We start from the raw sequence: 108,753 nt of genomic DNA on the forward strand, positions 1-108,753 counted from the left end.
ACGAGTTGGAGCAGGCCGTCGCCGATCTTCCCGGCCGCTTCGGCATGTCGATCCTGCTCGCCGAGCAGAACCTTCGGTTCGTGCAGCGCACGGCGCGACGTGTGATCGTGCTGGAGACAGGGCGCCTGGTCTACAGCGGCACCGTCGAGGAGTTCGCCGCGAATGACGACGTCCGTGAACGCTATCTGGCGATCGGAGCAGCATGAGCGCCGCACGAGAACTCGCCCGCGCAGCAGCCGGAGTGCGATGGAGCGGGCTGGATGAGCCGACGCGCGACAACGCACGGGCCGTCTTCCTGGACACGCTCGCCGTCATGGCGGGCGGCGTCGCCCGCGACCTGCAGAGCGGGCTCCGCCGTCTTCTCCTCGCCGGATCGGGCGACGGGCCCGCGACGGTACTGGGCGCGGCCCGGGGGCTCTCGGTGTCCGAAGCCGTCGCGCTCAACGCCACGCTGCCCACGGTGCTCCAGCTCGACGAAGGCTACCGGCTGTCGCGAGGTCATCCGGGCATCCATGTCGTCCCCGTCGCGCTCGCCGTCGGTGAGCAGCGCGGCGCCTCGGTGGACGAGGTGCTGTCGGCGCTGGTCGCAGGTTACGAGGTCGCGGCGCGGATCGGGGTGGCGATGGGAGGCACGAAGCCCGACATCCACCCGCACGGGAACTGGGGGGCGGTGGGTGCGGCCGTGGCCGCCGCCTGGCTGCACTCCGACGCTGACCCTGCAGCGATCGAGGCCGCGATCGACATCGCCTCCGGGCTCGCCGGACGGCACGATCGCCGGGCCGCGGCGCGCGGGGCCGGCATGCATCATCTCTGGGCGTCGACCGGCGCCCACACCGGCCTGATCGCCGGGACGGCCGCCGCCGCGGGGGCGAGCGCCGTCGAAGGCGCGCTCGTCGACTTCCTGCTTCCGGGCAGCGGTGCCGCGCCGCAGCCCGCGCTCCTCACGGACGGGCTGCGCGACGGCTCGTTCACACGCTTTCTCATCGCGGAGAACTACTTCAAGCTGTGGGCCTCCTGCGGACACACGCACACTGCGATCGGGGCGGCCCTGGAGATCGCCGCGCACGGGCCCGTCCCGGTTGAAGACATCGAGACCGTCGAGGTGCGAACGTTCCGGGCCGCATCGACCTTGGATGCGCGGACCGCGGAGAACGCCCTGGCCGCACGCTTCAGCATCCCCTACGTCGTCGCCGCGGCGCTGCGCGACGGACGCTTCGACGACGACTCGGTGGAAGACCCCGCCCTCGACGCGCTCACGCCGATCGCGGCGAGAGTGCGCGTCGTTCACGACGAGAGCATGGACGAGGGCTATCCGGAGCGCGGACGACCGACGACTGTCACGGTGCATCTGAAGGACGGCGGGAGCCGTTCGGCCGAGGCGCTGCTCTCCGCGGGCGACCCGGAGACTCCGGCGACCTCGACCGAGCTCGAGGACAAGGCGCTCCGTCTGTTCGGATCGGCTTTCGGGCAGACGGCGGCGCGGGAGATCGTCGACCGCTGGAACGGCCTCGGGGCGTCGGCGAGCATCACGCAGCTCTCGGGCGCGTTGCGCAGGGCGGTCGCATCGGAAGGAGGACTGTCATGACGGACGTGACGACAGAGGACACCTGGACGATCGAACCGGTGTGCTTGGGGGAGTTCCCGATTCTCGAGCGTTCGGCGTTCACGTACATGCGCGGGTACGGGGAGAAGTTCTCCGCCCCGGCGATCGGGTTCGTTCTGAGGTCGCGATGGGGCACCGTGCTGCTGGATACCGGGCCCGGAGACCCTGCCGGCAACGACGGACTGCATTCGACCTGGACGCGCACTCCCGAGCAGGAGCTCGTGACGGCACTCAGGTCGGTGGGGGTCGAGGCCGATGAGCTGGAGTGGGTGATCCTCTCCCACCTGCACTACGACCACTGCTCCGATCTCGATCTGTTCCCGCGAGCGACCTTCGTCGTGCAGGCTGAGGAGCTGCGCTCTGCCGTCGACCCGGTCCGGCCGCAGCGCGGCATGTACGAGTTCGGCTTCGAGGGGAGGATTCCTCCGTGGATGACGGTGACCTCGCAGCTTCGCACGGTGCGGGGTGACACGACGCTGTTTCCCGGCTTGGATCTGATCCTCCTGCCGGGTCACACCCCCGGACTGCATGGCGTGCTGGTGCAGACGACGGGGGGTCCGCATCTGATCGCGGTCGATCTGGTCAGCGTGCTCGACAACTGGGGGGCCGGCGGGCCCGACGACTGGATCGCCCCCGGCATCCACGTCGACCTGGCCGCCTGCGAGCGGAGCTTCGAGCGAATCCGGGAGACCGGCGCCCGGGTCATCGCCACGCACGACTGGCGGACGTTCGATCACGCCCGCTACCCGGCGGAGTGACCGTGCGCGTGGTCGTCCTCGATGACTGGGAGGGTGCAGCGCGCTCGGCCGACTGGGAGTCCTTGGGCGCCGGCGTCTCGGTGACCGTGCAGACCGAGCATCTGGTGGGGGAACCCTCCGTGGCGAACGCCCTCGCCGGCGCCGAGGTCGCCGTGGCCATGCGCGAGCGGACCCCGATCACCGAGACGCTTCTGGCGGCGCTGCCCGATCTGCGCCTGATCGTCACGACGGGCGCGGCAAACGCGGCGATCGACCTCGACGAATGCCGGCGGCGCGGGATCATCGTGTGCGGCACGGGATCGCATCCCGGGGGCCCGGCTGAGTTGACCTGGGCCTTGATCCTGGCTGCGGCGCGTCGACTCGACCGAGTCCTGCCCGGAATGCGAGCCGGTGAGTGGCCGTCTCTGCCCGGAACGGCGCTGCATGGACGCACGATCGGTCTGATCGGTCTTGGCCGCGTCGGTTCTCAAGTGGCGCGAGTGGGCGCCGCGTTCGGAATGGAGGTGCGCGCGTGGACGCCGACGCTGACGCCTGAGCGTGCCGCCGAGAACGATGCGATCGCGGCGTCGTTCGATGAGGTCGTCGAACGGGCGGACTTCCTGTCGCTGCATGCTCCTCTGAACGACCGGACTCGGGGAATCGTCGGGCGTCCGGTACTGGAGCGGATGAAGGCGTCGGCGTGGTTGATCAACGCGTCCCGCTCCGGCCTCGTCGATCGCCTCGCGCTGACCGAGGCGCTGGATGGAGGCGGTCTGGCCGGCGCGGCGCTGGACGTCTTCGATGCCGAGCCCCTGGAAGCGGGGGATCCGCTCCGCGCACGCTCGAATGTGATCCTGACCCCGCACCTCGGGTACGTCACCGATCTCGGGCTGGAGCACTGGTTTCGCGACGTCGTGGCAGACATCGCGGCCTGGCGCTCAGGCGATCCGATCCGGGTGATCGTCTGAGTGCCGTGATCGCGATTTAATGATACTGTATCAAATATCAAAGGAGGATGCCGTGGACGTCGATCTGCTCAGCGTGACGCCGAACGAAGGCGTGCTCGCGAACAGGACAGCCCTCATCACGGGCGCCGCCGACGGGCTCGGCTGGGCGATGGCTACGCGCTTCGCGAGCGAGGGGGCCCGTATCGTCATAGCCGATCTCAACGCGGACAAGGCGACGGCTCGGGCGGGCGAGCTCGTCCGCGGAGGCAGCGCCGCGATGGCCGTCGAGGTCGATGTCACGGATGAGCAGTCCGTCGCGCAGATGGTCGAGCAGGTCACGGGCGCGTACGGCGGGATCGACGTGCTCGTCAACAACGCCGGCATCACCCGGGACGCGGTGCTGCGCAAGATGACCCTGGATGACTTCCGGCTCGTGATCGACGTGCACCTGCAGGGCTCCTGGCTCTGCACGCGTGCCGTGGTCGCCGCGATGCGCGCGGTAGGCACCGGGGGCTCGATCGTGAACATGTCCTCCATCTCCGGCAAGGTCGGAAACCCCGGGCAGAGCAACTACTCCACCGCCAAGGCGGGCATGGTCGGCATGACGAAGGCGGTGGCCAAGGAGGTCGCGCGCTATGGGATCCGGGTCAACGCCATCGCGCCAGGCCTCATCAAGACGGCGATGACGGACGCCATGGATCAGGACGTGCTCGAGGCGTCCGTTCAGACGGTGCCGCTCGGGCGGATCGGGCTCCCCGAAGACGTCGCGGACGCCGCGCTTTTCCTCGCCGGCGACCACTCCTCGTACATCACCGGGTGCCTCCTCGAGGTGACCGGAGGAAGGCACATGTGACCATGACTCAGGAACGGATGCCTGTGGACGGGCGGTTCTTCGAGGACCTCGCCCCCGGCGACACCTTCACGAGCTCGGGGCGCACGATCACCGAGTCGGACGTCGTCAACTTCGCCGGGGTCAGCGGCGACTTCAACCAGATCCATCTCGACGTCGAGGCGTCGAAGAATACGATGTACGGTCAACGCGTCGCCTACGGGATGCTGGGAGCGTCGATCGCGACCGGTCTGCTGGATCGGCTCGGCGTGTTCCGCACCTCGATGGCGGCGATGCTGGAGATCGAGTCGTGGAAGTTCGTCGGGCCGATCTTCATCGGCGACACCGTGCACCTCCGCCTGACCATCGAGTCGACCCGGCTCACGAGCCGGGGGGATCGGGGCGTCGTGCGTCGCCGGATGGAGCTGATCAATCAGCGCGGCGAGGTCGTGCAGGACGGCATCATCACCGTCATGGTGCTGTGCCGTGCGGCGGCGTTGGATGCGGAGCGAGTCTCCGAGCCGTCCAGATGATCGCGACGATGACGCGGCCCGTGCGGCGCCGACGCTCAGGCCGTCGCGACGCTGTCGGCGGGAGCGTCCCAGAATCCCTGCCGTTCGAGCACGCGCACCGCCTGCTCTCCGGTGTGTCGGAAGTGCCCGGAGAGTTTCGCGAAGGCGGCATCGGCGTCGCCGTCGCGCAGAGCGCTGATGATGTCGTCGTGCTCCGCGATGGCGCGCTCCTTCCAGTCCCACTCGACGGGCTGCGCGAAGAAGGCGCTGGGCATGTTCTGCGACAGAACGCGCAGAACGGAGCGGAGGCGCCGCGACGCGCCGGCACGGTTGATGAGCTGGTGGAACGCGTAGTTCAGGCGATCGTGCTCGTGAGGGTCCTCGGTCGCGCGCATCTCGCGCTGCACGCTCTCCAACTGCTCGAGCACGGCGGCGTCGGGGGCGCCGGCCAGGCGGCTCGCCGCGATCCCCGACAGCATCCCGTACATCTCGTAGTGGTCGCGGATGTCGTCGCGCTCGAGCTGGGCGACGTACATGCCGCGCCGGGCGATGCCTTCGACCAGCCCCTCGGTCTCGAGGGTGATCAGCGCCTCGCGCACCGGGAGGCGGGACACGCCCAGTTCGTCGGCGATCGCATCCTGGTCGATGCGGATGCCGGGCCGGAGCTCGCCGGAGAGGATCAGATCTCGGACGTGCTGGGCGACCTCTTGCTTGAGGTTTCCGCGCACGGGGCGTCTCGAGGTCTCGAGCATGCCTCTTCCCTTCTTTCCTTCACTTCGACGCTGATACTTGATACCGGTCGTCCGGCTGATGCTATCGCACTCGGAAAGGGGAACCCGTGACATACCTCGACTGGATCCGCGAACGCGGGGCGCAAGAGCTCGCCTCCGGCCCCGCTCCTCTGGGCACCCTCTCCCGCATCGATCCCGCGGCGCGCCTGCGAGGAGCCGCGGAGATCCGTACGGGCCGGGTCCACTCGCTCGCCCTGCCGCTGACGGAGGGACCGAACCTGCGTCATGACGAGCTCCCCGGATTCGAAGTGCAGACCTTCTTCCGGCAGGAGCCCACGGGAGTGTTCACGGACCCGGCGATCGGCTCGGGGACCGACCACGTGCGCCTCGATGCACACGGCATCGACAACACACACATCGATGCGTTGAACCACACCGCGGTCGACGGCCGATGGTACGGAGGGTCGGCGACGGACACTCCGGGCCTGGCGACGCTGGCCGAGCTGGCCGTGGAGAGCGTGGTGGGCCGAGCCGTTCATCTCGACCTCGCTGCAGCCCGGGGCGTCGAGTGGGTCTCGGTCGATCAGCCCGTGACCGCGGAGGACCTTCGCCGCGCCCTCGAGAGCACGGGGCGCACGATCGAGTCGGGCGACGTGCTGATGCTCGACCTGGGGCGCGACCGCTACGTCGCCGCCGGCGGGCCGCTTCGGGCGGAGCGCCGACCGGGCGTGGGCGAGAGCGGTGCACGCTGGCTGTCCGCGCAGCCCATCGCCGCGGTCGCATGGGACCTGCTGGACGCGAAGCATCCGGACGAGCCTCCGGCGGCCGTTCATCTGCTTAACTGGGCGATCGGGCTGGTGCTCATCGACAACTGCGACTTCTCGCGAGCGCGTGACGACCTCGCCGCCGGCGGACACGCCGGCATGTTCGTGGCCGCCCCTCTGCCGATCCGCGGCGCGACCGGCGGGAACGTCAATCCGATGGTGATCGTATGAGTCAGGAGGGCACGATGGAGCACAGCGGACGCACGGTCGTCATCACCGGAGCTGCGCAGGGCATCGGTGCCGGGGTGGCGGAACTGTTCGCGACGCGTGGCGCGCACGTGATCGGCCTCGACCTCGCGGGCGCCGTCACCGAGCACATGGAGCGTCTGGGCGGCTCGGGTCACGTGCTCGACGTGAGCGATCGGAAGCGCGTCGACCAGGTCGTCGCGGACGTCGTCGAACAGCGCGGCCGGATCGACACGCTCGTCAACTGTGCAGGAATCGTCCGCCGCCACAGCTTCGTCGACATGCCTCTGGAGGATTTCGAGCTGCTCTGGAAGGTGAACGTCCAGGGCGTCCTCGTGGCGAGTCAGGCCGTGGCGCGGTCGATGATCGACTCCGGGACGGGTGGATCGATCGTGAACCTCGCCTCCGTCGCGGCGGAGCATGTGGGAGCGACCAGCTCGGGATACGCGGCGACGAAGGGGGCGGTGATCTCGCTGACGCGGGGAGCCGCCGTATCGCTCGCACCACACGGCATCCGAGTCAACGCGGTGATGCCAGGGCCCGTCGAGACGCCGATGAATGCGGCTCTGCGCGAGGATCCGGACTACCTCGCCGCGCTCCTCGCCCGAGTCCCGCTGGGACGTCAGGGCGCTGCTGCCGACGTAGCGGAGGCGATCGCCTTCCTCGGCGGTCCGCGCTCGGAGTGGATTACCGGGGAGATCCTCCGTGTCGATGGCGGCGTATCGGTGCTGCGATGAGCCGGTCGTGAATGCGCGCTGCGCGCAGTCGTCCCAAGAAGTCAGAACAGGAGAAAAGCAATGAACACTGAGGTTCGCGAGATCGGTCACTGGATCGAGGGCGTCGAGCAGACGCCTGCGGGCGCCCGCACGGCGGACGTCTTCAACCCCGCGGCCGGCGCCGTGAGCGGTCGGCTCGCGCTCGCCGACGCGGGCGACATCGACCGGGCGATCGCCTCGGCTGAAGCCGGGTACCGGGTGTGGAGCGAGTACTCCGTCGCGAAGCGCCAGGCGGTGCTCTTCTCGTTCCGCGAGCTGCTCAATGCGAAGAAGAGCGAGCTGGCTGCGATCATCACCGCCGAGCACGGGAAGGTGCTCTCGGATGCGATGGGCGAGATCGCTCGCGGCCAGGAGGTCGTGGAGCTGGCCACGGGGTTCCCGCACTTGATGAAGGGCGCGTTCACCGAGAACGCCTCAACGGGCATCGACGTGTACTCGCTGAAGCAGCCGCTCGGCGTGGTGGGCATCATCTCGCCCTTCAACTTCCCGGCCATGGTGCCGATGTGGTTCTTCCCGATCGCCATCGCCGCGGGCAACGCCGTGGTGCTCAAGCCCAGCGAGAAGGATCCGTCCGCGGCGCTGTGGATCGCGCGGCTGTGGCAGGAGGCGGGACTCCCCGACGGCGTCTTCACCGTGCTGCAGGGGGACAAGACCGCCGTGGACGGGCTATTGGAGGATCCGCGGATCGCCTCGATCTCGTTCGTGGGCTCGACCCCGATCGCACAGTACATCTACGAGACGGCGGCCAAGCACGGCAAACGGGTGCAGGCGCTGGGCGGGGCGAAAAACCACATGCTGGTGCTGCCCGACGCCGATCTCGATCTCGCCGCCGATCAGGCCGTCAACGCCGGCTACGGCGCCGCGGGAGAGCGGTGCATGGCCATCAGTGTGGTGCTGGCGGTCGAACCCGTCGCCGACTCGTTGATCGAGAAGATCGCAGAGCGCATCGCGGGACTGCGGGTCGGCGACGGCGCGGGAGTGGACGGTGTCGAGCCCGACATGGGGCCGCTGATCACCCGGGAGCACCGGGCGAAGGTCGCCGAGTACGTCGACATCGCCGAGGGCGACGGCGCAACCATCGTGGTCGACGGGCGCACCCACGTGGTGCAGGGCTGCGAGGACGGGTTCTTCTTCGGCCCGACACTCATCGACAGGATGCCCACCGAGTCGCGCGCGTACCGGGAGGAGATCTTCGGGCCGGTGCTGCAGGTCGTGCGCGTGTCGAGCTTCCAGGAGGCGGTTGATCTGATCAACTCCGGCCGGTTCGGCAACGGCACGGCGATCTTCACGAACGACGGCGGTTCCGCCCGACGGTTCCAGCATGAGGTCGAGGTCGGGATGATCGGCATCAACGTCCCCATCCCGGTGCCGGTGGCCTATCACTCCTTCGGCGGATGGAAGGCGTCGCTGTTCGGCGATGCGAAGGCGTACGGCGCGCACGGGTTCGAGTTCTTCACCCGGGAAAAGGCCGTCACGTCGCGCTGGCTCGATCCGGCCGGTCGGCACGGCGCGACGCAGAGTAGCATCAACCTCGGTTTCCCCCGCAACGATTGAGAGTCGCCGTGTCTGACAGCTACGTCTACGATGCCGTACGCACCCCCTTCGGGCGGGCGGGCGGCGCACTGTCCGGGATCCGTCCCGACGATCTCGCCGCGGTCGTCATGGCCGAGACGGTGCGCCGGACGGGGCTGGACCCGAGTCGGATCGACGATGTGATCTTCGGCGACGCGAATCAGGCCGGCGAAGACAACCGGAACGTCGCGCGCTTCGGTGCCCTGCTGGCCGGCTTTCCGTCGAGCGTGCCCGGCGTCACGGTGAACCGGCTGTGCGGATCCTCGATGGAGGCCGTCATCCAGGGCTCGCGCGCGATCGAAGCAGGGGATGCCGACATCGTGCTCGCGGGCGGGGTCGAGTCGATGAGTCGCGCCCCGTTCGTCGTCGAGAAGCCGGGCAAGGGCTGGCCCGCATCGGGGAATCCGACGATGTGGAACACGTCGATCGGGTGGCGGATGGTGAACCCCCGTCTTCGGAAGGACTGGACCATCTCGAATGGGCAGTCCGCCGAACTGCTCGCCCAGCGGTACGACATCTCCCGGGACGCGCAGGACGCCTTCGCGTTGCGGAGCCATCGCCTCGCCGCGGAGGCGTGGCGCGACGGGGTCTTCGACGGGGAGATCGTGCAGGTGCCCGACGCGCAGCTCGAGCGCGACGAAGGCATCCGCGAGGACACGACGTTGGAGCGCCTCGGTGCGCTGCGCGCGCTTTTCGTCGAGGACGGCTCGGTCACAGCCGGCAACTCCTCATCGATCAACGACGGTGCCGCGGCGATCCTCGTCGCCGCCGAGGGCACGATCGAGGGCGAACCGCTCGCCCGGATCGCCGGTCGCGGCGTCTACGGCAACGACCCCGATGTGTTCGGGGTCGCACCCGTGGAGGCGGCGAACCGTGCCCTCGCGCGCGCCGGGCGGGCGTGGAGCGAGGTCGACGTCGTCGAGCTGAACGAGGCGTTCGCCTCGCAGTCCCTGGCGTGCCTGGCGTCGTGGCCCGAGCTCGACCCGGCGCGGCTCAACGTCCACGGGGGCGCGCTCGCGATCGGGCATCCGCTCGGCGCGTCCGGCGCCCGCGTCATTGGTCGCGCCGCGCACGAGCTGCGTCGGCGCGGCGGCGGGGTGGCCGTGGCCGCGCTGTGCATCGGCGTCGGGCAGGGGCTCGCGGTCGTCCTCGAACGATAGAGCGCGCGACAAGACAGCGGCCTCAGGCGCTGGCGACGACGGTCTCGCTGAGCGGACGGCGCACGCGCGGGGCGATCTCGCGCTCCTGCAACGGCTCGGGCAGCGCGGCCGCGTCGCCCAGCTCGCCGAGGGCGATGACCGTGGTGGGCGTGAAGCGCTCCTCGAGCCCGACCAGCGCGCTGATCGCGGCGGGGTCGAATCCGCTCATCTGGTGCACGACCAGTCCATCGTGGTGGGCTTGCACAGACAGGTGTGCCGCGGCCTGCCTCAGGTCGTAGACGGCGTGGCTGTACGCGACACCCTCGGCGTTCGCCGTCTCGGCCACGGCGACGATGAGCGCGCCGGCGTTGCCCGCCCAGGCCTGGTTGAACCCCATCAGCGCGTCGACGATTCCGCGGTGCAGCTCGGTGCCGCGACGCGCCACGATGAACCGCCACGGCTGGGAGTTGTTGGCCGAGGGCGACCACCGCGCCGCTTCGAGCGCCGAGGCGAGCTTGGCCTCGTCGGTGGGAGTGTCCGCGTCGTACGCCCGCGGGCTCCAGCGTTCGGCGAGGATGCCGAGCACAGGGTGCGCGGTCGATGCGGTGCGGTCCAGGAGCGGCGTTGTCATGGGTGCCTTTCGGGTCGTTCTACGTCGTGCACGGAATCGAACCGATCCATGCGCGCATATTCCCGCGCCCCGCGACGTAACCGCGATCAGCCGCGCAGCGCCTCCACGAGCTTGACCCTGGCACCCATCCGCAGCAGCGAGTTCTCGTAGATCTTCGCCGCGATGAGGATCGCGACGATGCACGAGGCGATGAGGATGAGCAACGACAGCAGCGGCTCCCACCACTGCGCGTCGCCGAGGAACAGTCGCATCGGCATCCCCACCGGCGCCGAGAACGGCACGTACGACATGATCGCCATCACGACAGGGTTGTCGTTGAAGAGGATCACGAGCAGGTACGGGGCCATCACGAGCATCGTGATCGGCATGGTCGTCGACCCGATGTCCTCCTGGCGCGAGACCATCGCGGCCGCGGCGGCGAACAGCGACGCGAGCAGGATGAATCCGAACAGGAAGAACACCGCGAACCACAGGATGGGTCCGCCGAGCCCCGCGAGCACGGCGTTCTGACCCGTGACGATGAGCCCCACCACGGCGATCGCCGCGAGCAGCACGATCTGCGCCATGGCGAGGATCGTGTTGCCGATGATCTTGCCCGCCATGAGCGCGCGCGTCGGGATGGCGGAGATGAGCAGCTCGACGACGCGCGTCTGCTTCTCCTCCACCACGCTCTGCGCGATCGTGCCGCCGAAGGTGGAGGCGGCCATGAGGAACACGATGCCGAAGCCGATCGCGATGAAATAGCGCAGCAGCGGGTCGGTCTTCGCCGGCTCGAGCACGTCGACGTGCGGCGTCTTCGACAGCGTCATCACGAGGGAGCTCGACACATCCGACTTCACCACGACGGTGTATCCGAACACGGCATCGTCGCTGGGGAGGAGCGCCGCATCGACCTCGCCGTCGCGCACGAGCTGCTCGGCGGCATCCGCATCCGCCGCCTCGGTGACCTCGAAGCCGTCCATGCCCTGCAGCGCCGCCGCGGTGGCCGACGTGACGGCCACCGGCGTCTTGGAGGGCGTGGTGCTCATGAACCCGCCGATGAGCACGCCGGCCAGCGCGATGAGCAGCAGGATGCCCGTGGAGATGAGGAACGCCTTGCTGCGCAGCTTCGAGCCGATCTCGCGCTCGGCGACGAGCCACACGGCGCTCGCCGTGCTGAAAGGTCCGGTCGCGGCATTGCGCGCGACGACGGGGGTCTGCGTGGTCACTGGATGACCTCCTTGAAGATCTGGGCGAGCGAGGGGTGCTGCGGGGCGAAGGTCGTGACCTCGCCGCGATCGAGGGCTGAGCGCAGGATGCGCTGGGCGGTCTCGGGGGAGTCGGCGTCGAACACGGCCGTGCCGCCCTCGAAGTCGATGACCTCGACGCCGGCCTCGTCGCGCACCCATCCGGCGTCCGTGGAGCCGGAGAGCTCGTAGCGGAGGGTGGAGTGCTCGGCACGCATCGCGTCGCGCGAGCCGGCGGCGCGGATCGTGCCCCCGGCGATGATGATGAGGTCGTCGCACAGCCGCTCGACCACGTCGAGCTGGTGCGAGGAGAAGATGATGGACGCACCCTGCGCCGCCCGTGCCTGGAGCACCCCGGCCACGACGTCGACGGCGAGAGGATCCAGGCCCGAGAACGGCTCGTCGAGGATGAGCACCTCGGGCTCGTGCACGAGGGCCGCGGCGATCTGCGCGCGTTGCTGGTTGCCCAGCGACAGCGACTCGATCTTGTCGTCGAGGCGCTCGCCGAGGCCGAGCTCGGTGAGCAGGCCCGTCGCGCGCTCGGTGGCCTCGGCCCTGCCGAAGCCGTGCAGCCGGGCCAGGTACACGACCTGCTCGAGCACCTTCATCTTCGGATACAGACCGCGCTCCTCCGGCATGTAGCCGAAGCGGCGGCGGTCGGCGGTCGTGACCCTCGCCCCGTCGAGCGAGACCGAGCCGCCGTCGGCGTCGAGCACACCGAGCACGATCCGCATCGTGGTGGTCTTGCCCGCGCCGTTGCCGCCGACGAACCCGGTGAGCCGCCCCGGCGAGACCGAGAAGGTGATGTCGTCGAGCACGCGCCGGGAGCCGTAGCTCTTGGTGATGCCCGAGAGGTCGAGGAGTCCTGTGGTCATGCCTCCACGGTAGGCAGGCGGGGTGGCGCGGGCATCCCCCGCGAAGCGGATTCCTCGCGTGCGTATCCCCCGTGCGGGGGAGCCGGGAGTGGACCGCGCTCCCGCGGATTCAACCCTGGGTTGGCATCGGAGCAGGGAGGGCGGTTCGTAACGTCGAAGTGACGCAGAGGAATGCGCTGATCCATCGGAGGTATGTCGTGAGCATTGAAGTGCGGTCGCTGAGCAAGCGGTACGGGCGGACGTGGGCCGTGCGGAATCTGTCGTTCGAGGTGCAGCCGGGGCGTGTGACCGGCTTCCTCGGACCGAACGGTGCCGGCAAGTCCACGACCATGCGGTCGATCGTCGGGCTCGACCGACCGACCTCGGGCGAGGCGCTCATCGGAGGGAAGCGGTATGCACAGCAGCCTGCGCCGCTGCGGGAGGTCGGCACGCTGCTGGATGCGAAGTCCGCCCACCGCTCCCGCCGCGCCGTCGATCACCTGCGCACGGTCGCGGCGACGCACGGCATCTCCCGCGCCCGTATCGAGGAGGTCATCGGCATCACCGGGCTGGAGAGCGTGGCCACCCGCAGGGCCGGTGCGTTCTCCCTCGGCATGGCGCAGCGTCTGGGCATCGCCGTCGCCCTGCTCGGCGATCCCCACACGCTCATCCTCGACGAGCCGGTCAACGGCCTCGACCCGGAGGGTGTCACCTGGATCCGTGAGCTCCTCGGTTCCCTGGCCGCCGAGGGGCGCACCGTGTTCCTCTCCTCCCACCTGCTCGCCGAGCTCGCACTCGTCGCTGAGCAGGTCGTCATCATCGGCCGCGGAGAGCTGATCGCGGATGCGCCGATCGCGGCCCTGACGGCTGAGACCGAGCGCGTGCGGGTGCGCACCGGACAGCTCGAGCAGCTTCTGCGCCTGCTTGCCGCCGACGGCGTGCAGGCGACCAGTCTCACGCCCGACACGGCGGATATCGTCGGCCTCCCCGTCGACGATATGGCGCGGCGCGCGGCCGCGAGCGGGATCGTCCTGCTTGAGATCGCCCCGATCCATCGCACGCTGGAAGAGGCCTACTCGGAGCTGACCCGCGAAGCGGTGGAGTACCGTGCCGGCCTCACCGAGCAGGACGCCTCATGACCGGGGTGAGCATGACGCGCGTGCTGCGCTCGGAGGGGATGAAGTTCTCGACCCTGCGTTCGAACATCGTCACCGCTGCGGCGGCCTTCACCCTGATCGTGGGGATCGCAGCCGTCCTGATCTGGGCGCGCACGGGTGATCCCGGGGCTCCCGGCGCGGCGGTCACGGACCTTCTCAACGGGGTGACCTGGGCGCAGATGGTGCTCGTGGTGCTCGCCGTCGTCGCGATCTGCTCCGAATGGTCGACCGGGATGAGCCGTGTCACGTTCCTGGCCGTCCCCACACGGGGGCGAGTCGTCGTCGCCAAGGCGCTCATCGTCGGTGCGGTCTCGTTCCTCGTGGGGGTGATGGGTGCCGCGGCGGCGCTTGCCGCGGGCGCCTTCGCCGCGGGCATCGACACCATGGCCGATCCTGCGCTCTCCGCCCGTCTGCTGGCCGGTTCGGGACTCTCCCTCGCTGCTCTCGCCGTCTTCGCCCTCGGCATCGGCGCGCTCGTGCGCAACCTCGTCGCCGGGATCCTCACGGTCGCCGGCATCTTGTGGGTGCTGCCGTTCGCCGTGGCGATGATCCCGGTGCCGGAGGTGCAGAAGCTCGTGGCATATCTTCCCGGCACCGCCGCCGGCGCGCTCATCGCCCCCGATGATCCCGCCGCCGCGCTCACCCCGTGGGGAGGGCTCGCCGTGCTCGCCGTATGGATGCTGGTCGCATTGAGCGCCGCCGTGGTCACCGTCCGCACGCGGGACGTGTGATCCCCATGGCGCCGCAGACGAGAGCAGAGGAACAGGAGAGAACTATGATCCGCACGACCCCACCATCCGACCCGACGGCTTTCCGCCGCCCGCGTCTCGCCCTGTTCGGAGGGGTCGCCGCCGAGTGGGTGAAGATCTGGACGCTGCGGTCGCACCGGATCCTCGTCATCGCCGGGGTCGTCCTCATCGCGGGCTCGGGGGCGATGTTCTCGCTGGGCCTTCTGGCGCGGCTGACCGACCCGCGCTTCGCAGGGCAGACGATCTCGGCCGTGCCGATGCAGTTCGTCGACGGGGTGCTGTGGGCGCAGATCCTCGTGGCGGTGCTGGCGGTGCTCGCCGTCTCGGGCGAGTACGCCTCCGGGCAGATCCGCCTATCGCTGCTGGCTCTGCCGACGCGCCTGCCATGGCTGGCCGGCAAGGCGGCCGTGCTCGCCGCCGTCGGATTCATGATCGGAGTGGCCGGGGCCGGGAGCTCCCTCACCGCATCGTCCCTGATCCTCGGCGGATCGGACGTCCTCTACGCGCCCTCCTGGGGCGAGACTCTCGGCCTCGTCCTGCGCTCCGGGCTCTACCTGGCCGCGATCGCCGCGTTCGCCGTGGGTGTGACGGCGGTGCTGCGCAACGTGGTCGCGGCGCTGACGACCGTGCTCGGGATGCTCGTGGTGCTGCCGCTCGTGCTCTCCTCGATACCCGGGGTCGACCGCCTGGCCGACTTCATGCCGACGTTCGCAGGACGACGGCTCATCTCCGACTTCGACAGCATGGCCCAGCTCGCCCCGTGGCCGGGCTACGGCGTGCTCGTGACATGGGCGGTTGGGGCCGTCGCCGTGGCGGGCGTGCTGCTCAAAGCCCGCGACGCCTGAACGACGCGAAGCGGTCGCCGCGGAGCGGTGCGCGTCGGTATCGTGCGGGGAGGAGAGGGGGCTGGGATGACGCAGGGCCTGAGCGTGAAGCTCGACGATCTGCGGCGCCCGCCGACACGGCTGGCCGCCTGGGTACGGCGACACCAGCGCGGCGTCGATCTCGCCATCGACATCGTGGTCGTGCTCCTGGCATGCGTACCGCAGATGATCGCGATGATCCTTCGCGACAGCGCAGGGGAGTGGTGGGGCTACCTGATCCTCGCGGTCGTCGCGGCGGCGCTGATGGTGCGCCGCCGGTGGCCGTTCACGGTGATGGTCGTGGTCGGCGTGGCATGCGCGCTGAGCCCGCTCGCGCAACCCGGGTACGGGTTCCCGCAGGGTCCGTTCGCGTTCGCGATCTACACGGTCGCCTCACGGCAGTCCACGGCCCGCGCCCTCCTCGGCTACGGAATCGCCCTGCCCGCGACGGTGCTCGCCACCGTACCGTACTCGCTGAACGGCGTGCGCCCGCCGCTCCCCCTGCTCGACTCCTTCTCGCTCCTCGCGCTCATCATCGGAGTCATCGTGCGCAACCGGCGCGAACACAACGAATGGTTGACGAGGTTTGTGAATCAGCGCATCGAGAACGCCGCCGTCACCGAGCGCACCCGCATCGCCGCAGAGATGCACGATGTCGTCGCTCACGCCCTGACCATGGTCGTCTCCCTCGCCGACGGCGCCCGGAGCATCCGGGAGAAGGATCCGGAGAAGGCGGATGCGGCCGTCGCGCAGATCGCCTCCACCGGGCGCGAGGCTCTCGGCGAGATGCACCGCACGCTCGGTCTGCTCCGTAACGCCGACGCGGGTCTCGACGCCAACCTGCACCACTCCGGCGACAACCTGCCGAGCCTCGAGGAGCTCGTCGACGACGTCCGCGCCGCCGGGCTGGGCGTGACCCTCACTCGTACCGGCCCCTCGGTTCCGGAGGACACGGCGCTGCGGCAGACGATCTACCGGATCGTGCAGGAGTCGTTGACGAACACGCTGCGTCACGCCGCGGGGGCGACCCGTGCGGCGGTGGCGATCACGCGGTCGGGGCGGGGCGTCGTGATCACGGTCGAAGACGACGGCGCACCCGTTGCCGGGCGGATCATCCCCGGCCACGGGCTCGCGGGGATCGCACAGCGGGCCCGCGCCTACGGCGGGACGGCGCAGTCGGAGCCACGCATCGGCGGCGGATGGCGCACTCGCGTCGAGCTTCCTGCTCCCGGGGGCGTCGATGGGTGAGACGGCGATGGAGCAGGCCGCTCCGATCCGCGTGCTGCTGGTCGACGACCACGCGCTCATCCGCACGGGCAACACTCTCGTGATCGAGTCGACCGACGACCTCGTCGTCGCCGGGGAGGCAGCCACCGGCGAGGAGGCCGTCGCGCTCGCCGCGCGGCTGCACCCCGACATCGTGCTGATGGACGTGCGGATGCCGGGGATCGGCGGCATCGAGGCCACACGGCGGATCGTCACCGCCGAGCCGCGCACGAAGGTCATCGTGCTGACCACCTTCGACATCGACGAGTACGCGTTCGGAAGCCTGCGCGCCGGCGCGAGCGCCTTTCTGCTCAAGTCCTCCCCGGCAGAAGTGCTCACAGACGCGATCCGCACCGTCGCGCGCGGAGAGTCCGTGCTCGAACCGCGTGTCACCCGCCGCCTGATCGAGACCTTCGTCGACGCGGACCCCTTGCGGGAGGCCGAGGGGCCGGACCCGCGCACCGTGCTGTCGCCGCGCGAGCTCGACGTGTTCCTGGGTATCGCCGAAGGGCTGACCAACCCGGAGATCAGCGCGGCGCTGCACCTGTCACCCGCCACGATCAAGACCCACGTCAACCGCATCCTGGCGCGGCTCGGAGCTCGTGACCGCGTGCACCTGGTGATCCTCGCCTACGCGTACGGGATCGTCTGAGCCGATCCGCCGCGCGCCCTGACTCAACGCAGCGTCGTCGTGATCATGAAGTGGTCGGACAGCTGCGACGGCACGACCGCGGCATCCACGACGCGCAGGCCCGAGACGAAGAGGTGGTCGATCTCCTTCTGCGGGTCGTCGGCCGACGAGGTGAGGGCAGGTCGGATGCGCGCCAGCGCGTCCTGCGCGCCGGAGCCGATCAGCGTCTTCCACGCGGCGGTGTCGACCTCCGTGTTGAGGTCGCCGCCGCCCACGACCGCGTCGTACTCGCCCGGCCCGTCGGCGCCGGCGTCGCGCAGGGCCTGGGCGAAGATCTCGGCCTGGCGCTGTGTGCGGTCGACGCCGGAGGAATCGGGCTGCAGGTGCGTGGAGATGACCCGTACGTCGTGCCCGTTCCAGTGCACCGTGGCCGCCGTCATCCCTGCGCCGGTCACGGCGTCGAACATCGGCATCCGCAGGGTCGCGACATCGGAGACGGGCAGGTCGGTGAGGATCGCATCGCCCCACACCTGGTCTCCCGCGGGGCCGAACACGGCCTGCATCCCGAGCATCCGGGCGAGGATCGCCAGCTGATCCTGTCCGCCGTTGAGCAGCCAGCCGCGATCGACCTCGCTCAGCAGCACGACGCGGGCACCGGAGCTGCGGATCTGCTCGGCGACGGCGATCGGGTCGAAGCGCCCGTCGATGCCATAGCCCATCCGCACGTTGTACGCGGCGACGGTGAGTTCGCTGTCGGAGGCGCCGGATGCCTCGGCTCCGGTGACCGGCGGGATCGTCACGGCAGGGCCCACCAGGGCGAGCGCTGCGGCGACGACCGTGCCGATGGAGGCGGCGGCAGCCGCACGGGCGCCGGAGTCGTCCATGCGCACGGCCGACGCCTCGCCGAAGTCGGGGTCGTGCGAGCCGGCGCGGTACGACAGCACCCACGCCGAGATCGCGACGGCCGCGATCACGAGCACGGCATCCGCGCGATAGCCCAGGTCGTATCCGGCGTAGAACGCGAAGAAGAGGGCGGTCCACACGACGGCGCCGATCCCCGTCGCCAGCGCCGTGCGCCGCGGCGACCGGCCAGGGCCCGCGTACAGCAGCAGGCGGGCGCCCGCGGCGGGGCCGACGAGGAATGCGGGCAGCGCCCACAAGGGCAGCGCGCCGTCGGCGCCGTCGCGCATCACCTGCGGCAAGAGCGAGAGCGCGACGGCCGCGGGGAACAGCACGGCGGATGCCCACGGCCGCGCGCGGGGAGCGGGGAGCAGGGCGACGACCGCCGCGGCCCCGCTGCCGAGCACGACGGCGACCGGTCCCCAGAGCGTCTCGACGACCGATCCGCGCCCGACGTTCGACAGGGCGAGCAGCGTGAGCAGCAGCACCGGAAGAAGCAGCACGCCGGTGCGCACCGAGATGGGCGAGCGGCCGATCGGCAGGTCGATGCCGTGCACCGCGCGACGCACGGCGACACCGACGAAGACCGCCTGCACGAGCAGAAGCGCGACATCCCATCCATCGCTGCGCCACACCGCCCCGAACCCGCCGAGGAACGCGTGCGATCCGACGCTCACCGCCACGCCGAGAAGGATGCTCGGCACGAACGCGCGATCCAGGGCGCCGGCGGCAAGGCACACCGCGGCGACCGTGAGCACGACGCCGATCGACGAGCCGTAGAGCTGCACATCGCCGCCGGAGGGATTCATCCGCAGCAGGATGCGCACGACGAACGCTGCGACGAGCAGACCCGTGGCGATCCGCACCGACGGGCCGCGCAGAAACGCGACGATCACGAGCGGCAGCGCCATGACGATCAGGGCGAACAGGCCCATGATCTCGGGAGGCGTCTCGGCGGCTCTGCCGAAGAGGGTGATGAGCGACGGCGTCCAGAGACGCCAGAAATCGATGAGCAGCCACGCGGCGACGACGCCGAGGGCGCTGAGCGAGACCCTTCTCATGGCCCGAGTCTGGCGGAGAGCCGCGCCGGTGCCAAGAACCCGCGCCGCGTTCCCCGTTTCCCTCCCCGCGAGACGACGACTCCGCCCCGAGAGGGTGTGTGGAATCCTCCGTCTCGGAACGGAGTTGTCGTCTCGCGGTCAGGGGAGGGAAACGGGGCGGGGATCAGGCGAGGCCGTGGCGATGAGCAAGCACGACGGCCTGCACGCGGTCGCGGGCGCCGAGCTTCTGCAGCACGCGCGACACGTGCGTCTTCACCGTCGCCTCGCCGATGAACAGCGCCGCGGCGATCTCGGCGTTGCTTCGCGCATCCGCCATGAGGTGCAGCACCTCGGCCTCCCGTTCGGTGAGCGGCTCGACGAGGATGCCGACGGCGGATGCGTCCGCAGCGCGAGCGGAGACCGGCTCGGCAGGCGTCGCCTGGTCACGCCCGCGGGACGACCGAGAGGGGGTCTCGGCGAAGCGGCGGAGCACGCGGCGGGTCACCTCGGGGGCGAGCATCCCGTCGCCGGCGGCCAGCGCCCGCACGGCGGCGATGAGCTCCTCGGGCCCGGCGTTCTTCAGCAGGAAGCCGCTCGCGCCGGCATCCAGGGCCTCGAAGAGGTAGTCGTCGCGGTCGAAGGTGGTCACGATGGCGACGGCGGTGGCCGCATCCGGGTCGGCGACGATCCGCCGGGTGGCCTCCAGGCCGTCCATGTCGGGCATCTGCACGTCCATGGTGATCACGTCGGGGCGCAGGGCGGCCGCGCGCTCGATCGCCTCGGCGCCCGTGGCCGCCTCGCCGACGACCGCGATGTCGGGCTGCAGGTCGAGCACGGTGCGAAAGCCTGCCCGCAGCATGGCGTGATCGTCGACGATCAGCACGCGGACCGCCTCGGTCATGCGATTCCCGTCGTCGCGGGGATGCGCGGGGAGGGCTGGGAGAGCGGCAGCCGCGCCCGCACCCGGAACCCCCCGGACGGGCGCGGGCCGATCTCGATCGTGCCGCCGGATGCCGCGGCGCGCTCGCGCATGCCCAGCTGTCCGAGCCCGCTGCGCGGAGACGGCACGGCGCGGCCGGTGTTGACGACGTCGAGCTCGACGGCATCATCGACGTAGCGCACGCGCACATCCGCCGTGGCACCGGGGCCGGCATGACGGCGGGCGTTGGTGAGAGCCTCCTGAGCGATGCGGTACAGATTCACTGCCGACAGCGGTGCGACGGGGCTCGGCTCGCCGATCACCGCGTAGGCGGTGGGCAGGCCCGCGGCATCGGATGCCTGGGCGAGCCCGGCGATGTCGCTCACCGACACCGTGGAGGACGGCTCCTCGGCCTCGCCGCCGGGCGCGCGCAGCGTCTCGAGGATGTGGCGGAAGTCGCGGATCGCCTCGCGCGAGGACTCCTCGATGCCGCCGAGCATGGCCGTGGCGGCGTCCGGATCGCGCTCGACGATCAGCCGCGCCGCTCCCGCCTGCACGCCCATCACCGACACGTGATGGGCGACGACATCGTGCAGCTCGCGGGCGATCCGCACCCGGTCCAGGGCGACGGCCTGCGCCGCGGTGACCTCGCGTTCGCGCTCGAGCTCGGCCGTGCGCCGCTCGAGTTCGGCGCGCTGCTGCGCGTTCGCCCATGAGCGCTCCCCGAAGTAGTAGGCCCCGCCGAAGTAGAGGGCGTTGAGCAGCAGCTGCAGCATCATGTACGCGATGTAGGGCGAGAAGGCGCCGGCGGTGACGTCGGCCTTCTCGGCCTCGCCGATCGCATCCCGGTACATGACGATGATGAGCCAGAGGAACATCCCGAGGATGATGCCGGCGCGCACGAGCAGGGCCGCCCGTCGCTGCGCCATCCAGGCGCCCACCGTGTACAGCCCGATGAACATCGCGATGTTGCCGACGTACAGCTCGGGGATGTGCAGGGTCACGGCCACGAAGTACGCCACGGCCACGACGATCGCCACCGGTCCCGGCCAACGTCGGCGCACGGCCAGCGGCGCGGTCACGATCACGACGTAGACGAGCGCCCACCACAGCGGTGCCTGCGCATCGCCGTACAGCTGCGCGATCGACGACAGTGCGGCGCTGAGGATGCCGCCCACGAGCATCGCCGCCGCCAGGGCGAGGTCGGTGCGCCGGTCGCGGTCGGTGGGCACGCGGAGGAACGGCGCGCGGTCTGCAACCGCGGCCGCGGATGCGCGAGGCGCGTCGCCGAGGACGGGCGCGGGGGCGGACATCCCTCCACCGTACGGCGGCGCGTCATCCCCGGCATCCCCCGCGCGACGGATTCCAAGATTACTTGTTATTGACAATCATGCTTGCTTATAACAAGCTTAAGGACATTCAGACAAAGGAGTTCTCATGTCGACGGTGTTCGTCAGCCTGCCCAGTTCCGACCTCGAACGCAGCAAGGCGTTCTATGCGGCGCTCGGATGCGAGATCAATTCCGCGTTCACCGACGAGAACGCGGCGTGCATCGTGTGGAGCGACGAGCTGTGTTTCATGGTGCTCACGCGCGAGTTCTTCGGCACCTTCACCGACAAGACCCTCATCGATCCGCGCCATCAGACGCAGATGTCGATCGGGTTCAGCCGCGACTCCCGCGATGACGTCGATGCGATCGTGGAGAAGGGCCTTGCGGCCGGCGGCAGCGAACCCAAGCCCGCGCAGGACAACGGATTCATGTACGCGCGCGACCTCGACGACCCCGACGGCAACTCGCTCGGGTTCATGCACATGGACGACACCGTGCCGGGGCCGGGCTCGGCGGCCTGACATGCCCCGGCGCAGCTACGGCCAGTACTGCGGACTGACCACGGCGGTCGAGCTCGTCGGCGAGCGATGGGCGCTGCTCATCGTGCGCGACCTGCTCGTCGGACCGCGCCGGTACACCGATCTCAAGCAGGGCCTGCCGCGCATCCCCACCAACATCCTGTCGGCGCGGCTGAAGGAACTGCAGGAGGCGGAGGTCGTGCAGCGGGTGCCGGTGTCCGGCGGAGTGGTCTACGAACTGACGCCGTACGGGCGGGCCCTCGAACCGATCATGCTCGCACTCGGACGGTGGGGGTTCCAGGCGATGGGCGAGCCCGCGCCCGCCGACGTGGTCACTCCGGACTCGCTCACGATGGCGCTGCGCACCTCATTCGTCGCGGAGCGGGCCGTGGATGCCGACATCGAGCTGCACGTCGGAGACATCGCGCTGCGCGTCATCGTGCAGCGCGGCGAGCTGCGGATCGCGCAGATCGCCCCTCCCGCCCCTCCCGTCGGCGGCGAGACGCCTTCCGGCGAGCCGGAGGCGGTGATCGTCGCCGGCCCGGGCATCCGCACCCTCATCGCCGGCGAGGTGACGCCGGCCGAGGCGATCGCGCAGGATCTCGTCGCCGTCGTGCGCGGCGACGCCACCGCGCTCGACGACTTCGCCCGCACTTTCCGCATCGCACCCATCGACACCGAAGGAATCGCATCATGACCGGACGCCTCATCATCGACCTGTTCACCACGCTCGACGGCGTCGCCCAGGCGCCGGGCGGCCCCGAGGAGGACACTGACGGCGCGTTCCCCTTCGGCGGATGGCAGGCGCCGCTGCCCGACGAGGCCGTCGGCCGCTGGGTCACGGAGGGCATGGAGACGCTCGACGCGCTCCTGCTCGGCCGGCGCACCTACGACATCTTCGCCGGGTACTGGCCGCACCACACCACCGGGGAGGAGGGATGGATCGGGCAGCTGTTCGACCGCGTGCCCAAGTACGTCGCCTCCCGAGACGCCGGCATCCCCCTGGACTGGCAGGGGTCGAGCAGGGTGGGCGCGGATCTGGCCTCCGAGGTCGCGGGGATGCGCGAGCGCCACCGTGACGTGCACGTGATCGGCAGCGTCGATCTCGCACAGACGCTCCTCGCCGAGCAGCTCTTCGACGTGCTCCAGCTCTGGGTCTACCCGGTCGTGCTCGGCCGCGGCAAGAAGGTGTTTCCCGACGGCGCTGCGCCGGGGAACCTGCGGCTCCTTCGCGCTGAGAGCGGGGAGAACGGTGTGGTGAGTCTGCAGTACGCGCCCGCCTCCGGAACGGTGCGCACCGGAACCATGGGCGGGTGACGCCTCGGAGCGGTCAGGCGAAGATCATCGGCATGTCATCATCGTCGTCCGCGGCTCCGAAGTCGAGGTCGACGGCGACGGGGACGTGGTCGCTGGGTTGTTCGCCCTTGCGCTCCTCGCGATGGATGGATGCACCGGTCACCGCATCCGACAGCGCGCGCGACCCGAGCACGAAGTCGATGCGCACGCCCTCGTTGCGGGGGAACTTGAGGCGCTGGTAGTCCCAGTACGTGAAGCCCTCGGGGATGAGCGGGCGGACGACGTCGGTGAGCCCGGCGTCCTGGAACGCGAAGAACGCCTGCCTCTCCTCGGGGGAGACGTGCGTGGAGACGCCCTCGACGATGTCGGGGTCGCCGTTGTCCTCGGGGAACGGGATGATGTTGAAGTCGCCCACGAGTGCCAGGGGGAGGTCGGGGGTCTTCTGCAGCTCGGCGGCCGTGGCCCGGCGCAGCTCGTCGAGCCAGTGCAGCTTGTACGCGTAGTGCGGGTCGCCGAGGGCGCGGCCGTTGGGCACGTACAGGCTCCACACCTTCACCCCGTCGACCGTGGCGCTCAGCGCGCGGGCCTCGAGCGGAGCATCCGGCCCGTCATGCCCCTTCGCGAAGCCGGGCTGGCCGGCGAACGACGTCTCGACGTCGGTCATCGGCAGGCGGCTGGCGATCGCGACGCCGTTCCACTGGTTCAACCCGTGGGCCTCGACGTGGTAGCCGGCCTCTTCGAACGGCGCGTAGGGGAATTGCTCCGGCTTGCACTTGATCTCCTGCAGCGCGAGCACATCGATGTCTTCACGGACGGCGAAGTCGACGGCGCGGGCGACGCGAGTGCGGATGGAGTTGATGTTCCAGGTGGCCAAGCGCATGCCACCAGCCTAGTTTCGCCCGCCGACATCCCCTGCACGGGGGGGCGAGGGGGTCAGCGCTCGTCGGGATCGGCGGTGCCGGTGAGGATGCCGCGGGCCAGCGCGTGGAAGTGGCGGTTGAAGCCGAGCACGGCGGGCGTCTCGTCGCCGTCGAGGTCGAGCCGCTCCACGTCGAGCGCGTCGACGGTGAAGAAGTAGCGATGCACGCCCGTGCCCGCCGGCGGGGCGGATCCGATGTAGCGGCGCAGGCGCGCCTCGTTCGGCAGCACCAGCGCGCCCTCCGGCAGCGAGCCCGGTTCGCCGTCACCCGCGCCCGCCTCCAGCGAGCGGACGTCGGCGGGGATGTTCGCCACGGCCCAGTGCCAGTAGCCGGAGCCGGTGGGCGCATCCGGGTCGAAGCACGACACCGCGAAGCTCTTGGTCCCCGCGGGCGGCTCGCCCCACTCCAGGGCGGGGGAGCGATCCTCGCCGCCGCGCGAGGACGACCATGCCCAGACGGGCATCCGGGCGCCGTCCGCCAGGTCGGGGCTGGTCACCTCCAGCGGGACGAACTCGCGCAGACGGGCGAGCTGGGCATACGGGTCGTAGTCGAACACGATGAGCCTCCTCCGGTGCGTTCGTCATCGGGCACCTCCTCCCACGCTATGCCGTTCGGCGTCGATCGGGGCCGATCCGCTCCGTTCCGCGCGGATGCGTCGGCCTAGACTGAAGCCGTGATGCTCAGCACCCCCGAACTCGAAGCCGACCGTCAGAACCTCATCGGCCTCATCAAGGCCGAGGCCGTCTTCCACGGCGACTTCACCCTCTCCAGCGGCAAGAAGGCGACGTACTACGTCGACATGCGCCGTCTCACGCTCGATCACCGCGCCGCGCCTGCGATCGGCCGCATCATGCGCGACCTCATCGGCGACCTCGACGCCGTCGCCGTCGGCGGGCTCACGCTGGGCGCCGACCCGATCGCCAACGCCGTCATGCACGCCTCGGCGGACAGCCTCGATCCGCTCGACGCGTTCGTCGTGCGCAAGGAGCCCAAGGACCACGGCCGCGGTCGCCAGGTGGAGGGCGCCGAGGTCAAGGGCAAGCGCGTCGTCGTGCTCGAAGACACCTCCACCACCGGGCAGTCCGCGCTCAAGGCCGTCGAGGTGCTGCGTCGCGAAGGCGCCGAGGTGCTCGCCGTCGCCGTGATCGTGGACCGCAAGACCGGCGCGCAGGCGGCGGTCGAGGCCGCGGGCCTGCAGTGGCGGGCGGCGATCGATCTCGACGACCTCGGCCTCGACCCGCAGTGATCCCGGCGGAGCCGACTCCCATGACTCGGATCGCCCTCGCCGTCGACGTCGGCGGCACGAAGCTCGAAGCCGCCCTCGTCCTCGACGATGGCACCCTCGTCGAGGGCTCACGCAGCCGCCGCGAGACCGGCAGGGCGGCCACCGCGGGAGACCTCGACGATGCCCTCGCCGAGGTCCTCGCGCATGCGCTCTCCCGCCTGCCGGAGGAGGCCGATCTCGTCGGCGCAGGCATCGGCAGCGCCGGGCCCGTGGACCGCCACACCGGTGCCATCTTCCCCGTCAACATGCCGCTCGCGCGCGGCTACGGGCTGGCGGACGCCGTGACGCGCACGGCATCCGGCATCCTCGGCCGCGAGATCCGCGCCGTGTTCGGGCACGATGGGGGCGCGCTCGCTCTCGCAGAGTCGTGGCTCGGTGCCACGCGCGATGCCAGGGCGTCGCTGTCGATCGTGGTGTCGACCGGGGTCGGCGGCGGGTTCGTCATGGACGGGCGGTACGTGCCCGGCGCGACCGGCAACGCCGGGCATCTCGGTCAGGTGCGCCGCGGGGCAGGGCTCACCCTCGAAGAGATCGCCTCGGGGCCGGCGAGCGCCTCATGGGCGCAGTCGCAGGGATGGCGCGGCGCGACCGGTGAGGATCTGGCGCGCGACGCCGCGAGCGGCGATGCGATCGCACGGGCGGCGATCGAGCGCTCGGCGCGCGCGGTCGGCGAGGCGCTGGCGGATGCCGCGACCCTCGTCGACCTCGACGTCATCGCGATCGGCGGAGGGTTCTCGCGGGTGTCGGACGACTACATCGACCTCGTGCACGCCGCGCTGACCGAGACGGCGGCCCACGAGTACTCGCGGCGGACGCGCGTCGTGCGGTCGAGCCTCGGCGACGAGGGCCCGCTCATCGGCGCGGCCGCGTTCGTGCTCCGCTGACCGCGCGATGCGGTACAGATGGCGCGGTACGAATGGCTGAGTGCCACCGCTCGACGCCGGACGAATGGCTGAGTGTCACCGCGCCTCGCGGTACAGATGGCTGAGTCGGAAGGCGGAAACGGGCCGATCGGGTGCCCGAGCGGCCGAATCCGACGGATCGGTCAGCCATCCGTACCCGAGGGGGATGGCGGGGTTCAGCCATCCGTCCCGAGAGGGGTGATGGCGCTCAGCCATCCGGGACGATCGCCTCAGCGGTGGTCGTCTTCGTCCCAGGGACCCTGCCACCACGGACCACGGCCGTCACCGCGGTCTCGGCGACTGCGCACCAGCTGCACGATCCAGATCGTCAGCGCGGCGAGGCCGATGACGAAGGCGACCCAGAGAATCGGCGAGGTGCTCATGGCGTCATTCTCCTCCGGGCGCCGCGTCCACGCCGCCGACGAGGTCGATGACGCCGCCGACGATCTCATCCGGACGGAACGGATACTTCTCGATCTCGCGCTGATCGCTGATGCCGCTGAGCACGAGGACCGTGTGCAGGCCCGCCTCGATGCCTGCGACGATGTCGGTGTCCATCCGGTCGCCGATCATCCCGGTCTTCTTCGAATGCGCGCCGATCTTGTTCAGCGCCGAGCGGAACATCATCGGGTTCGGCTTGCCCACCACGTACGGCTCGCGCCCGGTGGCCTTGGTGATGAGCGCCGCGATCGCGCCCGTGGCCGGCAGCGGTCCGTCGGCGCTGGGGCCGGTCGCATCGGGGTTGGTGACGATGAACCGGGCGCCGTCGGTGATCAGCCGGATGGCCTTGGTGATCGCCTCGAACGAGTAGTTGCGGGTCTCGCCCACGACGACGAAGTCGGGATCGGTCTCGGTCATGATGAACCCGGCCTCGTGCAGCGCCGTGAGGATGCCCGCCTCGCCGATGACGAAGGCCGAACCGCCCGGCTGCTGCTGCGCGAGGAAGGATGCCGTGGCCAGCGCCGAGGTCCAGATGCGGTCCTCGGGCACGCGCAGACCGCTCGCGCGCAGTCGTGCGGAGAGGTCGCGCGCGGTGAAGATCGAGTTGTTCGTGAGCACGAGGTAGGGCACCCCGTCGCGCTCCCAGCCCGCGAGCAGCTCGGCGGCCCCTGGCAGCGCGTCGTTCTCGTGGACGAGCACGCCGTCCATGTCGGTGAGCCAGCATTCGATGTCGGAGCGATCGGCCATGCCCTCAGCCTAGAGCCGGCACCTGAACGGCAGGGGGCGAGAATAGCCTGATCGCAGAGCGGCGACGTCGCGCTCAGGCGGTCAGCCAGATGACGTCGGCAGATCCCTCGGGCAGGGCGACGTCGGCGCCGCCGAACCGGAGCCCGCCGGGGATCACGCTCGCCTCGATCCCGATCTCCAGGCCCAGCTCCTCCAGGGCGCGCAGCAGTTCCGGATCGCGGTCGTGCACCCGCAGCACGCGCCCGGTGTGCCCGGGGGCGGCATCGGCCAGCTGCACGAACGGCTCGCGGACGATGCGGCCCTCGGCATCCGGGATCGCATCGCCGTGCGGATCGATGCGCGGCCGTCCCAGACGCGCATCGATGCCCTCGAGCAGCCGGTCGCTGATCGTGTGCTCGAGCACCTCCGCCTCGTCGTGCACCTCGTCCCACGCGTAGCCGAACTCGCGCACGAGCCACGTCTCGATGAGCCGGTGCCGGCGGATGGTCGCGAGCGCGCGCTGCTCGCCGGCTTCCGTGAGGCGCACGGCGCCGTACGGCACGTGCGAGACGAGTCCCGCCGCGGCGAGCTTCTTGACCATCTCGGTCACCGATGACGGGGCGACACCGAGCTTGCTCGCCAGCACCGACGGCGTGATCGGGGCCTCCTGCCATTCGGTGTGCGAGAACACCGTCTTCAGGTAGTCGTCGGCCGCGGGAGATGCCACATCCTCAGCCTATCCGGGAGGTCGGGCTCACGTTCACGAGCCCAGGGAGGCGAGCACGCCGAACGCCACCTGGCCGGCGAAGAAGACGATGACGAATCCGCCGATCGCCGCGAGCAGCGAGAGGCGTCCGTCGTAATCGGCGACCCCGCGCATCCCCACCGCGCGGGCGCGAAAGGCGAAGACGAGCGTCAGCGCACCGAGCGCCAGCTGCACCCATGGTCCGCCGACAGGCAGGATCGCGGGAACCGCGACGAGAAGCACGCCCAGCGCGGCGGTCGCGAGGGAGAGCCAGGTGAGGATGCGCACGGCGCGCCGCGCATCCGGGTCGTCGCGAGTCTCGGGCACCCGACGAGCCTAGCCGTGCCGCGGCGTGCACGAGCATAGTCCTCAGCGGATGCCGAGCTCGCGCGTCCAGGCGTACGGATCCGGTTCGGGCATCGGGTCGGGGTCGCGGCCGGAGCCGACGATCGCCGCGAGCACACCCACGACGAGCCCGGCGACGGCGCCGACGATCACCGCGACGAGCACGCCGCCGAGCAGCTGCCCGAGGTAGGTCCACACATCCGCGCGCAGGAGGAAGCTCAGCGCGATGCCGCGCACGAGACTTGCGCACACGAGCGCGCTGATCGTGACCCCGAACGCGCGCCAGAAGGTGTGCCAGCGGCCGGGATACGGATGCCGCCGCCAGGCCGCGCGCAGCGAGAGCGCCGCGGCGAGCAACATCACCGCGACGCCGACGAGATCGATGATCCAGACGGCCGTGGTGGTCTCTCCGAGAGGGGCGATGCGCAGGGCGGGGATGACGGTCGGCAGACCGATCGCCGGCGGCACGAGCAGAGGCGCGAACCACGTCTCGGCGAGCCCGGCGACGGCCCGGAGACCGGCGACGACGGCGAGAGCGAGGAGGGCTGCGAGCACCGTCCAGCCGCTGCGTCCGAGACGCGCGGAGCCGTCGGACACGTCAGCCATGGCGCGATGTTAGCATCCGGGAAACCGGGTCCTGCGAGGGCCCGCGCACGTGTCTGAGAACCCCGGGAGGTGGCGGTGGCGAACCCCGGAAGAGTGGTCTTCGGGCTCCTGCTCACGGCCGCCGTGATCGGCGGGGGCGTCGCCGCGGCGATGCGCGAGACGCCGGAGGCGACCGAGGCGTTCCTCGCCGACGACGCGGGTCGCGCGATCGTCGCGCACGGCTTCTCGACGGCGGGCAGCGCCAAGAGCAGTCCCGACGGGCTGCCGGTGTTCACCGAGGACGACCTGCAGCGGGAGTACTCCGACATGGGCACGAATTTCGTGCGCTTCCTCATCTCCTGGCGAGCGGTGGAACCCGAGGAGGGCGTGATCGACCAGTCCTACCTCGACGCGGTGGCCGAGCGTGTGGCCTGGTACTCCGCCCGCGGGTACCACGTCATGCTCGACATGCACCAGGACCTGTGGGGTCAGGCGATCACCCCGTCCGGCGAGAACGGCAACGGGGCGCCGGCCTGGGCCACGCACCTCGACGGCCTGCCCGTGACCCCGCAGGATCAGTGGGAGCTCATCTACCTCGAGCCCGGCGTCATCCGCGCCTTCGATCACTTCTGGAACACGACCGGCGAGCATCCCGAGCTCAGGGAGCACTACGCGCAGGCGTGGCGCGCCGTGGCCGAGCGCTTCGCCGACGACCCTGCGGTCGTCGCGTACGACCTCATGAACGAGCCGTACGGGGGCACGCTGCAGGGCGTCGCCTTCGAGTCCGGCCCGCTCACCGACCTCTATCAGCGCACGGCGGATGCGATCCGCGAGGTCGACGACGACACCTGGCTGTGCCTGGAGCCGCAGGCGTTCGGATTCAACTGGGGCCTGCCCAGTGCGCTCGGCGCCGTCGACGACGCGCGCGACGGCGACGCCCGGGTCGCGTTCTGCCCTCACCTGTATCCGCTGTCGATGGACCTCGGCGACGGCTACGACGGATCGTCGCGCATGCTCGTCGACGGCACGGTCGCCGCGTGGACCCGCAACGTGCTGAACACCGCCGACATGCTCGGCAAGGGCGAGGGCCCGGTACCGGTGATCCTCGGCGAGTTCGGTCTCGACACCACTGCGCCCGGCGCGCAGGAGTACGTCGAGCTCGTGTACCGCACGGCCGACGAGCACGGTTTCGGCGTGGCTTACTGGTCGCGCGACGACGGAGACTGGGGCCCGTACGACGGCGCCGGCGGGGCGCGCAACCTCGTCTCGTGGCTCGACCGGCCCTACCCCCGCGCGGTCGACGGGCTCGTCTCGTGGCGCTCCGGTGCCGACGAGCTGCAGGTGACCGTGCGCGGCGCGGAGGGCGCGGCCGAGCTCTACCTGCCCCCCGACCGCTTCGCCGATCCGGTCGTCACCGGGGGAACGGTCCAGTCGTGGGATGCGGCCACCGGCATCCTCGTCGTGCGCCCCGTCACGGCGGATGCGACGCTGCGGATCACGAGCGGCTGATCCTCTTGTCCGGCGGCGGGGTGAGGCTGCCCGGCGGCGGGGCGAAGGTCACGTGCCGGTGAGCACGAGCCACAGCAGCACGCCGTTCAGCGCGATCAGCAGCACCGACGCGAGGATGCCGACGACCGTCGTCAGCGCACGGTTGGCGAAGGCGCCGAGCGTGCGGCGCTGCGCCGTGAGGGCGACGAGCGGCACGAGCGCGAAGGGGATGCCGAACGAGAGCACCACCTGGCTCAGGATCAGGGCGAGCGTGGGATCGAACCCGACGGCCAGGACGACGAGCGCGGGGATGAGTGTGACCAGGCGCCGGGCGAGCATCGGAACGCGCACGTGCAGCAGCCCGTGCATGATCTCGGCCCCCGCGTAGGCGCCGACAGAGGTGGATGCCAGGCCGGAGGCGAGCAGTGCCACGGCGAACAGCGTGGCGATGACGGGGCCCAGCCCCGCCTCGAGGGCCGTGTGCGCGCCCTCCAGCGAGTCGGTGCCCTCGACGCCGGCGAGGTTGGCGGCGGCGACGAGCAGGATCGCGAGGTTGACCGAGCCGGCGATGACCATGGCGATCGTCACATCCCACCGCGTCGCCCGCAGCAGTGTGCGCACCGCGGGGCGAGCGGCGTCGCCGGCCTGTGCGGGGATCGCGAAGCGGTCGCGGCTGAGTGCGGAGTGCGCGTAGATCGCGTGCGGCATGATCGTCGCGCCCAGGATCGAGGCCGCCAGCAGCACCGATCCGCTGTCGGTGAACCGCGGCAGCACGCCCGCCGCGATCCCCGCCGGGTCGGGCGGGGCGATGACGGCGCCGGCGACGAAGCCGATCGTGATGATCGCCATGAGTCCGATCACGATGAACTCGAACGGCCGGGGTCCGCGCCGCGAGTGCACCGCGAGCAGCGCCATCGAGACGGCGCCGGTGATCACGCCGCCCAGCAGCAGCGGGATGCCGAAGAGAAGGTTGAGGGCCACGGCGCCGCCGATGACCTCGGCGAGATCCGTGGCCATGGCCACGAGCTCGGCCTGCGCCCAGTACGCGCGCCGCGCCCACGGGCGGCGGATGCGGCTGCCGAGCAGCTCGGGAAGGGAGCGTCCGGTGACCACGCCGAGCTTGGCCGAGAGGTACTGGATGAGCCAGGCCATCACGTTGCCCGCCAGCACGACCCACACGAGCAGATAGCCGTAGGCGGCGCCCGCGGTCATGTTGCTGGCGACGTTGCCGGGATCGAGATACGCGACTCCGGCCACCAGCGCCGGACCGAGCAGCGCGAGTCCCCGCAGTGGCGGTGTCCGCCGCGGAGGAGTGGCGACCAGATTTTTAGGCATACCGAAAAATATACCGGATCGGCGATCGGCGACCGACGGATACAGTGGCGGGGTGCACCGCGAGAACCCCGCTGACGACGCCGCACCCGCGCACGGCGTCGGCCCGTGGCCCGGGGGCGAGGCGAGCTGGCCCGGCGACGAGCACTACGATCCGGAGTTGCTCGCGCACGGCGACGCCCGCAACGTCGTCGACCGCTACCGGTACTGGCGGATGGAGGCGATCGTCGCCGACCTCGACACCAGGCGGCACCCGTTCCATGTCGCGATCGAGAACTGGCAGCACGACATGAACATCGGCTCGATCGTGCGCAGCGCCAACGCATTCCTCGCCGACACCGTGCACATCGTCGGCAAGCGACGCTGGAACCGCCGCGGTGCGATGGTCACCGACCGGTACCAGCACGTCGTGCACCACCCCGATATCGAATCGTTCGCGGCATGGGCGCAGGACGAGGGCATCCCGATCCTCGCCGTCGACAACACCGTCGGCGCGCTGCCCGTGCAGGAGGCGGACCTTCCCGCACGGTGCGTGCTGCTGTTCGGTCAGGAAGGCCCGGGGCTCAGCCCCGAGGCGCTGGATGCGGCATCCGCGCACATCGAGATCACGCAGTACGGCTCGACCCGGTCGATCAACGCCGGCGCGGCCGCGGCCGTGATCATGTACGAATGGTGCCGCAGGCACGCGTGATCCGAACGCTCAGCGCCGCCGATGGTAGTTCGGGCTGCGCGCGACACCGAGGAGCCATCCGAACCGCGGGGCGACCTTGGTCTCCAAGAAGCGCACGACAGCGTAGTAGATCATCGAGATCACCAACGCGGTGGCGACCGTGATGAGGGTGCGCCAGGTGTCGTCGATCTCCCAGCCGAGGGAGATCAGCCAGCCGATCAGCGCGCCGACGAGCCACGGGGTGAACGTGCGGACGACGGAGTCTCGCATCGCGCGCTCGCGAGGCTGCTCCGACGTCGTGGTCTGGGCGCCGGACTGCGCCGCGCCCTCCGTCGTCGCCGGGCCCTTCGTCGTCGCCGGGCCGTCCTGCGGGCCGTCGTAGTCGTAGTGCCATGCCTCGCCGAAACCGAATCCGGTCGGCTGGAATCCGAACGAGGGCCCGTTCGCGCGCAGCCAGTCCGATCGGACGGTGCCCTCCGTGGTCACCCCGGGGTCGCTTCCGGTGTCGCGCAGGTCGACGGCGCCGGAGCGCTCGTGCCGGCTCGTGCCCGGAGCGGCGACGGTTCCCTCGGAACTGTGCCGCACCCAGCGCTGGTCGTTCCAATACCGCACGTCGCCGAACGGGCCGTCGCCCTCGTCCTGCACGTGGAAGCGCTCCAGGAAGATGGCCGTCTGCTCCTCGGTGCTCCGATACCCCGACGAGACGCGCAGCTCCAGGCCGAACTGTGCCCGGAAGGCCTCGTTCAGCCGCACGAGCGCGGCGGCACATCCTGCGGAGACGCGCTCGCCGTCGACAGTCACCAGCGTGAGCCCCATGCGCACCTCCTGGGCACCACCCTGGCACAGCCCGGCCGCTCAGACAGCGGGTGCGCCGGCGCGCATCCAGGCGTCCGTGCGGATGCGCCAGCCGAGGGTCGCGAGCCGCGCGAGCATGAACACGCCGAAGAACGCCATGGCCAGCCACAGCAGCCCGACGGATCCGCCGCCGCCGATGAGTGAGACGGCCAGCAGGGCGGGCAGGAACGGGATGAGGGTGAGGGCACCGGCGACCGCGAGATAGCGCGCATCCCCCGCGCCCATGAGCACGCCGTCGAGCACGAAGACCACGCCCGCCACCGGCTGGGCCACGGCGAGCACGATGAGCGCGGGCTGGATGAGCCGGGCGAGCTCGGCATCCCCCGTGAAGGCGATCCCGATCACGCCGGACAGCCCGCCGATCACCGCGCCCACGGCGACGCCGAACCATCCGCCCCACGCCATGGTGCGCGCCAGCACGTGCTTCACGGCGGGGATGTCGCCGGCGCCCAGGCCTTTGCCGATCAGCGCCTGCGCGGCGATGGCCAGGGCGTCGAGGGCGAAGGCGGCGGTGGAGAAGATGGTGAAGACGACCTGCCACCCGGCCAGCTCGGTCGTGCCGATGCCCGTCGCCACGCCCACCGTGGCCAGCAGCGCGACGCGCAGCGAGACGGTGCGCAGGAACAGCCACCCGCCCGACCGTGCCGACCCGCGCACGCCGTCGCGCTGCGGGCGCACGGATGCTTCGTGCCGCCGCGCGAGCCGGCCCACGACCACGACGTACGCGGCGACCATGCCCCACTGCGCGACGACGGTGCCGGCCGCGGATCCCGCTATCCCCCATCCGAGTCCGTAGATGAACAGGGCGTTCAGCGCCGCGTTCGCGGCGAAACCGCATCCGGCGATCCACAGCGGGGTCACGGTGTCCTGCATGCCGCGCAGCAGTCCCGTCGCGGCGAACACGATGAGCATGGCGGGAAGACCCCACATCGAGATGGTGAGGTAGGTGTCGGCCTGCTCGGCCACCGCGGCAGGGGCGCCGAACAGGCTCACGATCCATGGGCTCGCCAGGGCGCCGGCCGCGGCGAGCACGGCGCCGAGTCCGAGCGCCAGCCACATCCCGTCGATGCCCACGGATACCGCGCCGCCGTGCTCGCCGGCGCCGAAGCGGCGGGCGACGGCGGGGGTGGTCGAGTAGGCGAGGAAGACCATGAGCCCCACGATCGTCTGCAGCACGGCGGAGGCGATGCCGAGCCCGGCCAGGGGCACGGTGCCGAGGTGGCCGACGAGAGCGGCGTCGACGATGAGGAACGCCGGCTCGGCGACGAGGGCGCCCAGGGCGGGCACGGCAAGGCGCAGGATCTCGCGGTTCAGGGATCGGGGCACCCGTCGAGCCTACGGCGCGGACATCACCCGTCCTCCCGAGAACGACGCCATCTCCCGGCGGATGCGCTGCTCGCGTCGGGAGATGCTGCCGTTTCCGGCGCGGCACGCCGAGGCCCGCATAGGCTGAGAGCACCGACACCCGGGAGGTGCGCGATGAACGCACGCGATGAGCACGAGCCCGACGCGGATGCGCGGCCGCAGCCGGTGCTGAACGCCGAGAACATGCCCGCGATCGTCGAGACGGCGATCCAGGTCGCGATCCGCCGCGGCGAGTTCGACGACCTGCCCGGCGCGGGCAAACCGATCGAGGGCCTCGGGGCGCAGCACGACCCGGACTGGTGGATCCGCCGCAAGATCGAGCGCGAGAACCTGACCGGTCTCGGCCCGCCCGCGCTCATGCTGCGCGTCGAGGACCGAGGCATGCAGGAGCAGCTCGACTCGCTCACCCGCGAGGAGGATGTGCGCGCCGTGCTCGACGACTTCAACCGTCGCGTCGTCGAGGCCAGGCGCCAGCTGATGGGCGGGCCGCCCGTGGTCACCGCCCCGCGCGATGTCGATGCCGAGGTCGCGGCCTGGCGCGAGCGGCGCGAGGCCGCACGTCCGCACAACGCCGCTGCTCCGGAGCGCGCGCGGTGCATCCCGTCATTCCTGCGTCGACGAACCCGCTGAGCGTCCGCTCTGTTGCCGGGCGAGGATCCGGCGCCGCTGCCAGAGCAGCGGTACGCCGAGGAGCCCTGCGTGCGGCACCGCGAGCACGATCGCGGACAGCATGACGAGCGCGGGGTACTGCCAGATCAGCTGATCCGACGACCAGTACAGCATCAGCGTCGCGATCGACCCGAGCGCGATGACCGTCGTGAACGCGCGCGCCCGGCGGCCGAGCCCGGTTCCGACGACCAGCAGGACGCCGAGCATGATCTCCAGCGCCGGGATGACGATGCCGAACAGCTCCGGCGCTGCGCGCATCGCCGCTCCGAGCGGGGCGAAGAAGAACGGTACGCGCGCGTTGTCCGACGTGCTCCCCGCGACGAGAAGGATGTCGGCGCCGCCGAACCCTGCCCGGTGCTTCAGGGCGCCCTCGGCGATCCATAGCGCGCCGGCGGCGACCCTCGCCGCGCCGCCGATGAGCGACGAGACGAGAGCTGCGCGCGAGGCGATCCCAGGGATCACGACAGTGCGGCGGCGCCGAACACCGCCTTGGCCTTGTCGCAGTGGATCACGACGTGCGTGTACGTCGAGGGATCGACGCCGTCGAGCGCGAATGTCTGCGACTCCTGATCGAACGCGACGGCGTCGATGCGCATCCCCGCGGTCACGGCCTCCTCGTCGACGCCGTTGGTGAGGTACACGTGCAGGTCCGGGCCCTCATCGGACGAGAACCCCGACAGGGTCAGCGCGTCACCCGACAACGTCGCCGTCCCTGCGACGCTCTTGTCGCCCAGGCCCTCGAACATGCCGCTGACCTCGGCCATGGCGTCGCTGTTCATCGCCTCGTCCTCGTCCATCGAATCCTCCGGCGCCATCGAGTCGTTCGGGGCCATGGACTCCGACGACGAGTCCTGCATGCCCTCGTTCGTGCCCGAATCGGTTGGCGAGCTGCAGCCCGCGAGTGCCAGGCCGACGGCCAGCAGGGCGGTGGGGAGGAGAAGGGGTGTCTTGCGCATGATGCTCTCTTTCTCGACGGCGGGCGTCGTGTTCCGGTGACCTCAGCGAAGCTACGCAGCACCACGCACGGGAGGGGAGCATCTTTCAGAGCCGTAAGAACTCGGGCTCGTGGGCGGCAGGCGCGACTAGCCTCAGACCATGCATGAGGAGGGCACGGGCGATCGGCGCGCACGCATCGTGGTCGTCGAAGACGACCAGACGGTGCGCGATGCCGTCACGGCCTACCTGCGTGCGAACGGATACGACGTGACGGCCGTCGACAACGGCGTGGGCGGGCTGCGGGCGATCCGCGAGGAGAAACCGGATGTCGCCGTCGTCGACCGGATGCTCCCGGGCCTCAGCGGCGACGAGATCTGCCGCGAGGTGCGCACGTTCTCGGCGGTGCCGATCCTCGTGCTGACCGCCCTCGGCGAGGTCGAGCAGCGGATCGAGGGCCTGGAGGCGGGCGCCGACGACTATCTCGTCAAGCCCTTCGCCCTGCGCGAGCTCCTGCTGCGCATCGCCGGGCTTCTGCGCCGCGCCCGCGCGGCCGACGCCCCCACTCGGGTCGTCACGCGCGACGAGGTCACGATCGATCCCGCGCGGCGGCGCGTGTGGATCCGCGACAAGGAGGTCGCGCTCGCCGCGCGGGAGTACGAGCTGCTGGCCTACCTCTTCGAGCACGACGGGCGCGCGGTATCGCGCGACGACATCCTGCGCGACGTGTGGGGATGGTCGTTCGGCGAGGCCTCCACCGTCACCGTGCACGTGCGGCGGCTGCGCGAGAAGCTGGAGGACGACCCGCGCCAGCCGCGCTACGTGCTCACCGAATGGGGCGTCGGATACCGGCTGAGCACGACGGGGGCGGGATCATGATGCCGCTCGGTGTGCTCGACGCCGCGGTCATCATCCTCACCGGCGCCGGCTGCGCGGCGCTGATGACCCTCATCGCCGTGCTGCTCCTGCGGCGGATGCGCGGCAGCGGCCTCATGGCGCGCTTCGTCGTCGTCGGCGCGGCGTCGGTACTGGCCATGGCATCCTCCGTCGTGGCGATCGCGTTGGAAATGTACATATCGCCGCACGACCTGACGGTGCTCGTCTGGATCGCGGCGACCGGGTTCCTCTGCGCGGTGATCACCGCCGTGCTCACGGCGCGCGCCGCCCGGTCGTCGCTGTCGGGGATCGCCGCGGCAGTGAGGCGCGTGGGCGAGGGCGACGTGGTCGACGTCGAGCAGTCCGGGTGGCGGGAGTTCGACGATCTCTCGATCCGCCTCGCCGAGACGTCGCAGAAGCTCAGCGAGGCGCACGCCGAGGTCGAGCGGCTGGACTCGGACCGGCGCCGTTTCCTCGCCTGGATCTCGCACGATCTGCGCACCCCGCTCACCGCGATCCGCGCGCTCGCCGAATCGATGGAGGAGGGCGTGATGGATGATGTGGCTGCCTTCCCGCGGCGGGTGCGCGTGCAGGTGGAGGCGATGGGTCGGATGGTCGACGACCTGTTCGAGCTGTCCAGGATCACCTCGGGCGCGATCCGGCTGCGCACCGAACAGGTCGAGCTGCTCGACGTCGTCTCCGACGCGGTGGCAGACCTCCGGTCGTCGTCGGCGCAGCGCGACGTGCAGATCGTGCAGCGCGACGTCGCGGGTCACGTGGTGTGGGCCGATCCGCATCAGCTGGCCCGGGTGGTGACCAACCTGCTCACCAACGCCGTGCGACACGCGCCGCGCGGATCGGAGGTGGTCGTCTCGGCCGAGGCGCTCGACGAGGGTCGGCTCGTGCTCGCCGTGCTCGATCACGGCGGAGGGGTGGCGGTGGAGGACCTCGACCGCATGTTCGAGGTCGGCTGGCGGGCGGACGCCGCGCGCAGCACTGACGCCGACGGCATCGCCTCCGGGGCGGGGCTGGGCCTTGCCATCGCGCGCGGGCTGGTGCGGGCGCACGGCGGCGACGTGTACGCCGAGCGCACCGGCGACGGATTCTGCATGAAGGTGCTGCTGCCCACCGATTCGCGCGAGCCCGTGGAGTGAGCCCGTCGCTCCGCGTCCGGATCGCTCGCGCGGGAGGAGATCGCAGCCTCGGGAGGAGAGAATCCGGGCTGTTCTCCTCCCGATGGTGAGTCCTCCTCCCGAGCGTGTGTCCGTACGCATCGCGCCTTCGCCTCGTAAGACCTCGGCTCGCGCATAGGCTGGATCCATGACCGATGTGCTGCCCGCGGGCCTCGCCCTCGATGACCTCTCCACCACGATCCGCCCCCAGGACGACCTGTACCGGCATGTGAACGGCGCCTGGTTCGCCCGTACCGAGATCCCCGAGGACAAGGCACGCTGGGGCTCGTTCCACATGCTCGCCGAACAGGCCGAGAAAGACGTGCGGGCCATCATCGAGGAGTCCCAGAACGCAGAGCCCGGCACCGAGGCGCGCAAGATCGGCGACCTGTTCGCGAGCTTCATGGACACCGAGCGGATCGAGGCGCGGGGCGCCGAGCCGCTCGGCGGCCCGCTCGCCGAGGTCGATGCGATCGCGTCGATCCCCGATCTCCTCGCCACCGTCGGCGACTTCGACCGCCGCGGCATCGCCGCGCTCATCGGGGTGTTCGTCGAGCCCGATCCGGGCGACCCCGAGCGCTACGTGCCCTTCGTCGTGCAGGCCGGGCTGTCTCTTCCCGATGAGAGCTACTACCGCCTCGACAACTTCGCCGACACCCGCACCGCCTTCCGTGCGCATCTCGAGCGCATCCTCGGGCTGGCCGGGATCGCGGATGCAGCGGCAACGGCCGATCGCGTCGTCGCCCTGGAGCACGAGATCGCCGGTCACCACTGGGACAACGTCGCCAGCCGCGACGCCGTCAAGACCTACAACCTCAAGAGCTGGGGTGAGTTCACCGCGCTCGTCGGCGTCGACCTCGCCTCGTGGCGCGACAAGGTCGCCCCGACCAATCCGGAGGCGTTCGCCGAGGTCGTCGTCTACCAGCCGAGCTTCTTCGAGGGGCTGGGCGCCCTGCTCGTCGAGGAGCGGCTGGACGACTGGAAGGCGTGGCTGCGCGCGAAGGTCGTGCACGGCCTGGCCGGATACCTCAGCGATGCATTCGTGCGCGAGAACTTCTCGTTCTACGGCACCGAGCTCACCGGCGTGCCGACGATCCGCGAGCGCTGGAAGCGCGGTGTCTCGGCCGTCGAGGGCGCGCTGGGCGACGCGGTGGGCAAGGTCTACGTGGCCCGCCACTACCCGCCGGAGGCCGAGGCGGCGATGAACGAGCTCATCGGCAACCTCATCGAGGCCTACCGGCAGAGCATCACCGAGCTCGAGTGGATGAGTCCGCCCACGCGCGAGCGCGCGCTCGCCAAGCTCGACACCTTCACGCCCAAGATCGGGCACCCCAAGACCTGGCGTGACTACTCCGATGTCGAGATCGATCCGTCCGACCTCGTCGGCAACGCCGGCCGCGCCGCCGCGTTCGAGCACGATCGCTCGATGAACAAGGTCGGCCGGCCCATCGATCGCGACGAGTGGTTCATGCCGCCGCAGATGGTCAACGCGTACTACAACCCGCTGATGAACGAGATCGTGTTCCCCGCGGCGATCCTGCAGTATCCGTTCTTCGACGCCGCCCGCGACGCCGCGGCCAACTACGGCGGCATCGGCGCCGTCATCGGTCACGAGATCGGTCACGGCTTCGACGATCAGGGCAGCCGTTACGACGGCAGCGGCAAGTTGCAGGACTGGTGGACGGACGCCGACCGCGCCGCCTTCGAGGAGCGCACCTCCTCGCTCATCGCGCAGTACGACGCGCTCGTGCCGGTGGGGCTCGACGCCGAGCACCACGTGAACGGCGCGCTGACGATCGGCGAGAACATCGGCGACCTGGGCGGGCTCGGCATCGCGCTCAAGGCGTATGAGCTGTCGCTCGGCGGCGAGGAGGCTCCCGTCATCGACGGGTACACCGGCGTACAGCGGCTGCTGCTGAGCTGGGCGCAGGTGTGGCAGCAGAAGAGCCGCGACGCCGAGACCATCCGGTTGCTCACGATCGACCCGCACTCGCCCAACGAGTTCCGCTGCAACCAGATCCTGCGCAACGTCGACGCGTTCTATGCGGCGTTCGACGTGTCCGAGAAGGATGCGCTGTGGCTGCCCGAGGAAGAGCGCGTCACCATCTGGTGAGCGGCACGGCCCGCCGCTATCGCACGCCCTTCATGAGCCGCAGCACGGGCTTCACGGCCAGCAGGAGCATGACTCCCACGGCCACCGCGACAAGACCCAGGGTGAGGAAGTACGGCGTCTCGTTCGACGGGTCGTAGAACACCGCGAGCTGACCAGAGACCGCCGTTCCCAGGGAGACGGACAGGAAGAACAGCGCGACCATCTGGGTGTGGAAGGCATGCGGGGCGAGCTTGGTCGCCACCGACAGCCCCACCGGCGAGAGCAGCAGCTCGGCGACGGTGAAGACGAACAGGATGCCGACGATCGCCAGCAGCGGCGTCGAGTTCGGCCCGCCGCCGGCGAAGGGCAGGAACAGCAGGAACGCGCCTCCCATGATCATGGCGCCCAGGGCGAACTTCACGGGCGTCGAGGGCTGGCGGCTGCCCATCTTCGTCCAGATCCAGGCGAAGACGCCGGAGAGCACGATGATGAACACCGGGTTGATCGACTGCACCCACGACACCGGCATCTCCCAGCCGAACAGGTTGCGGTCCAGCTGCTTGTCCGAGTAGACCGTGAGCACCGTGAACTGCTGCTGGTACAGCGCCCAGAAGGCGACCGAGGTGATGAACAGGGGCACGAACCCCCATACGCGACTGCGCTCCTCCGAGGTGATCCGCCGACTGCTCAGGATCACGGTGAAGTAGGCCACCGCGGCGGCGATCACCACGATGACCACGATGAGGGCGAGGTTCTCCGCGCGGATCACGCCCAGCAGCACGCACGCGACGATGATGATCACGGCGGCCGCGGCGATGATGCCGACCATGGGATAGCGCGAGCGCGGGAGGGGGTTGGGCACCTCCCGCGCCTCGTCGGGAAGTCCGCGGCGTCCGAACGAGTACTGCACGAGACCGGCCGCCATGCCGACGGCGGCGAGGCCGAAGCCCCAGTGGAAGCCGAGGGTGGACTGCAGCAGGCCCGTCAGAATGGGCCCGAGGAACGCACCGAGGTTGATGCCGAGGTAGAACAGCGAGAACCCGCCGTCGCGGCGCGGGTCGTCGGCGCTGTAGAGCGTGCCGACGACCGAGGTCGCCGTGGCCTTGAGCCCGCCCGATCCGATGGCGACGAGCACGAGCCCCACGCCCACCCCGACGAAACCGGGCAGCAGGGCGAGGGCGATGTGGCCGGCCATGATGACGATCGCACTGAGGAAGAGCACGCGCTCGGCTCCGAGCATCCGATCGGCGACCCAGGCGCCGAGGATCGTGGAGAGGTACACCGCCCCGCCGTAGGCGCCGACGATGCCGGCGGCGACCGACTCCTGCATCCCCAATCCGCCCTGCGTCGCGGAGTAGTACAGGTAGATGAGCAGGATGCCCTGCATCCCGTAGAAGCTGAACCGCTCCCACATCTCCACCCCGAAGATGTGCACGAGGGCGCGCGGCTGTCCGAAGAATCCGGAATCGGTCTGGGGGGATGCGGCATCGACCCGCGAATCGCTCATACCGGGCACGCTACACGGCGCCGCCGGTCTCTCGCGGCGCCGAGACGATGCCCGGACGGGTGTCGCGGGCGCGCGGCGCGCACTAGCATGGCATCTGCCGGACTGCGCTGGGCCGCTCGGCGAATCCCGAAGGAATCCGCGTGGGCACTCCCTCCGAGCCCCGATCTTCGACCATGCGCCGTTCGCAGCGCCATGGCCGCCGCCTTCCGCGGCGCGCCGCCGCCGATCGCCGCTCGTTCCGCGGCGCGCTGAGCACCCTCGAACAGCTCGCCTCCGCCGGGGCGCAGGTGGCCGTGCACGTCGTCGACCTCGACAGCGGCGAGCCCGTGCTCACCGGAGACGACCACGTCACGATGCCGATCGGCGGGCTCGGCGTCGTGCCGCTGCTCGTCGAGGTCGCCGCATCCATCACCACCGGGCGGTTGGATGCGCTGGAGCTGATCGATCGCGCGTCTCTCGACCCGGTCGTCACGGCGGGGCTGTGGCGCCACCTCGTGGTGCCGGAGCTGCCCGTGTGCGATCTTGCGATCCTGGCCGCCGCGGCCGGAGACTCGCAGGCGGTCAACGCGCTGCTCGGCCGGGTGGGGATCGAGCGCGTGCAGACGCGGATGCTCGAGCTCGGACTTCCGTCGCTCGCCATTCTCGACCGCTATCGCGATCGCCGCGGTCCCGATGACGCACCGCACCTCGCCGTCGGCAATGCGCGCGACCTGGCCTCTCTGTTCACCCAGCTCGTGAACGCGAAGGCGGTGGATCCGGCTGTCAGTGCGCAGGTGTCGGAGTGGCTGAGCCTCAACCAGGACCTCAGCCTCGTGGGTGCGGCGACCGGACTGGATCCCTTCGCCCATGACGACGACGCGCACCGCATCCTCTTCGTCAACAAGACGGGCCGCGAGCCCGGCGTGCGCGTGGAGGCGGGTGTCATCGCCGGGCCGCGGGCCGGCGTCGCCTATGCGCTCATCGTGTGCTTCGACGATCTCTCGATCACACACCGGCTGCGTGCGCACGACGCGTTCCGGGTGCTCGGCGTCGATCTCATGGAATATGCCCACTGACAGCGCCCGCTCATAGGGTGGGGGCATGGCACACGACTCCCTCGCCGCATGGCTGCGCGCGCAGCCCACGCTGACCGGCACGGCTCCGGACCTCGACCTCGACGCCCTGCCCGATGATCCGGTCGAGCTGTTCCTCGACTGGATGCGCGGCGCCGTCGCGCAGGGGGTTCCCGAAGCCGCTGCGGCGACACTGGCCACCATCGGTGCCGACGGTGTCCCGGATGTGCGCACTCTGATCCTCAAAGACGTCGATGCGCGCGGATGGGTGTTCGCGAGCACCCGCTCGTCGGTCAAAGCGACCCAGCTCGCCGCGGCGCCGGTCGCGGCGCTGAACTTCTGGTGGCCGCCGATCCTGCGCGCGGTGCGCGTGCGCGGCGCCGTCGTCGAGGCCTCGGCAGAAGACAGCGCCGCCGACCTCGCCGCGCGGTCGGCCGCCGCGAGGGCGATCATCGCTCCCGGTAACTGGGTGCTGTGGCGGATCGTGCCCGCGCAGGTCGAGTTCTGGCAGGGCGCGGAGGATCGGCACCACACCAGGATCATCTACCGGGCTGAGGGCGCCCACTGGGTGCGCACCGACAATGCGCGAGACGCGAAGCAGAAGAAAGGGCAGACCGCATGAGCGACTACGAAGTGACGCGGATCGGCGGGATGGACCAGTGGCGCGACAACTTCGGCGGGTTCGACGAGAGTCGCGCCCGCGACGGCCGTCGCGTCGTCGACCACGAGTTGACGATGCAGTACATCGGGATGACGGCGAACGCCCTCGTCCCCGGTGAAGAGGCCGGGTACTGGCACACGCACTCCCGCGTCGAGGAGTTGTACGTGTTCCTCGACGGTCTCGGGCAGATGGGGGTGGACGACGACGTCGTCGACGTCGAGGCGGGTACCGTCGTGCGCGTCGGCCAGGGCGTCTATCGCACGTGGCGGGCGCGCCCCGACAGTCCGGGGGAGCTGCGCTGGCTGTGCATCCGCGCCGGTGGAGAGCAGCTTCCGCACATGCCGGACGACAGTGCCAGAGCACCGGAACGCCCTATGCCGTGGAGCGATGAGTCATGAGCACGGAGATCGGCGCGGTCGTCGCTGCGGCGGCCGAGGGCATCCCTCACCGGCGGGAGGACGGCGAGCTCGTCGGCTGGATCCATGAGTCCGGCGATGACTGGGTCGCCGTCGACGTTCTCGGCCGCGTGGCATCGGCGCCGGTCGACTGGATCGCCGCCGAGGAGGCGCTGGAGCAGATCGGTCTTCGCTTCCTCATGGACGCGTGGATGCTCGACGGTGAGGGACCGGATCCGCTGCGTGTGAAGATCGTCGAGGTGAGTCCTTCCGGCGAGGGCCGGGATGGACGGATCGTCGTGAAGATCGATGATTACGGCGACATCCAGCGTCCGCCGTCGCAGCGCTTCACGCTCGGTTGGCCCCTGCCCGAGCGCCTGCGCCCGCCGCGGGACGGCGATCCCGACGGGCACACGCTGAACCTTCCCGCCCGTTGACCCCCGGTCGTCGAGCGAGCGGAGCGAGACGCGTCGAGATCCCGGCCTCAGCGGCCGGTCGGCAGCGACGGGTGCGGCTCGATGAAGTCGCCCTTGGGGATGAGCAGCGAGAGCACGAGCGCGATGACCGCCGCGGCGATCGCGAGCCAGAAGCACACCTCGAACGCTTGCCGTGTGGGCACCGCGATCCCCTCGACGTTCGTGCTCAGGCTCGCGAGCACACCGCCCATCACGGCCGAGGCGCTGGAGGTGCCCACCGAACGGAAAAGGGCGTTCAAGCCGTTCGATGCGCCGGTCTCCCTGGCCGGCACGGCGCGCATGATGATCATCGGCATGGCGGCGAAGCTGAAGCCGATCCCCACGCCGATGATGATGTTCGACAGCAACAGGTGCCACACCTCGGTCGACCAGATCAGCACCAGCGTGTAGGCGATCACGATCGCCGCGGTGCCGGCCGTGAACAGGATGCGCGGTCCGATCGTGCGCTCCAGCCACCCCGACAGCGGTGACAGCACCATCATCACGAGCCCCGCGGGCATGATGATCAGCGAGGCGCCGATGAGGTCGAGCCCGAAGCCGGACCCGGTCTCGACCGGCAGCTCGAGCATCTGCGGAAAGGTCACGTTCGAGCCGAAGAGGGCGAAGCCCATCCCGATCGCCGCGATGTTCGTGAACAGCACCGCAGGACGCGCGGCGACGCGCAGATCCAGCAGCGGATCGGTCGTGCGCAGCTGGTACCAGCCCCAGAGCAGCAGCACGACGATGCCGCCGATCCCGCAGATCAGGGTGAGCGGCGAGGTCCAGCCCCAGTCGGCGCCGCGCGACACGGTGAGCAGGATGCCGGTGAGTCCGATGGCCATCCCGATCGCCCCCGGCACATCGAGCCGACCGGGGAAGCGCAGGACATCGGTCGGCACGGTGAACGGGACGAGGATCATCCCGATCGCGCCGAGACCGGCGGCGAGCCAGAACAGTCCGTGCCAGTCGGCGTTCTGCGCGAGATATGCCGCAAGCGGCATGCCGATCGCTCCGCCGACGCCCATGGTGGCGCTCATCAATGCGACGGCGGTGCCGAGGCGCTCGGGCGGCAGCACGTCGCGCATGATCGCGATGCCGAGCGGGATCACGCCCGATACCGCGCCCTGGAGGCCGCGGCCCACGAGGACGCCGCCGATCGAGCCCGAGATCGCCGCGATGACGGAGCCGACCACGAGCAGCGCGAGCAGGGTGAGCACGACGCGGCGCTTGCCGTACATGTCGCCCAGTCGCCCCGAGATCGGCGTCGCCACGGCGGCCACGAGCAGCGTGATCGTGACCACCCACGTGGTGTCTTCGCGCGAGGCGTTCAGCAGGTGCGGCAGTTCGGCCTGCAGCGGCACGATGAGCGTGAACATGAACGATGCACACAGCCCTGCGAAGGCGAGCACGCCGACGGTCGCCCACCGCGGCGGGGTTCGGGAGAGGCGCTTGCGCGCTCTCTCATCCGATCCCATGCGCACAGGCTATCGGTCCTGCGCGGGGCGGGCTCCGGGACAGATGGCTGAGCGGGGCCGGGTATGCGAGCTCGGATGGCTGAGGGCCTATGGCTGGGAGCGGGACGGATGGCTGAGCGGCCGTGGGAAAATCAGCGGAATCGTGCCGAAAGCACGCGCATCAGAGCAATCGTTCAGTCAAGTGTCCCCGATGCCTCGAGTGTGCCTCAGCCATCTGTACGGGTGGGGTCCGACCCGGTCAGCCATCCGTATCCGGCACGGTGTCGGAGAGTCGTGGCAGGGTTGGCGCATGGATGAGACGATCGGGCAACAGGGCGGATCGGCGGAGAAGCCCGCGGTGTTCTTCCACGACGCATCCGAGTTCCGGCGGTGGCTTGAGCGGCATCACGACACCGAGACGGAGCTGTGGGTCGAGGTGCGCAAGGCGCACGTCGCCGACCGTGGACTGACCTGGGCGGAGGCGGTGCCCGAGGCGCTGTGCTTCGGCTGGATCGACTCCGTGTCGCAGCCGGTCGACGACGACCGGCGCCGGCAGCGATGGACGCCGCGCAAGAAGAGCAGCACATGGTCGGCCGTGAACGTCGCCCATGTCGAACGGCTTCTCGCCGACGGGCGGATGGCTCCGGCGGGCATCGCCGCGTTCGAGGCACGCAGCCCGGAGCGCACCGGCACGTATTCGCACGAGAACGGCGAAGCCGAGCTCGAGCCCGAGGTGCAGGCCGTCATCGACAGGTCGGCGGCCGCGACGGCGTTCTTCGAGGCGGCGGCTCCCGGGTATCGCAAGATGGTGCGGCACTGGATCAGCAGCGCGAAGCAGCCCGCGACGAGGCTTCGCCGTGCCCAGCAGCTCGTCGACGACAGCGTCGCGGGCAGACTCATCCCTCCCGCCAGGGCGGGCGGTGCGAACCCCGCGTGGCTCGTCCGTGCGACGGCCGCCGCCGCGACGGTTCGAGACGACGCCGGGTGACGGACTCGCCGCATCCGGCCGAACGATGCAGACTGGGAGCGTGCGAACCATCCGCGATCTTGACACCGTTGAACTGATCATCGACGCGCAGAAGCTGCTCGACTCCATCCGAGGGCCCGAGCGCGTCATCGATGCGGGCACCATGCGTGCCCTGCAGCAGTCCGGAAACTATGTCGTCGGGCTCTTCGACGACGACGCCGAGGAGCGCATGGTCGGCGCCTCGATCGCCTTCTTCGGCGAGCCGGGGCGGCGCATGATGCATTCCCACATCACCGCGCTGCTGCCCGAGTACCGCGGCCGCGGCTGGGGCCGAGAGCTCAAGGAGCATCAACGGCAATGGGCGTTCTCCCGCGAGGTCGGCAAGATCACCTGGACGTTCGACCCGCTCGTGGCGCGCAACGCGCACTTCTTCCTCACGGTGCTCGGTGCCCGCGTCACCGGCTACGCCGTGAACCAGTACGGGATCTTCGGCGGTGGCGACGCAGGCGACGAGAGCGACCGTCTCGACGCGGAGTGGGCGCTGGCCGACATCGCCTCGACTCCGGCCGATGAGGAAGTGGCGGCGACGCTCGAGATCCCCTCCGACGTCGAGACGATGCGCGTGGACGACCCCGCCGCCGCACAGGACTGGCGCATGCGTCTGCGTGCCGAGATGGACGACCTGCTCGGTCGCGGCCTGCACATCGCCGGTTTCGACGTCGCCCGCGGCTACCTGTTCACCGAGTAGCAATCGGGCTGTCTGCGGGAGCCGGATTTGTCATAGACCTTTGGATATCGACCGTGGACAATCGTCTCTTCACTGCGCGTGCGGTCGCAAGCCACGATGGATTCCCACGCGTAACGAAGAAGTGGAGAGAGGGACATCGTGGATACAAGGGGAAATGCGAGCCTCATACGTCCCAGGAGGCGAACGATCGTGGCAGCGCTCGCCCTTGCGACTGCCGTGGCGGCAGGATCGCTAGTGTCTGCACCAGCGCATGCCGACGTGGGTCAGAGAATCGGGGCGTCCTTCGACTCATCGGCGGTGACAGATCGCTCGGACGACGATGACGCTGTCGCCGAACAGCGGCTCGCTGAGCATCTGGGTGAGCTCATCGCTGCCTACGATCGTTCGAGTAACGAGATTGATCTCGATCGCGTCCCGGCTTCGACACTGGCCAGCGATGAGGGACAGGCTTTCGTAGATGCGGTTGCCCTCGCAAGAGACGGGGCTTCTGGCGTCAGTGATCTCGAAACGATCTTCACGATGCTACGAGACAGACTCGGCGAGTCGACCGGGCTCGGTATCACTGGCACAGTTGCGCTCGCGCCTGGGGTCAGCGTCACCTTTCCCGACGATGCGACGTCGACCGCCTATATCACCGGCGGTTCGGATCCATGGCCCTATGTTCAATTGACCAATGCTGAACAGCAAGCGATGGTGCCCGGAGCCTCGGCCGCGTTGATCGCCTCGGTCTGCGCACTTCTCGGGCCAGAGACTGCTGGCGTGGGGTGCGGGGTGGGCGCGGCCGTGATCGGAATGATCGTAGGGATCATTGTCGCGAATGGTGTGCGCCCGAACAATCGGCAGATGCGGATCTATCCGCTTGTGGGGCCGACCGGATTCAGCTGCCAGTGAGAATTTCGGAGGGGCAGATGGGAAAGAGAAGACTTCACCCAGCAGTCTTCGCGACCATTGTCGTGTTGCCGGTCATGCTGCTTCAGGTCATTCTCGTCATGTTGGGGGTCTGGGCTTTCTCTCTCGAGTTGATCTCCGTATTGGTTATCGATGCCATCGTCTGGCTGTTGTGTGCTCTCATCTGGCGCCAGGCAGACCGCGCCCGGGTATGAAACCATGGCATTGCGGATCACCGCCGGGGACGCAGGACGAAGTCTCCGGTCTCGCCGGGATTGACGGCGACCTCCCACCGGAACCCGTCGGGGTCGCTGAAGTAGCCCGAGTATCCGCCCCATTCCCGGTGGCTCGCCGCGCCGACGCGCGCTCCAGCCGCGGCCGCCTCGGCGAGCACGGCATCCGCCTCGGCCTCGGTCGCGACGTTGTGCGAGAGTGTGATCGGGGCGAGCCCGGTCGCCGGGGCCTCGCCGATCTCGGCGGCGAAACCGTCGACGCTCCACAGCGACAGGAGCACCCGGTCGGCGATGGGGAGCATCAGCACGTCGTCGTTGTCGAAGATCGGCCGCCAGCCCAGACCATCGACGTAGAATGCCCGGCTGCGGGCGACGTCGGCGACGGCGAGGGTGATGAAGCTCACTCGTTGTTCCATGCGGTCAGTGTCGCACCGGTATCCGACATGGTTCGATGACAACATGAGCGAACTCGAGCAGCACCCGGCCGATTCCCCCTTCCACGCCCGCCTCCCGATCGGGGAACGCCTGGAGGTCTCGGCGCTGACCGAGGGGCTGCCCTGGGCGTTCGAGCAGATCGTGATGCGGCCGCTCGAGCCGATGCTCGTACCGGAGCAGCCGCGCAACGGCGAGATCGACCGGTCGGAGTGCGGGCCGTGCCGCACCTCGCCGAACACGATCTGGCACGACGACCTGTGGCAGGTCTACGCCTCACCGGAGCCGGGTGGGTTGCCCTTCATGGCCGCGATCTCGCCACGTGAACACTGGCTGCTCGAGGACGCGCCGGTCGAGGTGCTCGCCGCGCTCGGCCCGCTCCTGCAGCGCATCTCGGAAGCGGTGAAGACCGTGCCGGGCGTGGCCCGCTGTCACTTCGGCCGTTGGAACGACGGCTCGGCGCACATGCACATGTGGGCCCTGGCTCGCCCGCGGGCATGATGCAGGGGCGCGGTGCCGCCCTCGCCTTCTGGGATGATGTGCTGCCGCCGATGCCGCAGGCGATGGCGGATGAGCACGTCGGGATCGTCGCCGAGTCGCTCGCCGCAGGGGGAGGGGTGGCGTTCCCCCATCGCTGATTCCGTGGTACCACTTCTCACCTCAAATGGTACCATCTGGTCATGGCGATGAATCTGAGGTTGCGTGAGGATGCCGCAGCGGCGCTGCGCGCCGAGTCGGAGCGCACTGGCAAGAGCCAGCAGGAGATCCTCCGGCAGGCGGTCGACGAGCACCTGGGGCTGGGCGATGCGAAGCGGCCCACCCCGTACCCCGACTGGGTCATCCCGCCGGAGCGTCCGTATCGGATGGTCAAGCCGTTCCTGCGCCTCCCGAAGGGCATGACGACGGCCGATCTTCTCGATCGCGAAGATCGCATCTGACGTGCTGATCTACGTCGATACGAGCGCTGCGCTCAAGCGGGTCTTCGAGGAGGACGAGTCAGCAGCGTTGATGACCGCGATCGATGAAGCGGTACTCGGTGGTGACAGGCTGATCTCTTCCCATCTGACTCGAGTGGAGCTGGGTCGCGGCATCCGCCGTCGTATCGAGTTCGAGTCGCACGCACGCTTGACGTCGGCGTTCGAGGCGGCGACCGCCGACATCGCGTTCGCTCCCATGTCGCCCTCGATAATCGAGAGCGCCCGGATCATCGGCCCGCCCGTGCTGCGCTCGCTCGACGCGATCCATCTCGCCGCGGCGATCGCCGTCGGAGCCGGTGAGGTGTGGACCTACGACGAGCGGCTCGCTGCGGCATCCGAGGAGATGGGGATCGTCGCACGGATGCCGTCCTGACGAGCGCGGATAGGATTGGATCGCCCGTGCTCACGGGCGCATCACCGCACCCTCCGACCATTGGAGCCACCGTGGCCGAACAGTCCCGCCTCGACAAGGTCATCGCCCTCGCCCGTCACCGCGGGTTCGTGTTCCAAGCGGGCGAGATCTACGGCGGATCCCGGTCGGCCTGGGATTACGGTCCCCTCGGCACCGAGCTGAAGGAGAACATCCGCCGCCAATGGTGGCAGACCTTCGTGCGCGGCCGCGGCGACATGGTGGGCCTGGACTCCTCGATCATCCTGCCCAAGCGCGTGTGGGAGGCCTCGGGTCACGTCGCCACCTTCACGGATCCGCTGGTCGAGTGCCTGCAGTGCCACAAGCGCCACCGCGAGGACCACCTCATCGAGGCGTACGAGGCGAAGAAGGGCCGCGCGCCCGAGAACGGCATGGCCGACATCGTGTGCCCCGACTGCGGCACTCGCGGCAAGTGGACCGAGCCGAGGTCGTTCTCCGGCCTGGTCAAGACCTACCTCGGCGTCGTCGACGACGAGTCGGGCCTGCACTACCTGCGCCCCGAGACGGCGCAGGGCATCTTCGTGAACTTCGCCAACGTGCTCACCGCCTCGCGCAAGAAGCCGCCGTTCGGCATCGGCCAGGTCGGCAAGGCGTTCCGCAACGAGATCACGCCGGGCAACTTCATCTTCCGCACGCGCGAGTTCGAGCAGATGGAGATCGAGTTCTTCACCCCTCCGGCCGAAGCGGGCGAATGGTTCGAGCACTGGGTGGAGGCGTGCTGGGACTGGTTCATCGACCTGGGCATCGACCCCGCCAACATGCGGCGCTTCGACGTTCCCGAAGACGACCGCGCCCATTATTCCGCCGGCACCATCGACGTCGAGTACAAGTTCGGCTTCCAGGGCTCGGAGTGGGGCGAGCTCATGGGCGTCGCCAACCGCACCGACTACGACCTCTCCAGCCACAGCGAGGCATCAGGCCAGAGCCTGACCTACTTCGACCAGGCCTCCGGCGAGCGCTACACGCCGTACGTGATCGAGCCGTCGTTCGGTCTCACCCGCGCGATGATGGCCTTTCTCGTGGATGCGTACCGCGAAGAGGAGGTGCCCAACGCCAAGGGGGGCACCGATACTCGCACCGTGCTGAAGCTCGACCCGCGCCTCGCCCCCGTCAAGGTCGCCGTGCTGCCGCTGTCGCGCAACGAGAACCTCTCGCCGATGGCGCGCGAGGTGGCCGATACGCTGCGCGGGCACTGGGTGATCGACTTCGACGACGCGGGCGCCATCGGTCGCCGCTACCGCAGGCAGGACGAGGTCGGCACACCGTTCTGCGTCACCGTCGACTTCGACTCGCTGGAAGATCGCGCCGTCACCGTGCGCGATCGCGACAGCATGGCGCAGGAGCGCGTACCGCTCGCCGAGCTCGAGGACTACCTGGCGGCGCGCCTGCGCGGCGCCTGACCCTCCGCGAGACCCCTACTTCCCGCCGAAACCCCCTAATACCTGCGTCCGTATGGCGGGGTCTCGACGGGAACCCGGGGTCTCGCGGGGCAGTAGGGGTCACGCGGTGATCGTGATCCGCATCTGCTCCGAGCCGCCCGCCTCGGTCCAGGCCATGCATCGGCGGAGGATGCGTTCGAGCACGGTCAGATCGATCAGCTCGAGGTCTTTGACGTAGAGGCATCCGACGCTGGAGGTGTGCGGTCCGAGCACGGCGAGGTCGTGGGCGTGGGCCTCCATGCCGTCCAGATAGATGACGCTTGCGGCCTTGCGCGGTGCGAAGGCGAGGATGGGCATGTCGCCCTCGTTGCCGGTGGGGTAGCGGTAGTGGCAGGCGCCGAATCCGATGATCGACCCCCAGGCGCGGCCCTCGCGGCCGGTGATCTCCTGCATGAGGGCGACGAGCGTCTCGGCGTCGCGGCGGCGCACGGCCGGCGTCGCGCGGGAGAGGATCGGGCCGATGTCGTCTCCGGTGATCTGCATGGCCCGATCCTGCCATTCGGGAGGCGGATTCCGAAGCCGCGACCACGTCGACCCTGCGAGAATGAGCACTGTGGAGACGACGACTTTCGCTGCGACCGACGGCTTCCCGCATCCGGCACTGGTGGGGGTGACCGGTCCCGAGCAGACCGTCGCCGTTCAGGGCGATGAGCACGCTGTGCTCCCGCTGGCCTCGGTGAGCAAGCCGCTCACGGCCTGGGGTGTGCTGATCGCCGTGGAGCGCGAACTCGTCGACCTCGACGAACCGGCCGGGCCCGACGGATCGACAGTGCTCAACCTGCTCGACCACACGAGCGGTCTGCCCTTCGACGGCGAGAAGCCGCAGGGCGCGCCGGGCACGAGACGCATCTACTCGAACGCGGGGATGGATGCGGTCGGCAAGCGCGTCGCGGACGCCGCCGGGATGGAATTCTCGGAGTGGATGACGCGCGAGGTTGTGCAGCCGCTCGGGATGACCGACATCGACGTCATAGGGCGCCCCTCGGCCGGCTACCGGGCATCCATCGCCGATCTGCTGATCTTCGGGCGCGAGGTGCTGCGCCCTCGCCTCATCCCCGCAGCGCTGCGCGACCTCGCGCTCAGGGTCTCGCAGCCGGGGTTGCGAGGCGTCGTGCCCGGATACGGCGCCTACGACGACAACCAGTGGGGGCTGGGCTTCGAGCTCAAGGGCCTGAAGAGCCCGCACTGGCTCGCCGACTCGTTCCCTCCCGAGACCGCGGGGCACTTCGGCGGGCAGGGCAGCTTCCTCTTCGTCGACCGCGCCCACGACATCGCTGCGGCGTTCCTGTCGGGGGTGCCGTTCGGCGACGAGCACAAGCGCATCTGGCCCGCCCTCACCGAGGAGATCGTCACCCGCTACGGCGGTTGAGCCGCATCCTCAGGCGCCGGGGATGCGGAGCGTGCGCACCTCGAAGGGGCGCAGGTGCAGGGCGCCGCCCGTGCGAGGGGCATCCAGCTCGTCTTCGATGAGGCTCACCTCGCGGATCTCGCCGTGCGGGAACAGTGCCTCGATCGCGCCCGAGGTGCGCCGTCCGAGCGCTTCGTACAACCGCACGACGACGTCTCCCGAGTGGTCGTCGGCGAGCTTCACGCTCGAGACGATGATCCCCTTGCCGGTCACGCGCACGAGCGGCTCGACCTCTCCGTCCCCGCGGATGCGGGTGGGGATGGCATTGAGCCGGATGCCCTCGGCCGTCGCGCGCGCAGCATCCGCCCCGACGACCAGGCCCACGGTGATCTCGTGCGGCCCCTGGTCGGTCTCGGGGTCGGGAAAGCGCGGCGCACGCAGCAGAGACAGGCGCACGGTCGTGGTGACGTCGTCGCTATCGACGTCGCGCGTCGTGTCGTAGCCGTAGAGCGAGTCGTTCACGAGAGCGACTCCGAAGTCACCGTCTTCGACGAGCACGAAACGATGCATCGAGGTTTCGAACTTCGCCGCCTCCCAGCTCGTGTTCACGTGCGTGGGGCGGCGCTGGAAGCCGAACTGCGTCTCCGCGAGCGTCTCGCGGGCGAAGACGTCGAGGGGGAAGGCGAGCTTGAGCAGCTTCTCCGTCTCGTGCCAGTCGATGTCGGTGCGCAGCACGACCGTGCGCTCGCCGGGGGAGAGGGTGATCGTCTGCTGCAGCGACGATGCGGAGAACTCGCGCTCCACGACGATCCTGGCCACGCCCTCGACGACGTCGGCGGTGAGTGAGGAGACCGTGGTGAGATCATCGACGCGGTTGCGGTAGAAGCGGTCGATGTCCCACGCATCCCATTTGTTCGGGAAGTCCTGATGCAGCTGGAAGAGATTCGCGGGCCGTCCCGCCGGGATCGCGTCGCGCCCGGTGGCGCGGTCGATCGCCGAGGTGATCAGCCCCTCGGCCGAGACGGCGATCCGGACGAGGTCGTTCTCCAGCACGAAGCCGCCGTCGGTCTCGGTGAGGGTGACCGGTTCGTCCGGGGCGGATGCGATGGCCGCGCCTCCGAGTGGCAGCGCCCCGCCGACGGAGTGGGGCGTGAAGGAGAGATCCCGGTCGCCGTCGCCTGCCAGCGCGCGCAGCGCCGCATCCGTGAGGCCGCGTGCCGCGTCGAGCACGTCGCCGAGCACCTCCACGGCCTCGCGATGCACCCAGGCGATGGAGGTGCCGGGGAGGATGTCGTGGAACTCGTGCAGCAGCACGAGCTTCCACAGCCGGTCCAGCTCGTCGTACGGATAGTCACGTCCGCGGCGCACGGCGGCGGTGGCCGCCCACAGCTCCGCCTCCACCAGTGCCTGCTCGCACCAGCGGTGCAGCGCCTTGGTGGCGTGCTGGCTGGTGAGGGTGCCGCGGTGCAGCTCCAGGTACAGCTCGCCGACCCACACCGGCGGATGCGGCAGCTCGGCGCGCGCGGCGTCGAAGAACGCATCCGGGTGCATCCACTCCACCCGGGCGCTGCCCTCGAGGTCGGCGAGCCGCGCGGCCCTCCCGACCATCTCGCGCGTGGTTCCGCCGCCGCCGTCGCCGTACCCGACCGGGGCGAGCGAGGTGGTCGCGATCCGGCTCTCTTTGAACTGCCGGGTCGCCTTGGCCAGTTCGGCGCCGGTGAGCTCGGAGTTGTACGTGTCCATCGGCGGGAAGTGCGTGAACATCCGGGATCCGTCGATGCCCTCCCACTCGAACGTGTGATGGGGGAAGACGTTGCGCTGGTTCCACGAGATCTTCTGCGTGAAGAACCACTCGAACCCGGCCCGGCGCATCAGCTGCGGCAGGGCGGGGGAGTACCCGAAGCTGTCGGGCAGCCACACCCCGCGCGAGCGGATGCCGAACTCGCGCTCGAAGAACCGCTGCCCGTAGGAGAACTGCCGCACCAGCGACTCGCCCGACGGCATGACCGTGTCGGACTCGACCCACATCCCGCCCAGCGGCAGGAACCGTCCCTCGGCGACGGCCCGACGGACGCGCTCCCAGACCTCGGGCCGGTGCTCCTTGACCCAGGCGTACTGCTGGGCGCTGGACATCCCGTACCGGAACTCCGGATGCTCGTCGATGAGCGTGGTCATCGACGAGGTGGTGCGGGCGACCTTGCGGATCGTCTCGCGCACCGGCCACAGCCACGCGGAGTCGATGTGCGAATGTCCGACTGCGGCGATGCGGTGCGCGCTGGCCTCGGCGGGTGCGGCGAGCACCTCGGCAAGTGCGGCGCGGGCGGCCGCGGCCGTCTCGGGGATGCGCTGCAGGTCGAGCGCATCGAGGGCGTCGTCGAGGGACTGCAGGATGCGCATCCGCCGCGGTGAGGTCGCCGGCAGCTCCGCCTGCAGTTCGAGCAGCACCTCCACATCGAGGGCGAGATCGAACACCTCCGGCTCGAAGACGGCGAGGTCGGCATGACGCACGCGGTACAGCGGATCGGGTGACGAGGTGCGCAGATCTCCTTCTTGCGTCGGAAGGAACGGGTGATGGTCGAGGAGCACCGGGTTGGATGCGCCCTCGAGGAACAGCTCGATGTGCTCACCGCCCGTCGCCTCGGCGGCGATCTCCACCCACTGGTTGCGCGGGTTGAGACTCTTCAGCGGCACCGTCTCGCCGCCGTCGCCCCGCCGATAGACGAGCGCCTCGCACTGAAAGCCGGTGAGGCTCGGATCGAACCCGAGGTCGATGACCGCCTCCACGCGTCGCCCGGCCCACTCGGCGGGAACCGTGCCGCGCACGCGGAACCACGTGGTGCCCCACGCGGGCCCCCAGGCGTCTCCGACGCGGAACGGTGCGAACTCGAGAGCGAGGCCCTCGGCGGGGGCGATCGGCTCACCGAGCAGGGCGTGCGCGGAGAGCAAGAGCGGCACGCGCGCGGCGTGGATGGCGGGGCGGATGCGCTCGCCGAGAACGCGGGTCGCGCGGTCGACGGTGAGCGAGCTCTCGTCGTGCATGGACGCTCCTTCGCGTGCCGGGTGATGCCAACAGCGGGTTGCGGGGCGAGGCTAGCTCTTGCTCGCTTTGGCGGCGGCTTTCATCGCCTTCTTGTGCTCGCGAACCTTGGCCAGCGACTCGGGCGAGACGATGTCGGCCACGCTGCGGAACGCGCCGTCGTCCCCGTACGGGGCGGATGCCTCGCGCCAGCCCTCGCCGGTGAAGCCGTACTGCTTGCCCAGCAGGGCGAGGAAGATCTTCGCCTTCTGCTCGCCGAATCCGGGGAGCGCCTTCAGCCGGCGCAGCACCTCGGCGCCGTCGGGATCGCCCCGCGTCCACAGCGCGGCGGCGTCGCCGTTCCAGTCATCGACGAGCGCCTGGCACAGCGTCTGCACCCGTGCGGCCATCGAGCCGGGGAACCGGTGCACGGCCGGCGACTCCTTGAACGCGGCGAGGAACTGGTCGGGATCGTACGCGGCGATGGCCGACGCATCCGTCAGTCCCGTGCGCTCGACGATCTTGAGCGGACCGGCGAACGCGGTCTCCATGGCGACCTGCTGGTCGAGGAGCATCCCTGTCAGAAGCGCGAGGGGGTTGTTCGTGAGCAGGTCGTCGGCGGCGGTATCTCCGGTGATGTGAAGGGCCATGGATACAGTGTGGCACCCGAGCGGAGGCCGCGGAACGGCAGCCCAGGTCGCGTGGTGCGAAAAATACATGCAGAGCGCATGTGCTCTATGCTAGTTGCATGACAACGATCCAGGTTCGCAACGTCTCCGAGGAGACGAGTCGTGCGCTCAAGGCGAAGGCTGCGCTCGAGGGCCGCTCGCTGAGTGACTATCTGCTGCGCGAACTCGACCGCCTGGCGACGCGTCCGAGCCGGGTCGAACTGCTGGAACGGATCGCAAGCCGTGGCGTCGCCACGCTCGAACCGGCAGCACAGGTGCTCACCGAGCAGTGTCCCGGTCGATGACGCTCGTCGTCGACGCATCTGCGGTCGCCGAGATCCTGTTCGGGACCGAGGCTGGTCGTCGGGCCGCCGCGTTGCTTGACGGACACGAGCTCCTCGCGCCGCAGCATCTCACGGTTGAAGTCGCCTCCGTGATCCGTGGGTGGTCGCTCAGCCGACAGATCACCGATGAGCAGGCGCTGCGCGCGTTTGGTGAGTTCGACGCGCTCGGCGTGGAGCAGGTGCCGATGATGTCCATGCTGCCCGCCGTCCATGCCCTGCGACACAATGTCAGCGCCTATGACGCCATGTACGTCGTGCTCGCCCGTGCGGCCCAGTGCTCGCTGCTGACCCTCGACGCTCGTCTCGCGGCGTCCGTTCCGGATTGCGCGCTGCTGCCGTAGATCCGTCGTACGGTCAGATGGCGAGCCACTCGGACGTCACGCTGCCCTCCTCGTAATGCCACCGGCCGTCAGCTTCTCCGTCGATGCACAGCTTCTTCACCGCAGCCAAGTCTGCGTCGCGGTCGATATCGAGAGCGACGATTCGAAGCGCCTGGCTGAAACCCTCCCCTGCGACCCCCAAGGGAGCGAACGCATCGAGGACGAGCTGTTGGTCACCGTTGAGTGGTCCGTCAGTGCGCGGAATGACTCGAATGGTCTGATGCCCGCTGCGCTCCAGAGTTTCCATAAACCAGAGCACGCCATCGGCGCCTGGTGCAGCCTTGACGGTGTCTTCCGCGGATATCCCTCGAACGAACCAGGGTGTGTTGTCCACGCGAAAGCGGCCGTCGCCGAGTGGCTCGGCCCACAGTCCTTCAGACTCTGCCGGTGGCCAGCCGTCTTCATCCACCTCAAGGTGGAACCGAATCTTGGTCAACCCCATGGTTAGTGCACCTGCTGGTCGAGCAGCATCCCTGTCAGAAGCGCGAGGGGGTTGTTCGTGAGCAGGTCGTCGTCGGCGGTGTCTCCGGTGATGTGAAGGGCCATGAGACCAGTCTCGCATCCGAACTGATGCCGCGGAACGCCAGTCTGGATCGCTCGGTGGCGCTCGGCGTCGAACAAGTGCCGATGATGTCGATGCTGCCCGCCGTCCATGCTTTGCGGCACAACGTCAGAGCGTATGACGCCACGTATGCCGTGCTCGCTCGTGCGGCACAGTGCTCGCTGCTGACTCTCGATGCTCGTCTCGCGGCAGCCGTTCCGGATTGCGCGCTGCTGCCCACCATTTGACAGCATGCACTTAAATGGAATGATGCTATGCTGTCACTATGAGAACGACGGTGACGTTGGATGCGGACACGGAGGCGCTCGTGCGGCGGCTGATGGCGCAGCGCGGCGTGTCGTTCAAGCGGGCTCTCAACGATGCGATCCGAGGGGGAGCGCTGCCGTCCGCGGAGCGACGGGCGCACACCAAGCCCCGCGATCTCGGCGTGCCTCGTGTCGATCTGACCCACGCGCTCCGACTCGCCGCCGATCTGGAGGACGAAGAGCTGGCACGGCGCCTGCAGGTCGGACGATGAAGCTCGTCGATGCCAACGTGCTGCTGTACGCCGTGAATGAGAGCGCCCCTCAGCATCAGAGCGCGATCGGATGGCTGGATGATGCGCTGGACGGCGGCGATACGGTCGGGTTCAGTTGGAATGCCCTGCTCGCCTTCGTGCGGATCGCGACGAATCCGCGCATCGTGCCGCAGCCGGTCACGGCCGCGGAGGCGATGGTGCAGGTTCACGACTGGCTTGCTGCGCCGAGCGCGCACGTGCTCAACCCTGGTGAGCGGCATGCGTCGATCCTCGACGATCTGCTCACCAGGTCGGGCGCCGCCGCGAATCTCGTGAACGATGCCCATCTCGCCGCTCTCGCCGCCGAACACCGTGCGACGGTGGTGACGTTCGACGCCGACTTCGACCGGTTCGCCGAGGTGCGGGCCGAGACACCGGATGCTCTGATCGCGCGGGCGGCGCGGCGATAGGCCCGATGCCGTGATCGCCTCGGCTCAGGCGGTCTCGGATGCCGACGCGGCCGGGATATCGGGCGTGAGCCCGTAGAGGGTTTCCAGCGCGGAGACGAACTCGTCGCCGCGGCCGGCCTCGGCCAACTCGTGCGCACGGGCGGTCGGGGTGTGCGTGAGCACCCCGGCGAGGTGGCGCATGGCCCGCTCGACGCGGCCGTCGTCATCGCCGCGTGCACGGGCGCGCTCGATCTCAGACTCCATGAGGGCGAGGATGTGCGAGCGGAACGCGACCACCGCCGGAGTCACGCTCTGCTGCGCGCCCACGATGTGGAAGGTGTCGGCGGCTTCGCGCACGATGCTGCGCGCCGCATCCGTCGCCTGCAGCTCTTCCAGCGGTGCATGCAGCCGGACGGTCTCCAGATCCAGCAGGGTGACGCCCTCGATCGCATCGACGGCCGGGTCGACGTTGCGCGGCATCCCGAGGTCGATCACGAGCTTCTCGGCGGGGGAGGCATCCGCGCCCACCGGGCACCGCCCGGCCGAGACAGACACGGGGCGGGGGCGCGACGCGAGGTGCTCCGGGCCGAGCACGGGCTCGGCGGCCGTGGTGCAGGTGATCAGCAGCGTCGCCGTGGCGGCTTCTCGGGCATAGTGGTCGGCGGTGACGGCGCGGATGCCGTGCTTGGCCGCGAATGTCTTGGCGCGCCCTGAGGGGGAGTGCACGGCGATGTCGACGGCGCCGTGCTCGCGCAGCGTCGCCAGGGTCACGGCGGCGTACGCACCCGTGCCGACGAGGAGCACGCGCTGGGCCGACCAGTCGGCGATGCGGCTGTCGGCGAGCTCCAGGGCGAGCCGCACGAGCGAGCGCCCGGCCCGGCCGAGGGCGGTGTCGTTCTTGACCCGGCGCTGGGCCTGGCTGGCCCTCTGGAACAGGCGCTCCAGCTCGGGCGACGTCGTGCGGTCCTCGCGCGCGGCGGAGAGGGCTCGGCGCACCTGCCCGGCGATCTCGCCTTCGCCGGAGACCACCGACTCCAGTCCCGATGCCACCGCGAACAGATGCTCCGCGACGCGGCGGCCGTTGTGCACGACGTACGCACCCTCGAGATCGGCGGCGGGCACGCCGGTCGCGGCCTCCACGGCCTCGACCACGGCTTCGACGCCGACGGCCCCCGCAGCCGTCATCGGCTCTTCGATGTCGACATACGCCTCGAAGCGGTTGCAGGTGGCCAGCACGATCGCCCCCTGCACGAACGATGCGGCGTCGACGAGGGCGGTCGAGACGCCCTCGGGGGTACGGCTCAGCCGCTCGAGCAGATCGAACGAGGCGGTCTTGTGACTCGCCGAGACGCACAGCAACACGCCTCGGAGTTTACGGGGCGCGGGCTTTGCGAGGGCTGGACGCGTCATACGGCGCCACGGCCCGACCATAAGGACGGAGTGCGAGGATGGGGGCATGCCCGACCCCGACGCACCCCTGCTGCGCGCGCTCGCCGGTGTCCGCCCTGACAGGACGCCCATCTGGTTCATGCGTCAGGCGGGCCGGTCGCTGCCCGAGTACCGCGAGCTGCGCGTGGGCACGCGGATGCTCGACGCGTGCCTCACGCCCGACCTCGCCGCCGAGATCACCCTGCAGCCGGTGCGACGGCACGGTGTGGATGCGGGCATCTTCTTCAGCGACATCGTCGTGCCGCTGCGTCTCGCCGGCGTCGAGGTCGAGATCGTGCCCGGCCGCGGGCCCGTCTTCGCCGCACCGGTGCGCAGTGCCGCGGATGTGGAGCGCATCACGGCGATCGATCCGCGCTCGCTCGACACCTCGGCCATCGAAGAGGCCGTGCGGATCGTCGTCGCCGAGCTCGGCGACACCCCTCTCATCGGCTTCGCGGGGGCGCCGTTCACGCTCGCGGCCTACCTCGTGGAGGGCGGCCCGTCGAAGGAGCATCTGCGTGCGCGGGCGATGATGCACACCGACCCCGGATCGTGGAACCGGTTGGCCGGCTGGCTGGCATCCGTGTCGAGGGTGTTCCTGCAGGCGCAGATCTCCGCGGGGGCCTCGGCCGTGCAGCTGTTCGACTCGTGGGCGGGGTCTCTCGCCCCGCACGACTACCGGGGCTTCGTCGCGCCGCATTCGTCGGCCGCGGTGCGCGCGCTCGACGTGCCCGTCATCCATTTCGGCGTCGGCACGGGGCCGTTCCTGGCCGACATGCGTCTGGACGGTGCGGCATCGGCGGTGGGCGTCGACTGGCGGATGCCGCTCGACGAGGCCGCGACGGTGCTCGGGACCGACGTCACGGTGCAGGGCAACATCGACCCCGCGCTGCTCACCGCGCCGTGGCCGGTGCTGGAGGGGCACGTGCGCGAGGTCATGCGCCGCGGTCGTGCCGCGCGTGCACACATCGTGAACCTCGGTCACGGCGTGCCGCCGGAGACCGACCCCGACGTGCTGAGCCGCATCGTCGCGCTCGTGCACGATGCGGGTTCGCGGGAGGCCGGTTCGCCGGAGGAGGTCTCCTCGTGACCGATGACGCTCCGGCGCCGGAGTCGGCCCCCGAGCTCGCCGCACGTGCGGCGCAGCTCCGCGTCGCCGTCGTCGGTGCGGGGATCGCGGGTCTCGTGGCGGCGGCCGACATCGCCGCCCTCGGCATGCACGTGACGGTGTTCGAGGCGGATGCGGTGCCCGGCGGCGTCGTGCGCCGCGGCGAGGTGGCGGGCATCTCCTTCGACGCGGGAGCGGAGAGCTTCGCGACGCGCGGCGGTCACGTGCGCGCGCTCATCGACGATCTGGGCCTCGCCGACCGGGTCGTCGACGCCGCTCCCGGTGGGGCCTGGCTCGCAGGCATCCCTGCCGTCGATGCCGCGCCGCTGCCTGTCGGCGGCATCCTCGGCATCCCCGCCAACCCGTTCGCCGACGACGTGCGCCGCATCATCGGCTGGGCGGGGGCATGGCGGGCCTACCTCGATCGCCTCCGTCCTCCGTTGACGGTGGGGCACGAGCGCAGCCTCGGTGCGCTCGTGCGCTCGCGGATGGGGCGGCGGGTGCTCGACCGCCTCGTCGCTCCCGTCACCACCGGCGTGCATTCCTCGCATCCCGACGACATCGACACCGATGCCGCGGCTCCAGGTCTCAACGCCGCACTCACGCGCACCGGATCGCTGTCGGGAGCGGTCGCCGACCTCCTCGCGGAGCGTGCCGCGCAGACGGGCACAGCGGCGACGCGGCCCGGAGCGGCCGTGCAGGGTCTCGCCGGCGGCATGGCGACGTTGGTGGATGCGCTGATCGACCGTCTGGGAATGCTCGGCGCCGAGGTGCGCACCGGCACCCCGGCCGAATCCCTGGAACGCGGCGACGAGGGATGGACGGTCGCCGTCGCCGCGCCGCAGGATGCCGACGCCGCGGAGCTCGAGGTCGACGCCGTCGCATCCGACCCCGCGGACGAGATTTTCGACGCCGTGCTCGTCGCGGCCGACGAAGCCACCGCCCGGCACCTGCTCGCCCCGCACGTCTCCGCGCTCGATGCGATCCCGGCGGGCCCGTCGCCGCGGATCGAGATCGTGACCCTCGTGCTCGACGCCCCCGCGCTCGACGCCGCGCCGCGCGGCTCGGGGGTGCTCACGGTGCCGGGCAGCCACACGGCGAAGGCCCTGACCCACAGCACGGCGAAGTGGCCGTGGCTGGCCGAGACGACCGGCGGATCGCACGTCGTGCGCGTGTCGTTCGGCGCTCAGGGCGAAGATCCGGCGACGGCCGTGCTCGACGACGACGGCGCCGCACGGCTCGCGGTGCAGGAGGCGTCGGCGCTGCTCGGCGTGCCGCTCGACGAGTCCATGCTGCGCGGCGCGCACCGCTCCCGCTTCACGCAGTCGCAGCCGGCGACCTCCCTGGGCGCCGCCGAGCGACGCGCCGCCGCCGGCCGTGTGATCGCGGGCGTCCCCGGTCTTGCCGCCACCGGCGCCTGGCTGTCGGGAACGGGGCTGGCCCAGGTCGTCCCGCACGCACGCGCGGAGGCCGAGCGCCTCCGCCACGCCCTGCTGTGGGGTTGAGCTCTCGTGCGCAGACGCATCCATCCGGTGCGCGGAGAAGGATAGATGCCGAAATCGGCATACGGGGTTACGCTGGTAGTCCGCATGGCCGACCACAAGGTGAGGAGACACCCATGAAGGGCAAGATCGGACTCGTCGTCGGACTCGGCGCAGGCTACGTGCTCGGCACCCGCGCGGGCCGCGAGCGCTACGAGCAGATCAAGACGCAGTGGCTGAAGCTCTGGCACCTGGATCCCGTGCAGAAGCAGGTCGGCAAGGCGCGCGCCTTCGCGAAGTCGCAGGCCGTGGCCGTGCCGAAGGCGCTGTGGACCGGTGCGGTGAAGGTGGTCAAGGCCGTGGGCGACGGCGACACCCCCGGGCAGAAGGTGGATGCCGCGCTCGCCTCGGGCAAAGACGCCGCCGCCGACGTGAAGCAGGCCGTGGAAGACACCGTCGATGCGGTGGAGGACAACCTCTCCACGCCCGCCAAGAGCACGCCGTCGAAGAGTGCCGCATCATCCACGGCGACGAAGTCCGGCTCGGCGAAGTCGGCATCATCGACGTCGCGCGGTGGCAAGTGAGGCAGCGCGATCGATGACACGTGGATATCGCAACCGTGCCGATGACGGCCTGCTGACGCTGCTCGGGGACCTCCCCGAACTCACTCGCAATCTCGTCACCGCTGAGGTCAACGCCGCCAAGTCGTGGGTCTCGCGCACGGCGAAGGATGCCGGCGTCGGCAGCGTCTGGTTCGTCATCGCGCTGTTCTTCCTGTTCTGGGCGATCCCCGTGCTGCTCGTGTTCGCCATCGCGGGCATCTCCTCGTGGTGGCCGGTCTGGCTGTCGGCGATCGTCGTGTTCGCCGGCCTGATCCTCGTCGTGCTCTTCTTCGCGCTGCTGGGGCTGTTGAAGTTCCGCCGCGTCGTGCAGCGCGACAACCCGGCCGAGGCCGTGTCCACCGACATCCGACTCGTGAAGGGGGCCGGCCATGACGACGCCTGAATCGCTGCCGCGCACCGCCGTTCCGCACGGCATCGTCGACCCGGTCGAATCGGCCCGGGCCGAGTTGAAGGCGGCCCTGGCCGCGATCGAAGACAAGGCCAACGTGCCGCGCCGGGTGCAGAAGGCCTCGGCGGCGGCCACGGTCAAGGCGCGCTCCTTCGCGCAGCGCAACCCCGTGGGGGCCGTCGCCGCGGTCGTCGGCGTCGCGATCGCGGTCGGCGGGATCGTCTGGGGCATCGCCAGGCTCGTCTCACGCTGAGCCGCTCCCGCTGAGCGGGCTGTCACGACGTTCGCCCTTCCGGGTCGGAAGAGGCACACTGGAGACATGCCCGATTCCGTCGTGACTCCCCCCGCATCCTCGACTGCAGAGTCCGCCTCCGCAGAGGATCCCACCGGCTTCACGCTGTGGGCGGTGTGGCGCCGAAACCCCGATGTGCCCGTGACGGAGACGGATGCGACGGAGCTGGAAGACATCGTCGCGCACATCGAGGCCGGCGGTGTCACGGTGCGCGGCTTCTACGACGTGTCGGGCCTGAAGGCAGGCGCCGACCTCATGGTGTGGCTGCACGGCGATACGCCCGAGGCGTTGCAGCGCGATCTGCGACGGCTGCGGCGCACCGAGATGCTGCGCCCGCTGCTGCCGGTGTGGAACGTCATGGGCGCGCACCGCGACGCCGAATTCAACCGGCAGCACGTGCCCGGCTTCCTGCGCGGCGTCGAGCCGAAGGCATGGTTGTGCCTGTACCCGTTCGTGCGCACGCCCGAGTGGTACCTTGCGCCCGAGGAGGAGCGGCGCGCCATGCTCGCGAACCACGGCCGCAAGGGAGCCGCGTTCACCGGTGTCATCGCCAACACCGTCGCCGCCTTCGCGCTGGGCGACTACGAATGGCTGCTGCCGCTGGAGTCCGATGACCCCACCGAGCTGGTCGACCTCATGCGTGATCTGCGGTACACCGAGGCGCGCCGCTATGTGAAGGAGGAGGTGCCGTTCTACACCGGGCGGCGGCTGCGCCTCGATGAGATCGCGGACGTCCTCCAGTAGGAGGCGGTCATGAGCACCAGTACCCGATCCGGGGCTCCGATCCGTCTCGGCACGCGCCGCAGCGCTCTCGCCCGGGCGCAGTCCGGTCACGTCGCCGCCGTTCTCCGCGAGGCCGCCGGACGCGAGGTCGAGCTCGTCTCGATCGTCTCCGAGGGCGACACCAACCGCGCCTCCCTGTCGGAGATCGGCGGGCGGGGCGTGTTCGCGACGTCGTTGCGAGAGGCGATGCTCCGCGGCGAGTGCGATCTGCTCGTGCACTCCCTCAAGGACCTGCCGACGGCGCGGCCCGACGGGCTCGTGATCGCGGCGATTCCACCGCGCGCGGATGCCCGCGACGTCGCCGTCACCCGCACGGGAACCGCGCTGCATGCCCTGCCGCCGGGGGCGACCGTGGGCACGGGCTCGCCTAGACGCATCGCGCAGACGCGCATCCGTTCGCCGCATTCCCGCGCCGTCGACATCCGTGGCAACGTCGACTCGCGCCTTGCCCGGGTCGCCTCGGGAGAGCTGGATGCCGTCATCCTCGCCGCGGCGGGCCTCTCGCGCCTGGACGGCGATCCGCTGGGCGACCTGCGGGCCGAGTCGCTGGGGCTGGCCGAATGGCCCACGGCTCCGGGACAGGGGGCGCTGGCCGTGGAGACGCGGGAGGACGCGCCCGACGAGCTGCGCGCCGCCCTCGCCGTGCTCGACGATCTCGACACCCGCATCGCGGTGACCGCGGAGCGTGCGGTGCTCGCCGGGCTGGATGCGGGCTGCCAGGCGCCGATGGCCGCGCACGCCGTCGTCGAGGGGGACGATCTGAGGATCCGCGCCGTCGTCTACGCGCCCGGCGACGGGTGGCGGATCGGCCTCGATGTCACGCAAACCCTGGGTGAGGGGTATATTCGGCAGAACGGCAGTGGCAATGATGCGGACGCTGCCGATGGTGCTGACCCGATCTTCGCTGCTCGCGAGCTCGGGTTCTCTGTTGCCCGTCGGCTGCTCGAACGTGGGGCGGCCGACCTCCTCCCGCACGATCATCCCGATGACCATGACTGACCACACTCACACGAAGCCGATCCCGAAGCCCCTGAGCGGCTGGCGCGTTCTCGTCCCCCGCGGGGGCCCCTGGGGAGACGGTGTCGCGGCGAGCCTGCGCCTGCAGGGCGCCGTCCCCGTCGTCGCTCCGCTCATCAACTTCGCCCCGACGACCGATCAGCCCGCGCTCGACGCGGCACTGGTGGGTCTGGCCGACGGATCGTTCGACTGGCTCACCGTCACCAGCGCGACGACGGTGGATGTGCTCTTCGCGCAGCGCGCCACGATCCACCCGTCGACGAAGGTCGCCGCCGTCGGCGAGACCACGGCCGCCGCGCTGCAGGCCGTCGGCTACCGCGTCGATCTCGTCCCCGACACCGACAACTCGGCGGCGGGCATGGCCGAGCAGCTCATCGCGTTGGAGTCCGAGCCGCGCCGCATCCTCACCCTGCGCAGCGAGATCGCCAAGCCGGTGCTCACGAAGTCGCTCATCAAGGCGGGGCACGACGTGTCGAGCGTCGTCGCCTACCGCACCGTGGGTGTGCCGGTCACCGACCGCATCCGCCGCGATGTGGAGAATGGACGCATCAACGCGATCCTGGTCACGAGCGGATCCGTTGCCGAGCAGGTGCGGGCGCAGTTCCCCGAGATCCCCGATGCGACACTGCTGGCGGCGATCGGGCCGCGCACCGCGAAGGATGCGAAGAAGGCGGGCCTGCCCGTCTCGATCGTCGCCGACCAGCAGACGGTGGATGCGCTCATCGACGCGGTCTCGCAGTTCACCCTGCCGCACGCCGCCGACGAGTTCGCGCCGTGACCGGACCGGCGCCGCGCATCCGTCCGCGCCGTCTGAGGCGCAACCCCGCCGTGCGGGAGCTGACGCGGGAGACCGATCTCGCCCCGCGCCACCTCGTCCTGCCCGCCTTCGTGCGCGAGGGCATCGATGATCCCGTGCCGATCGGCTCGATGCCCGGCGTCGTGCAGCACACCATCGGCTCACTGCGTCGCGCCGCCGCCGAGGCCGCCGAGGCCGGGGTCTCGGGCATCATGCTCTTCGGCGTGCCTGCCGTGCGCGATGGGCGCGGATCCGGCGCGGACGACCCTCGGGGCATCCTGAACGTCGCGACCGAGGCTGTCGTCGCCGAGGTGGGCGACGCGCTCGTCGTGCAGACCGACCTTTGCCTGGACGAATTCACCGACCACGGTCACTGCGGCGTGCTCACCGCCGACGGCGCCGTGGACAACGATGCGACCCTGGATCGCTACGTCGCCATGGCGCTCGCCCAGGCTCGCGCAGGGTCTCATCTGCTCGGGCTGTCGGGAATGATGGACGGCCAGGTCACCGTCGTGCGCGACGCGCTGGATGCCGAGGGCTTCATCGACACGCTCCTGCTCGGATACGCCGCCAAGTACGCCAGCTCCTTCTACGGTCCCTTCCGCGAAGCCGTCGACTCGCAACTGCAGGGCGACCGCCTCACCTACCAGCTCGACCCCGGCAACCGGCGCGAGGGCGTGCGCGAGGCCGCGATCGATGAGGCCGAGGGCGCCGATGTCGTGATGGTCAAGCCCGCGATGGCCTTCCTCGACGTGCTGCGCGAGGTGCGCGATACCGTGGCCGTTCCCGTGTGGGCGTACCAGGTGTCCGGCGAGTACGCCATGATCGAGGCCGCCGCGGGGAACGGATGGATCGACCGTCGGGCGGCGATCCTCGAGTCGCTCTTGTCGATCCGCCGCGCCGGCGCCGACGCCGTGCTCACCTACTGGGCCGTCGAGGCCGCCCGCTGGCGCCGCGGCTGAGTCGGGCCCCCGGCGCGATCGAGCGGCCTCTCCGATCCGGGTTGCGCGATCCGTCCTCCCGGCCGAACCGAACGCGATGAGCATCCGCATAGCGCGGCGGGGGAGGATGGACGCCATGATCGACCGCAATGACGAGCTGTTCGACGCCGCCCGCACGGTGATCCCCGGTGGGGTGAACTCGCCCGTGCGCGCGTACGGATCGGTGGGCGGCACCCCCCGGTTCCTCGCGAGTGCGCGCGGGGCGAAGGTCACCGATGCCGCGGGGCGCGAGTACGTCGACCTCGTCGCCTCGTGGGGGCCCGCGCTGCTCGGGCACGCGCATCCCGAGATCGTCGCCGCCGTGCAGGACGCTGCCGCTCGCGGGCTGTCGTTCGGCGCGCCCACCGAAGGGGAGGTCGAGCTGGCCACCGTCATCGCCGACCGCGTGCGCGTGGGCGATGCACGCCCCGTCGAACGCGTGCGCCTGGTCTCCACGGGCACCGAGGCGACGATGACGGCGATCCGGCTCGCGCGCGGGGCGACCGGGCGCGACCTGCTGGTGAAGTTCGCCGGGCACTACCACGGCCACTCCGACGGACTGCTGGCCGCCGCAGGCTCGGGCGTCGCCACCCTCGCGCTGCCCGGATCGGCCGGCGTTCCCGCCCCGATCGCCGCCCATACGCTCGTGATCGACTACAACGATCCGGATGCGCTGGCAGCCGTGTTCGCCGAGCACGGCGAGCGCATCGCGGCCGTCATCGTCGAGGCGGCCGCGGCGAACATGGGCGTCGTCGCACCGCGCCCGGGCTTGAACGCCCTCATCGCCGAGACCGCGCACGCGCACGGCGCGCTGATGATCCTCGACGAAGTGCTCACCGGCTTCCGCGTGCATCCCGCCGGATACTGGGGCCTGCAGCAGGAGGCGGGTGAGACCTACCTTCCCGACCTCATCACGTTCGGCAAGGTCGTCGGCGGCGGCATGCCGCTGGCCGCGCTCGGCGGGCGGGCTGCCGTCATGGACCTTCTCGCTCCCGTCGGCCCGGTGTACCAGGCGGGCACTCTGTCGGGGAACCCGCTCTCGGTCGCGGCAGGCCTGGCGACCCTGCGTCTGGCGACCCCGGAGGTATACGCGACCGTGGATGCGGCGGCTGTCCGGATCGCCGCATCCCTCGATCGCGCGCTCACCGACGCGGGCGTCGTGCACGCGGTGCCCCGGGCGGGCAACCTGTTCGGCGTCGCCTTCCTCCCCGAGGCGCCGCACGACTACGCTCGCGCACAGGAGCAGGATGCGTTCCGCTACGCGCCCTTCTTCCACGCGATGCGCGAGCAGGGCGTCGCGTTGCCGCCGAGTGTCTACGAGGCGTGGTTCCTCACCGCCGCGCACGGCGATGACGACCTCGGCGCTATAGAGGCGGCACTGCCCGCCGCGGCGGAGGCGGCGGCGCGGGCGACGGCCTGATCCTCGACTCCGGCGCCGGTGCGGGAGCCGGGCGAGGGTTCGGACAAGGGATCGTTGCCGTCCTGTGAGGATGTCACGAGCCGATATCGCCGGGCATCCTGGCAGACTGGTGGCCATGGTCACCCTGCTGCTCGATCGGACGCGGCTCGAGGTGGTGCTCTCGCCGATCGAACGGGCGATGACATTCCACCGCGAGAACATCCGCGTGGATCGTGATGCGATCCGCAAGGTGCAGCTCACCGACGACGCGTGGACCTGGCTGCGCGGCGTCGCCTCACCAGGCACGCACATCCCCGGCGCGCTCGCCGCGGGCACCTGGAAGGGGCCGTCCGGCGACGACTTCGTGCTCATCCGGCGTCGACGCCCGAGCGTCGTCATCGACCTCGAGGGTGCCGACTACGAACGGCTCGTGCTGACCACTCGCCATGGACTCGCGCTGACCAAGGCCCTGCGGCTCGAGGTCTCGGCAGAGCCCGCCGATGTCTCCGACCTCACCGACAGCACGCCCGCCTCCAAGCGGGGGCGCAAGCGCCGCGCGCCGCGCCCGGCGGTCACCACCGCCTGACGTCAGCCGCTGCGGGGGCGATCAGTCTTCGTGGTGCCGTTCGTGCGAGTGGTCCTCGTGGTCCGAAGCCTCGCCGTGCTCGTGCTGGTCGGCGTCGTGCCCGCCGTCGTTGCTGTGCTCGCCCTCGTGAGCGGCTTCGGGCGCGGTCGTCTCGGATGCCTCCGCCGCCTCTCCCGGCGTGTATGACGGGGCTTCCTCGTCGTAGTACGCCCGCGCAGCTGCGGCGAGCGACGCGCTCAGCGCGGCGGCTTGCGGATGCTCGCCGGCGGTGACGTCGTCGTGGTCGTCGTCTTCGACGGGCTGGTCGAGGACGACCTGGATCTCCTGTGTCTGCCCGTCGGTGAGCGAGGAGAAGATCTCGATGCCCGCGATCTCCGTGGTCTCGGTCGGAGGCTCGTGGGTCTCCGACTCGGGCGTGAACGTCTCCTCGGCCTCGGCCTCGGCGCCTGCGACCGCGTCGGAAGCGACGCGCTCGGAAGCGTCGTGTTCCTGGTGCTCGTGCGGGTCGTCGGATTCCGCAACCGCCTCGGGCTCGGGGGTCTCCTCCGGCTGCGGGTCGGGACGCGTGAACACCTCGGCGACCGACGGGTCGGCCTCCGCGTGCTGGTGTGCGTCGTCCTGCTCGATGAAGGCACGCGCGCCGCGCAGCAGCTCCTCGAAGGTGGGAACAGAGCCCGCGGCGGCGGCGACCGAGATCGCCTCGGTCGCGTTCGGCAGGGTCCCGCCCTGGAGCTTGGCGCCGCCCTGCGTCTCGGTGGGCTCCGAATCGTCACCCTGCGCGGCGGGGATGCCGAAGTCGGTGTCGCTCGCGATCGGAGCGGTCAGAGCGACGCCCGCCGCGGTCGAGGTGTCTTCGGCGGCCCGCTCGTCGTCAACCTGATCGCTCTGAGGATGCTCGGCGGCGTCGTGGCCCTCGTCTCCGAGCTGTTCATCCTGCTCCTCGTCGAGAGGCTGCTCGGCGGTGCTCTGCTCGTCGACGGGCTCGGTCGCGTCGCTCTGTTCGGACGATTCGGATTCGACCGGGTCGCTCTCGGACGTCTCGCTCTCGAATGGCTCGGCCTCGGAAGACTCAGCCTCGGAGGTCTGAGCCTCGGAAGACTCGGTCTCGGCCGACTCAGGTTCGGTCGCCCGGGATTCGGCGTTCTCCTCGTCAGACGAGACCTCGGTCTCCTCGACGGACGACTCGGGAGCATCCGCATCGGCGTCCGAAGCATCCGCCTCGTCGACATCGGCGTCGCTGCGGAGAGCGGCGCCGGCGGCGCCGAGTCCGCTCGCACCGAGCGCACCGGCGCCCAGGGCGGCACCGGCCGCGAGAGCCCCCGCGGCTGCCGCCGTCGTGGCGGATCCGGCCGACACCGGCAACACGGTCGTCGCATCGTCGGCGACCCCCTCATCGGGCTCGTCGGCGCGCCGATCGTCGGCGGGAGCATCGACCGTGTTCTCGGCATCGCTATCGGCATTGGCCTCGCGCGCGACGGGCAGCACGGTCGTGCCGGGCTCTGCATCCGCGTCGGCTGCACCGGTCACCGAGGCGCGGCGGCCGTGCACCAGATCGAGGAAGACCTCTTCCAGCGACGGCCCGCGCTGCAGCAGCGTGGTGAGCGGGATGCCCGCCGTCACGGCGAGCGCGCCCACCTCTCCGGCCGAGGTGTCGTGCACGGTGAGGCCCGAGCGGAGCACGTCGTAGCGCAAGCCCTTGTCGTTCAGAGCATGGGCGAGCGCGTCGCGGTCGTCGGCGTCGACGATGACCGAGCCGTTGGTGGGGTCGGAGAGTTTGCTGATGCTGTCGGCGTAGACCAGGCGCCCCTTCGAGAGCACGAGCACATCGTCGGCGATCTGCTCGATCTCGCTGAGCACATGCGAGGAGACGAGCACGGTGCGGCCCTCGTCGGCCAGGCGGCGCATGAGCAGGCGCATCCAGCGGATGCCCTCGGGATCCAGCCCGTTCGCCGGCTCGTCGAGCACGAGAGCACCCGGATCGCCCAGCAGCGCCGTGGCGACGCTGAGACGCTGTCGCATACCCAGCGAGAACGCGCCGATCCGCGTCTCCGTCTCGTTCTGCAGGCCCACGAGATTCAGCACCTCGCCCACGCGGGCGAGCGGGATGCCGTTGGCCTTGGCCGCGTTCGTGAGCTGACGGATCGCGGTGCGGCGCGGCCGGTACGAGGCCTCTTCGAGCACCGACCCGACGATGCGCAGCGGGTGCTTCAACTCCGCGTAGGCGACGCCCCCGATGGTGGCGGTGCCCTCGGTGGGCCGGATCTGGCCCAGAAGCATGCGCAGCGAGGTGGTCTTGCCGGCGCCGTTCGGCCCGAGGAACGCGGTCACCGCACCGGGTGCGATGCGCGCCGTGAGGTCGTCCACAGCCGTGAGAGCACCGAAGCGCTTCGTCACGCGGGAGAACTCGAGCAGCTGTCCGTCGGTCATCCGCGACCTCTCGTCGTCAGGGTCAATACCCGTCCTATCCTGCCGGAAACTCCCTGAAAACGCTCATCGACCTGCGGTATAGAGCCCGGTTCGCTGTCGCTCGGCAGAGGCGCGGCGATGCGTCGGCGGTAACGTGGACGGGTGACCGCGACCGCCGACGACTCCGCATCCACAGCCTCCGCGCGCTCGCGCATCCTCGCTCGCAAGGAGGGGGCGGTCGGTCGCCTGACCCTCGATCGTCCCGAAGCGCTCAACGCGCTGGATCTCGGGATGATCCGCGACATGCGCGCCGCGCTCGACGCGTGGCGCGACGACACCGACGTGCAGATCGTGTACATCGACGGCGCGGGGGAGCGCGGGCTGTGCGCGGGTGGCGACGTGCGCGCACTGTACGACTTCATCCGCGATGGCCGGGTCGACGAGACTGTTGCGTTCTTCCGCGAAGAGTACGCGCTCGATGCCGAGATCGCCGAGTACCCGAAGCCGGTGGTCGTGATCGCCGACGGCATCACGATGGGCGGGGGTATGGGCGTCGCAGGGCACGCGGCGATCCGCATCGTCACCGAGCGGTCCCGGCTCGCAATGCCCGAGACGCGGATCGGGTTCACGCCCGACGTCGGCGGCACCTGGCTGCTCGGGCGGGCGCCGGGGCGTCTGGGGGAATACCTCGCCATGACGGGCGACTCGATGACGGGCGCCGACGCGGTCTATGCCGGCTTCGCCGATCACCTCGTTCCCTCCGACCGCCTGGATGCGCTGCGCGAGGCGCTGGCCTATCGGGCCGATCCGACGGGGCCCAGCGAGATCGTGCTGCTGTTCGACGAGACCCCCGGGCCCTCGGCGCTCGAATCGGCGCGGCGCTGGATCGATGAGGCGTTCTCCGGCGACTCCGTCGTCGAGGTCGTCGCGCGGCTGCGCGCAGCGTCGGAGGAGGGCCGCGTCGAGGGCGCGCCGACGCCCGCGGAGACGGCCGACCTGCTCGAGCAGCTTTCTCCGACGGCGCTCGCCGTGGCGCTGGATGCCGTGCGCGAGGCGCGGGGCATGAGCGATCTGCGCGAGGCGCTGGCGGGCGAATACCGGCGGGTGCTGTGGTTCGCGCAGCATCATCCCGATCTCGTCGAGGGCATCCGCGCTCAGCTCGTCGACAAGGACCGCGATCCGCAATGGCAGCCGGCTACGATCGTCGAGCTCGCACCGGATGCCGCATCCGGCGCCCGCGACGCCACCCCGCCCGTCGCGCTCTGGGACTGACGGGCCGGTCCTCCTCCCCAGTCCGTCCGATCGCAGAGTTGTGCACCGTGTCTGGCGCCGGCGCCGGCGGAGTCCGCCCCGCCGCGTCGTTTCGGTGGCGTCGCCGCACCGATCGGGGGCAGAATGGAGGCGTGATCGTGCCGTTCGAGGTTCTCGGGATGATCGTCACGGCGGCGGGGATCGTGGTGACGATCGGCATCGCCATGTTCGCCGGGTTCGCCTGGGTCGTCCGCAGGATCGACGCGGTGGATACGAAGCTCACCGATCGGATCGACGCCATGGGTGCCGAGCTCACGGAGGTCAAGATCGCCGTGGCGCGGCTCGAGGGGCCGAGGCCGCACCTCATCGTCGGACGCTGAGGGCAGGCCGGCCCGCGGCATCGTTTCGCTATCAGCGAAGCACCCGATCTCGCCGGTGAGAATGTCGGTGGTCCGTGCGAATCTATAACGCGGCATTCGTGCCCGCGTTCCACCCCAGCAAGTTCTGCTCCCACAAGGAAGTCCGCCTGTGCTCGGAAAGCTCCTCGTCCGCTATCTCTCCCGCTACCGATGGCTTCTGCTCGGCGTGCTGGTCTTCCAGTTCGCCAGTGCGATGGCCATGCTCTACCTGCCCTCGCTCAACGCCGACATCATCAATGAGGGCGTCGCCAAGGCCGACACCGGTTTCATCTGGTCGCACGGCCTGTTCATGCTGGCGGTCTCGCTCGGGCAGATCGTCGCCTCGGTCATCGCCACGTACTTCGCCGCGCGCGCCGCGATGGGGCTGGGCCGCGATATCCGCGGCGACGTGTTCTCCCGCGTCAGCGGCTTCTCCGAGCGCGAGGTCTCGCGCTTCGGCGCGGGCTCGCTCATCACACGCAACACGAACGACGTGCAGCAGGTGCAGATGCTGGCGATGATGGGCGCGACGATGTTCGTCACCGCACCGCTGCTCGCCATCGGCGGCATCATCATGGCGGTGCGCCAGGACGTCGGTCTCAGTTGGCTCATCGCCGTCTCCGTCCCGGTCCTGCTCATCCTCGCCGCACTCGTGATCGGACGCATGGTGCCGCTGTTCCGCAGGTTCCAGGCCAAGCTCGACACCGTGAACCGCGTGATGCGCGAGCAGCTCACCGGCGTGCGCGTCGTGCGCGCTTTCGTGCGCGAGCGCATCGAGGAGGAGCGCTTCCGCGACGCGAACACCGACATCATGATCGTCGGCCGCAAGGTCGGATCGCTCTTCGTTCTCCTGTTCCCGCTGTTCATGCTCATCCTCAACGTCACCGTCGTCGCCGTCATCTGGTTCGGCGGCATCGAGGTCAATGCGGGCAATGTCGAGATCGGCACGCTGTTCGCCTTCATGCAGTACATCGGGCAGATCATGGGCGGCGTCATCATGTCGAGCTTCATGGCGATGATGATCCCGCGCGCGGCCGTCTCGGCCGAGCGCGTGGGCGAGGTGCTCGACGCGGAGAGCAGCATGACGCGCCCGGAGAACGGGGCGACCGAGTTCGCGCAGCCCGGCGCCGTCGCCTTCGACGACGTCGAGTTCACCTACCCCGGCGCCGAGGCTCCGGTTCTCACCGGCATCAGCTTCGCCGCCGACCCAGGAGACACCGTCGCGATCGTCGGATCGACCGGCGCGGGCAAGACCACCCTGGTCTCGCTCATCCCGAGACTGTTCGACGTGACCGGCGGCAGCGTCGCGGTCGGCGGCACGGATGTGCGCGAGGCCGACGTCGACGCGCTGTGGCAGAGCATCGGGCTCGTCCCGCAGCGTCCGTTCCTGTTCACCGGCACCATCGCGTCCAACCTGCGCTTCGGCCGCGAGGACGCTACGGACGAAGAGCTGTGGAAGGCACTCGAGATCGCCCAGGCCAAGGATTTCGTCGAGGAGATGCCCGACGGGCTCGAGTCGCGGATCGCGCAGGGCGGCACGAACGTCTCCGGAGGGCAGCGCCAGCGTCTCGCGATCGCCCGCGCGATCGTGCACCAGCCGCAGGTGCTCGTCTTCGACGATTCGTTCTCGGCGCTCGATCTCACCACCGATGCCCGACTGCGCCAGGCGCTGTGGCGCGAGCTGCCGGGTGTCACCAAGATCGTGGTCGCCCAGCGCGTGTCGACCATCACCGATGCCGACCGCATCGTCGTGCTCGAGGGCGGGACGATGGTGGGCGTCGGCACTCATGAGGAGCTGCTGGAGACCAATGACACCTACCGCGAGATCGTCGAGTCGCAGCTGGGGGTGGACGCATGAGCGCCGATGAGGCCAAGCTGAGCCGTCGCGAACGGATGATCGCCGCGCGCGAGGCGCGCACGGGGGCGGCCACCGCCACCGCCGAGCTCTCCGAAGAGGAGAAGTACGAGGAGGAGCTCGCCGAGAAGGCGCGCCTCGACGGCGGAGGCATGTTCGACGGGCCGGCCCCCGGCAAGGCCGAGACCTTCTGGCCGAGCTTCAAGAGGATGCTGGGGCTGCTCAAGCCCTCCGCCGTCGCCTTCGTGATCGTGTCGATCCTCGGCGCGATCGGCGTCGTGCTGGCGGTCGCCGCGCCGAAGGTGCTCGGCCAGGCGACCAACCTGGTGTTCGAGGGCTTCGTCTCCAAGGCGATGGGCGACAACGGCGTTCCGGCCGACCTGTCGCAGGATCAGGTCGTCGAGCGGCTGCGTTCGCAGGGGCAGAACGACTTCGCCAACATGGTCGCCGCGATGCAGGACTTCCAGGTCGGTGCCGGCGTCGACTTCGAGCAGCTGCGGTGGATCATCACCGCGGTGCTTGCGATCTACGTCGTCTCGGCTCTTCTCAGCTGGATCCAGGGCTACGTCATCAACGTCATCATGGTGCGCACGATGTGGCGTCTTCGCGAAGACGTCGAGGCGAAGATCAACAGGCTCCCGCTGTCGTACTTCGACAAGGTGCAGCGCGGCGAGCTGATCTCGCGCGTCACGAACGACATCGACAACATCACCCAGACGATGCAGCAGTCGCTCTCGGGGGCGCTGACGTCGATCCTCACCGTGGTCGGCGTGCTCGTGATGATGTTCTCCATCTCGTGGCAGCTCGCACTCGTCGCCCTCGTGGCCCTGCCGCTCATGGGCGTGATCTTCGGTGTGATCGGACCGCGCTCGCAGAAGGCGTTCAGCTCGCAGTGGAAGAAGGTCGGCCGCCTCAACGCTCGCGTCGAGGAGGCGTTCTCCGGCCACGCGCTGGTGAAGGTGTACGGCCGCGAGAAGGATGCGCTGGAGAGCTTCCAGGTCGAGAACGAAGAGCTGTTCCAGGCCAGCTTCAAGGCGCAGTTCCTCTCCGGCATCATCATGCCGGCGATGCAGTTCATCGGCAGCCTCACGTACGTGGGCATCGCCGTGCTCGGCGGCCTCATGGTCGCCAGCGGCCAGATCCGCCTCGGCGACGTGCAGGCCTTCATCCAGTACTCGCAGCAGTTCACCCAGCCGCTGTCCGAGCTGGGCGGCATGGCGGCGGTCGTGCAGTCCGGCACGGCGTCGGCCGAGCGGGTGTTCGACCTGCTCGACGCCGATGAGCAGGAGGCCGATGCCGAGGACGCGCCGACCGTCACCGACGGCAAGGGCGTGATCGAGTTCGAGCACGTCGCGTTCTCGTACACCCCCGAGCGCCCCCTCATCACCGACCTGTCGTTCCGGGTGGAGCCTGGCCAGACGGTCGCGATCGTGGGGCCGACGGGTGCCGGCAAGACGACGCTGGTGAACCTCATCATGCGGTTCTACGAGCTGAACTCGGGGCGCATCCTGCTCGACGGGCAGGACATCGCGGAGATGACCCGCGAGGATCTGCGCGCGCGCACCGGCATGGTGCTGCAGGATCCCTGGCTGTTCGCCGGGAGCATTCAGGAGAACATCCGCTACGGCAAGGCGACAGCTACCGACGACGAGGTGCTCGAGGCCGCGAAGGCGACCTACGTGGACCGTTTCGTGCACGCCCTTCCTGACGGATACGACACCGTGCTCGACGAAGACGCCTCGAACGTGTCGGCGGGAGAGCGCCAGCTCATCACGATCGCGCGCGCCTTCGTCGCGCGGCCGTCGATCCTCATCCTCGATGAGGCCACGAGCGCGGTCGACACTCGCACCGAGCTGCTGCTGCAGCACGCGATGGCGGCGCTGCGCAAGGGACGCACCTCGTTCGTCATCGCGCACCGGCTCTCGACGATCCGCGACGCCGACCTCATCCTCGTGATGGAGCACGGCGACATCGTCGAGCAGGGCACGCACGACGAGCTCATCTCGGCGGAGGGCGCCTACTGGCGGCTGTACCAGTCGCAGTTCGAACAGGCCGCGACGGATGTCGATGCCGAGGCGGCTCTCACCGGAACCTCACCGGTGATCGTGACGGGCGAGGCGGCGGGAGAAGTCACCGCCGACATCGCGACGGCGGCGGCGGCCACGGTCGCCTCCGACCCCGCGACGGCCGAAGCGGCTGCGCGCGAGGTGTTCCTCGACGGCGGCGAATCGCCGCAGCAGTGAGCACACCGCAGCAGTGAGCAGTGGTGCCGTGCCCCCAGACGGGGCGCGGCGCCACTGTGCTGGTGACTGCTCCGCTGGGACCGCTCAGCCGGTGACGGCGCCGAGACCGAACAGCTCGAGCGGATGCGTGAGGCGCCACCAGAAGTCCGGGCCGTGCAGCTCTGAGCCGAGCACGAGTTCGGCGTCGGTCGAATCGAGCGGCCCGGTGATCGTCACCGTGCCGGCCTTCGCCCCCTCGGCCCAGTCATCGCCCAGCGAGAACGCCGTGGTCCCGGAGGCCGCGGCGCCGTTCCACAGCACGACCCGCGCATCGTCGCCCGCGACGACGTCGACGTGCTCGCCCCAGAGGGTGTCGACGGAGCCGAGCACCGCACCCTTCGCCACCGTCGGCGCCTGATTCCGCAGCGCCTCCTCGACCTCGTCGTATAGCGCCGCGGTGCCGTCGTAGCGGGAGGCGTCGTCGGGCTGGGCGACGACGGCGGCGAACATCCGCACCGTGGTGCCGTCGACGGTGATCTCCTTGGCGGTGAGCAGGTTGAACAGCTCCTGTTCGTCTTCGCCGATCGTTCCCGTCTTGATGCCGATGTAGCCGGGCTGGCCGAGCAACCGGTTCGTGTTGGTCACGGTGCCTGCCCCGGGCAGGTCGACGGCCTGGGTCGCCACGATCTCTCCGATCACCGGGTTGGCGACGGCGATCTTGCCGAGCTCGACGAGGGCGCGGGCGGTGGCGATGTTGTCCCACGCGAAGCCCGAGGGGGTCGCCAGCTCGATCCCGGCGAGGTCGCGCTGCGAGAGCCACCGCTCGCCGGCGGCGACGAAGTCGCGGTCCGATCCCCAGATCTCGTCCGAGAGCCGATCCGCGTAGTTGTTGGCCGAGCCCATGAGGATGCCCTGGAGCAGCTGGTACTCGGTGAGCACGCCGTCGACGGGCACATCGAGCGAGGACTGGTTCTCTTCGCGGTACTGCCAGTACTCGGCGCTGTCGACGTCGTCGAAGGAGAACGTCGGCCCCTGCTCGCCGACGCCCAGCGGCAGCGCATCCAGCGCGGTGAGCACGGTGACGACCTTGGTGAGGCTGGCCATCGGCACCTGGCTCTCGTTCGCGGCCACCGTGCTCAACCCCTCGATGCCGATCGCGGCGGTGCCCGCGGTGGGCCAGGTGACGGCGGCTGCGGGGGCGGCTGCGGGGGTGAAGTCGACGGCTGAGACGGCCGGTGCGACGTTGTGCAGCGGCCAGAGCGCTGTGGTCACGGCGTAGGTGCCCAGCGCCGCGGCGAGCACGGTCAGCGGCACGATCACCCCGGCGCGGGAGCGGAATCGATGCGGCCCGTCGCTGAGCAGATCACGCCGCGTGTAGGCGGCAGTCGTCGAGGAGCCGGATGCCGAGGAGGCCGCCAGGCGCTCCTCGTCGACCCAGGCGAGCGCGTCGCCCACGGGGTCGAGGCGGGGTTCGGGGGCGGATTCGAGGCCGGCTTCGGTAGCGGGTGAGGGCGGGTTGACCGCCGGCGCGGCGGGGGGCGCGGGATCGGCCTCGTCGATGCTCACCCGCTCTACCGTACCCGTGCGTCGCGACCGTGTCGCCCTCGACGCCGCATCGCACCGCGTTCCGCGATAGTATGGCGCGAAACCACGGGAGTCCGAGCATTCGGGCTGAGAGGAAGCGAACCGCGCTTCGACCGTCGAACCTGATCCGGATAATGCCGGCGCAGGGAGGAGTATCAATGAACACGTCTGCCTTCACGCCGTCCACCGCGGAGGAATCCGCATCGCGCGCATCCGTCACCGGCCGATCCGAGCGGCGCGGCTGGCGCGTCGTCGACATCGTCGTCGCCGCCGTCCTCGGTGTGGCGATCGGGCTCGTCTTCTGGGTGTGGAACACCATCGGCTACGCCTGGTTCACCGCGGCCGACGGCCTCACGCCCGGCTTCGGCGGCATCGCGGCGGGCATCTGGCTGCTCGGCGGTGTCGTGGGCGGCCTCGTCATCCGCAAACCGGGAGCCGCACTGGTCGTCGAGCTCGTCGCGGCGATCGTCTCCATGCTCATCGGAAACGTATGGGGCGTCTCGACCATCCTGTCGGGCCTCGTGCAGGGCCTTGGTGCCGAGCTCGTCTTCGCGCTGTTCCTGTACCGCCGTTTCACCCCGACGGTGGCGGTGCTCGCCGGTGTCGGCGCGGCCGCGGGTGCCTGGATCTTCGAGCTCTTCTACGGCTCGTCGCCCAACATCCTCAAGTCGTTCGAGGTCAACGCGATCTACCTCGGCTCGCTCGTCGTGTCGGGTGCGATCCTGGCGGGGCTCGTCGGCTGGCTGCTCGTGCGCGCTCTCGCCGCAACAGGGGCGCTGAGCCGTTTCGCGGCTGGTCGCGAAACGCGCATCGAGGTCTGACATGGCGGTGTCACCCGCTCGCGTCGTCGCCGAGGGGTGGGGCTGGCGATACGCGGGGCGGCGCCTGCCCGCAGTGCGCGACGTCACGGTGACGATCGAGCCGGGCGAGCGCGTGCTGCTGCTCGGTGCATCCGGAGCCGGCAAATCCACCCTGATGGCGGGGATGGCCGGTCTTCTCGGTGACGCCGAGGAGGGGGAGGAGTCCGGATCTCTCACGATCGACGGCACACGGCCCGAACAGCAACGCGGGCGCGTGGGGCTCGTGCTGCAGGATCCGGATGCCGGTGTCGTGCTCTCGCGCGTCGGCGACGATGTCGCGTTCGGCTGCGAGAACCTCGGCGTGCCTACCGCGGAGATCCCCGTCCGGGTCGCCGAGGCGCTGGAGGCCGTCGGACTCGATGTGCCGCCGCGCCGCGCGACCAAGGCGCTCTCGGGCGGGCAGAAGCAGCGCCTCTCGCTCGCGGGAGCCCTCGCGATGCGTCCGGGACTCCTCTTGCTCGACGAGCCCACCGCCAACCTCGACCCCGAGGGCGTGCAGGAGATCCGCGGCAGCGTGCAGCGCGTCGTGGAGGAGACCGGGGCGACGCTCGTCGTCATCGAGCATCGCACCGAGGTGTGGACCGACCTGATGACGAGGGTGATCGTGGTGGCCGCCGACGGCGGGCTGCTCGCCGACGGCGCGCCCGCCGAGGTGTTCGCCCGCCACGGCGACGCGCTCGCCGATGCGGGGGTGTGGGTGCCCGGGCATCCGATCCGACTGCCGGTGCTGCCGACGGCATCCGCATCGGGAGCGACGGATGTGCTGCGCACGCAGGGACTCGCCGTGTCACGCGACCGTCGTCATGCGGTGCGCGCCGGACTCGACGTCGGCATCCCGGATGCGTCGGCGACGGCGATCACGGGGCCCAATGGTGCCGGCAAGTCGACCTTCGCGCTGACGCTCGCGGGGCTGCTGCCTCCGTTGGCGGGCGAGGTGGTCGCGGCCGAGCGCCTGCGCGGGCGCCGCGGCCTGCATCCCGACCACTGGTCGTCGCGCGAGCTGCTCACTCGCATCGGCACGGTGTTCCAGGAGCCGGAGCACCAGTTCCTCGCCCAGACGCTGCGCGAGGAGCTGGCGGTCGGGCCGCGGGCTCTCGGATACGACGATGCGCGGATCGATGCAGTCGTCGACGGGCTGCTGGAGCGGATCGGGCTCGCCCCGCTCGCCGCCGCCAACCCGTTCACCCTTTCGGGCGGCCAGAAGCGGCGCCTGTCGGTCGCGACCGTGCTGGCGGCATCGCCGTCGGTGATCGTGCTCGACGAACCCACCTTCGGGCAGGACCGGCGCGGATGGATCGAGCTCGTCACGATGCTGCAGGAGCAGATCGCCGCGGGAACGGCGATCATCGCCGTCACGCATGACGCCGAGGTGGTGCGCCATCTCGGCGGGCACCGGATCGCGCTGACTCCCGATGCGGGCGGGACGGAGGCGGCCGCATGAGCCGCGCCCGCGAGCTCGTCCCCGCTCTGCCCGCGACGGCGCCGGGGAAGGACGAGGTCGGCCGCGCGCCCTGGATCGCGGGGGTCAACCCCGTCACCCGCATCGTGCTCGCGCTCGTGCTGTCGATCCCGCTGTTCGCCTCGATCGACGTCGTGAGCGGTCTGGTCGCCATCGGCTTGCAGCTGCTGTGCGTTCCGTTGACGGGTCTGTCGGTGGGTACGGTGCTGCGCCGACTCGCCCTGCTGCTCGCGATCGCGCCGGTGGCGGGCATCAGCATGCTGCTCTACGCCGCGCCCGAGGGCCGGGTGCTGTGGAGTTTCGGCTTCGCCACGATCAGCGAGGGATCGATCCAGCTCGCCATCGCGGTGAGCGTCCGCGTCATCGCCCTGGGCCTGCCCACCATCCTGCTGTTCGGCCGGACCGATCCCACTGAGCTCGCGGATGCGCTCGCGCAGGTCGCGCATCTGCCCAGCCGGTTCGTGCTCGGCGTGCTCGCCGGCACACGGATGCTCGGACTGTTCGTCGACGACTGGCGCACCATGATTCTCGCCCGCCGGGCGCGCGGGGTGGGTGACCGTGGCGTGATCCGGCGGTTCCTGTCGATGTCGTTCGTGCTGCTCGTGTTCGCCGTGCGGCGGGGCACGAAGCTGGCCATGGCGATGGAGGCGCGCGGTTTTGGCTCCGACATCCCGCGCACCTGGTCGCGGCCGTCGCGCCTGTCGTGGCGCGATGCCGTGGCGCTCGCGGGCGGCCTGGCGATCATGGCGCTGGCGCTCGCCGCCGCCGTGGCCGCCGGAACCTTCCGCTTCATCTGGAGCTGAGAGCGCGTGCGGGTCGAGTACGTGGCGCGTGGGCATCCATCCGAGAACAGGCATCCGGCCCGCGTCGGGCGGATGAACGCCATTTCTGCCTGATTCCGGGCGGATGCCTGTTTTGGGGTGCGCGAGACGGGGCGCGGAGAATCCGCTCGCGGATGTCAGCGGGCGTCGAGCTCGGCGACGAGGCGGCGCGGCGCCGTCACACGGAAGGACGCGTCGATGAGTTCGGCGACCTCCTGCCAGTCCGTCTGGGCGTCGAGGTCGATACCGAGCCAGCCCGCCGGGCCCAGGTAGGCGGGCACCCAGAACCGCGGATCCTGCCGCAGCGCCGGGTCGTCGCCGGGATCGGGACGCACCAGGATCGCAGCGTCGTGAGCGATCCAGTGCTCATCGACGCGCTGCGAGCCGCCGTAGTAGCAGAACACCTTCTGCGTGAAGAACGCCGGTCGTCCGTGACTGACCTTCTCCGCGGCCGAGGGCAGGGCACACGCGATCTCCCGCACCCGCGCGAGCAGCGGATCGTCGGGGGAGAACATCAGCGGATGCGCCATCGCGGCTTCCTCACGTCGCGTTCCAGAGGTCCTGGTAATAGGCCATGCGCTCACGGTCGGGGGTGAGGCCGTAGGCAGTGACGAGTGCGTCCTGCCAGCCCGGGCCGTAGTTCCACTCCGTGCTCATTGCGGTGACGGCGATATCGGCCCAGCGGTCTGCGATGCCGAGGGCGGCCAGGTCGACGTGGGCCACGGGGCGGCCGTCGTCATCGAGGAGGGTGTTCGGGGCGCACGCATCGCCATGGCACACGACGAGCAGATCCGTCTCCGGCGGCGTACGAAGGTCGGCGGGAATGGCGATGCCCCGCCCGGCGGCGTTCGCGATCCGCGCGGGGACCTCCCAGGACCACGCGCATTCGGCGACGGGCAGGGCCTCGTGGAGCATCCGGAGCCCCTCGCCGAGGGCGCGCACGGCGGTGGCCGGTTCGTCGACCCAGCGCGGGTCGACGGCGCTGCGTGCATCGATGGCGACGGTCACGAGCCACTCCTCGGTGCCGTCCTCACCGTGGTCGATCACCTCGGGCACGCGCGTCCAGCGCCGCGCCCATCGCATCCGCTCGGCCTCGTCGCGCATGCTCGTCTCGGCGTTGCGCGGCCCGTGCTTGATGTACCGTCCGTCGTCGGTGCGGAAGGTGACGCCTCCGAGGTTGTTGAGCCAGACCGCTCTCAGCGCCGCGCCCCGTGCCAGCTCGCGTACCCGGGCGGGTACGGCGACATCGACGGACGGGATGCTCATCTCCCCATGGTGGCACGCGCGTGACGGCGTCACACCCGGTCGCGCAGCACCTCTTCCAGCACGATGGCATGGGTGTGCTCCTCGTCGTGGAGCGCGTAGACGAGTGTGACGACGTCCTTGCCGCGGATCGCTGCCACGAGTTCGTCGAGCGCCTCGGCATCGTCGCCGGACAGTTCGCTGCGGTAACGCGCGGCGCACTCGTCGAAGTCGGCATCCGTCTCGGCGGCGTGCCACGCTTTGCGCAGTTCTGGCGAAGGGGCCACCTCCTTCGCCCATAGGTCGATCGCGGCGCGGTCCTTGGAGACGCCGCGCGGCCACAGCCGGTCGACGAGCACGCGGAACCCGTCGCCGGGCTCGGCGGTGTCGTAGGCTCGCTTGCGACGCAGGTCCATGACCCCAGCCAACACCCGTCCCGACGATTTCGCCAGGGATCGCGTGCATGCTGATACTTAGGATCACGTATCCTGAGACTCAGTCGCCTATCTGATCGTGCGACCGAGCCGTGACGTTCGAAGGAGAACACATGCAGATCCAGGGAACCGGCGCCCTTATCACGGGCGGCGCCAGCGGACTCGGGCTCGCCACCGCGAAGCGCCTCGCCGCTGCAGGCGCGCACGTGACGATCGCCGACCTGCCCTCATCGCCCGGTGAACAGGTGGCGGCCGAACTCGGCGGCGTCTTCGCCGCCGCCGACGTCACCGACGCCGAGCAGGTGCGCGCCGCGGTCGCCGCCGCGCAGCAGGCCGCGCCGCTGCGGATCGTCGTGAACTGCGCAGGGATCGCTCCGCCGGCCAAGGTGCTCGACCGCGACGGAAACCCCGGCTCGCTCGCTGATTTCGAGAAGATCATCCGTATCAATCTCATCGGCACGTACAACGTAATCGGGCAGGCCTCGGCCGTCATCGCGCAGAACCAGCCGACCGAGAGCGGCGACCGCGGCGTCATCGTCAACACGGCCAGCGTGGCCGCCTTCGACGGTCAGATCGGCCAGCCCGCGTACTCGGCGTCGAAGGGCGGCGTACATGCCATGACCCTGCCGATCGCCCGTGAGCTCGCGCGCTACGGCATCCGCGTGTGCACGATCGCGCCGGGGATCATGGAGACGCCGATGCTCGCGGGTCTGCCCGAAGCGGCGCAGGACTCTCTCGGACAGCAGGTGCCGTATCCCTCGCGCCTCGGCCGGCCCGACGAATACGCCGTGCTCGCGCAGCAGATCGTCGAGAACGGCTATCTCAACGGCGAGACCATCCGCCTCGACGGCGCGATCCGCATGGCGCCGAAGTGAGCGGCGCGATAGACCGTCTCGAGCACACAGACCAGGAGTACCCATGACCGAGAAGAAGCCGCTCTCCGGCAAGACCATCCTGATGTCCGGCGGAAGCCGCGGAATCGGGCTCGCGATCGCCCTGCGCGCCGCCGCCGACGGGGCGAACATCGCCCTGCTCGCCAAGACCGATACACCCAACCCCAAGCTCGAGGGCACGATCCACACGGCGGCCGAGCAGATCCGTGCCGTGGGCGGGCGGGCGCTGCCGATCGTCGGCGACGTGCGCGACGACTCCGACATCACCGAGGCCGTGATGAAGGCCCAGGGCGAGTTCGGCGGCATCGACATCGTCGTGAACAACGCCAGCGTCATCGACCTGTCGCGCTCGCTCGATCTCGCCGCCAAGAAGTACGACCTCATGCAGGACGTCAACGTGCGCGGCACGTTCATGCTCTCCCGTGCCGCCATCCCGCAGCTGCGCGAGTCGGGCAACCCGCACATCCTCTCCCTCTCGCCGCCGCTGAACCCGAGCCCGAAATGGTTGGGGGCGCACACCGGCTACACGCTGGCGAAGTTCGGGATGACGATGGTGACGCTGGGCCTGGCCGCGGAGTTCGCCGAGGACGGCATCGCCGCGAACACGCTGTGGCCGCGCACGACCATCGCCACCGCCGCCGTGCAGAACCTCCTCGGCGGCGACAAGGTGATGGCCGCCAGCCGTACCGCCGACATCTATGCGGATGCCGCCTACGCTGTGCTCACCAAGCCGTCGCGGGAGTGCACGGGCCAGTCGCTCATCGTCGAAGACGTGCTCGAAGCCGAGGGCGTGACCGACTTCTCCCACTACGCCGCCGTACCTGGCACCCCCGACGACCGGCTCTTCCCGGACATCTTCCTCGACTGATCACTCCTGCGCCGGGTACGTCGCTCAGACCAGAAGGTAGAGCGATCCGATGATCGTCATGATGATGACGAGCCGGTCGAAGAGCGCCTGCGGGATGCGCGACGCGATGCCCAGGCCGATGAGGGCGCCGATGACCACGGCGGGGGCGAGGGCGAGATCCATCCACAGCACCTCGGGAGTGAACAATCCGATCCCGGCGAGGAACGGGACTTTCACCAGGTTGACGATCGCGAAGAACCAGGCCGCGGTGCCGAGGAACGTCATCACCGGGGCCCTCGTGGCGAGGAAGTACATCGACATCGCGGGTCCGCCGGCGTTCGCGACCATGGTGGTGAACCCGCCGAGGGCGCCGTACGAGCTCGCCGCGAGCACGCCTCCGGACGACGTGCCGGATGCCGGGCGACGACGGCGCCACAGGGTGATCCCGATCATCGTGAGCAGGATCACGGCGATCGCCCGCCGGGTGAGGGCGTCGTCGCTCCAGGCGAGGAACGCGAATCCGAGCAGCAGACCGATCACGACCGCGGGGGCCAGCCGCAGGAGGGTGCGCCAGTCGGCATGTCGCCGGTAGGCGGTGAGGGCGAACACGTCGCCGACGATGAGGAGCAGGAGCATCGCCGCCGTCGACGTGCGCGCCGGCAGGATCGCCGCGAAGGCGGCGATGGCGAGCGTGTTGCCGCCGGGCACCGCCGTCTTCGAGATGCCGATGGTCATGGCGGCCAGTGCGAGCACGACCCACGCCCAGGGCGCGAAGTCAGGCATCCGCTCGGATCGCTGTCAGGGCGGTATCGGTGATCGGTCTGCGCGGGGACATCTCCGCAAGGCTAGCCCCAGCCGCCTCCCACCCGGCCTCCCTTACTCTGGAGGGATGACCGAGAAGCCCGCATCCGTCCGCGCGACGCGCATCACTGCGCTCCGCGACACGCAGGTGCGCCCGGCCACAGCGCCCGCGGCCTCCGCCGCACCTCAGGTGCGGCCGACGACAGAGGGGTGGACGCAGCAGAAGGACGACGAGGGGCGTCCGCTGCTGCAGTTCGCCAGTCCCAAGCGCGGCAAGCCGCCGGTGCACCTGGCCGACCTCACGCCCGATGAGCGGGTGGAGAAGGTCAAGGAGCTGGGGCTGCCCGGTTTCCGCGCGAAGCAGCTCGCGACGCACTACTTCACGCACTACACGTCCGATCCCGCGGAGATGACAGACCTCCCCGCCGCGCAGCGCGAGGAGTTCGTGGCCGGGATGCTCCCGCCGCTGCTCACCGAGGTGCGGCGCCTGGAGACCGACCGCGGCGACACGATCAAGTTCCTCTGGCGCCTGCACGACGGTGCGCTCGTCGAGTCGGTGCTCATGCGCTACCCGGGTCGGATCACGCTGTGCGTGTCTTCGCAGGCCGGATGCGGCATGAACTGCCCGTTCTGCGCCACCGGTCAGGCGGGGCTCACCCGCAACATGTCGACGGCCGAGATCATCGAGCAGATCGTGCGCGCCAACCGGCTCATCGCCGATGGAGGCCTGGGAGGCAAGAAGGCCGACGATCACAGCATGGAGCGTGTGTCCAACATCGTCTTCATGGGGATGGGCGAGCCGCTGGCCAACTACAAGCGGGTCATGGATGCCGTGCGCGTCATGGTCGCCCCGCAGCCGCAGGGGCTCGGCATGAGCGCGCGCGGCATCACGGTGTCGACGGTGGGTCTTGTGCCCGCCATCCGCAAGCTCGCCGACGAGGACATCCCGGTCACCTTCGCCCTGTCACTGCACGCGCCCGACGACGAGCTGCGCGACGAGCTCATCCCCGTCAACTCGCGCTGGAAGGTCGATGAGGCCCTCGACGCCGCTCGCGGCTACTTCGAGAAGACGGGGCGGCGCGTGTCGATCGAATACGCGCTCATCAAGGACATGAACGATCACGCCTGGCGCGCCGACCTGCTGGCCGACAAGCTCAACGCCCGCGGCCGCGGTTGGGTGCATGTGAACCCCATCCCGCTGAACCCCACGCCCGGGTCGATCTGGACGGCGTCGGAGAAGCCCGTGCAGGACGAGTTCGTGCGCCGGCTCAACGACGCGGGCATCCCCACGACCCTCCGCGACACCCGCGGCAAGGAGATCGACGGGGCCTGCGGCCAGCTCGTCGCGACGACGGAGGATGAGGCCGCCGCCGCGGCGATGGCCTGACCCGCCAGCGACTGCTCGAGCGCGCGCATCGAGACGGCGAGCAGGGCCTCGGCGATGTCGACGTAGCACCTCTATCAGCATTCGGTGTATACATACGTTGATATATGAGATACCGTATCTCGTATCTACTCAACGACGACGGTTGGGATAACAACGACGTTATGGATATCTTCGGCAATCTGCTTTCGGGCTTCGAGACGCTTCTCACCCCGTTCACTCTGCTCATGTGCGTGGTCGGCGGTCTCCTCGGCACACTGATCGGCGTGCTTCCCGGCCTGGGAGCGACGGCCGCCTTGGCCATTCTCTTGCCGCTCACAACCCAGATGAGCGTGATCGACTCGATCGTCTTACTGTGCGGTGTCTTCATGGGCTCGTTCTACGGGTCCTCGACGACCTCCATTCTTCTGAACACACCAGGACAGCCGGCTTCCGTCCCCGTAACCAGGGACGGCTACGCACTGGCGAAGATCGGCAAGGCTGGCACTGCGCTCGTGGTCTGCGGCGTCGCCTCTTTCGTCGGTGGGACCTTCTCGATAATCGTCCTGACCTTCTTCGCTCCCGCGCTGGCCCAGGTAGCGATTCATGTGGGTCCGCCTGAATACTTCGCCGTCCTCGTTGCCGCGCTGATGCTCGTGTTGAGCCTCGCCGGAAAGAGTCTGATCAAGGGGCTGATCACGGCGCTGCTGGGCTTCGTGATCTACCTCGTTGGGCTGGATCCGGTTTCGGGCCTCCCGCGGCTGACCTTCGGGGTCGACTCGCTTCTCGGCGGCATCGACTTCATCCCCGTTTTGATCGGTCTTTACGCGATCTCAGAGATCCTGATCAACTTCACGGACAACCGCGGAGGAGTGCTGTATCAAAAGGTGGGGAAGCTCTACCCGACATGGAAAGAAATTCGACGGATCTTCCTGCCCGCCAGCCGGGGCGCTGTGATCGGCACGGGCATCGGCGTGGTCCCCGGGGGTAGCGCCGCGGCCGCCGCCTTCGTCGGCTACGAGGTCGAGCAGCGGATGGCCAAAGACAAGAGCATGTTCGGGAAGGGCGAACTCCGGGGGATCGCCTCGTCGGAATCGGCGAACAACGCCGCGACCGGCGGCGCCATGGTCCCGCTCTTCACACTGGGAATCCCCGCGGATCCTGCGATCGCCGTGCTACTCGGCGCACTCATCATCCAGGGCGCGACTCCAGGGCCGACCTTCTTCACAGAGCACAGCGTGCTCGCTTGGACGATCATCGCCAGCCTCTTCGTGACCAACGTCATCCTGTTGATCCTCAACGTCCCTCTGGTCGGGATGTGGGCATCCATCATCAAGGTGCCCTATCCGATCCTCGCCGGCATCGTCCTCACTGTCTGCACGATCGGCTCCTACGCCGTCCGCAACTCGATGGTCGACGTGATCGCGATGCTCATCTTCGGCGTCCTCGGCTATGCGATGCGGAAGATGGACTTTCCTTTGGAGCCGCTCGTACTGACGCTGATCCTGGCGCCGATCATCAACCCCGCGTTCATCCAGAGCCTGGCGATGTCGAACGGGAACCCGGCCATATTCGTGACCCGGCCGTTCGCACTCCTCTTCTTCGTCATCGCGGCCGCGCTGTTGTTCTTCAGCCTGCGTAGCCGTAAGCGCAAAGAACTCGTCTCCGTGCTCGAAGAATACTGACTCGTCCCACGCAACATCTCATCATCTGCAAAGGAGCAAGAAAATGAAGAAGAAGCGCATCATCACCGCACTGGCGGTCGCGACCGTCGCGGCGATCGGTCTCGCCGGCTGCAGCGGGAACGGCGGCTCTGCCGCCGAGGAGGACTATCCCACCTCGTCGATCGACATCACTGTCCCCTTCGCGCCCGGAGGTGCGACAGACACCTTCGCTCGCATGATCGCCGAGTACGCCGAGAGCGAGGGACACCAGGCGACCGTTCTCAACAAGGAGGGCGCGGGCGGCATCGTCGGGACTCAGGCCGTGCTCAACTCCAAGCCAGACGGCTACTCGATCGCGGCGACGGCAGCGTCGAGCTCTCTTCTGAACTTCACCATCGGGACCGACGTCCCCTACGACCCGGAGGACTTCACGTACATCTCCCGGGTTCTTCTGACCCCTCTGGCTCTCGTGGTGCCCGGGGACTCCCCCTATCAGAACGTGCGCGAACTGCTGGATGCGGTGAAGAAGAACCCGGGGAACTTCAGTTTCGGGACTTCTGCGGCGGGGGGACCCTCTACCTTCGGACTCGGCGAACTCCTTATCTCGGAGGGGATCGATCCGTCCGAGCTCAAGATGGTCATCTTCAACGGTGGTGCGCCGACTGTGACCGCGGTTGCCGGCGCCCAGGTGGACTTCGCCGCTCAGCTCGCCCCAGAGGTCATGCAGCTGACCAAAGATGGCACAATCCGCGCCCTCGCGATCAGCTCCGACCGGCCGATCGCGGGGCTTGACGCGCCGACGAACGAAGAAGCAGGAGTGCCCGCCTTCTCGCACCAGTCGGTGTCCGGACTCGCGGGACCCGCTGATCTCCCGCCCAACGTCGTGGAGTTCTGGCAGGACCTCATCCAGAAGGCGCTCGACGACCCCGAGTTCCAGAAGAAGGTCGAGGAGCAGCTAGGAGCTCAGCCCGCGTACCTGTCAGGTGCTGACTATCTCGAATGGAACCTCGACCAGATCAAGACATACACGGAACTGGCCGCTCAACTCAACATCACCGAGTAAACAAGGAGAACAAGACGATGCAGGTCTACGAACGCCCCGACCACCCCTGGATCAAGGACAAGAGTTACTACGTCGCACCTCTGAACTATGACGAGAAGGTCTCGGCGCAGAGGACGGCGGCGGAGGGCGCGGACATCTCGCCCCAGCTGTACGACTCGACCATTCGGAAGATCCTGCTCACGCCGGGACTCCGCCCGACCATCCACGGCATGGTGCGCATCGCCGAACTGCTGGAGGGTATTGGGGTGAAGCATTTCACCTCGAACATCCACTGGTGGAAGGACCCGCAACCGGAAGCGCTTGAATGGGCTGTCGCCGAGGCGATCCTCAAGGCGAACTTCTCGTTCGACACGTCGATCACTCTTGACACCGCCTGGTCGGACGACTGGCGACGGGGTGCGGAGGATCTGGCTGAGCTTGGTATGGTGCGCCCGGTATTCCTGTTCCAGCCGATGCGCGAAGATCGTGGGAAGCGCTCGCCGGAGAAGACCTATGATCGCGTGCGCGAGATCATGGGCGGGATCAAGGACATGGGTCTGCGTCCTGGCTTGATGATCACTGATGTGGGGCGCGCCTCCTGGGAGGACCTGGTGGGCCTCAGTCGTGCCGGAATCGAGGCGGGAGCGGATCTGCTCAACGTGACAGATTCGGGAAGCAGCCTCAGCCATCACGGGATGCGAGTGCTCCTGAACTCCCTAAGGAAAGAGCTGGACACCGACGTCGAGTTCCTCGTGCACACGCACGATGACTTCGGTCTCGGAACACCGGTCGCCATCGAGACCGTGCTGCAGGGCGACTCCATCGAACTGAGCTTCAACGGCATCTCCGACCGAGCGGGCTTCCCCTCGTTCGAAGAGACGATCGTGTGCCTCGAGTCGATGTACGGACTGCCTAGCGGCTACGACATGAAACTCGTCTCGCAGATCTGTGAACTCGTTAAGCAGGAGTCGATCGCTCCCCATCCGTGGAAGGCGCTGAGCGGGGATCACGCGTTCATGCTGGACCTCCCGTACTCGGCCGCTCCGGCGTTGGAGAAGGGGCGTGGATCCTTCCCGCCGGTCTGGAACTGCGTCGACCCCAGTTGGCTCGGCTACGCGCCGCAGATGAACTGGCTGCGACAGTTCATGTACGGACCGGTTGTCGAGTCGAAGCTCCGCTCCCTCGGGCTCCCGACCGACAAGGCGTCCGCCGACGAGTTCCGCGCCGTGCTGTCGCGGGAGTTCGCCTCCATGAAGGAATATCCGATCTGGGTGGAAGAAGAAGCGTTCGACGAGCTTGCGCAGCTCACCCTCGGAGAACGCGGAAAATAGACCGTTCTCGCAGGGGGTGTCTGCCCCCTGCGAGAAGGACGGAGTTGACCAATGACATCTCTTCACTCGATTCGCTCGGCCACCATTGCGGCTGCGATCACCGCGGCCGTCGGCGTCCTCTGCATCGTTGGTGGCCTTCAGTTGCCGTTCCACTACGCGGGTTCGATCGGGCCAGCCTGGCTCCCGCTCGTTATCGGCATCCTGCTGATCGTCTGCGCGATCGCGTACTGGATCGGCGCGGTCCGCGCCGACGAGGCCATCACCTGGACGGACCGCTCTGGCTGGCTGACCATCGGCGGAATATACGTCGCGTTCATCGCCTTCCTTGTCGTGGCGAACTTGACCTTCTTCGCTCTCGGCGCCTTCGTATTCATCGTCCTCTTCCTCACGGCCGTCAACTCCTATTCCATCGTCAAGCGCTTCGTCATCGCCCTGCTGTCGGCGGGCGCGATCCACGTCGTGTTCGTGATGTTGCTCGAGCTTCCCCTTCCAGGAGCACGGTGGTGAAGAACGTTTCCGCCTCCGTCCGCGGACTGCGCGACGAGCTCTCACGAGGAAGGACCACTGCTCGACAACTCGTCGAACGGTATGCGGCACGCATCGTCGACGAGAACTCCCGATGGCACTGCTATCGGGAGACGAACTTCGACGAGGCGCGGCGTGTGGCGGCGACGTTCGATCGGGATGCTTCGTCGTTCCCGCACGTACTGAGCGGCATCCCGGTGGGGATCAAGGACGTCTTTCCTCTTTCCACTGTTCCCGCACGGTCCGGTAGCGCGGTCGTCCCCCGACGGGACGCGGCGGAATCAGGCCTCTCGCGGCATCTGCGGTCGATGTCGACGCCGGTTCTCGGCCTGCAGACCTGCCACGAGTTCGCCTACGGCCCGCTCGGCGATGTCAGCCACCCCATGCCGGCGGTGAACCCTCGCGACCCCGGGCTCGTACCGGGCGGATCCAGCAGTGGATCAGCGGTGGCGGTCGCCACGGGGCTCGCGCCCCTGTCCTTCGGGACGGACACCGGAGGATCTATCCGGACGCCCGCGGCCGTCAACGCCCTGGTGGGATTCATGCCCGCGGAGAACAGCGTGGACATGAGCATGATGAGTCACCTCTCTCCTTCTTTGGACCGTGTGGGTCCGATCGCGGCCGATGTGGAGAGCGCCTATCTCGGCTGGCTTTCGCTCACCGGGGGATCGGCCTCGTTGGAGGACCTTCCAGAAATTGAACCCGTCGGGCAGCGCATCGGCGTGCTCTCCGGACCGTCTTTCGACGACCTCGATGCGACCGTCTCCGCCGGATATGAGGCGTTCCTCTCCCGCCTGGGCAGGAGACGGGCTCCTGGCACCGCGAGGCTCGACGCCACGCCGGGAATCGACGCGCAGGGGACGATCGTCGGTGCGGAGGCCTGGCGTCTCTATGCCGATCTCGCGACGGACGAGAACTCCCGCATGGGCAAGGAGGTCGCGGGCAGGATCCGTCGGGGGGGAGAGATCAGCGCGGAGGAGTATGCGCACGCGCAGCAGCGCGGGCGAGAATTCGACGCGGCCCTGAAGCAGCTCCTCGATGAGTTCGATCTGCTGATCTGCCCGACGACGCCGATCGCCATCCCTCGCGTCGGACAGCGCGAGTTTCTGCGCGCTGATGGGACCGCGGAGTCGATCTATCGCGCGGTGACGCGCCACACCTCTCCGTTCAATGTCTCCTCGGCCTCGGCGCTCACCGTGCCCTATGACACCACCTCCGCGAATCCTTTCAGCGTCCAGATCGTCACGAAGATCGGCGCGGAAACACTCGCGTTCGGCCTGGCGGCCACCATCGAAAGGAAGTATCAGAAATGACTTCGGAGTCCTCCGTGCTCGCCGGGGTATGGAACAACTTCCCTCTCGCCGGCCTCGGCTCCGTGGCCCATGCCGCGGGTTATCGACTCGCAGTCCTCGACTACGAGCACGGCGTCTTCACCACCGAGTCCGCGTTCGCACAAGTCCAGCAATTGAAGGCGGAGGGCGTCACGGTGTTCGTCAAGCCGGGCACGAACACCCGCTGGTTCGTTCAGCAGGCGCTCGATCACGGTGCCGACGGTGTGATCATCCCCCACGTCGAGGGCGCTGTGCACGCAGCTGAGATCGCGGGATACACCAAGTTCGCCCCGGATGGCACTCGGAGCGCCGCCTCCGGCACGCAGACGCGCTTCCGTGCCGTCGGACACCGATGGATGGAGGAAGAGAACGCCCGTGTCCTCTGTATCCCCATGATCGAGCGGGCAACCGCGCTGGAGCAGATCGAAGACATCGTCGCCGAAGAGAATGTCGATGGCATCTTTATCGGATCGGCGGACCTCTCGCTGTCTCGTGGCCGAGGTGCGTACGCCCGCACCGCAGAAGACTTCGCAGACTTCGCCCGTATCGCGGCGGTCTGCGTCGCTGCGGGCAAGCCCTGGGGTATCGGCGGCTGGGTGTCGGAGGAGCGAGAGTTCGCCCGGGCCCACGGCGCCACGTGGATCGTGACGTGCATGGACTTCACTGCTCTCGAACAGGGCATGCGGCTCGCAATCGCGGACGTCCCAGAGGCGGTGGTGTCGTGATCAGGCTCGGAACCGCCCAGATCGCCGCGGGGTCCTCGAAGAAGGAGAACCTCGAGCGGATCAGCCGGATCGTCGCTGAAGCCCGGGCTGCGGGAGTCGAGCTTCTCGTCCTCCCGGAGTACAGCTCCTACTGGGATGGCGAGGAGTTCGGGCGAGGATTCACGGAGAACGCGGAGCCCGTGTCTGACGGCGAGTTCGTGACCACTCTTCGCGGGCTGGCGAGCGATGCCGGCATGTGGATCGTCGCTGGCATGCTCGAGACTGCACCGGACGAGAAGAAGCGGGTTTTCAACACCGTTGTCGGCGTCTCTCCCTCCGGAGTCGTAGAGGTTACCTACCGCAAGATCCACCTCTACGACGCCTACGGGGGGACGGAGTCAGTCTTCCTCCTCCACGGCGACCCGGATCAGCGCCCCAGATTCCGCGCCGGCGGGCTCACCTTCGCGGTGTCGACCTGTTACGACGTCAGGTTTCCTGAGATCATGCGCCGGGGCGGAGAGGACCCGGCGGATGCGATCCTGCTGCCGGCCGTGTGGACACCCGGTCCCCTCAAGAGCATGCACTGGGAGACGCTCACCCGCGCACGGGCGATCGAGAACATCGCCTATCTCGCTGCGGTGACGGCTCCATTCCCGGAGTCGATCGGGCAGAGTCGCGTCCTTGGCCCCGACGGCACCGTGCTCTGCGAAGCGGGCGCCCGGGAGCAGCTGCTGACGGTCGATCTCAACCACGCGGCGGTCAGCGCGGAGCGCGATCGCAACACGAGCCTGACCAACAGGCGTTATCGAGTGATCGGAGACAAGAAATGACCTATGCCTCGGCAGTGGCGGATGCTATTCGGGAATCGGACATCGACGTTGTCGGCTATGTGCCGTCGGTGACCATCGCACCAGTGATCAAGCACCTCATCAAGGCGAGGGAGCAATCCCTCTCTGCGCCGAACGTCATCCAACTGTCTCGTGAGGAAGAAGCCATGGGCGTGCTCGGGGCTCTTCCCTTCGCGGGCAAGCTTGGCGCGGTGATCATGCAGGACAACGGCTTCGGCAACGCGCTGACCGCGATGACGACATTCTTGCAGTCCTACCACCTCCCTCTGCTGATCTTCGCGAACACACGTGGCGGCCTCGGCGAGTACAACTCGATGATTCATAGCATCAGTCAGCCGATGCCCGGTGTGCTCCGCGCCTTCGGGTTCGCGGTGTTCGAGATCGACTTCTCGCTGGATGAGAAAAAATGGGGCCAGGTCGTCCGTGAGGCAGTCGTGCACGCGGTGATGACTTACCGGCCCGTGGTGGTGCTCGCCTCGTTCTGGGGCACGGACGGAAAGGTCGCATGATGAGAAGGATCGATGCACTCGAGGTTCTCGCCCCCCGTCTGAGAAATAACCCAGTCGTGGTGACCTGTGCGGCAACGAGCCGAGAATTGGCCCACGTTCAGGACTCGGACAACCATCTGTACCTGCTCGATTCGATGGGACTGGTCGGCTCGGTGGCCGCAGGACTCGCACTCGCACTGGGCGACGGTGGTGAGAAGGTCATCGCCATTGAAGGGGACGGCTCACTGCTCATGAATCCCAACGTTCTCTTCACAGACGCTGCGCTGAAGCCCGAGAATCTTGTGATCGTGCTGCTGGACAACGGCGTCTTTGGCTCGACCGGAAACCTCCCGACGTACGCCGGGAACATCGACCTCGGCGCCGCCGCGGAAGCGCTTGGCCATGAGGTGCGCCGCGCGCAGGATGCCGATACTCTTCTCGCCGGGCTCGAGGAGTTACTCTCCGTCGATGGCCCGAGCCTGCTCCACGTTCGCACGGAGGTCGGCAACGCTGAAGTGGACAAGCTCCTCGTAGACCCCGTCGACATCAAGACACGCTTCACCTCGTGGCTCACCGGAGCACGCATCGAGGGGGCAGATGATGTTCGTTGACGGAGTATGGCGCGCAGCATCCGAGCGTCAGTCGCACCCCGTGGTCAACCCTGCGAACGGAGATGTCATCGACACCATCCCGTTATCGACACTTGACGACTGCTCAGCGGCGGTGGACGCTGCAGTCTCCGCGTTCGATGCGTGGTCGCAGACCGCGCCGCGTGACAGGTCGGATCTGCTCTATGAGGCGTGGCGGAGTCTGACCGCGCGCACTGAGGAACTGGCGGAACTGATCGTGGCAGAGAACGGGAAGACCATGGACGACGCGAGCGCAGAGGTCGTCTACGCCCTCGACTTCCTGCGCTGGTTCGCCGAAGAGGCGGTACGGATTCGGGGGGATTACAGGAGAGCACCACGTGGCGATAAGCGCATCATCGTCGATCGAGTACCGGTCGGACCGGCACTGCTGATTACTCCCTGGAACTACCCAGCGGCGATGATCACACGGAAGCTGGGACCCGCCCTCGCCGCGGGGTGCACGACGATTATCAAGCCTGCGTTGGAGACACCGCTGACTGCGCGTGAGATCGTGCGGACCTTTGATGAACTCGGGGCGCCGAAGGGCGTAATCAATCTGGTGACCCCGAGCAATGCGGGCCCTGCGGTGGACCGCATGCTCGAGACGGGTGAGATCCGCAAACTGTCCTTCACTGGATCCACAGTCGTGGGACGCATCCTGCTGCGCGCATCCGCCGAGCACGTCGTTAAGACGTCGATGGAACTCGGCGGAAATGCACCTTTCCTCGTCTTGGAGAGCGCGTCCATCGACGAGGCCGTAGAGGGCGCGATCCAGGCGAAACTCCGCAATGGAGGCGCGGCCTGCACGGCGGCCAACCGACTCTACGTTCACCGTTCCCTTGTGAGTGAGTTCGCCGATCGCCTCTCCGCAAGGGTCTCCTCTTTTCGGGTAGGATCTGGTGACGACCGCACCAGCACGGTTGGAGCGCTCGTCTCGGCCGCTGAAGTCCACAAGATCCGGGACCTCATCGCTCGGGGCAAGGGGCAAGGAGCGCGCGTAGTGTTCGAGTCCGAGATTCCCGAGCAGGGGGCCTTCATGAACATCACCGTTCTGAAGGGAATCGAGTCGGACAATGTGCTTACGCAACAGGAGATCTTTGGACCCGTCTTCCCCATCGTCGAGTTCGACGATGAGGAAGAGGCTGTGCGGCTCGCCAACATGACCGAGTACGGGCTGGTGGCCTACGTCTTCGGCAGCGAGGTGGACGCCATGCGGGTCGGCCATCGGCTGAAGGTGGGGATGGTCGGAGTTAACCGCGGTGTCGTCAGCGATGCTGCAGCGCCCTTCGGCGGTGTGAAGGAGAGCGGCATCGGGAGAGAAGGATCGTTCGAAGGACTGGACGAGTATCTTCAGGTGAAGTATCTGGCTGTCAGCGGTTGATGCCTTGTTAGTTTCAAGCTGAAAGTCAGGACCGGAGTTGCTCGAACCAATCGCTCATGACGCCCCTTCCCTCTCGGATACCGTCTTCGAGCGTATCCGTGAAGCGATCCTCACACGAAAGCTCTTGCCGGGTTCTCGGGTCGTCGAGTCGACGATCGCAAAGCAATTCAGCGTCAGCAAAACCCCTGTGAGAGAGGCGTTCCTCAAACTCGCACAGATCGGCCTCATCGAACAGGACGCCCGTGAGAGTAGGGTCGTCTCCGCATCCCGGAAGTCGATAGAGGACTCGTTCCGAGTGCGCATCGCGCTGGAGGAAGAGGTGATGAGCTCGCTCGCGCATCTGGAGGATGTCGAACTCGATTCGCTTCTGGACCTTTCGCAACTGTCGGACGAAGCACATCTGCGAGATGATTCGATCGGGCGTTACCATGACGCGCGGCTCTTCCACCTGAATCTTGCGCAGCTAACGGGAAATCCCTTCCTTTCCACCGCGGTGGCCAACTTCTACGATCTGACTTGGATACTCCGCCATCGCGACAGCAGGCATTCCGAGCAGTCTGTGGGGAATGCGGTGCAGCATAAGCAGATTGCGCATTCTCTTGCGACGGGTGATATCCATTTGGCGCGTACTCAGATGGTTGACCATCTGAATCAAGTTCTGCAGGCGGCGCTGGACGACATGATCGAGGACATTCCGCGCGGGTAATGACGACCCATTGTTGGGCCGTCCGCTTATGGCGCACCGGCATCCCGGCCAGCTCGTCGCGACGACGGAGGATGAGGCGGCCGCTGCCGCGATGGCCTGACCCGCCGCCTCCGTCGCGGGCGCGGGCAACCTGGGAGCGGTCACAGCGTTCCTTCAACACGCCCACAGGCGGCGTTTCATAGTCTCTAGGGATGTCCTACTCCGCTCATCGCCCCGGGAGACTCGATTCCCAGGGGCAGATCTCCGTGGACGCCGCCGACCCCGACAGCGGCCTCGGCTTCGACGACTCCGAGCTCGACTTCCTCCGCGACTACACGCCGACCGGGTCCGAGCAGCCCGCCGGAGCGGATGACGCGACGCCCGAGACGACGCCGATCGCCCGTGCGGCGCAGCCCGTCGTGGCCGAACCGGCGGTGACCGAGCCGGCTGCGGAGGCCGAGCCGGCACCGCGCGCACCTCGGGAGCCGCGCGCCCGTGCATCTCGCGCCCCCCGCGAGCGCACGCCGGGGTCGATGCTGCGCCGACTCGCGATCCTCGGCGGCGCCGATGGGCACATCCTCGACCGTGTCCCCACCGAGCAGCCGCGCTTCGTGCAGATGTTCTTCGTGCTCGCCGGCACCGCGCTCGTCTCGGCGCTGTCGATGCTGTTCGCCCTCACCACCGGCGTGCAGGTGCTCGTGTGGCTGGCCATCCCGATCTCGCTCGTCTGGGCGGCCCTCATCTTCAACCTCGACCGATTCCTCACCTCGACCATGTCGTCGACGCGAAGCATCTGGCGACTCATCGGCCTCGCCATCCCGCGCGTGATCATGGCCGCGCTCATCGGCTTCGTCGTCGCCGAGCCCGTCGTGCTGCAGGTGTTCCACAACGACATCTCCCGCGAAGTGGCGGCGACCAACATCGTGCAGGCGCAGGACGACCAGGCCGCTCTCGACGAGGGTCCCGAGAAGCAGGCACTGGATGCCGCATCCGCGCGCCTGCAGGAGCTGCAGACGCAGGCCACGACCGGCATCGTCGCCGGCGCGGAGGGCGACACCGCCTCGCAGACCGTCGCGCAGAGCACCGTCGACAAGATCACCGCGCAGCTTGCCGAGCAACAGGCGGTGATAGACCAGGCGCGCCAGCTGTACCAGTGCGAGCTGACCGGCGAGGGCATCGGCACCGTTCCCGGCTGCACCGGTGTGGAGGGCGAGGGTGCGAGCTCGGACGCCGCCCACGCTCAGCTCACCGCGGCCCAGGCCACCTACGACGACCTCGCTGGCCAGCTGCGCGACGCGAACGAGAAGCTCGCGGGGGCCGAGGCGTCGGCGCAGAGTGCGACTTCCGCATCCGAGGGGCAGAACAGGCAGCAGGCGAAGGATCAGCTGCCCGCGGCGCGCGACTCGTACGATGCGGCACTTGCGGCGTACAACGCGCGGGCCGCATCCGTCGCCGACGGCAACGCCGGGGCGATCGGGCTGCTCAGCCAGATCCAGGGACTCAACCGGCTGGCCGAGAAGGACGCGACGATCTTCTGGGCGCACTGGCTCATCGCCGCACTGTTCTTCATGATCGAGCTGCTGCCGGTGCTCGTGAAGGTGCTCACCAGCTACGGCGATCCGTCGCTGTACGAGAAGGCCGCGGCCGTGCGCAAGCAGGTCGACCTCGACCGGGTGAACGCCGACGGCTTCCGCGATCGAGCGACGATCGTGACCGCCGAGTCCCGTGCGCGGGAGGGATCCGAGGCCGTTCCGGTCTGAGGTCGGTCGCCTACCCCATCCCGAGTGCGCGGCTTATCGCCGAGTGCGCGGCTTGTTCCCGCAAATACCCCGTGCGCTCGGCAAGTTCCCGTGCGTTCGCGGGCCCGGTGCGAGAGTGTGGGGACATGGAGCGGATGCGGGCGACCTGGTGGATCGCGATCGCCGGGGTGCTGGCGGTGGCCGCCTACGCGGCTTTCGCGGCGCTGCAGATCCTCGTGCTCAATCCCCTCGCCGCCACCCCGGGCAAGAGCCTCGAGCAGATCCGCTCCGAGGCGTCGGCGGTCGGCGAGCCGCTGGGAGGCGCCGGCGTGCTCGTCTTCCTCGGCGTCGGGGTGCTGCTGGCGGTGATCCTCGCCGTGGTCGTGATCCGCTCCCGTATCCGCCCTGTCGTCACCGCGCTGCTCTTCCTCGGCCTGCTCGCGTTCGGAACGCCGGCGTACTTCGCCGCATCCTTCGGCCCGGGCATGTCGCTCGCGGATGCGTTCGGCATCTCCGGGGCCGACTACTCGCCGTGGTCGCTCCTGCTCTACGGCATCAGTGCACTGGCCGTGGTCATGGCAGTCGTGCTCGCCGTCGTGCTCGTGCTCGCCCCGCGCGATCGCGTGACCTGTTCCCGCTGAGGTCGCCCGCCCATCCCGAGTGCGCGGCTTATCGCCGAGCGCACGGCTTGTTCCCGCGAATACCCCGTGCACTCGGAAGGATCCCGTGCACTCGCGGGGTTAGTCGAGGGTGATGTCGACCTGGAGGTCGGCGGCGATGCGCTCCAGATCGGCGCGCAGCGCATCCGGATCGGAATCCGCGGGGATCGTCGCGACCACGGATGCCTCGAACAGCCGCCCGCCGGCCATCGCCGCATCGCGCGTGGTGCTGATCAGCTCGCCGATGCTCGTCGCGTGGGCGCTGAGGGCGGCGGAGATCTCGCGCACGATGCCGGGGCGGTCGTTGCCGAGCACGGCGATCGTGAGGCGCTGATCGTCGCCTGCCCGTTGCTCGTCGGCGCCGGGATGCACGGCGACGGTGAGCAGTCCGTCGAGCGCGCGCAGCGCATCCGTGAGGTCGTCGGCCTGGTCGGGCGATACCGAGACCTGTACGACGCCGGCGAAGGTGCCCGCGAGTTCAGCGAGCCGGCTCTGCTCCCAGTTGCCGCCGTGTGCGCCGACGACATCGGCGACCGCGGCGACGAGGCCGGGGCGATCGGTGCCGACGACGGTGAGGATGAGCGTGGTCATGCCGCCAGCGTACCGACCGGCGGGGCCCACGGTGAGGGTCAGTGATCAGGGGTGAGGCGGAAGATCGGGAACACGCGGCCCTCCGCAGTCTCCAGATACTTCTCAAAGGCGGGGGACTGCGCGGTGAAGCGCGACCAGAGTCGGTCTCGCTCTGCGCCGGTCAGTTCGGTAACGGCGACCTCGATGCTTTCGACGGGGCTTCCCGGCACTTCGATGGTCACGTGGTCCGCGCGACGCAACCCGTGCACCCAGGCGGGATTCCGCGGCGACCCGCCGGCCGAGCCGACCACATGCCAGGCACCGTCATCGCGGATCGCGGCGAGCGGGCGCACGCGTACTCCGCCGTCTTTGAGGGGCACATGCACGAGTACGAGGCCACGACCGAAGGGAACGGGCGAGTTCACTTCGCCGCCGTTCTCGCGGAAGGTGTCGATTATCTGCTGATTGAAGTCCATAGACAGCGATCAACCCTGATCGGCGGCGAGCTATTCCGCGCCGGTCGCTGACGGCTTCCTCACCACTCGCCGGTGGTGAGGAAGCGGTCCATCCGGGCACGGTGCGGGGCGAGATCCCAGCTCTGCTCGGCGACCCAGGCATCCGAGTAATAGGTGCCGGCGTAGCGAACGCCGCTGTCGCAGATGAGGGTCACGATGCTGCCGGTCTCGCCCGCGGCGCGCATCCGGGCGATGAGCTCGAACGCGCCGACGAGGTTCGTGCCGGTCGAGCCGCCCGCCCAGTGCAGGGTGCGCTCGCGGAGCAGCCGGATCGCCGCGATGGAGGCGGCGTCGGGAACCTGGATCATCTCGTCGATGACGGAAGGGATGAACGAGGGCTCGACGCGCGGGCGCCCGATGCCCTCGATCCGGCTCGGTGTGCCGGTGGTGTAATCGGATGCGCCCGTGCTCCAGCCACCGTAGAACGCCGAGCCCTCGGGGTCGACGACGGCGACCTTCGTGTCGTGTCGGCGGTAGCGCACGTACCGGCCGAAGGTGGCGCTCGTGCCTCCGGTGCCGGCGCCCACGACGATCCATGCCGGGATCGGATGCCGCTCCTCGGCCATCTGGCTGAACACGCTCTCGGCGATGTTGTTGTTGCCGCGCCAGTCGGTGGCCCGCTCGGCGTAGGTGAACTGGTCGAGGTAGTGCCCGCCGCATTCGGCGGCCAGTCGCTCGGCCTCGGGGTACATGTCGGGCGCACGGTCGACGTAGTGGCAGCGTCCGCCGTAGTACTCGATGAGGTCGATCTTCTCCTGGCTCGTCGAGCGCGGCACGACGGTGACGAACGGCAGCCCCAGCATCCGGGCGAAGTACGCCTCCGACACCGCGGTCGACCCGCTCGACGCCTCCACGAGCGTCGTGCCCTCGTGGATGCGTCCGTTGACGAGCCCGTACAGCAGCAGCGAGCGGGCCAGGCGGTGCTTGAGCGAGCCCGTCGGATGCACCGACTCGTCCTTGAGGTAGAGATCGATGCCCCACGTGTCCGGGAGGGGGAAGAGATGCAGGTGGGTGTCGGCGCTGCGGTTCGCGTCGGCATCGAGTTTGCGGATGGCGGCGCTGACCCAATCGCTCATGGTTAGAGGGTAGTCGGCCGGTGTCCGGCCGCGGATGCGGCGGGTCATCACCGGTCCGTGTAGCCGCCCTCGCCGGTGGTGCCGTCGTAGGTGAACTCGCGGTCGTCCAGCACGATGTGCACGTCGCTGCCCAGCGGTTCCTGGGCCAGCAGCCGGCGTTCCAGCTCCGCGGCCTCGTCGAGGTATTCGGCGGCGGTGGCGTCATCGACGCCCCACACGGTGGCGACCCGCATATCGGTGATCAGGTACAGAAAGGCGCTCACCGCCGTGCGGTTGAACTCGTTGTCGGGGATCTGCTGCCACAGCGCGCCCGAGTCCCGCGCCCGGCGGTACTCCTCGGCGAGCTCCTCCAACTGGGACCCGACGGTGGCGCCGAGCCCGGAGCCCTCCTCGTCGGTCCCGGGGAGGGCCGGGATGGACGGAATCGGCGGGACTGTGACGGAGGGGAACGACGGCACTGTCGGCTGGCGGATCGCCCCCGGACGCGAGGAGCCGCCGCCCCAGAGCACCGCGGTGACGACGACGCCGCCCAGGATCACGACCACCGCGGCCAGGGCGATGCCTCCCGCGAGCCAGCGGCGCGAGGGAGGCGGTGCATCCGTCGTGGGCGACGACGCAGCCGCCGGATCGGGCCGGTACGCCGGGTGCGCATAGGGAGGCAGCGACGGCGGGGCCGGCGGAAGGACTGGAGCGGCCAGCGGGGGCGCCAGCTCCGGGACCGTCAGGCCCGAGCCGCCGGACGCGGACGGGTCATCGGATGCGCCTGTGCTCCGCACATCCTCCGGCGTCTTCGGCTCGTTCGTCATGCCATCCCCCATGCCCTGCTCCACCCTATCGACGGGGCGGGCTGCGTGGCATCGGCGAGGGCGTCGTGCTCCGCGAGCAGCAGGGTGCAGCAAGGGCGTAGCGTCATTGTCCATGGATGCAGGGGCACAGGACGCGGCCGCGGTGCGTGCCGTGCGTCGTCGGGGTGCCGGCGTTCCGCTCGCGCTCGCCGCGGCGATCTCGTTCGGGATGTCGGGGGCGTGGGCGCGCGGTCTCATCGACGGCGGATGGACGCCCGGGGCTGCGGTCACCGCGCGTGTGAGCATCGCCGCGCTCGTGCTCCTCGTGCCGACGATCCTCGCCCTGCGCGGGCGCTGGGCTCTGCTGCGTCGCAACGCGGGGATGGTCGTCGCCTACGGGCTGTTCGCCGTGGCCGCCACCCAGCTGTTCTACTTCCAGGCCGTCGCCGTGATGGATGTCGGTCTCGCGCTGCTCGTCGAGTACACCGCACCGGTGGCCGTCGTGCTGTGGTTGTGGGTGCGTCGCGGCGAGCGGCCGGCGCGGCTGAGCGTGCTCGGCGCGCTGCTCGCCTTCGCCGGGCTCGTGCTCATGCTCGACGTGCTGGGCGGGATGCGCGTGGATCCGATCGGCGTGCTCTGGGCGTTCGGCGCCATGATCGGCGCGGCGGCGTACTTCCTGCTATCGGGCAGGGCTGACACGGGGTTGCCGCCTATCGCGCTCGCCGGAAGCGGCCTCGTGCTGGGTGCGCTCGGACTCGCCGGCGCGAGTCTGGTGGGCATCTTGCCCTTCGCGGCGAACACCGACGACGTCGTGTACCGCTTCGGGGTCGTGCCCTGGTTCGTGCCGGTGCTGGCGATCGCCATGATCGCCTGCGCGCTCGCCTACGTCCTGGGCATCGTCTCGACACGGATGCTCGGGTCGCGCCTGGCATCGTTCCTCGCGCTGTCGGAGGTGATCGCCTCGTTGCTGTTCGGGTGGCTGCTGCTCGGCCAGCTCCCGGATGCGTTGCAGCTGCTGGGTGCCGCGCTCGTGCTCGCGGGCGTCGTGGTCGTGAAGCTCGGCGAGCCCGCCGTCGCCGCCGAGCACGTCGAGGCGATACCCGCCGATACTGCCGATCCGAGCGTCTGACACCGCCGACCGAGGCAGCGGATGTATACGTTCCGGTGGTGACCGTTCCGATCGGGTCGCCTTCTGGCCGATTAATGTATACACTAGCGGTCATGGTGATGGCGCTGGAGGGTCTTCGTGCGAGTGATCGCGCCTATGCGATCCTGCTTGACGAGATCCAGTCCGCCGAGCTCGCCGCCGGCACCGTGCTCGCCGAGGTCGAGCAGGCCGCCCGCCTCGGCGTCAGCCGCACGCCGCTGCGCGAGGCTCTGCGACGACTGGCCGCCGACGGGCTCGTCGTGCAGCAGTCGCCGCGCGTCACCGTGGTCGCCCCCATCGACGCGTCCGACATCCGTGCACTCTTCGAACTGCGCCGCTCACTGGAAGAAGGGGCTGCGCGCATCGCCGCCGACCGCGGCGACCCCGCCGTGTTCACCGCCCTCGCCGCGGAGTTCGCCGCCGCCGAGGGCGGGGTGGAGGATGCCGCGGGCCGCCGCGCCTACGAATCCCTCATCGCCCGGTTCGACGCCGCCGTCGATGACGCGGTCTCCAACGACTACATCACGGCTGCGCTGCGGATGGTGCGCACGCACCTCGTGCGCGTGCGCCGCATGGCCCGCGACAAGCCCCGGCGCCTGGCCGATTCCGTCGCCGAGCACCGCCTCATCGCCGAAGCGCTCGCCGCCCGCGATCCCGACCTGGCCGCGCACGCGACGCACGTGCACCTGCATAACGCGCTGGCCGGCATCCTCGAATCCCTCGTGCCGTCCGGGGCCGAGCGCCCCGCATCCGAATCCCCCTCCGAAAGGCGATCATGACCGTCACGCATCACGTCCGCGTCCACAAGAGCGAAGAGAACCTCGCCCGCGAGGACCAGCTGGCCTGGAAGATCGCCGAGGTCGCCGTCGACCCGGTGGAGGTGACCGGCGAGGTCGCCGACATGGTGATCAACCGGATCATCGACAACGCGGCCGTGGCTGCCGCCTCGATCACGCGCGCGCCGGCCAGCGCCGCCCGCCAGCAAGCGCTGGATCACCCCGTCTCGGTGGGGGGCGCCGGCGCGACCGTCTTCGGCACGCCGCTGGATCGTCGTACGAGCCCGGAGTGGGCGGCGTGGGCCAACGGCGTGGCCGTTCGCGAGCTCGACTACCACGACACGTTCCTCGCCGCGGAGTACTCGCATCCCGGCGACAACATCCCGCCGATCCTCGCCGTCGCCCAGCACGTGGGCGCCGACGGGAAGGCGCTCCTGCGCGGCATCGCGACCGGATACGAGATCCAGGTCGACCTCGTCAAGGCCATCTGCCTGCACAAGAACAAGATCGACCACGTCGCCCACCTCGGGCCCTCCGCCGCCGCCGGTATCGGCACGCTCCTGGGCTTGGATGCCGAGACGATCTACCAGGCCGTCGGCCAGGCGCTGCACACCACCACCGCCACCCGGCAGAGCCGCAAGGGCGAGATCTCCACCTGGAAGGCACACGCCCCGGCCTTCGCGGGAAAGATGGCCGTCGAGGCCGTGGACCGGTCGATGCGCGGAGAGACCAGCCCCTCGCCCATCTACGAGGGCGAAGACGGCGTGATCGCCTGGATGCTCGACGGCCCCGAGGCCTCCTACGAGGTGCCGCTGCCCGCATCCGGCGAAGCGAAGCGCGCCATCCTCGACACCTACACGAAGGAGCACTCGGCCGAGTACCAGGCGCAGGCATGGATCGACCTGGCGCGTAAGCTGCACAACGAGCGTCCTGAGCTGGCGGATCCTGCGAACATCGAGTCCGTCGTGCTGCACACCAGCCACCACACGCACTATGTGATCGGCTCCGGCGCGAACGACCCGCAGAAGTACGACCCCACCGCGTCGCGGGAGACGCTGGACCACTCGATTCCATACATCTTCGCCGTGGCGCTGCAGGACGGCGCCTGGCACCACGTCGACTCCTACGCTCCCGAGCGCGCGGGCCGTGAGGACACCGTGGCGCTGTGGCACAAGATCACCACGCTCGAGGATGCGGAGTGGACGCGCCGCTACCACTCGAACGACATCAGCGAGAAGGCGTTCGGCGGGCGCGTGGAGATCACGCTGACCGACGGAACCACGCTCGTCGACGAGATCGCCGTCGCCGATGCGCATCCGCTCGGCGCCCGCCCGTTCGCCCGCGAGAACTACATCGCGAAGTTCCGCCTGCTCGCCGAGCCCGTGCTCGAGTCCGAGGAGATCGAGCGGTTCCTGGAGCTCGTCCAGCGCCTGCCCGAGCTGGCGGCCGACGAGGTCGCGCAGCTGTCGATCGTCGCCAAGCCCGGTGTGCTCGCCGCGGCCCCCGCCCCGAAGGGCCTGTTCTGATGCTCTACGCCAGCACGGCGCCCGCCGAGAAGCGGCGGCTGTTCCGCGAGCGGCTCGCCACCGGTGAACTGCTGCGATTCCCGGGGGCGTTCAATCCGCTGTCGGCACGACTCATCGAGCGCAAGGGCTTCGAGGGCGTCTACATCTCCGGCGCCGTGCTCTCCGCCGACCTGGGGCTTCCCGACATCGGCCTGACGACGCTCACCGAGGTCGCCGGCCGTGGGCAGCAGATCGCGCGGATGACCGAGCTTCCGGCCATCATCGACGCCGACACCGGCTTCGGCGAGCCGATGAACGTCGCCCGCACGATCCAGACGCTCGAAGACGCAGGTCTCTCCGGCGCCCACATCGAGGATCAGATCAACCCCAAGCGCTGCGGGCACCTCGACGGCAAAGCGGTCGTCGACGAGGATGTCGCGGTCAAGCGCATCCGGGCCGCCGTCGACGCGCGCAGGGACGAGAACTTCCTCATCATGG

General features: G+C 69.4%; 120 protein-coding genes, 1 pseudogene and 1 riboswitch (2 of these 122 cut by a window edge). Of the genes and pseudogenes, 83 read left to right on the top strand and 38 right to left on the bottom strand.

What is annotated here, in order from left to right; genetic code table 11:
* The 6 genes in view from BKA02_RS06650 to BKA02_RS06675 are tightly spaced (at most 52 nt apart) and all read left to right on the top strand, a layout consistent with a single transcriptional unit that may run on beyond the window.
* Nucleotides 1-206, top strand: the 3' end of a protein-coding gene (locus tag BKA02_RS06650; protein WP_218844484.1) for an ATP-binding cassette domain-containing protein. The gene continues 520 nt to the left of window position 1, outside the view; 206 of the gene's 726 nt are visible here — the last part of the coding sequence; its start codon lies off the left edge, out of view; its stop codon occupies nucleotides 204-206.
* Complete coding sequence (locus tag BKA02_RS06655; protein ID WP_179432444.1) at nucleotides 203-1,585, top strand: MmgE/PrpD family protein; 1,383 nt, start codon at nucleotides 203-205, stop codon at nucleotides 1,583-1,585. The genes BKA02_RS06650 and BKA02_RS06655 overlap by 4 nt, the downstream gene beginning before the upstream one ends.
* Nucleotides 1,582-2,361, top strand: coding sequence for an N-acyl homoserine lactonase family protein (locus tag BKA02_RS06660; protein ID WP_179432446.1), 780 nt, complete (start codon nucleotides 1,582-1,584; stop codon nucleotides 2,359-2,361). Before BKA02_RS06655 ends, BKA02_RS06660 begins: the two co-directional genes overlap by 4 nt.
* 2 nt (nucleotides 2,362-2,363) lie before the next feature.
* Nucleotides 2,364-3,308 carry an NAD(P)-dependent oxidoreductase gene (locus tag BKA02_RS06665; RefSeq protein ID WP_179432448.1) on the top strand — a complete coding sequence of 315 codons (945 nt, stop codon included), beginning with the start codon at nucleotides 2,364-2,366 and terminating at the stop codon, nucleotides 3,306-3,308.
* Between the two features lie 52 nt (nucleotides 3,309-3,360).
* The gene (fabG, locus tag BKA02_RS06670; RefSeq protein WP_343045363.1) at nucleotides 3,361-4,140 is read left to right on the top strand and encodes a 3-oxoacyl-ACP reductase FabG; all 780 of its coding nucleotides are present in this window, start codon (nucleotides 3,361-3,363) and stop codon (nucleotides 4,138-4,140) included.
* Nucleotides 4,141-4,142: 2 nt separating this feature from the next.
* Nucleotides 4,143-4,649, top strand: a complete 507-nt coding sequence (locus BKA02_RS06675) for a MaoC/PaaZ C-terminal domain-containing protein (RefSeq protein WP_246286195.1) — start codon at nucleotides 4,143-4,145, stop codon at nucleotides 4,647-4,649.
* A 35-nt stretch (nucleotides 4,650-4,684) separates the two neighbouring features.
* Here the strand turns inward: BKA02_RS06675 and BKA02_RS06680 are convergent, their stop codons facing one another.
* Nucleotides 4,685-5,380 (bottom strand): GntR family transcriptional regulator, encoded by a 696-nt coding sequence (locus BKA02_RS06680; protein WP_179432452.1) that lies wholly within the window; start codon nucleotides 5,378-5,380, stop codon nucleotides 4,685-4,687.
* Between the two features lie 86 nt (nucleotides 5,381-5,466).
* Between BKA02_RS06680 and BKA02_RS14355 the strand changes: the two genes are divergently transcribed.
* From BKA02_RS14355 to BKA02_RS06700, 4 genes are read left to right on the top strand one after another with little or no spacing between them, the layout of a single operon-like run.
* Complete coding sequence (locus BKA02_RS14355) at nucleotides 5,467-6,354, top strand: cyclase family protein (RefSeq protein ID WP_179432454.1); 888 nt, start codon at nucleotides 5,467-5,469, stop codon at nucleotides 6,352-6,354.
* Between the two features lie 14 nt (nucleotides 6,355-6,368).
* On the top strand, nucleotides 6,369-7,106 hold the full coding sequence (locus BKA02_RS06690; RefSeq protein ID WP_179432456.1) for an SDR family NAD(P)-dependent oxidoreductase: 738 nt from the start codon (nucleotides 6,369-6,371) through the stop codon (nucleotides 7,104-7,106).
* Nucleotides 7,107-7,166: 60 nt separating this feature from the next.
* Nucleotides 7,167-8,699, top strand: a complete 1,533-nt coding sequence (locus BKA02_RS06695; protein WP_179432458.1) for a CoA-acylating methylmalonate-semialdehyde dehydrogenase — start codon at nucleotides 7,167-7,169, stop codon at nucleotides 8,697-8,699.
* A gap of 8 nt (nucleotides 8,700-8,707) precedes the next feature.
* Nucleotides 8,708-9,877, top strand: a complete 1,170-nt coding sequence (locus BKA02_RS06700; protein ID WP_179432460.1) for an acetyl-CoA C-acyltransferase — start codon at nucleotides 8,708-8,710, stop codon at nucleotides 9,875-9,877.
* Between the two features lie 22 nt (nucleotides 9,878-9,899).
* Here the strand turns inward: BKA02_RS06700 and BKA02_RS06705 are convergent, their stop codons facing one another.
* The 3 genes from BKA02_RS06705 to BKA02_RS14360 form a co-directional block, all read right to left on the bottom strand.
* A complete protein-coding gene (locus BKA02_RS06705) occupies nucleotides 9,900-10,487 on the bottom strand; it encodes a nitroreductase family protein (protein WP_179432462.1) in 588 nt (195 codons plus the stop codon).
* A gap of 86 nt (nucleotides 10,488-10,573) precedes the next feature.
* A complete protein-coding gene (locus BKA02_RS06710) occupies nucleotides 10,574-11,695 on the bottom strand; it encodes an ABC transporter permease (protein WP_370467851.1) in 1,122 nt (373 codons plus the stop codon).
* A complete protein-coding gene (locus BKA02_RS14360; RefSeq protein WP_246285989.1) occupies nucleotides 11,692-12,588 on the bottom strand; it encodes an ABC transporter ATP-binding protein in 897 nt (298 codons plus the stop codon). Before BKA02_RS14360 ends, BKA02_RS06710 begins: the two co-directional genes overlap by 4 nt.
* A gap of 197 nt (nucleotides 12,589-12,785) precedes the next feature.
* On the opposite strand from BKA02_RS14360, the gene BKA02_RS06715 reads away from it, so the two are divergent.
* From BKA02_RS06715 to BKA02_RS06735, 5 genes are all read left to right on the top strand, one after another.
* On the top strand, nucleotides 12,786-13,706 hold the full coding sequence (locus tag BKA02_RS06715) for an ATP-binding cassette domain-containing protein (RefSeq protein WP_179432466.1): 921 nt from the start codon (nucleotides 12,786-12,788) through the stop codon (nucleotides 13,704-13,706).
* Nucleotides 13,703-14,455, top strand: a complete 753-nt coding sequence (locus BKA02_RS06720; RefSeq protein WP_179432468.1) for an ABC transporter permease — start codon at nucleotides 13,703-13,705, stop codon at nucleotides 14,453-14,455. The genes BKA02_RS06715 and BKA02_RS06720 overlap by 4 nt, the downstream gene beginning before the upstream one ends.
* Before the next feature lie 44 nt (nucleotides 14,456-14,499).
* Entirely contained in the window at nucleotides 14,500-15,318 is an 819-nt protein-coding gene (locus tag BKA02_RS06725; RefSeq protein ID WP_179432470.1) for an ABC-2 transporter permease, read from the top strand.
* A 66-nt stretch (nucleotides 15,319-15,384) separates the two neighbouring features.
* Entirely contained in the window at nucleotides 15,385-16,584 is a 1,200-nt protein-coding gene (locus tag BKA02_RS06730; RefSeq protein ID WP_179432472.1) for a histidine kinase, read from the top strand.
* Nucleotides 16,577-17,254, top strand: coding sequence for a response regulator (locus BKA02_RS06735; RefSeq protein WP_179432474.1), 678 nt, complete (start codon nucleotides 16,577-16,579; stop codon nucleotides 17,252-17,254). The genes BKA02_RS06730 and BKA02_RS06735 overlap by 8 nt, the downstream gene beginning before the upstream one ends.
* A 23-nt stretch (nucleotides 17,255-17,277) precedes the next feature.
* Here BKA02_RS06735 and BKA02_RS06740 read toward each other — a convergent pair whose 3' ends face one another.
* The 3 genes from BKA02_RS06740 to BKA02_RS06750 form a co-directional block, all read right to left on the bottom strand.
* Nucleotides 17,278-19,194 (bottom strand): endonuclease/exonuclease/phosphatase family protein, encoded by a 1,917-nt coding sequence (locus tag BKA02_RS06740; RefSeq protein ID WP_179432476.1) that lies wholly within the window; start codon nucleotides 19,192-19,194, stop codon nucleotides 17,278-17,280.
* A gap of 163 nt (nucleotides 19,195-19,357) precedes the next feature.
* Nucleotides 19,358-20,074 carry a response regulator gene (locus BKA02_RS06745; RefSeq protein WP_179432478.1) on the bottom strand — a complete coding sequence of 239 codons (717 nt, stop codon included), beginning with the start codon at nucleotides 20,072-20,074 and terminating at the stop codon, nucleotides 19,358-19,360.
* Nucleotides 20,071-21,405: a sensor histidine kinase gene (locus BKA02_RS06750; protein WP_179432480.1), complete on the bottom strand. Its 1,335-nt coding sequence runs from the start codon at nucleotides 21,403-21,405 to the stop codon at nucleotides 20,071-20,073. Before BKA02_RS06750 ends, BKA02_RS06745 begins: the two co-directional genes overlap by 4 nt.
* Nucleotides 21,406-21,529: 124 nt before the next feature.
* Between BKA02_RS06750 and BKA02_RS06755 the strand changes: the two genes are divergently transcribed.
* The 3 genes from BKA02_RS06755 to BKA02_RS06765 are packed head-to-tail and all read left to right on the top strand — an operon-like array spanning nucleotide 21,530 to nucleotide 23,257.
* Nucleotides 21,530-21,943 carry a VOC family protein gene (locus BKA02_RS06755; RefSeq protein WP_179432482.1) on the top strand — a complete coding sequence of 138 codons (414 nt, stop codon included), beginning with the start codon at nucleotides 21,530-21,532 and terminating at the stop codon, nucleotides 21,941-21,943.
* A 1-nt stretch (nucleotide 21,944) separates the two neighbouring features.
* Complete coding sequence (locus BKA02_RS06760) at nucleotides 21,945-22,637, top strand: winged helix-turn-helix transcriptional regulator (protein ID WP_179432484.1); 693 nt, start codon at nucleotides 21,945-21,947, stop codon at nucleotides 22,635-22,637.
* Nucleotides 22,634-23,257, top strand: coding sequence for a dihydrofolate reductase family protein (locus tag BKA02_RS06765; protein WP_179432486.1), 624 nt, complete (start codon nucleotides 22,634-22,636; stop codon nucleotides 23,255-23,257). The genes BKA02_RS06760 and BKA02_RS06765 overlap by 4 nt, the downstream gene beginning before the upstream one ends.
* 13 nt (nucleotides 23,258-23,270) lie before the next feature.
* On the opposite strand, the gene BKA02_RS06770 is transcribed toward BKA02_RS06765, so the two are convergent.
* Nucleotides 23,271-24,116, bottom strand: a complete 846-nt coding sequence (locus tag BKA02_RS06770; RefSeq protein WP_179432488.1) for an exodeoxyribonuclease III — start codon at nucleotides 24,114-24,116, stop codon at nucleotides 23,271-23,273.
* A 53-nt stretch (nucleotides 24,117-24,169) separates the two neighbouring features.
* Entirely contained in the window at nucleotides 24,170-24,712 is a 543-nt protein-coding gene (locus tag BKA02_RS06775; RefSeq protein WP_343045364.1) for a YbhB/YbcL family Raf kinase inhibitor-like protein, read from the bottom strand.
* A gap of 120 nt (nucleotides 24,713-24,832) precedes the next feature.
* Between BKA02_RS06775 and pyrE the strand changes: the two genes are divergently transcribed.
* Both pyrE and BKA02_RS06785 read left to right on the top strand, forming a co-directional pair.
* Nucleotides 24,833-25,402, top strand: a complete 570-nt coding sequence (gene pyrE / locus BKA02_RS06780; RefSeq protein ID WP_179435288.1) for an orotate phosphoribosyltransferase — start codon at nucleotides 24,833-24,835, stop codon at nucleotides 25,400-25,402.
* A gap of 20 nt (nucleotides 25,403-25,422) precedes the next feature.
* Nucleotides 25,423-26,325 (top strand): ROK family protein, encoded by a 903-nt coding sequence (locus tag BKA02_RS06785; protein ID WP_179432490.1) that lies wholly within the window; start codon nucleotides 25,423-25,425, stop codon nucleotides 26,323-26,325.
* A 248-nt stretch (nucleotides 26,326-26,573) separates the two neighbouring features.
* Here BKA02_RS06785 and BKA02_RS06790 read toward each other — a convergent pair whose 3' ends face one another.
* From BKA02_RS06790 to BKA02_RS06810, 5 genes are all read right to left on the bottom strand, one after another.
* Nucleotides 26,574-26,726, bottom strand: coding sequence for a hypothetical protein (locus tag BKA02_RS06790; protein WP_179432492.1), 153 nt, complete (start codon nucleotides 26,724-26,726; stop codon nucleotides 26,574-26,576).
* Nucleotides 26,727-26,730: 4 nt separating this feature from the next.
* A complete protein-coding gene (locus tag BKA02_RS06795; RefSeq protein WP_179432494.1) occupies nucleotides 26,731-27,531 on the bottom strand; it encodes an HAD-IIA family hydrolase in 801 nt (266 codons plus the stop codon).
* 73 nt (nucleotides 27,532-27,604) lie between these two features.
* Nucleotides 27,605-28,237, bottom strand: coding sequence for an iron dependent repressor, metal binding and dimerization domain protein (locus BKA02_RS06800; RefSeq protein WP_179432496.1), 633 nt, complete (start codon nucleotides 28,235-28,237; stop codon nucleotides 27,605-27,607).
* Between the two features lie 33 nt (nucleotides 28,238-28,270).
* On the bottom strand, nucleotides 28,271-28,582 hold the full coding sequence (locus BKA02_RS06805; RefSeq protein WP_179432498.1) for a hypothetical protein: 312 nt from the start codon (nucleotides 28,580-28,582) through the stop codon (nucleotides 28,271-28,273).
* A 42-nt stretch (nucleotides 28,583-28,624) separates the two neighbouring features.
* The gene (locus tag BKA02_RS06810; protein ID WP_179432500.1) at nucleotides 28,625-29,206 is read right to left on the bottom strand and encodes a hypothetical protein; all 582 of its coding nucleotides are present in this window, start codon (nucleotides 29,204-29,206) and stop codon (nucleotides 28,625-28,627) included.
* Nucleotides 29,207-29,281: 75 nt separating this feature from the next.
* Here BKA02_RS06810 and BKA02_RS06815 point away from each other — a divergent pair, with 75 nt between their 5' ends.
* Nucleotides 29,282-30,694 (top strand): cellulase family glycosylhydrolase, encoded by a 1,413-nt coding sequence (locus BKA02_RS06815; protein ID WP_218844488.1) that lies wholly within the window; start codon nucleotides 29,282-29,284, stop codon nucleotides 30,692-30,694.
* 48 nt (nucleotides 30,695-30,742) lie between these two features.
* Here the strand turns inward: BKA02_RS06815 and BKA02_RS06820 are convergent, their stop codons facing one another.
* Nucleotides 30,743-32,008: an Nramp family divalent metal transporter gene (locus BKA02_RS06820; RefSeq protein WP_179432502.1), complete on the bottom strand. Its 1,266-nt coding sequence runs from the start codon at nucleotides 32,006-32,008 to the stop codon at nucleotides 30,743-30,745.
* Between the two features lie 52 nt (nucleotides 32,009-32,060).
* On the opposite strand from BKA02_RS06820, the gene BKA02_RS06825 reads away from it, so the two are divergent.
* Entirely contained in the window at nucleotides 32,061-32,696 is a 636-nt protein-coding gene (locus tag BKA02_RS06825; protein ID WP_179432504.1) for a TrmH family RNA methyltransferase, read from the top strand.
* Nucleotides 32,697-32,705: 9 nt separating this feature from the next.
* Here BKA02_RS06825 and BKA02_RS06830 read toward each other — a convergent pair whose 3' ends face one another.
* Nucleotides 32,706-33,491 (bottom strand): M15 family metallopeptidase, encoded by a 786-nt coding sequence (locus BKA02_RS06830; RefSeq protein ID WP_179432506.1) that lies wholly within the window; start codon nucleotides 33,489-33,491, stop codon nucleotides 32,706-32,708.
* A gap of 39 nt (nucleotides 33,492-33,530) precedes the next feature.
* Nucleotides 33,531-34,856, bottom strand: coding sequence for an MATE family efflux transporter (locus BKA02_RS06835; RefSeq protein WP_179432508.1), 1,326 nt, complete (start codon nucleotides 34,854-34,856; stop codon nucleotides 33,531-33,533).
* A gap of 153 nt (nucleotides 34,857-35,009) precedes the next feature.
* Here BKA02_RS06835 and BKA02_RS06840 point away from each other — a divergent pair, with 153 nt between their 5' ends.
* Nucleotides 35,010-35,525 carry a DnaJ family domain-containing protein gene (locus BKA02_RS06840; protein WP_179432510.1) on the top strand — a complete coding sequence of 172 codons (516 nt, stop codon included), beginning with the start codon at nucleotides 35,010-35,012 and terminating at the stop codon, nucleotides 35,523-35,525.
* Here BKA02_RS06840 and BKA02_RS06845 read toward each other — a convergent pair.
* On the bottom strand, nucleotides 35,499-36,026 hold the full coding sequence (locus BKA02_RS06845; protein ID WP_179432512.1) for a hypothetical protein: 528 nt from the start codon (nucleotides 36,024-36,026) through the stop codon (nucleotides 35,499-35,501). The genes BKA02_RS06840 and BKA02_RS06845 overlap by 27 nt on opposite strands.
* Entirely contained in the window at nucleotides 36,023-36,520 is a 498-nt protein-coding gene (locus BKA02_RS06850; RefSeq protein ID WP_179432514.1) for a DM13 domain-containing protein, read from the bottom strand. The genes BKA02_RS06845 and BKA02_RS06850 overlap by 4 nt, the downstream gene beginning before the upstream one ends.
* 139 nt (nucleotides 36,521-36,659) lie before the next feature.
* Between BKA02_RS06850 and BKA02_RS06855 the strand changes: the two genes are divergently transcribed.
* From BKA02_RS06855 to BKA02_RS06865, 3 genes are all read left to right on the top strand, one after another.
* A complete protein-coding gene (locus tag BKA02_RS06855) occupies nucleotides 36,660-37,376 on the top strand; it encodes a response regulator transcription factor (protein ID WP_179432516.1) in 717 nt (238 codons plus the stop codon).
* Nucleotides 37,373-38,527 carry a sensor histidine kinase gene (locus BKA02_RS06860; protein WP_179432518.1) on the top strand — a complete coding sequence of 385 codons (1,155 nt, stop codon included), beginning with the start codon at nucleotides 37,373-37,375 and terminating at the stop codon, nucleotides 38,525-38,527. The genes BKA02_RS06855 and BKA02_RS06860 overlap by 4 nt, the downstream gene beginning before the upstream one ends.
* 166 nt (nucleotides 38,528-38,693) lie before the next feature.
* Complete coding sequence (locus BKA02_RS06865) at nucleotides 38,694-40,658, top strand: M13 family metallopeptidase (protein WP_179432520.1); 1,965 nt, start codon at nucleotides 38,694-38,696, stop codon at nucleotides 40,656-40,658.
* A gap of 16 nt (nucleotides 40,659-40,674) precedes the next feature.
* On the opposite strand, the gene BKA02_RS06870 is transcribed toward BKA02_RS06865, so the two are convergent.
* On the bottom strand, nucleotides 40,675-42,144 hold the full coding sequence (locus tag BKA02_RS06870) for a peptide MFS transporter (protein ID WP_179432522.1): 1,470 nt from the start codon (nucleotides 42,142-42,144) through the stop codon (nucleotides 40,675-40,677).
* A gap of 140 nt (nucleotides 42,145-42,284) precedes the next feature.
* Between BKA02_RS06870 and BKA02_RS06875 the strand changes: the two genes are divergently transcribed.
* The 4 genes from BKA02_RS06875 to BKA02_RS06890 are packed head-to-tail and all read left to right on the top strand — an operon-like array spanning nucleotide 42,285 to nucleotide 44,689.
* Entirely contained in the window at nucleotides 42,285-43,199 is a 915-nt protein-coding gene (locus BKA02_RS06875; protein ID WP_343045365.1) for a serine hydrolase, read from the top strand.
* A 25-nt stretch (nucleotides 43,200-43,224) separates the two neighbouring features.
* Nucleotides 43,225-43,818: a pyridoxine/pyridoxamine 5'-phosphate oxidase gene (locus BKA02_RS06880; RefSeq protein ID WP_179432524.1), complete on the top strand. Its 594-nt coding sequence runs from the start codon at nucleotides 43,225-43,227 to the stop codon at nucleotides 43,816-43,818.
* Entirely contained in the window at nucleotides 43,815-44,255 is a 441-nt protein-coding gene (locus BKA02_RS06885; RefSeq protein ID WP_179432526.1) for a cupin domain-containing protein, read from the top strand. The genes BKA02_RS06880 and BKA02_RS06885 overlap by 4 nt, the downstream gene beginning before the upstream one ends.
* Nucleotides 44,252-44,689 (top strand): hypothetical protein, encoded by a 438-nt coding sequence (locus BKA02_RS06890; protein ID WP_179432528.1) that lies wholly within the window; start codon nucleotides 44,252-44,254, stop codon nucleotides 44,687-44,689. Before BKA02_RS06885 ends, BKA02_RS06890 begins: the two co-directional genes overlap by 4 nt.
* 47 nt (nucleotides 44,690-44,736) lie before the next feature.
* Here the strand turns inward: BKA02_RS06890 and BKA02_RS06895 are convergent, their stop codons facing one another.
* On the bottom strand, nucleotides 44,737-46,182 hold the full coding sequence (locus tag BKA02_RS06895; protein ID WP_179432530.1) for an MFS transporter: 1,446 nt from the start codon (nucleotides 46,180-46,182) through the stop codon (nucleotides 44,737-44,739).
* A 289-nt stretch (nucleotides 46,183-46,471) separates the two neighbouring features.
* Between BKA02_RS06895 and BKA02_RS06900 the strand changes: the two genes are divergently transcribed.
* The 4 genes from BKA02_RS06900 to BKA02_RS06915 all read left to right on the top strand — a co-directional run bounded on the left by BKA02_RS06900 (nucleotide 46,472) and on the right by BKA02_RS06915 (nucleotide 48,979).
* Complete coding sequence (locus BKA02_RS06900) at nucleotides 46,472-47,149, top strand: YdeI/OmpD-associated family protein (protein ID WP_179432532.1); 678 nt, start codon at nucleotides 46,472-46,474, stop codon at nucleotides 47,147-47,149.
* A 40-nt stretch (nucleotides 47,150-47,189) separates the two neighbouring features.
* Nucleotides 47,190-47,876 (top strand): GNAT family N-acetyltransferase, encoded by a 687-nt coding sequence (locus BKA02_RS06905; protein WP_179432534.1) that lies wholly within the window; start codon nucleotides 47,190-47,192, stop codon nucleotides 47,874-47,876.
* Between the two features lie 297 nt (nucleotides 47,877-48,173).
* Nucleotides 48,174-48,767, top strand: coding sequence for a hypothetical protein (locus tag BKA02_RS06910; protein ID WP_179432536.1), 594 nt, complete (start codon nucleotides 48,174-48,176; stop codon nucleotides 48,765-48,767).
* A 17-nt stretch (nucleotides 48,768-48,784) separates the two neighbouring features.
* Nucleotides 48,785-48,979: a hypothetical protein gene (locus tag BKA02_RS06915; RefSeq protein ID WP_179432538.1), complete on the top strand. Its 195-nt coding sequence runs from the start codon at nucleotides 48,785-48,787 to the stop codon at nucleotides 48,977-48,979.
* Nucleotides 48,980-48,996: 17 nt separating this feature from the next.
* Here BKA02_RS06915 and BKA02_RS06920 read toward each other — a convergent pair whose 3' ends face one another.
* Nucleotides 48,997-49,413, bottom strand: a complete 417-nt coding sequence (locus BKA02_RS06920) for a VOC family protein (RefSeq protein ID WP_179432540.1) — start codon at nucleotides 49,411-49,413, stop codon at nucleotides 48,997-48,999.
* A gap of 43 nt (nucleotides 49,414-49,456) precedes the next feature.
* On the opposite strand from BKA02_RS06920, the gene BKA02_RS06925 reads away from it, so the two are divergent.
* The 5 genes from BKA02_RS06925 (at nucleotide 49,457) to BKA02_RS06945 (ending at nucleotide 52,236) form a co-directional block, all read left to right on the top strand.
* Nucleotides 49,457-49,930, top strand: coding sequence for a hypothetical protein (locus tag BKA02_RS06925; protein WP_179432542.1), 474 nt, complete (start codon nucleotides 49,457-49,459; stop codon nucleotides 49,928-49,930).
* Complete coding sequence (locus tag BKA02_RS06930) at nucleotides 49,927-50,067, top strand: hypothetical protein (protein WP_179432544.1); 141 nt, start codon at nucleotides 49,927-49,929, stop codon at nucleotides 50,065-50,067. Before BKA02_RS06925 ends, BKA02_RS06930 begins: the two co-directional genes overlap by 4 nt.
* A 42-nt stretch (nucleotides 50,068-50,109) precedes the next feature.
* Nucleotides 50,110-50,367: a ribbon-helix-helix protein, CopG family gene (locus tag BKA02_RS06935; protein ID WP_179432546.1), complete on the top strand. Its 258-nt coding sequence runs from the start codon at nucleotides 50,110-50,112 to the stop codon at nucleotides 50,365-50,367.
* A 1-nt stretch (nucleotide 50,368) separates the two neighbouring features.
* Entirely contained in the window at nucleotides 50,369-50,779 is a 411-nt protein-coding gene (locus BKA02_RS06940) for a PIN domain-containing protein (RefSeq protein WP_179432548.1), read from the top strand.
* Nucleotides 50,780-50,850: 71 nt separating this feature from the next.
* Complete coding sequence (locus BKA02_RS06945) at nucleotides 50,851-52,236, top strand: glycine--tRNA ligase (RefSeq protein ID WP_179432550.1); 1,386 nt, start codon at nucleotides 50,851-50,853, stop codon at nucleotides 52,234-52,236.
* Nucleotides 52,237-52,335: 99 nt separating this feature from the next.
* Here BKA02_RS06945 and BKA02_RS06950 read toward each other — a convergent pair whose 3' ends face one another.
* Entirely contained in the window at nucleotides 52,336-52,758 is a 423-nt protein-coding gene (locus tag BKA02_RS06950) for a DUF1801 domain-containing protein (RefSeq protein WP_179432552.1), read from the bottom strand.
* Nucleotides 52,759-52,819: 61 nt separating this feature from the next.
* On the opposite strand from BKA02_RS06950, the gene BKA02_RS06955 reads away from it, so the two are divergent.
* Nucleotides 52,820-53,644: a serine hydrolase domain-containing protein gene (locus BKA02_RS06955; RefSeq protein ID WP_179432554.1), complete on the top strand. Its 825-nt coding sequence runs from the start codon at nucleotides 52,820-52,822 to the stop codon at nucleotides 53,642-53,644.
* A 9-nt stretch (nucleotides 53,645-53,653) separates the two neighbouring features.
* Here BKA02_RS06955 and BKA02_RS06960 read toward each other — a convergent pair whose 3' ends face one another.
* Together BKA02_RS06960 and BKA02_RS06965 are read right to left on the bottom strand one after the other, a co-directional pair.
* Nucleotides 53,654-56,662: an alpha-mannosidase gene (locus tag BKA02_RS06960; RefSeq protein WP_179432556.1), complete on the bottom strand. Its 3,009-nt coding sequence runs from the start codon at nucleotides 56,660-56,662 to the stop codon at nucleotides 53,654-53,656.
* Between the two features lie 51 nt (nucleotides 56,663-56,713).
* Nucleotides 56,714-57,289 (bottom strand): HhH-GPD-type base excision DNA repair protein, encoded by a 576-nt coding sequence (locus BKA02_RS06965; protein ID WP_179432558.1) that lies wholly within the window; start codon nucleotides 57,287-57,289, stop codon nucleotides 56,714-56,716.
* 98 nt (nucleotides 57,290-57,387) lie between these two features.
* On the opposite strand from BKA02_RS06965, the gene BKA02_RS06970 reads away from it, so the two are divergent.
* Entirely contained in the window at nucleotides 57,388-57,612 is a 225-nt protein-coding gene (locus BKA02_RS06970) for a FitA-like ribbon-helix-helix domain-containing protein (RefSeq protein ID WP_218844491.1), read from the top strand.
* Entirely contained in the window at nucleotides 57,609-57,992 is a 384-nt protein-coding gene (locus BKA02_RS06975) for a type II toxin-antitoxin system VapC family toxin (protein WP_179432560.1), read from the top strand. The genes BKA02_RS06970 and BKA02_RS06975 overlap by 4 nt, the downstream gene beginning before the upstream one ends.
* A gap of 13 nt (nucleotides 57,993-58,005) precedes the next feature.
* Here the strand turns inward: BKA02_RS06975 and BKA02_RS06980 are convergent, their stop codons facing one another.
* Both BKA02_RS06980 and BKA02_RS06985 read right to left on the bottom strand, forming a co-directional pair.
* Nucleotides 58,006-58,473 (bottom strand): DUF4265 domain-containing protein, encoded by a 468-nt coding sequence (locus BKA02_RS06980; RefSeq protein ID WP_179432562.1) that lies wholly within the window; start codon nucleotides 58,471-58,473, stop codon nucleotides 58,006-58,008.
* Nucleotides 58,474-58,481: 8 nt separating this feature from the next.
* Nucleotides 58,482-58,577, bottom strand: a pseudogene (locus BKA02_RS06985) (HhH-GPD-type base excision DNA repair protein); the annotation flags it as partial.
* Nucleotides 58,578-58,601: 24 nt separating this feature from the next.
* On the opposite strand from BKA02_RS06985, the gene BKA02_RS06990 reads away from it, so the two are divergent.
* The 3 genes from BKA02_RS06990 to BKA02_RS07000 are packed head-to-tail and all read left to right on the top strand — an operon-like array spanning nucleotide 58,602 to nucleotide 59,559.
* The gene (locus tag BKA02_RS06990; RefSeq protein ID WP_179432564.1) at nucleotides 58,602-58,820 is read left to right on the top strand and encodes a PIN domain-containing protein; all 219 of its coding nucleotides are present in this window, start codon (nucleotides 58,602-58,604) and stop codon (nucleotides 58,818-58,820) included.
* Nucleotides 58,821-58,858: 38 nt separating this feature from the next.
* Entirely contained in the window at nucleotides 58,859-59,110 is a 252-nt protein-coding gene (locus tag BKA02_RS06995) for an antitoxin (RefSeq protein ID WP_179432566.1), read from the top strand.
* Nucleotides 59,107-59,559 carry a TA system VapC family ribonuclease toxin gene (locus BKA02_RS07000; protein ID WP_179432568.1) on the top strand — a complete coding sequence of 151 codons (453 nt, stop codon included), beginning with the start codon at nucleotides 59,107-59,109 and terminating at the stop codon, nucleotides 59,557-59,559. The genes BKA02_RS06995 and BKA02_RS07000 overlap by 4 nt, the downstream gene beginning before the upstream one ends.
* A 24-nt stretch (nucleotides 59,560-59,583) precedes the next feature.
* Here the strand turns inward: BKA02_RS07000 and BKA02_RS07005 are convergent, their stop codons facing one another.
* Entirely contained in the window at nucleotides 59,584-60,900 is a 1,317-nt protein-coding gene (locus BKA02_RS07005; RefSeq protein ID WP_179432570.1) for a glutamyl-tRNA reductase, read from the bottom strand.
* A gap of 94 nt (nucleotides 60,901-60,994) precedes the next feature.
* Here BKA02_RS07005 and hemE point away from each other — a divergent pair, with 94 nt between their 5' ends.
* From hemE to BKA02_RS07060, 11 genes are all read left to right on the top strand, one after another.
* Nucleotides 60,995-62,056, top strand: a complete 1,062-nt coding sequence (hemE, locus tag BKA02_RS07010) for a uroporphyrinogen decarboxylase (protein ID WP_179432572.1) — start codon at nucleotides 60,995-60,997, stop codon at nucleotides 62,054-62,056.
* On the top strand, nucleotides 62,053-63,579 hold the full coding sequence (locus tag BKA02_RS07015; RefSeq protein WP_179432574.1) for an FAD-dependent oxidoreductase: 1,527 nt from the start codon (nucleotides 62,053-62,055) through the stop codon (nucleotides 63,577-63,579). Before hemE ends, BKA02_RS07015 begins: the two co-directional genes overlap by 4 nt.
* A gap of 113 nt (nucleotides 63,580-63,692) precedes the next feature.
* On the top strand, nucleotides 63,693-64,139 hold the full coding sequence (locus BKA02_RS07020; RefSeq protein WP_179432576.1) for a hypothetical protein: 447 nt from the start codon (nucleotides 63,693-63,695) through the stop codon (nucleotides 64,137-64,139).
* A 13-nt stretch (nucleotides 64,140-64,152) separates the two neighbouring features.
* Entirely contained in the window at nucleotides 64,153-64,560 is a 408-nt protein-coding gene (locus BKA02_RS07025; protein WP_179432578.1) for a phage holin family protein, read from the top strand.
* Entirely contained in the window at nucleotides 64,547-64,819 is a 273-nt protein-coding gene (locus BKA02_RS07030) for a hypothetical protein (protein WP_179432580.1), read from the top strand. Before BKA02_RS07025 ends, BKA02_RS07030 begins: the two co-directional genes overlap by 14 nt.
* A gap of 66 nt (nucleotides 64,820-64,885) precedes the next feature.
* Nucleotides 64,886-65,602 carry a hydrogen peroxide-dependent heme synthase gene (gene hemQ, locus BKA02_RS07035; RefSeq protein ID WP_179432582.1) on the top strand — a complete coding sequence of 239 codons (717 nt, stop codon included), beginning with the start codon at nucleotides 64,886-64,888 and terminating at the stop codon, nucleotides 65,600-65,602.
* Between the two features lie 9 nt (nucleotides 65,603-65,611).
* Nucleotides 65,612-66,640, top strand: coding sequence for a hydroxymethylbilane synthase (gene hemC / locus BKA02_RS07040; RefSeq protein WP_179432584.1), 1,029 nt, complete (start codon nucleotides 65,612-65,614; stop codon nucleotides 66,638-66,640).
* Complete coding sequence (locus tag BKA02_RS07045) at nucleotides 66,627-67,436, top strand: uroporphyrinogen-III synthase (protein WP_246285990.1); 810 nt, start codon at nucleotides 66,627-66,629, stop codon at nucleotides 67,434-67,436. Before hemC ends, BKA02_RS07045 begins: the two co-directional genes overlap by 14 nt.
* A complete protein-coding gene (gene hemB, locus BKA02_RS07050; RefSeq protein WP_179432586.1) occupies nucleotides 67,433-68,416 on the top strand; it encodes a porphobilinogen synthase in 984 nt (327 codons plus the stop codon). The genes BKA02_RS07045 and hemB overlap by 4 nt, the downstream gene beginning before the upstream one ends.
* A 115-nt stretch (nucleotides 68,417-68,531) precedes the next feature.
* A complete protein-coding gene (locus BKA02_RS07055; protein ID WP_179432588.1) occupies nucleotides 68,532-69,854 on the top strand; it encodes a glutamate-1-semialdehyde 2,1-aminomutase in 1,323 nt (440 codons plus the stop codon).
* A 115-nt stretch (nucleotides 69,855-69,969) separates the two neighbouring features.
* A complete protein-coding gene (locus tag BKA02_RS07060; RefSeq protein WP_179432590.1) occupies nucleotides 69,970-70,419 on the top strand; it encodes a hypothetical protein in 450 nt (149 codons plus the stop codon).
* 21 nt (nucleotides 70,420-70,440) lie between these two features.
* On the opposite strand, the gene BKA02_RS14230 is transcribed toward BKA02_RS07060, so the two are convergent.
* Entirely contained in the window at nucleotides 70,441-72,846 is a 2,406-nt protein-coding gene (locus BKA02_RS14230) for an ATP-binding cassette domain-containing protein (RefSeq protein ID WP_218844493.1), read from the bottom strand.
* Between the two features lie 141 nt (nucleotides 72,847-72,987).
* Here BKA02_RS14230 and BKA02_RS07070 point away from each other — a divergent pair, with 141 nt between their 5' ends.
* The 4 genes from BKA02_RS07070 (at nucleotide 72,988) to BKA02_RS07085 (ending at nucleotide 78,572) form a co-directional block, all read left to right on the top strand.
* Nucleotides 72,988-74,097 (top strand): 3-hydroxyisobutyryl-CoA hydrolase, encoded by a 1,110-nt coding sequence (locus BKA02_RS07070; protein ID WP_179432592.1) that lies wholly within the window; start codon nucleotides 72,988-72,990, stop codon nucleotides 74,095-74,097.
* Nucleotides 74,098-74,228: 131 nt separating this feature from the next.
* Entirely contained in the window at nucleotides 74,229-74,456 is a 228-nt protein-coding gene (locus BKA02_RS07075) for a hypothetical protein (RefSeq protein WP_343045366.1), read from the top strand.
* Nucleotides 74,457-74,604: 148 nt separating this feature from the next.
* Nucleotides 74,605-76,332 carry an ABC transporter transmembrane domain-containing protein gene (locus tag BKA02_RS07080; RefSeq protein ID WP_179432594.1) on the top strand — a complete coding sequence of 576 codons (1,728 nt, stop codon included), beginning with the start codon at nucleotides 74,605-74,607 and terminating at the stop codon, nucleotides 76,330-76,332.
* Between the two features lie 35 nt (nucleotides 76,333-76,367).
* Nucleotides 76,368-78,572 carry an ABC transporter ATP-binding protein gene (locus tag BKA02_RS07085; RefSeq protein WP_179435300.1) on the top strand — a complete coding sequence of 735 codons (2,205 nt, stop codon included), beginning with the start codon at nucleotides 76,368-76,370 and terminating at the stop codon, nucleotides 78,570-78,572.
* Between the two features lie 84 nt (nucleotides 78,573-78,656).
* On the opposite strand, the gene BKA02_RS07090 is transcribed toward BKA02_RS07085, so the two are convergent.
* The gene (locus BKA02_RS07090; protein ID WP_179432596.1) at nucleotides 78,657-80,117 is read right to left on the bottom strand and encodes a D-alanyl-D-alanine carboxypeptidase family protein; all 1,461 of its coding nucleotides are present in this window, start codon (nucleotides 80,115-80,117) and stop codon (nucleotides 78,657-78,659) included.
* Nucleotides 80,118-80,191: 74 nt separating this feature from the next.
* Nucleotides 80,192-80,301: riboswitch (TPP riboswitch) on the top strand.
* Here BKA02_RS07090 and BKA02_RS07095 point away from each other — a divergent pair.
* The 3 genes from BKA02_RS07095 to BKA02_RS07105 all read left to right on the top strand — a co-directional run bounded on the left by BKA02_RS07095 (nucleotide 80,294) and on the right by BKA02_RS07105 (nucleotide 83,257).
* On the top strand, nucleotides 80,294-80,956 hold the full coding sequence (locus BKA02_RS07095) for an ECF transporter S component (RefSeq protein WP_179432598.1): 663 nt from the start codon (nucleotides 80,294-80,296) through the stop codon (nucleotides 80,954-80,956). Its footprint overlaps the riboswitch before it by 8 nt.
* Before the next feature lies 1 nt (nucleotide 80,957).
* Nucleotides 80,958-82,436, top strand: a complete 1,479-nt coding sequence (locus tag BKA02_RS07100; protein ID WP_179432600.1) for an ABC transporter ATP-binding protein — start codon at nucleotides 80,958-80,960, stop codon at nucleotides 82,434-82,436.
* Complete coding sequence (locus BKA02_RS07105; protein WP_179432602.1) at nucleotides 82,433-83,257, top strand: energy-coupling factor transporter transmembrane component T family protein; 825 nt, start codon at nucleotides 82,433-82,435, stop codon at nucleotides 83,255-83,257. The genes BKA02_RS07100 and BKA02_RS07105 overlap by 4 nt, the downstream gene beginning before the upstream one ends.
* A 155-nt stretch (nucleotides 83,258-83,412) precedes the next feature.
* Here the strand turns inward: BKA02_RS07105 and BKA02_RS07110 are convergent, their stop codons facing one another.
* The 3 genes from BKA02_RS07110 to BKA02_RS07120 are packed head-to-tail and all read right to left on the bottom strand — an operon-like array spanning nucleotide 83,413 to nucleotide 84,933.
* Nucleotides 83,413-83,805, bottom strand: a complete 393-nt coding sequence (locus tag BKA02_RS07110) for an MmcQ/YjbR family DNA-binding protein (RefSeq protein WP_179432604.1) — start codon at nucleotides 83,803-83,805, stop codon at nucleotides 83,413-83,415.
* A gap of 10 nt (nucleotides 83,806-83,815) precedes the next feature.
* Complete coding sequence (locus BKA02_RS07115) at nucleotides 83,816-84,541, bottom strand: aminoglycoside 3'-phosphotransferase (protein WP_179432606.1); 726 nt, start codon at nucleotides 84,539-84,541, stop codon at nucleotides 83,816-83,818.
* 29 nt (nucleotides 84,542-84,570) lie between these two features.
* Complete coding sequence (locus tag BKA02_RS07120; RefSeq protein WP_179432608.1) at nucleotides 84,571-84,933, bottom strand: DUF488 domain-containing protein; 363 nt, start codon at nucleotides 84,931-84,933, stop codon at nucleotides 84,571-84,573.
* A gap of 131 nt (nucleotides 84,934-85,064) precedes the next feature.
* On the opposite strand from BKA02_RS07120, the gene BKA02_RS07125 reads away from it, so the two are divergent.
* The gene (locus BKA02_RS07125; protein WP_179432610.1) at nucleotides 85,065-85,826 is read left to right on the top strand and encodes an SDR family NAD(P)-dependent oxidoreductase; all 762 of its coding nucleotides are present in this window, start codon (nucleotides 85,065-85,067) and stop codon (nucleotides 85,824-85,826) included.
* A 43-nt stretch (nucleotides 85,827-85,869) separates the two neighbouring features.
* The gene (locus BKA02_RS07130) at nucleotides 85,870-86,712 is read left to right on the top strand and encodes an SDR family oxidoreductase (protein WP_179432612.1); all 843 of its coding nucleotides are present in this window, start codon (nucleotides 85,870-85,872) and stop codon (nucleotides 86,710-86,712) included.
* A 24-nt stretch (nucleotides 86,713-86,736) separates the two neighbouring features.
* Here BKA02_RS07130 and BKA02_RS07135 read toward each other — a convergent pair whose 3' ends face one another.
* Nucleotides 86,737-87,474: a sulfite exporter TauE/SafE family protein gene (locus BKA02_RS07135; RefSeq protein WP_179432614.1), complete on the bottom strand. Its 738-nt coding sequence runs from the start codon at nucleotides 87,472-87,474 to the stop codon at nucleotides 86,737-86,739.
* Between the two features lie 106 nt (nucleotides 87,475-87,580).
* On the opposite strand from BKA02_RS07135, the gene rlmN reads away from it, so the two are divergent.
* From rlmN to BKA02_RS07205, 14 genes are all read left to right on the top strand, one after another.
* Nucleotides 87,581-88,879: a dual-specificity RNA methyltransferase RlmN gene (rlmN, locus tag BKA02_RS07140; RefSeq protein WP_179432616.1), complete on the top strand. Its 1,299-nt coding sequence runs from the start codon at nucleotides 87,581-87,583 to the stop codon at nucleotides 88,877-88,879.
* 161 nt (nucleotides 88,880-89,040) lie between these two features.
* Nucleotides 89,041-90,540 (top strand): tripartite tricarboxylate transporter permease, encoded by a 1,500-nt coding sequence (locus tag BKA02_RS07145; RefSeq protein ID WP_179432618.1) that lies wholly within the window; start codon nucleotides 89,041-89,043, stop codon nucleotides 90,538-90,540.
* 43 nt (nucleotides 90,541-90,583) lie between these two features.
* Nucleotides 90,584-91,582 (top strand): Bug family tripartite tricarboxylate transporter substrate binding protein, encoded by a 999-nt coding sequence (locus tag BKA02_RS07150; RefSeq protein WP_179432620.1) that lies wholly within the window; start codon nucleotides 90,584-90,586, stop codon nucleotides 91,580-91,582.
* 17 nt (nucleotides 91,583-91,599) lie between these two features.
* Nucleotides 91,600-92,892 carry a hypothetical protein gene (locus BKA02_RS07155; RefSeq protein ID WP_179432622.1) on the top strand — a complete coding sequence of 431 codons (1,293 nt, stop codon included), beginning with the start codon at nucleotides 91,600-91,602 and terminating at the stop codon, nucleotides 92,890-92,892.
* 51 nt (nucleotides 92,893-92,943) lie between these two features.
* Entirely contained in the window at nucleotides 92,944-93,399 is a 456-nt protein-coding gene (locus BKA02_RS07160; RefSeq protein WP_179432624.1) for a tripartite tricarboxylate transporter TctB family protein, read from the top strand.
* Complete coding sequence (locus tag BKA02_RS07165) at nucleotides 93,396-94,730, top strand: amidase family protein (RefSeq protein WP_179432626.1); 1,335 nt, start codon at nucleotides 93,396-93,398, stop codon at nucleotides 94,728-94,730. The genes BKA02_RS07160 and BKA02_RS07165 overlap by 4 nt, the downstream gene beginning before the upstream one ends.
* Nucleotides 94,727-95,473: an HpcH/HpaI aldolase family protein gene (locus BKA02_RS07170; RefSeq protein ID WP_179432628.1), complete on the top strand. Its 747-nt coding sequence runs from the start codon at nucleotides 94,727-94,729 to the stop codon at nucleotides 95,471-95,473. The genes BKA02_RS07165 and BKA02_RS07170 overlap by 4 nt, the downstream gene beginning before the upstream one ends.
* Entirely contained in the window at nucleotides 95,470-96,282 is an 813-nt protein-coding gene (locus BKA02_RS07175) for a nitrilase-related carbon-nitrogen hydrolase (RefSeq protein WP_179432630.1), read from the top strand. Before BKA02_RS07170 ends, BKA02_RS07175 begins: the two co-directional genes overlap by 4 nt.
* Nucleotides 96,279-96,809, top strand: coding sequence for a thiamine pyrophosphate-binding protein (locus tag BKA02_RS07180; protein ID WP_179432632.1), 531 nt, complete (start codon nucleotides 96,279-96,281; stop codon nucleotides 96,807-96,809). The genes BKA02_RS07175 and BKA02_RS07180 overlap by 4 nt, the downstream gene beginning before the upstream one ends.
* On the top strand, nucleotides 96,806-97,399 hold the full coding sequence (locus tag BKA02_RS07185) for a thiamine pyrophosphate-dependent enzyme (protein ID WP_246285991.1): 594 nt from the start codon (nucleotides 96,806-96,808) through the stop codon (nucleotides 97,397-97,399). Before BKA02_RS07180 ends, BKA02_RS07185 begins: the two co-directional genes overlap by 4 nt.
* Nucleotides 97,386-98,798, top strand: coding sequence for an NAD-dependent succinate-semialdehyde dehydrogenase (locus tag BKA02_RS07190; RefSeq protein WP_179432635.1), 1,413 nt, complete (start codon nucleotides 97,386-97,388; stop codon nucleotides 98,796-98,798). Before BKA02_RS07185 ends, BKA02_RS07190 begins: the two co-directional genes overlap by 14 nt.
* 37 nt (nucleotides 98,799-98,835) lie before the next feature.
* Nucleotides 98,836-99,504: a GntR family transcriptional regulator gene (locus BKA02_RS07195; protein ID WP_179432637.1), complete on the top strand. Its 669-nt coding sequence runs from the start codon at nucleotides 98,836-98,838 to the stop codon at nucleotides 99,502-99,504.
* A 191-nt stretch (nucleotides 99,505-99,695) separates the two neighbouring features.
* Complete coding sequence (locus BKA02_RS07200; protein ID WP_179432639.1) at nucleotides 99,696-101,243, top strand: DUF4407 domain-containing protein; 1,548 nt, start codon at nucleotides 99,696-99,698, stop codon at nucleotides 101,241-101,243.
* Nucleotides 101,244-101,368: 125 nt separating this feature from the next.
* The gene (locus BKA02_RS07205; protein ID WP_179432641.1) at nucleotides 101,369-101,863 is read left to right on the top strand and encodes a hypothetical protein; all 495 of its coding nucleotides are present in this window, start codon (nucleotides 101,369-101,371) and stop codon (nucleotides 101,861-101,863) included.
* 99 nt (nucleotides 101,864-101,962) lie between these two features.
* Here BKA02_RS07205 and BKA02_RS07210 read toward each other — a convergent pair whose 3' ends face one another.
* The 4 genes from BKA02_RS07210 to BKA02_RS07225 are packed head-to-tail and all read right to left on the bottom strand — an operon-like array spanning nucleotide 101,963 to nucleotide 104,848.
* The gene (locus BKA02_RS07210; protein WP_179432643.1) at nucleotides 101,963-102,472 is read right to left on the bottom strand and encodes a glycine cleavage system transcriptional repressor; all 510 of its coding nucleotides are present in this window, start codon (nucleotides 102,470-102,472) and stop codon (nucleotides 101,963-101,965) included.
* A gap of 38 nt (nucleotides 102,473-102,510) precedes the next feature.
* Nucleotides 102,511-102,927 carry a nitroreductase/quinone reductase family protein gene (locus BKA02_RS07215; protein WP_179432645.1) on the bottom strand — a complete coding sequence of 139 codons (417 nt, stop codon included), beginning with the start codon at nucleotides 102,925-102,927 and terminating at the stop codon, nucleotides 102,511-102,513.
* Between the two features lie 59 nt (nucleotides 102,928-102,986).
* Entirely contained in the window at nucleotides 102,987-104,042 is a 1,056-nt protein-coding gene (gene cds1 / locus BKA02_RS07220; protein WP_179432647.1) for an L-cysteine desulfhydrase Cds1, read from the bottom strand.
* Nucleotides 104,043-104,089: 47 nt separating this feature from the next.
* Nucleotides 104,090-104,848 carry a hypothetical protein gene (locus BKA02_RS07225; RefSeq protein WP_179432649.1) on the bottom strand — a complete coding sequence of 253 codons (759 nt, stop codon included), beginning with the start codon at nucleotides 104,846-104,848 and terminating at the stop codon, nucleotides 104,090-104,092.
* A gap of 112 nt (nucleotides 104,849-104,960) precedes the next feature.
* On the opposite strand from BKA02_RS07225, the gene BKA02_RS07230 reads away from it, so the two are divergent.
* The 4 genes from BKA02_RS07230 to prpB all read left to right on the top strand — a co-directional run.
* Nucleotides 104,961-105,956, top strand: a complete 996-nt coding sequence (locus tag BKA02_RS07230) for an EamA family transporter (protein WP_179432651.1) — start codon at nucleotides 104,961-104,963, stop codon at nucleotides 105,954-105,956.
* Between the two features lie 92 nt (nucleotides 105,957-106,048).
* Nucleotides 106,049-106,753, top strand: coding sequence for a GntR family transcriptional regulator (locus BKA02_RS07235; protein ID WP_179432653.1), 705 nt, complete (start codon nucleotides 106,049-106,051; stop codon nucleotides 106,751-106,753).
* Nucleotides 106,750-108,276 (top strand): MmgE/PrpD family protein, encoded by a 1,527-nt coding sequence (locus BKA02_RS07240; RefSeq protein ID WP_179432655.1) that lies wholly within the window; start codon nucleotides 106,750-106,752, stop codon nucleotides 108,274-108,276. The genes BKA02_RS07235 and BKA02_RS07240 overlap by 4 nt, the downstream gene beginning before the upstream one ends.
* Nucleotides 108,276-108,753: the 5' portion of a methylisocitrate lyase gene (gene prpB / locus BKA02_RS07245; protein ID WP_179432657.1), read on the top strand. The gene runs 425 nt beyond the window's last position; 478 of the gene's 903 nt are visible here — the first part of the coding sequence; it begins with the start codon at nucleotides 108,276-108,278; its stop codon lies beyond the right edge, outside the window. The genes BKA02_RS07240 and prpB overlap by 1 nt, the downstream gene beginning before the upstream one ends.

The sequence above is a fragment of the Microbacterium pseudoresistens genome (assembly GCF_013409745.1).
Classification (GTDB): domain Bacteria; phylum Actinomycetota; class Actinomycetes; order Actinomycetales; family Microbacteriaceae; genus Microbacterium; species Microbacterium pseudoresistens.

Coding starts and splice junctions, on each gene's coding strand:
- BKA02_RS06655 (WP_179432444.1), top strand. CDS start 203: ATGAGCGCCGCACGAGAACTCGCCCGCGCAGCAGCCGGAGTGCGATGG.
- BKA02_RS06660 (WP_179432446.1), top strand. CDS start 1,582: ATGACGGACGTGACGACAGAGGACACCTGGACGATCGAACCGGTGTGC.
- BKA02_RS06675 (WP_246286195.1), top strand. CDS start 4,143: ATGACTCAGGAACGGATGCCTGTGGACGGGCGGTTCTTCGAGGACCTC.
- BKA02_RS06680 (WP_179432452.1), bottom strand. CDS start 5,380: ATGCTCGAGACCTCGAGACGCCCCGTGCGCGGAAACCTCAAGCAAGAG.
- BKA02_RS06690 (WP_179432456.1), top strand. CDS start 6,369: ATGGAGCACAGCGGACGCACGGTCGTCATCACCGGAGCTGCGCAGGGC.
- BKA02_RS06695 (WP_179432458.1), top strand. CDS start 7,167: ATGAACACTGAGGTTCGCGAGATCGGTCACTGGATCGAGGGCGTCGAG.
- BKA02_RS06705 (WP_179432462.1), bottom strand. CDS start 10,487: ATGACAACGCCGCTCCTGGACCGCACCGCATCGACCGCGCACCCTGTG.
- BKA02_RS14360 (WP_246285989.1), bottom strand. CDS start 12,588: ATGACCACAGGACTCCTCGACCTCTCGGGCATCACCAAGAGCTACGGC.
- BKA02_RS06720 (WP_179432468.1), top strand. CDS start 13,703: ATGACCGGGGTGAGCATGACGCGCGTGCTGCGCTCGGAGGGGATGAAG.
- BKA02_RS06725 (WP_179432470.1), top strand. CDS start 14,500: ATGATCCGCACGACCCCACCATCCGACCCGACGGCTTTCCGCCGCCCG.
- BKA02_RS06730 (WP_179432472.1), top strand. CDS start 15,385: ATGACGCAGGGCCTGAGCGTGAAGCTCGACGATCTGCGGCGCCCGCCG.
- BKA02_RS06735 (WP_179432474.1), top strand. CDS start 16,577: ATGGGTGAGACGGCGATGGAGCAGGCCGCTCCGATCCGCGTGCTGCTG.
- BKA02_RS06740 (WP_179432476.1), bottom strand. CDS start 19,194: ATGAGAAGGGTCTCGCTCAGCGCCCTCGGCGTCGTCGCCGCGTGGCTG.
- BKA02_RS06745 (WP_179432478.1), bottom strand. CDS start 20,074: ATGACCGAGGCGGTCCGCGTGCTGATCGTCGACGATCACGCCATGCTG.
- BKA02_RS06750 (WP_179432480.1), bottom strand. CDS start 21,405: ATGTCCGCCCCCGCGCCCGTCCTCGGCGACGCGCCTCGCGCATCCGCG.
- BKA02_RS06755 (WP_179432482.1), top strand. CDS start 21,530: ATGTCGACGGTGTTCGTCAGCCTGCCCAGTTCCGACCTCGAACGCAGC.
- BKA02_RS06760 (WP_179432484.1), top strand. CDS start 21,945: ATGCCCCGGCGCAGCTACGGCCAGTACTGCGGACTGACCACGGCGGTC.
- BKA02_RS06765 (WP_179432486.1), top strand. CDS start 22,634: ATGACCGGACGCCTCATCATCGACCTGTTCACCACGCTCGACGGCGTC.
- BKA02_RS06770 (WP_179432488.1), bottom strand. CDS start 24,116: ATGCGCTTGGCCACCTGGAACATCAACTCCATCCGCACTCGCGTCGCC.
- pyrE (WP_179435288.1), top strand. CDS start 24,833: ATGCTCAGCACCCCCGAACTCGAAGCCGACCGTCAGAACCTCATCGGC.
- BKA02_RS06785 (WP_179432490.1), top strand. CDS start 25,423: ATGACTCGGATCGCCCTCGCCGTCGACGTCGGCGGCACGAAGCTCGAA.
- BKA02_RS06790 (WP_179432492.1), bottom strand. CDS start 26,726: ATGAGCACCTCGCCGATTCTCTGGGTCGCCTTCGTCATCGGCCTCGCC.
- BKA02_RS06795 (WP_179432494.1), bottom strand. CDS start 27,531: ATGGCCGATCGCTCCGACATCGAATGCTGGCTCACCGACATGGACGGC.
- BKA02_RS06810 (WP_179432500.1), bottom strand. CDS start 29,206: ATGGCTGACGTGTCCGACGGCTCCGCGCGTCTCGGACGCAGCGGCTGG.
- BKA02_RS06820 (WP_179432502.1), bottom strand. CDS start 32,008: ATGCCTAAAAATCTGGTCGCCACTCCTCCGCGGCGGACACCGCCACTG.
- BKA02_RS06830 (WP_179432506.1), bottom strand. CDS start 33,491: ATGGGGCTCACGCTGGTGACTGTCGACGGCGAGCGCGTCTCCGCAGGA.
- BKA02_RS06840 (WP_179432510.1), top strand. CDS start 35,010: ATGAACGCACGCGATGAGCACGAGCCCGACGCGGATGCGCGGCCGCAG.
- BKA02_RS06850 (WP_179432514.1), bottom strand. CDS start 36,520: ATGCGCAAGACACCCCTTCTCCTCCCCACCGCCCTGCTGGCCGTCGGC.
- BKA02_RS06855 (WP_179432516.1), top strand. CDS start 36,660: ATGCATGAGGAGGGCACGGGCGATCGGCGCGCACGCATCGTGGTCGTC.
- BKA02_RS06860 (WP_179432518.1), top strand. CDS start 37,373: ATGATGCCGCTCGGTGTGCTCGACGCCGCGGTCATCATCCTCACCGGC.
- BKA02_RS06865 (WP_179432520.1), top strand. CDS start 38,694: ATGACCGATGTGCTGCCCGCGGGCCTCGCCCTCGATGACCTCTCCACC.
- BKA02_RS06870 (WP_179432522.1), bottom strand. CDS start 42,144: ATGAGCGATTCGCGGGTCGATGCCGCATCCCCCCAGACCGATTCCGGA.
- BKA02_RS06880 (WP_179432524.1), top strand. CDS start 43,225: ATGGCACACGACTCCCTCGCCGCATGGCTGCGCGCGCAGCCCACGCTG.
- BKA02_RS06885 (WP_179432526.1), top strand. CDS start 43,815: ATGAGCGACTACGAAGTGACGCGGATCGGCGGGATGGACCAGTGGCGC.
- BKA02_RS06890 (WP_179432528.1), top strand. CDS start 44,252: ATGAGCACGGAGATCGGCGCGGTCGTCGCTGCGGCGGCCGAGGGCATC.
- BKA02_RS06895 (WP_179432530.1), bottom strand. CDS start 46,182: ATGGGATCGGATGAGAGAGCGCGCAAGCGCCTCTCCCGAACCCCGCCG.
- BKA02_RS06900 (WP_179432532.1), top strand. CDS start 46,472: ATGGATGAGACGATCGGGCAACAGGGCGGATCGGCGGAGAAGCCCGCG.
- BKA02_RS06915 (WP_179432538.1), top strand. CDS start 48,785: ATGGGAAAGAGAAGACTTCACCCAGCAGTCTTCGCGACCATTGTCGTG.
- BKA02_RS06920 (WP_179432540.1), bottom strand. CDS start 49,413: ATGGAACAACGAGTGAGCTTCATCACCCTCGCCGTCGCCGACGTCGCC.
- BKA02_RS06925 (WP_179432542.1), top strand. CDS start 49,457: ATGAGCGAACTCGAGCAGCACCCGGCCGATTCCCCCTTCCACGCCCGC.
- BKA02_RS06930 (WP_179432544.1), top strand. CDS start 49,927: ATGATGCAGGGGCGCGGTGCCGCCCTCGCCTTCTGGGATGATGTGCTG.
- BKA02_RS06935 (WP_179432546.1), top strand. CDS start 50,110: ATGGCGATGAATCTGAGGTTGCGTGAGGATGCCGCAGCGGCGCTGCGC.
- BKA02_RS06950 (WP_179432552.1), bottom strand. CDS start 52,758: ATGCAGATCACCGGAGACGACATCGGCCCGATCCTCTCCCGCGCGACG.
- BKA02_RS06955 (WP_179432554.1), top strand. CDS start 52,820: ATGAGCACTGTGGAGACGACGACTTTCGCTGCGACCGACGGCTTCCCG.
- BKA02_RS06960 (WP_179432556.1), bottom strand. CDS start 56,662: ATGCACGACGAGAGCTCGCTCACCGTCGACCGCGCGACCCGCGTTCTC.
- BKA02_RS06965 (WP_179432558.1), bottom strand. CDS start 57,289: ATGGCCCTTCACATCACCGGAGATACCGCCGCCGACGACCTGCTCACG.
- BKA02_RS06970 (WP_218844491.1), top strand. CDS start 57,388: ATGACAACGATCCAGGTTCGCAACGTCTCCGAGGAGACGAGTCGTGCG.
- BKA02_RS06975 (WP_179432560.1), top strand. CDS start 57,609: ATGACGCTCGTCGTCGACGCATCTGCGGTCGCCGAGATCCTGTTCGGG.
- BKA02_RS06980 (WP_179432562.1), bottom strand. CDS start 58,473: ATGGGGTTGACCAAGATTCGGTTCCACCTTGAGGTGGATGAAGACGGC.
- BKA02_RS06990 (WP_179432564.1), top strand. CDS start 58,602: ATGCCGCGGAACGCCAGTCTGGATCGCTCGGTGGCGCTCGGCGTCGAA.
- BKA02_RS06995 (WP_179432566.1), top strand. CDS start 58,859: ATGAGAACGACGGTGACGTTGGATGCGGACACGGAGGCGCTCGTGCGG.
- BKA02_RS07000 (WP_179432568.1), top strand. CDS start 59,107: ATGAAGCTCGTCGATGCCAACGTGCTGCTGTACGCCGTGAATGAGAGC.
- hemE (WP_179432572.1), top strand. CDS start 60,995: ATGCCCGACCCCGACGCACCCCTGCTGCGCGCGCTCGCCGGTGTCCGC.
- BKA02_RS07020 (WP_179432576.1), top strand. CDS start 63,693: ATGAAGGGCAAGATCGGACTCGTCGTCGGACTCGGCGCAGGCTACGTG.
- BKA02_RS07025 (WP_179432578.1), top strand. CDS start 64,153: ATGACACGTGGATATCGCAACCGTGCCGATGACGGCCTGCTGACGCTG.
- BKA02_RS07030 (WP_179432580.1), top strand. CDS start 64,547: ATGACGACGCCTGAATCGCTGCCGCGCACCGCCGTTCCGCACGGCATC.
- hemQ (WP_179432582.1), top strand. CDS start 64,886: ATGCCCGATTCCGTCGTGACTCCCCCCGCATCCTCGACTGCAGAGTCC.
- hemC (WP_179432584.1), top strand. CDS start 65,612: ATGAGCACCAGTACCCGATCCGGGGCTCCGATCCGTCTCGGCACGCGC.
- BKA02_RS07045 (WP_246285990.1), top strand. CDS start 66,627: ATGACCATGACTGACCACACTCACACGAAGCCGATCCCGAAGCCCCTG.
- BKA02_RS07055 (WP_179432588.1), top strand. CDS start 68,532: ATGATCGACCGCAATGACGAGCTGTTCGACGCCGCCCGCACGGTGATC.
- BKA02_RS07060 (WP_179432590.1), top strand. CDS start 69,970: ATGGTCACCCTGCTGCTCGATCGGACGCGGCTCGAGGTGGTGCTCTCG.
- BKA02_RS14230 (WP_218844493.1), bottom strand. CDS start 72,846: ATGACCGACGGACAGCTGCTCGAGTTCTCCCGCGTGACGAAGCGCTTC.
- BKA02_RS07085 (WP_179435300.1), top strand. CDS start 76,368: ATGATCGCCGCGCGCGAGGCGCGCACGGGGGCGGCCACCGCCACCGCC.
- BKA02_RS07095 (WP_179432598.1), top strand. CDS start 80,294: ATGAACACGTCTGCCTTCACGCCGTCCACCGCGGAGGAATCCGCATCG.
- BKA02_RS07100 (WP_179432600.1), top strand. CDS start 80,958: ATGGCGGTGTCACCCGCTCGCGTCGTCGCCGAGGGGTGGGGCTGGCGA.
- BKA02_RS07105 (WP_179432602.1), top strand. CDS start 82,433: ATGAGCCGCGCCCGCGAGCTCGTCCCCGCTCTGCCCGCGACGGCGCCG.
- BKA02_RS07110 (WP_179432604.1), bottom strand. CDS start 83,805: ATGGCGCATCCGCTGATGTTCTCCCCCGACGATCCGCTGCTCGCGCGG.
- BKA02_RS07115 (WP_179432606.1), bottom strand. CDS start 84,541: ATGAGCATCCCGTCCGTCGATGTCGCCGTACCCGCCCGGGTACGCGAG.
- BKA02_RS07120 (WP_179432608.1), bottom strand. CDS start 84,933: ATGGACCTGCGTCGCAAGCGAGCCTACGACACCGCCGAGCCCGGCGAC.
- BKA02_RS07125 (WP_179432610.1), top strand. CDS start 85,065: ATGCAGATCCAGGGAACCGGCGCCCTTATCACGGGCGGCGCCAGCGGA.
- BKA02_RS07130 (WP_179432612.1), top strand. CDS start 85,870: ATGACCGAGAAGAAGCCGCTCTCCGGCAAGACCATCCTGATGTCCGGC.
- BKA02_RS07135 (WP_179432614.1), bottom strand. CDS start 87,474: ATGCCTGACTTCGCGCCCTGGGCGTGGGTCGTGCTCGCACTGGCCGCC.
- rlmN (WP_179432616.1), top strand. CDS start 87,581: ATGACCGAGAAGCCCGCATCCGTCCGCGCGACGCGCATCACTGCGCTC.
- BKA02_RS07145 (WP_179432618.1), top strand. CDS start 89,041: ATGGATATCTTCGGCAATCTGCTTTCGGGCTTCGAGACGCTTCTCACC.
- BKA02_RS07150 (WP_179432620.1), top strand. CDS start 90,584: ATGAAGAAGAAGCGCATCATCACCGCACTGGCGGTCGCGACCGTCGCG.
- BKA02_RS07155 (WP_179432622.1), top strand. CDS start 91,600: ATGCAGGTCTACGAACGCCCCGACCACCCCTGGATCAAGGACAAGAGT.
- BKA02_RS07160 (WP_179432624.1), top strand. CDS start 92,944: ATGACATCTCTTCACTCGATTCGCTCGGCCACCATTGCGGCTGCGATC.
- BKA02_RS07170 (WP_179432628.1), top strand. CDS start 94,727: ATGACTTCGGAGTCCTCCGTGCTCGCCGGGGTATGGAACAACTTCCCT.
- BKA02_RS07180 (WP_179432632.1), top strand. CDS start 96,279: ATGACCTATGCCTCGGCAGTGGCGGATGCTATTCGGGAATCGGACATC.
- BKA02_RS07185 (WP_246285991.1), top strand. CDS start 96,806: ATGATGAGAAGGATCGATGCACTCGAGGTTCTCGCCCCCCGTCTGAGA.
- BKA02_RS07190 (WP_179432635.1), top strand. CDS start 97,386: ATGATGTTCGTTGACGGAGTATGGCGCGCAGCATCCGAGCGTCAGTCG.
- BKA02_RS07200 (WP_179432639.1), top strand. CDS start 99,696: ATGTCCTACTCCGCTCATCGCCCCGGGAGACTCGATTCCCAGGGGCAG.
- BKA02_RS07205 (WP_179432641.1), top strand. CDS start 101,369: ATGGAGCGGATGCGGGCGACCTGGTGGATCGCGATCGCCGGGGTGCTG.
- BKA02_RS07210 (WP_179432643.1), bottom strand. CDS start 102,472: ATGACCACGCTCATCCTCACCGTCGTCGGCACCGATCGCCCCGGCCTC.
- BKA02_RS07215 (WP_179432645.1), bottom strand. CDS start 102,927: ATGGACTTCAATCAGCAGATAATCGACACCTTCCGCGAGAACGGCGGC.
- cds1 (WP_179432647.1), bottom strand. CDS start 104,042: ATGAGCGATTGGGTCAGCGCCGCCATCCGCAAACTCGATGCCGACGCG.
- BKA02_RS07225 (WP_179432649.1), bottom strand. CDS start 104,848: ATGACGAACGAGCCGAAGACGCCGGAGGATGTGCGGAGCACAGGCGCA.
- BKA02_RS07230 (WP_179432651.1), top strand. CDS start 104,961: ATGGATGCAGGGGCACAGGACGCGGCCGCGGTGCGTGCCGTGCGTCGT.
- BKA02_RS07235 (WP_179432653.1), top strand. CDS start 106,049: ATGGTGATGGCGCTGGAGGGTCTTCGTGCGAGTGATCGCGCCTATGCG.
- BKA02_RS07240 (WP_179432655.1), top strand. CDS start 106,750: ATGACCGTCACGCATCACGTCCGCGTCCACAAGAGCGAAGAGAACCTC.